This window comes from Lactococcus ileimucosae (assembly GCF_943193185.1).
Taxonomy (GTDB): domain Bacteria; phylum Bacillota; class Bacilli; order Lactobacillales; family Streptococcaceae; genus Lactococcus; species Lactococcus ileimucosae.
Window position 1 is genome coordinate 1 of the sequence record NZ_CALPDE010000001.1, and the last position, 115,343, is coordinate 115,343.

The 115,343-nt window shown below is 39.8% G+C and carries 101 protein-coding genes, 1 pseudogene and 1 other annotated feature (1 of these 103 running past the window's edge); of the genes and pseudogenes, 15 read left to right on the forward strand and 87 right to left on the reverse strand.

Features of this window, described 5'->3' with window-relative positions:
* Nucleotides 1-161 precede the first annotated feature (161 nt).
* Entirely contained in the window at nt 162-563 is a 402-nt protein-coding gene (locus NFR51_RS00005; RefSeq protein WP_251711728.1) for a ComF family protein, read from the forward strand.
* A gap of 3 nt (nt 564-566) precedes the next feature.
* On the opposite strand, the gene NFR51_RS00010 is transcribed toward NFR51_RS00005, so the two are convergent.
* The 5 genes from NFR51_RS00010 to ald form a co-directional block, all read right to left on the reverse strand.
* On the reverse strand, nt 567-1,028 hold the full coding sequence (locus NFR51_RS00010) for a diacylglycerol kinase family protein (protein WP_277613143.1): 462 nt from the start codon (nt 1,026-1,028) through the stop codon (nt 567-569).
* Nucleotides 1,012-1,500, reverse strand: a complete 489-nt coding sequence (gene ybeY, locus NFR51_RS00015) for an rRNA maturation RNase YbeY (RefSeq protein WP_251711729.1) — start codon at nt 1,498-1,500, stop codon at nt 1,012-1,014. Before ybeY ends, NFR51_RS00010 begins: the two co-directional genes overlap by 17 nt.
* Nucleotides 1,501-1,520: 20 nt before the next feature.
* Nucleotides 1,521-1,994 carry an NUDIX hydrolase gene (locus tag NFR51_RS00020; RefSeq protein ID WP_251711730.1) on the reverse strand — a complete coding sequence of 158 codons (474 nt, stop codon included), beginning with the start codon at nt 1,992-1,994 and terminating at the stop codon, nt 1,521-1,523.
* Complete coding sequence (locus NFR51_RS00025; RefSeq protein ID WP_251711731.1) at nt 1,987-2,955, reverse strand: PhoH family protein; 969 nt, start codon at nt 2,953-2,955, stop codon at nt 1,987-1,989. Before NFR51_RS00025 ends, NFR51_RS00020 begins: the two co-directional genes overlap by 8 nt.
* A 122-nt stretch (nt 2,956-3,077) precedes the next feature.
* The gene (gene ald, locus NFR51_RS00030) at nt 3,078-4,184 is read right to left on the reverse strand and encodes an alanine dehydrogenase (protein ID WP_251711914.1); all 1,107 of its coding nucleotides are present in this window, start codon (nt 4,182-4,184) and stop codon (nt 3,078-3,080) included.
* A gap of 607 nt (nt 4,185-4,791) precedes the next feature.
* Here ald and NFR51_RS00035 point away from each other — a divergent pair.
* Nucleotides 4,792-5,964, forward strand: coding sequence for a hypothetical protein (locus NFR51_RS00035; RefSeq protein WP_251711732.1), 1,173 nt, complete (start codon nt 4,792-4,794; stop codon nt 5,962-5,964).
* Between the two features lie 6 nt (nt 5,965-5,970).
* Nucleotides 5,971-6,603, forward strand: coding sequence for an ATP-binding cassette domain-containing protein (locus NFR51_RS00040; protein ID WP_251711733.1), 633 nt, complete (start codon nt 5,971-5,973; stop codon nt 6,601-6,603).
* 98 nt (nt 6,604-6,701) lie between these two features.
* Here NFR51_RS00040 and rpmA read toward each other — a convergent pair whose 3' ends face one another.
* The 6 genes from rpmA to NFR51_RS00070 form a co-directional block, all read right to left on the reverse strand.
* The gene (rpmA, locus tag NFR51_RS00045; RefSeq protein ID WP_004257956.1) at nt 6,702-6,986 is read right to left on the reverse strand and encodes a 50S ribosomal protein L27; all 285 of its coding nucleotides are present in this window, start codon (nt 6,984-6,986) and stop codon (nt 6,702-6,704) included.
* On the reverse strand, nt 6,979-7,323 hold the full coding sequence (locus tag NFR51_RS00050) for a ribosomal-processing cysteine protease Prp (RefSeq protein WP_251711734.1): 345 nt from the start codon (nt 7,321-7,323) through the stop codon (nt 6,979-6,981). Before NFR51_RS00050 ends, rpmA begins: the two co-directional genes overlap by 8 nt.
* A gap of 3 nt (nt 7,324-7,326) precedes the next feature.
* Nucleotides 7,327-7,641, reverse strand: a complete 315-nt coding sequence (gene rplU / locus NFR51_RS00055) for a 50S ribosomal protein L21 (protein WP_003136338.1) — start codon at nt 7,639-7,641, stop codon at nt 7,327-7,329.
* 33 nt (nt 7,642-7,674) lie between these two features.
* Nucleotides 7,675-7,747 (reverse strand) — a sequence feature (ribosomal protein L21 leader region).
* A 260-nt stretch (nt 7,748-8,007) separates the two neighbouring features.
* Nucleotides 8,008-8,916, reverse strand: a complete 909-nt coding sequence (locus tag NFR51_RS00060; protein ID WP_251711735.1) for a diacylglycerol/lipid kinase family protein — start codon at nt 8,914-8,916, stop codon at nt 8,008-8,010.
* Between the two features lie 80 nt (nt 8,917-8,996).
* The gene (locus NFR51_RS00065) at nt 8,997-10,163 is read right to left on the reverse strand and encodes a DUF998 domain-containing protein (RefSeq protein ID WP_251711736.1); all 1,167 of its coding nucleotides are present in this window, start codon (nt 10,161-10,163) and stop codon (nt 8,997-8,999) included.
* A gap of 1 nt (nt 10,164) precedes the next feature.
* A complete protein-coding gene (locus tag NFR51_RS00070; RefSeq protein ID WP_251711737.1) occupies nt 10,165-10,542 on the reverse strand; it encodes a YwiB family protein in 378 nt (125 codons plus the stop codon).
* 196 nt (nt 10,543-10,738) lie between these two features.
* Between NFR51_RS00070 and NFR51_RS00075 the strand changes: the two genes are divergently transcribed.
* Together NFR51_RS00075 and yidA are read left to right on the forward strand one after the other, a co-directional pair.
* Complete coding sequence (locus NFR51_RS00075; protein WP_251711738.1) at nt 10,739-12,037, forward strand: HD domain-containing protein; 1,299 nt, start codon at nt 10,739-10,741, stop codon at nt 12,035-12,037.
* Nucleotides 12,038-12,064: 27 nt separating this feature from the next.
* The gene (gene yidA, locus NFR51_RS00080) at nt 12,065-12,877 is read left to right on the forward strand and encodes a sugar-phosphatase (RefSeq protein ID WP_251711739.1); all 813 of its coding nucleotides are present in this window, start codon (nt 12,065-12,067) and stop codon (nt 12,875-12,877) included.
* Between the two features lie 347 nt (nt 12,878-13,224).
* Here the strand turns inward: yidA and trhO are convergent, their stop codons facing one another.
* The 3 genes and pseudogenes from trhO to NFR51_RS00095 form a co-directional block, all read right to left on the reverse strand.
* Complete coding sequence (gene trhO / locus NFR51_RS00085) at nt 13,225-14,238, reverse strand: oxygen-dependent tRNA uridine(34) hydroxylase TrhO (RefSeq protein WP_251711740.1); 1,014 nt, start codon at nt 14,236-14,238, stop codon at nt 13,225-13,227.
* A 92-nt stretch (nt 14,239-14,330) separates the two neighbouring features.
* Nucleotides 14,331-14,789 (reverse strand): hypothetical protein, encoded by a 459-nt coding sequence (locus tag NFR51_RS00090; protein WP_251711741.1) that lies wholly within the window; start codon nt 14,787-14,789, stop codon nt 14,331-14,333.
* Nucleotides 14,790-15,223: 434 nt separating this feature from the next.
* Nucleotides 15,224-15,523 (reverse strand): annotated as a pseudogene (locus NFR51_RS00095) (DUF6287 domain-containing protein); the annotation flags it as partial.
* A gap of 289 nt (nt 15,524-15,812) precedes the next feature.
* Here NFR51_RS00095 and NFR51_RS00100 point away from each other — a divergent pair.
* Both NFR51_RS00100 and ntdP read left to right on the forward strand, forming a co-directional pair.
* Nucleotides 15,813-16,691: a metallophosphoesterase family protein gene (locus NFR51_RS00100; protein ID WP_439108845.1), complete on the forward strand. Its 879-nt coding sequence runs from the start codon at nt 15,813-15,815 to the stop codon at nt 16,689-16,691.
* Nucleotides 16,692-16,763: 72 nt separating this feature from the next.
* On the forward strand, nt 16,764-17,294 hold the full coding sequence (gene ntdP, locus NFR51_RS00105) for a nucleoside tri-diphosphate phosphatase (RefSeq protein WP_202231041.1): 531 nt from the start codon (nt 16,764-16,766) through the stop codon (nt 17,292-17,294).
* Nucleotides 17,295-17,315: 21 nt separating this feature from the next.
* Here ntdP and NFR51_RS00110 read toward each other — a convergent pair whose 3' ends face one another.
* Both NFR51_RS00110 and NFR51_RS00115 read right to left on the reverse strand, forming a co-directional pair.
* Nucleotides 17,316-18,956 (reverse strand): ABC transporter permease, encoded by a 1,641-nt coding sequence (locus NFR51_RS00110; protein ID WP_251711743.1) that lies wholly within the window; start codon nt 18,954-18,956, stop codon nt 17,316-17,318.
* Nucleotides 18,957-18,968: 12 nt separating this feature from the next.
* Nucleotides 18,969-19,847: an ABC transporter ATP-binding protein gene (locus NFR51_RS00115; RefSeq protein ID WP_251711744.1), complete on the reverse strand. Its 879-nt coding sequence runs from the start codon at nt 19,845-19,847 to the stop codon at nt 18,969-18,971.
* Nucleotides 19,848-19,981: 134 nt separating this feature from the next.
* Between NFR51_RS00115 and NFR51_RS00120 the strand changes: the two genes are divergently transcribed.
* Nucleotides 19,982-20,548, forward strand: coding sequence for a TetR/AcrR family transcriptional regulator (locus NFR51_RS00120; protein ID WP_251711745.1), 567 nt, complete (start codon nt 19,982-19,984; stop codon nt 20,546-20,548).
* Between the two features lie 97 nt (nt 20,549-20,645).
* On the opposite strand, the gene NFR51_RS00125 is transcribed toward NFR51_RS00120, so the two are convergent.
* The 23 genes from NFR51_RS00125 to NFR51_RS00235 all read right to left on the reverse strand — a co-directional run bounded on the left by NFR51_RS00125 (nt 20,646) and on the right by NFR51_RS00235 (nt 49,827).
* On the reverse strand, nt 20,646-22,295 hold the full coding sequence (locus NFR51_RS00125) for a hypothetical protein (RefSeq protein WP_251711746.1): 1,650 nt from the start codon (nt 22,293-22,295) through the stop codon (nt 20,646-20,648).
* 197 nt (nt 22,296-22,492) lie between these two features.
* On the reverse strand, nt 22,493-23,014 hold the full coding sequence (locus NFR51_RS00130) for a dihydrofolate reductase family protein (protein WP_251711747.1): 522 nt from the start codon (nt 23,012-23,014) through the stop codon (nt 22,493-22,495).
* A 105-nt stretch (nt 23,015-23,119) separates the two neighbouring features.
* A complete protein-coding gene (locus NFR51_RS00135; RefSeq protein WP_251711748.1) occupies nt 23,120-24,112 on the reverse strand; it encodes an ETX/MTX2 family pore-forming toxin in 993 nt (330 codons plus the stop codon).
* A 50-nt stretch (nt 24,113-24,162) separates the two neighbouring features.
* The gene (locus tag NFR51_RS00140; protein WP_251711749.1) at nt 24,163-24,939 is read right to left on the reverse strand and encodes a hypothetical protein; all 777 of its coding nucleotides are present in this window, start codon (nt 24,937-24,939) and stop codon (nt 24,163-24,165) included.
* 231 nt (nt 24,940-25,170) lie between these two features.
* Nucleotides 25,171-25,338, reverse strand: a complete 168-nt coding sequence (locus NFR51_RS00145; protein WP_251711750.1) for a hypothetical protein — start codon at nt 25,336-25,338, stop codon at nt 25,171-25,173.
* 17 nt (nt 25,339-25,355) lie between these two features.
* The gene (gene obgE / locus NFR51_RS00150) at nt 25,356-26,669 is read right to left on the reverse strand and encodes a GTPase ObgE (RefSeq protein WP_251711751.1); all 1,314 of its coding nucleotides are present in this window, start codon (nt 26,667-26,669) and stop codon (nt 25,356-25,358) included.
* A 428-nt stretch (nt 26,670-27,097) separates the two neighbouring features.
* A complete protein-coding gene (locus tag NFR51_RS00155) occupies nt 27,098-29,773 on the reverse strand; it encodes a cation-translocating P-type ATPase (RefSeq protein WP_251711752.1) in 2,676 nt (891 codons plus the stop codon).
* Between the two features lie 438 nt (nt 29,774-30,211).
* Nucleotides 30,212-30,547 carry a DUF2200 domain-containing protein gene (locus NFR51_RS00160; RefSeq protein ID WP_251711753.1) on the reverse strand — a complete coding sequence of 112 codons (336 nt, stop codon included), beginning with the start codon at nt 30,545-30,547 and terminating at the stop codon, nt 30,212-30,214.
* 61 nt (nt 30,548-30,608) lie between these two features.
* Nucleotides 30,609-31,499 (reverse strand): ROK family protein, encoded by an 891-nt coding sequence (locus NFR51_RS00165; RefSeq protein WP_251711754.1) that lies wholly within the window; start codon nt 31,497-31,499, stop codon nt 30,609-30,611.
* Complete coding sequence (locus NFR51_RS00170; protein ID WP_251711755.1) at nt 31,483-32,862, reverse strand: glycoside hydrolase family 1 protein; 1,380 nt, start codon at nt 32,860-32,862, stop codon at nt 31,483-31,485. The genes NFR51_RS00165 and NFR51_RS00170 overlap by 17 nt, the downstream gene beginning before the upstream one ends.
* A 12-nt stretch (nt 32,863-32,874) precedes the next feature.
* Nucleotides 32,875-33,672, reverse strand: coding sequence for a MurR/RpiR family transcriptional regulator (locus NFR51_RS00175; protein WP_251711756.1), 798 nt, complete (start codon nt 33,670-33,672; stop codon nt 32,875-32,877).
* Nucleotides 33,673-33,681: 9 nt separating this feature from the next.
* Entirely contained in the window at nt 33,682-36,300 is a 2,619-nt protein-coding gene (locus NFR51_RS00180; RefSeq protein WP_251711757.1) for a glycoside hydrolase family 38 N-terminal domain-containing protein, read from the reverse strand.
* A 57-nt stretch (nt 36,301-36,357) separates the two neighbouring features.
* Complete coding sequence (locus tag NFR51_RS00185) at nt 36,358-36,810, reverse strand: PTS sugar transporter subunit IIA (RefSeq protein ID WP_251711758.1); 453 nt, start codon at nt 36,808-36,810, stop codon at nt 36,358-36,360.
* A gap of 14 nt (nt 36,811-36,824) precedes the next feature.
* Nucleotides 36,825-38,318, reverse strand: coding sequence for a PTS fructose transporter subunit IIC (locus NFR51_RS00190; RefSeq protein ID WP_251711759.1), 1,494 nt, complete (start codon nt 38,316-38,318; stop codon nt 36,825-36,827).
* A gap of 194 nt (nt 38,319-38,512) precedes the next feature.
* Entirely contained in the window at nt 38,513-39,250 is a 738-nt protein-coding gene (locus tag NFR51_RS00195) for an MIP/aquaporin family protein (protein ID WP_251711760.1), read from the reverse strand.
* 43 nt (nt 39,251-39,293) lie between these two features.
* Entirely contained in the window at nt 39,294-41,135 is a 1,842-nt protein-coding gene (gene glpO, locus NFR51_RS00200; protein WP_251711761.1) for a type 1 glycerol-3-phosphate oxidase, read from the reverse strand.
* 41 nt (nt 41,136-41,176) lie between these two features.
* On the reverse strand, nt 41,177-42,673 hold the full coding sequence (gene glpK, locus NFR51_RS00205; protein ID WP_251711762.1) for a glycerol kinase GlpK: 1,497 nt from the start codon (nt 42,671-42,673) through the stop codon (nt 41,177-41,179).
* 122 nt (nt 42,674-42,795) lie between these two features.
* Nucleotides 42,796-44,262 carry an AcpB/EbpR/MafR family transcriptional regulator gene (locus NFR51_RS00210; protein ID WP_251711763.1) on the reverse strand — a complete coding sequence of 489 codons (1,467 nt, stop codon included), beginning with the start codon at nt 44,260-44,262 and terminating at the stop codon, nt 42,796-42,798.
* Between the two features lie 155 nt (nt 44,263-44,417).
* Nucleotides 44,418-45,629 carry a voltage-gated chloride channel family protein gene (locus NFR51_RS00215; protein ID WP_251711764.1) on the reverse strand — a complete coding sequence of 404 codons (1,212 nt, stop codon included), beginning with the start codon at nt 45,627-45,629 and terminating at the stop codon, nt 44,418-44,420.
* Nucleotides 45,630-45,782: 153 nt separating this feature from the next.
* A complete protein-coding gene (locus tag NFR51_RS00220; RefSeq protein ID WP_251711765.1) occupies nt 45,783-46,022 on the reverse strand; it encodes a DUF896 domain-containing protein in 240 nt (79 codons plus the stop codon).
* Nucleotides 46,023-46,032: 10 nt separating this feature from the next.
* A complete protein-coding gene (gene glyS, locus NFR51_RS00225) occupies nt 46,033-48,069 on the reverse strand; it encodes a glycine--tRNA ligase subunit beta (RefSeq protein ID WP_251711916.1) in 2,037 nt (678 codons plus the stop codon).
* Nucleotides 48,066-49,034: a glycine--tRNA ligase subunit alpha gene (glyQ, locus tag NFR51_RS00230; protein WP_251711766.1), complete on the reverse strand. Its 969-nt coding sequence runs from the start codon at nt 49,032-49,034 to the stop codon at nt 48,066-48,068. Before glyQ ends, glyS begins: the two co-directional genes overlap by 4 nt.
* Before the next feature lie 13 nt (nt 49,035-49,047).
* Nucleotides 49,048-49,827 (reverse strand): formate/nitrite transporter family protein, encoded by a 780-nt coding sequence (locus tag NFR51_RS00235; protein WP_251711767.1) that lies wholly within the window; start codon nt 49,825-49,827, stop codon nt 49,048-49,050.
* A gap of 330 nt (nt 49,828-50,157) precedes the next feature.
* Here NFR51_RS00235 and NFR51_RS00240 point away from each other — a divergent pair, with 330 nt between their 5' ends.
* Complete coding sequence (locus NFR51_RS00240) at nt 50,158-50,697, forward strand: hypothetical protein (RefSeq protein WP_251711768.1); 540 nt, start codon at nt 50,158-50,160, stop codon at nt 50,695-50,697.
* A gap of 28 nt (nt 50,698-50,725) precedes the next feature.
* Here NFR51_RS00240 and NFR51_RS00245 read toward each other — a convergent pair whose 3' ends face one another.
* The 12 genes from NFR51_RS00245 to NFR51_RS00300 form a co-directional block, all read right to left on the reverse strand.
* Nucleotides 50,726-52,363: a hypothetical protein gene (locus tag NFR51_RS00245; protein WP_251711769.1), complete on the reverse strand. Its 1,638-nt coding sequence runs from the start codon at nt 52,361-52,363 to the stop codon at nt 50,726-50,728.
* 183 nt (nt 52,364-52,546) lie between these two features.
* A complete protein-coding gene (gene whiA, locus NFR51_RS00250; RefSeq protein ID WP_251711770.1) occupies nt 52,547-53,494 on the reverse strand; it encodes a DNA-binding protein WhiA in 948 nt (315 codons plus the stop codon).
* Nucleotides 53,491-54,477 (reverse strand): gluconeogenesis factor YvcK family protein, encoded by a 987-nt coding sequence (locus tag NFR51_RS00255; RefSeq protein ID WP_251711771.1) that lies wholly within the window; start codon nt 54,475-54,477, stop codon nt 53,491-53,493. The genes whiA and NFR51_RS00255 overlap by 4 nt, the downstream gene beginning before the upstream one ends.
* The gene (rapZ, locus tag NFR51_RS00260; protein ID WP_251711772.1) at nt 54,474-55,364 is read right to left on the reverse strand and encodes an RNase adapter RapZ; all 891 of its coding nucleotides are present in this window, start codon (nt 55,362-55,364) and stop codon (nt 54,474-54,476) included. The genes NFR51_RS00255 and rapZ overlap by 4 nt, the downstream gene beginning before the upstream one ends.
* 43 nt (nt 55,365-55,407) lie before the next feature.
* Entirely contained in the window at nt 55,408-56,853 is a 1,446-nt protein-coding gene (cls, locus tag NFR51_RS00265; protein WP_251711773.1) for a cardiolipin synthase, read from the reverse strand.
* 443 nt (nt 56,854-57,296) lie between these two features.
* A complete protein-coding gene (locus NFR51_RS00270; RefSeq protein ID WP_251711774.1) occupies nt 57,297-57,710 on the reverse strand; it encodes a gamma-glutamylcyclotransferase family protein in 414 nt (137 codons plus the stop codon).
* Nucleotides 57,704-58,345 (reverse strand): pyroglutamyl-peptidase I, encoded by a 642-nt coding sequence (gene pcp, locus NFR51_RS00275; RefSeq protein WP_251711775.1) that lies wholly within the window; start codon nt 58,343-58,345, stop codon nt 57,704-57,706. The genes NFR51_RS00270 and pcp overlap by 7 nt, the downstream gene beginning before the upstream one ends.
* 19 nt (nt 58,346-58,364) lie before the next feature.
* Nucleotides 58,365-59,297: a DUF979 domain-containing protein gene (locus tag NFR51_RS00280; RefSeq protein WP_251711776.1), complete on the reverse strand. Its 933-nt coding sequence runs from the start codon at nt 59,295-59,297 to the stop codon at nt 58,365-58,367.
* A 3-nt stretch (nt 59,298-59,300) separates the two neighbouring features.
* Complete coding sequence (locus NFR51_RS00285) at nt 59,301-59,975, reverse strand: DUF969 domain-containing protein (RefSeq protein ID WP_251711777.1); 675 nt, start codon at nt 59,973-59,975, stop codon at nt 59,301-59,303.
* Nucleotides 59,976-60,250: 275 nt separating this feature from the next.
* Nucleotides 60,251-61,744 carry an ABC-F type ribosomal protection protein Lsa(D) gene (gene lsa(D) / locus NFR51_RS00290; RefSeq protein WP_251711778.1) on the reverse strand — a complete coding sequence of 498 codons (1,494 nt, stop codon included), beginning with the start codon at nt 61,742-61,744 and terminating at the stop codon, nt 60,251-60,253.
* A gap of 11 nt (nt 61,745-61,755) precedes the next feature.
* Nucleotides 61,756-62,109, reverse strand: a complete 354-nt coding sequence (locus NFR51_RS00295) for a hypothetical protein (RefSeq protein WP_251711779.1) — start codon at nt 62,107-62,109, stop codon at nt 61,756-61,758.
* Between the two features lie 213 nt (nt 62,110-62,322).
* On the reverse strand, nt 62,323-63,669 hold the full coding sequence (locus tag NFR51_RS00300; RefSeq protein ID WP_251711780.1) for an amino acid permease: 1,347 nt from the start codon (nt 63,667-63,669) through the stop codon (nt 62,323-62,325).
* Nucleotides 63,670-64,159: 490 nt separating this feature from the next.
* Here NFR51_RS00300 and NFR51_RS00305 point away from each other — a divergent pair, with 490 nt between their 5' ends.
* The 3 genes from NFR51_RS00305 to NFR51_RS00315 all read left to right on the forward strand — a co-directional run bounded on the left by NFR51_RS00305 (nt 64,160) and on the right by NFR51_RS00315 (nt 67,203).
* Nucleotides 64,160-64,969: a Cof-type HAD-IIB family hydrolase gene (locus NFR51_RS00305; RefSeq protein ID WP_251711781.1), complete on the forward strand. Its 810-nt coding sequence runs from the start codon at nt 64,160-64,162 to the stop codon at nt 64,967-64,969.
* Entirely contained in the window at nt 64,966-65,889 is a 924-nt protein-coding gene (locus NFR51_RS00310) for a LacI family DNA-binding transcriptional regulator (protein WP_251711782.1), read from the forward strand. Before NFR51_RS00305 ends, NFR51_RS00310 begins: the two co-directional genes overlap by 4 nt.
* 138 nt (nt 65,890-66,027) lie before the next feature.
* On the forward strand, nt 66,028-67,203 hold the full coding sequence (locus tag NFR51_RS00315) for a DUF998 domain-containing protein (RefSeq protein WP_251711783.1): 1,176 nt from the start codon (nt 66,028-66,030) through the stop codon (nt 67,201-67,203).
* Between the two features lie 107 nt (nt 67,204-67,310).
* Here NFR51_RS00315 and NFR51_RS00320 read toward each other — a convergent pair whose 3' ends face one another.
* Nucleotides 67,311-67,553 carry a GlsB/YeaQ/YmgE family stress response membrane protein gene (locus tag NFR51_RS00320; RefSeq protein WP_251711784.1) on the reverse strand — a complete coding sequence of 81 codons (243 nt, stop codon included), beginning with the start codon at nt 67,551-67,553 and terminating at the stop codon, nt 67,311-67,313.
* Nucleotides 67,554-67,735: 182 nt separating this feature from the next.
* On the opposite strand from NFR51_RS00320, the gene NFR51_RS00325 reads away from it, so the two are divergent.
* Nucleotides 67,736-68,227 (forward strand): hypothetical protein, encoded by a 492-nt coding sequence (locus NFR51_RS00325; RefSeq protein WP_251711785.1) that lies wholly within the window; start codon nt 67,736-67,738, stop codon nt 68,225-68,227.
* A 62-nt stretch (nt 68,228-68,289) separates the two neighbouring features.
* Here NFR51_RS00325 and NFR51_RS00330 read toward each other — a convergent pair whose 3' ends face one another.
* The 16 genes from NFR51_RS00330 to NFR51_RS00405 all read right to left on the reverse strand — a co-directional run bounded on the left by NFR51_RS00330 (nt 68,290) and on the right by NFR51_RS00405 (nt 89,672).
* Nucleotides 68,290-69,405: a CDP-glycerol glycerophosphotransferase family protein gene (locus tag NFR51_RS00330; RefSeq protein WP_251711786.1), complete on the reverse strand. Its 1,116-nt coding sequence runs from the start codon at nt 69,403-69,405 to the stop codon at nt 68,290-68,292.
* Nucleotides 69,406-69,417: 12 nt separating this feature from the next.
* Nucleotides 69,418-69,810 (reverse strand): nucleotidyl transferase family protein, encoded by a 393-nt coding sequence (locus NFR51_RS00335; protein WP_251711787.1) that lies wholly within the window; start codon nt 69,808-69,810, stop codon nt 69,418-69,420.
* Between the two features lie 543 nt (nt 69,811-70,353).
* Complete coding sequence (locus NFR51_RS00340) at nt 70,354-71,301, reverse strand: LCP family glycopolymer transferase (RefSeq protein WP_251711788.1); 948 nt, start codon at nt 71,299-71,301, stop codon at nt 70,354-70,356.
* A 186-nt stretch (nt 71,302-71,487) separates the two neighbouring features.
* A complete protein-coding gene (locus tag NFR51_RS00345; protein WP_251711789.1) occupies nt 71,488-72,675 on the reverse strand; it encodes a CDP-glycerol glycerophosphotransferase family protein in 1,188 nt (395 codons plus the stop codon).
* A gap of 61 nt (nt 72,676-72,736) precedes the next feature.
* Entirely contained in the window at nt 72,737-73,882 is a 1,146-nt protein-coding gene (glf, locus tag NFR51_RS00350; protein WP_251711790.1) for a UDP-galactopyranose mutase, read from the reverse strand.
* A gap of 94 nt (nt 73,883-73,976) precedes the next feature.
* Entirely contained in the window at nt 73,977-74,900 is a 924-nt protein-coding gene (locus tag NFR51_RS00355; RefSeq protein ID WP_251711791.1) for a glycoside hydrolase family 43 protein, read from the reverse strand.
* A gap of 159 nt (nt 74,901-75,059) precedes the next feature.
* Nucleotides 75,060-76,790: an ATP-binding protein gene (locus NFR51_RS00360; protein ID WP_251711792.1), complete on the reverse strand. Its 1,731-nt coding sequence runs from the start codon at nt 76,788-76,790 to the stop codon at nt 75,060-75,062.
* Between the two features lie 77 nt (nt 76,791-76,867).
* Nucleotides 76,868-77,530 carry an HAD-IA family hydrolase gene (locus NFR51_RS00365; protein WP_251711793.1) on the reverse strand — a complete coding sequence of 221 codons (663 nt, stop codon included), beginning with the start codon at nt 77,528-77,530 and terminating at the stop codon, nt 76,868-76,870.
* Nucleotides 77,527-78,540, reverse strand: coding sequence for a hydroxymethylglutaryl-CoA lyase-like TIM-barrel protein (locus NFR51_RS00370; protein ID WP_251711794.1), 1,014 nt, complete (start codon nt 78,538-78,540; stop codon nt 77,527-77,529). Before NFR51_RS00370 ends, NFR51_RS00365 begins: the two co-directional genes overlap by 4 nt.
* 27 nt (nt 78,541-78,567) lie before the next feature.
* A complete protein-coding gene (locus NFR51_RS00375; protein ID WP_251711795.1) occupies nt 78,568-79,401 on the reverse strand; it encodes a 3-deoxy-manno-octulosonate cytidylyltransferase in 834 nt (277 codons plus the stop codon).
* A 35-nt stretch (nt 79,402-79,436) separates the two neighbouring features.
* Nucleotides 79,437-80,963, reverse strand: a complete 1,527-nt coding sequence (locus NFR51_RS00380; protein WP_251711796.1) for a glycosyltransferase family 2 protein — start codon at nt 80,961-80,963, stop codon at nt 79,437-79,439.
* Between the two features lie 88 nt (nt 80,964-81,051).
* Entirely contained in the window at nt 81,052-83,181 is a 2,130-nt protein-coding gene (locus NFR51_RS00385) for a hypothetical protein (RefSeq protein WP_251711797.1), read from the reverse strand.
* Nucleotides 83,182-83,192: 11 nt separating this feature from the next.
* Nucleotides 83,193-85,772, reverse strand: coding sequence for a glycosyltransferase family 2 protein (locus tag NFR51_RS00390; RefSeq protein ID WP_251711798.1), 2,580 nt, complete (start codon nt 85,770-85,772; stop codon nt 83,193-83,195).
* A gap of 34 nt (nt 85,773-85,806) precedes the next feature.
* Complete coding sequence (locus NFR51_RS00395; protein ID WP_251711799.1) at nt 85,807-87,267, reverse strand: glycosyltransferase family 2 protein; 1,461 nt, start codon at nt 87,265-87,267, stop codon at nt 85,807-85,809.
* Nucleotides 87,268-87,276: 9 nt separating this feature from the next.
* The gene (locus NFR51_RS00400; RefSeq protein ID WP_251711800.1) at nt 87,277-88,089 is read right to left on the reverse strand and encodes an ABC transporter permease; all 813 of its coding nucleotides are present in this window, start codon (nt 88,087-88,089) and stop codon (nt 87,277-87,279) included.
* Between the two features lie 98 nt (nt 88,090-88,187).
* Nucleotides 88,188-89,672, reverse strand: coding sequence for a LysM peptidoglycan-binding domain-containing protein (locus NFR51_RS00405; RefSeq protein ID WP_251711801.1), 1,485 nt, complete (start codon nt 89,670-89,672; stop codon nt 88,188-88,190).
* Nucleotides 89,673-90,143: 471 nt separating this feature from the next.
* On the opposite strand from NFR51_RS00405, the gene NFR51_RS00410 reads away from it, so the two are divergent.
* On the forward strand, nt 90,144-90,473 hold the full coding sequence (locus NFR51_RS00410; protein WP_251711802.1) for a hypothetical protein: 330 nt from the start codon (nt 90,144-90,146) through the stop codon (nt 90,471-90,473).
* Between the two features lie 276 nt (nt 90,474-90,749).
* Here the strand turns inward: NFR51_RS00410 and rnr are convergent, their stop codons facing one another.
* The 3 genes from rnr to yjeM all read right to left on the reverse strand — a co-directional run bounded on the left by rnr (nt 90,750) and on the right by yjeM (nt 96,275).
* Nucleotides 90,750-93,122 carry a ribonuclease R gene (rnr, locus tag NFR51_RS00415; protein ID WP_251711803.1) on the reverse strand — a complete coding sequence of 791 codons (2,373 nt, stop codon included), beginning with the start codon at nt 93,120-93,122 and terminating at the stop codon, nt 90,750-90,752.
* Between the two features lie 248 nt (nt 93,123-93,370).
* Complete coding sequence (locus NFR51_RS00420; protein ID WP_251711804.1) at nt 93,371-94,000, reverse strand: NUDIX hydrolase N-terminal domain-containing protein; 630 nt, start codon at nt 93,998-94,000, stop codon at nt 93,371-93,373.
* 751 nt (nt 94,001-94,751) lie between these two features.
* On the reverse strand, nt 94,752-96,275 hold the full coding sequence (gene yjeM / locus NFR51_RS00425) for a glutamate/gamma-aminobutyrate family transporter YjeM (protein ID WP_251711805.1): 1,524 nt from the start codon (nt 96,273-96,275) through the stop codon (nt 94,752-94,754).
* A gap of 221 nt (nt 96,276-96,496) precedes the next feature.
* On the opposite strand from yjeM, the gene NFR51_RS00430 reads away from it, so the two are divergent.
* A complete protein-coding gene (locus NFR51_RS00430; protein ID WP_251711806.1) occupies nt 96,497-97,483 on the forward strand; it encodes a hypothetical protein in 987 nt (328 codons plus the stop codon).
* Nucleotides 97,484-97,832: 349 nt separating this feature from the next.
* Here the strand turns inward: NFR51_RS00430 and NFR51_RS00435 are convergent, their stop codons facing one another.
* From NFR51_RS00435 to NFR51_RS00510, 16 genes are all read right to left on the reverse strand, one after another.
* Complete coding sequence (locus NFR51_RS00435) at nt 97,833-98,999, reverse strand: VOC family protein (protein ID WP_251711807.1); 1,167 nt, start codon at nt 98,997-98,999, stop codon at nt 97,833-97,835.
* 76 nt (nt 99,000-99,075) lie between these two features.
* The gene (locus NFR51_RS00440) at nt 99,076-99,687 is read right to left on the reverse strand and encodes an alpha/beta hydrolase (protein WP_251711808.1); all 612 of its coding nucleotides are present in this window, start codon (nt 99,685-99,687) and stop codon (nt 99,076-99,078) included.
* Nucleotides 99,688-100,203: 516 nt separating this feature from the next.
* Nucleotides 100,204-100,452 carry a preprotein translocase subunit SecG gene (secG, locus tag NFR51_RS00445; RefSeq protein WP_251711809.1) on the reverse strand — a complete coding sequence of 83 codons (249 nt, stop codon included), beginning with the start codon at nt 100,450-100,452 and terminating at the stop codon, nt 100,204-100,206.
* Between the two features lie 156 nt (nt 100,453-100,608).
* Nucleotides 100,609-101,529 carry a thioredoxin-disulfide reductase gene (gene trxB, locus NFR51_RS00450; protein WP_251711810.1) on the reverse strand — a complete coding sequence of 307 codons (921 nt, stop codon included), beginning with the start codon at nt 101,527-101,529 and terminating at the stop codon, nt 100,609-100,611.
* A gap of 64 nt (nt 101,530-101,593) precedes the next feature.
* Nucleotides 101,594-101,827: a DUF4059 family protein gene (locus NFR51_RS00455; protein WP_251711811.1), complete on the reverse strand. Its 234-nt coding sequence runs from the start codon at nt 101,825-101,827 to the stop codon at nt 101,594-101,596.
* On the reverse strand, nt 101,820-102,581 hold the full coding sequence (locus NFR51_RS00460; RefSeq protein ID WP_251711812.1) for an amino acid ABC transporter ATP-binding protein: 762 nt from the start codon (nt 102,579-102,581) through the stop codon (nt 101,820-101,822). Before NFR51_RS00460 ends, NFR51_RS00455 begins: the two co-directional genes overlap by 8 nt.
* Nucleotides 102,578-103,465: an amino acid ABC transporter permease gene (locus tag NFR51_RS00465; protein WP_251711813.1), complete on the reverse strand. Its 888-nt coding sequence runs from the start codon at nt 103,463-103,465 to the stop codon at nt 102,578-102,580. The genes NFR51_RS00460 and NFR51_RS00465 overlap by 4 nt, the downstream gene beginning before the upstream one ends.
* A 182-nt stretch (nt 103,466-103,647) precedes the next feature.
* Nucleotides 103,648-104,505, reverse strand: a complete 858-nt coding sequence (locus tag NFR51_RS00470; protein WP_251711814.1) for an amino acid ABC transporter substrate-binding protein — start codon at nt 104,503-104,505, stop codon at nt 103,648-103,650.
* A gap of 165 nt (nt 104,506-104,670) precedes the next feature.
* Nucleotides 104,671-105,081: a VOC family protein gene (locus tag NFR51_RS00475; protein WP_251711815.1), complete on the reverse strand. Its 411-nt coding sequence runs from the start codon at nt 105,079-105,081 to the stop codon at nt 104,671-104,673.
* Nucleotides 105,082-105,094: 13 nt separating this feature from the next.
* Nucleotides 105,095-106,765, reverse strand: coding sequence for a formate--tetrahydrofolate ligase (locus NFR51_RS00480; protein ID WP_251711816.1), 1,671 nt, complete (start codon nt 106,763-106,765; stop codon nt 105,095-105,097).
* 132 nt (nt 106,766-106,897) lie between these two features.
* The gene (deoD, locus tag NFR51_RS00485) at nt 106,898-107,596 is read right to left on the reverse strand and encodes a purine-nucleoside phosphorylase (RefSeq protein WP_251711817.1); all 699 of its coding nucleotides are present in this window, start codon (nt 107,594-107,596) and stop codon (nt 106,898-106,900) included.
* 84 nt (nt 107,597-107,680) lie between these two features.
* Nucleotides 107,681-108,496 carry a purine-nucleoside phosphorylase gene (locus tag NFR51_RS00490; protein ID WP_251711818.1) on the reverse strand — a complete coding sequence of 272 codons (816 nt, stop codon included), beginning with the start codon at nt 108,494-108,496 and terminating at the stop codon, nt 107,681-107,683.
* A gap of 66 nt (nt 108,497-108,562) precedes the next feature.
* A complete protein-coding gene (locus NFR51_RS00495) occupies nt 108,563-109,798 on the reverse strand; it encodes a phosphopentomutase (protein WP_251711819.1) in 1,236 nt (411 codons plus the stop codon).
* Nucleotides 109,799-109,877: 79 nt separating this feature from the next.
* Nucleotides 109,878-111,272, reverse strand: coding sequence for an MFS transporter (locus NFR51_RS00500; RefSeq protein ID WP_251711820.1), 1,395 nt, complete (start codon nt 111,270-111,272; stop codon nt 109,878-109,880).
* Nucleotides 111,273-111,491: 219 nt separating this feature from the next.
* A complete protein-coding gene (locus tag NFR51_RS00505; protein WP_251711821.1) occupies nt 111,492-113,174 on the reverse strand; it encodes a hypothetical protein in 1,683 nt (560 codons plus the stop codon).
* 220 nt (nt 113,175-113,394) lie between these two features.
* On the reverse strand, nt 113,395-115,343 hold the 3' portion of the coding sequence (locus tag NFR51_RS00510) for a heavy metal translocating P-type ATPase (RefSeq protein WP_251711822.1). The gene runs 139 nt beyond the window's last position; 1,949 of the gene's 2,088 nt are visible here — the last part of the coding sequence; the start codon falls outside the window, past its right edge; it ends in the stop codon at nt 113,395-113,397.

Genomic DNA, 115,343 nt, shown 5'->3' on the forward strand with positions numbered 1-115,343 from the left:
AACTCCAAATCAGAAGGAGGAAAACTATTTTAAGAAAACATAGCTCATTTTCTGTCTAATTATTTGACATTAGTCCAGGTATTTGTTCAGATTGCCACTTCTGGGAAGAAGAGGAAGGGATAATCATCAAGCATCAAGCGGTCTTCACTTACAACGAAGCCATGGAAGATTATTTTAGTCGTTATAAATTTATGGGAGATTATCGTTTACGTAAAGCCTTTAGTCACCACTTTAAGAAAGAAAAAGATTATACCCTTGTTCCTGTTCCTATAAGTGAAAAACGCTTGCAGGAAAGAGGTTTTAACCAGGTTCTAGGCTTCATTGATCATCTTCACTTCGCGCCTTTATTGGAAAAAGAGGAGGGACTTTCACAGCACACTCTTAGCAGGAATAAAAGACTACAAAATAAAAATACCTTCACTCTAAAAGCAAAGGTAAAGCTTCCTAAAAAAGTTTTACTTGTTGATGATGTCTATACTACAGGGCGTACCCTACAGCATGCTATAGCGATTCTAAAAGAAGCAGGTGTCCAAGACGTGAAAAGTTTCTCCCTTTGTCGCTAACTCTTAGAAAAAAATATCCCAAATTTTAGGTAGGAAGATAAAAGAGGCTACAAGCAAAGCAAAACCTGAGATAACTAAAACAGCTCCAGCAGCCATATCCTTAGCTCTCTTGGCCCGCAAATGAAATTGGTAATCTGCAGCTAAATCAACAACATTTTCTATAGCTGAATTTAACAATTCTGCAGTAAAAACCAAAAAAACAGCAAGAAAAAGGAAAAGCCACTCAAACTCTCTAATTTGAAAAACAATACCTGAAATCAAAGCCAATACTGCAGAAAGAGCATGCTTACGCATGTTTCTTTCTTCTTTAAAAGCCGTCCAAATCCCAGTAATCGCAAACTCCATACTGGAGACAATATTAGTATTTTTCCAACGTTTGCGCCCTGAACTCTCAGGAATTTCCCCGTCAGCAAAATCTTCCTTGTTAAAAATTTTTACATCTTTTTCTTTATCTTTTAAGTCCATAAGCAGTCAAAATCTCCTCCTGAAGTCCGAACATTTCTGCTTCTTCTTCTGGAGTATAATGATCGTAACCATTAATATGTAAGAAGCCGTGGACCACTAACCAACCATATTCACGCTTAAGAGAATGCCCATACTCTTCTGCTTGCTCTGCTGCCTTATCGATTGAAATAAAGAGCTCACCGATAAAGGGATCTAGCTCTGCCATCAATTCTTCCGGAATCTCCATATCCTCGTCAAAGAAAAATTCTTCTTCATCTGGCTTGTATTCGAGAGAAATGACATCCGTTGGTGCATTTTTTTCTCTATATTTCAGATTAATTTCTTGTGAACGTGCATTATCAACAAAGGTTACAGCCATTTCCTTCGATTCCGCAAGCTTAATATAGTCTGCCGCAAATTTTAATAGCTTTTCTGTTTGTTCAATAATTTCTTCTGAAACTTGTTCCGTTTCATCAACTAATTCGATATACATTATCTTCCCTACATTTATTATTACTTTATATGCTTTTGTTCTATCATCTTTTTCGCAAAATTTAAAAGAGGTGTTTGGGTCGAAGGCATAATATCTTTAGGCAACTGCTCAAAAGGAAACCAACGTGCATCTATAACTTCACTGGCTTCAAGAAATATTTCTCCCGAAAATTCTTTACTTGTGTAAACAACATCAACGATATGCACTTCATCACCGTTGGGATAGCAGAAATGTTGCTCTTCTCCAGAACATACTGTAAATAATTCCATGTCACTCACAGTCAGTCCTAGTTCTTCGAACAGTTCACGTCTTGCAGCTTCTTCTGCCGTTTCTCCCGGCTCAATCGAACCCCCATGATAAGACCAACAGCCTGTATCTTTACGCTTTTGGAGCAATATCCCTTCATCATTATAAATAATGAGACTCGCACAAGCAATCACAAGTGGTCGGGGACCTAATATTTTGCGCAAGTCAAGAACATAGCCTTCAGACATGTTTGTCTCCTTTTTTCTCATAAGCATTGATAATTTGAGCCACGACAGGATGACGAACGACATCTTTAGCTGTAAAATAGACAAAATCAATACTGTTTAAACCAGAAAGTTTTTCCTGCGCATCAATCAAGCCAGATTTTACTTTAGAAGCCAAATCAATCTGTGAAATGTCCCCATTGACAATCATTTTTGAGTTGAATCCCAAGCGCGTGAGGAACATCTTCATCTGCATCGTTGTTGTATTCTGGGCCTCATCCAAGATAACAAAGGCATCGTCTAAAGTACGTCCACGCATGTAAGCTAGAGGTGCAATTTCGATAATTCCACGCTCCATCATCCGTTCGGTTGCATTTTTTCCTAAAATCTGGAATAAAGCATCATAAACAGGACGCAGATAAGGATCTACTTTTTCTTGCAAATCGCCTGGCAAGAATCCAAGATTTTCACCAGCTTCAACAGCCGGACGTGTCAAGATAATCCGCTTCACTTGTCCATTACGCAATGCTTGAACAGCCATAACAACAGCTAAGAAAGTTTTGCCTGTCCCTGCAGGTCCTATGCCAAACACGACATCGTGATGCTTTACGCTGTCTACATAAAGTTTTTGGCCCACATTTTTTAAGCGGATTGGTGTCCCCACAGCATCTTTCGTCAATTCAATTTCATAAAGTGTGATGAAATTTTCAATATTATCTTCCAACACCATCTTGATTGCAATCATTGCATCTGAACTGTGTACAGGTAATCCCCGTGAAATTAAGACCAAGAGCGCTTGCAGAACCTTACGTGCTTGCTCAGGAGCATTCTCGTTATCCGCAAAAATCTGCACCCTTTCTCCCCTGTAGTTGATATCAACAGCAAGTTGAGATTCTATCAACTGTGCGTTTTTATCCTGTGAACCAAAAAGTAAAACTGCATCTTCGGGGTTTTCCAACTTAAACTCTACGGAATGTTTAGCCAAACAAATACCTTCCTGTTCTTTTATTTATAATCTTTGTCTCATTATATCATATTTCAGAGCTTATACGTGTTCACACCTGCAAATAAAAAATCACTGAGACAAATATCTCAATGATTTTTAGCTTATTTTTTCTCTACATGGGGCAGGTCGATAGATTCCGCTAAAGCAAGAGAAACTATCTGTCCTTTATAGACACTCATGCCAGAGGTAAGAGGAAGACTTGCGGTCAACGCTTCATCTAAACCTTTATCTGCAATGAGCTTCAAGTATTCTATATTACCTTTAGACATCACTAAAGTTGATGTTCTAGGTGTCGCTCCTGGCATGTTAGGCACTGCATAATGGATAACATCATGTTTTACAAATACGGGGTTTGCATGACTGGTTGCATGTTCAATCGTTTCAACTGTTCCCCCCTGGTCAATAGCAATATCCACAATAACTGAACCAGGTTTCATCGACTTAACCATATATTCCTTCACAAGTTTAGGCGGTTTAGCACCAGGTATCAAAATTGTTGAAATAAATACATCTGCTTCTTTGATATGTTCTTCCAAAGCTTCTGTTGTTGACTTAATAATCTGAATGTTTTTTCCTAAATAACGTGCTTCAAGTTCCTGTATACGTTTATCATTCAGCTCCAATATAACAACTGAACAGCCAATGCTCAAGGCGATGTCTGCTGCATTCTCGGCAGCCGTTCCACCACCAAATATCACAACATGTCCTGCTTCAATCCCGCTGTCAGGAATACCTGGAAGCAGAATCCCTTGCCCTCCATGCTGTTTCTCCAAGTAATACTGTCCAAGATTAACTGCGCGTCTCCCTGCAATAGCACTTAAAGGTTTCAAAAGAGGAAAAATGCCATCAGCCGCAATATTTTCAGCGGAAAAAGCCGTAATATTCATTTCCATCATCTTCTCTACGCAGGCTTTGTTGGCTGGCAAATGCAAGAAGCCCCAAATGATTTGACCTTGTTTAAGGTATTGGTATTCTTCTTCCAGGGGTTCTTTTACCCGGACAAGAAGTTCTGCTTCCCAAGCCTTGGCACGGTCAACAATCTCAGCACCAGCTTCAATATACTGCTCATTTGAAAAACCAGCTCCTGCACCAGCTTTATTTTCTACAAAAAGTTGATGACCGGCCTCTACCAGAATTTTTACATTTTCTGGTGTCATGCCCACTCTTTCTTCTCCTTGTTTCAGGTCTTTGACAACACCTATAATCATTGTTTTTCCTCCACTTTCTGTATCCATTATAGAGTAAATATAGCATAAATAAAGCGCTTAACTTTGAGAAAGGGAAAAAAACACCCCTTTCTAGAAGAATAAGAAATTTTTGTTTTCTATTCTACAAAATATATTTTTAGTGAAAAGTAAAATGTATTTACGTCTAATATAGTGTAAGACAGAAAAGATATTATGTATTGAAAGGAGGAACTGAAACATAGTATCGCAATAATTTATATAGAAATTGGGAAAACATATGCCAAGCAAAAATCTTAAAAAATCATCATTGCTGCGCTCACTGCTCTTGCACTTTTTTCGGGATCTGGTTTAGCGCAGGCCAATGACGTTCCGAGACCAGCGCCCAGAGTCTGGGTTGGGACTGTCGTGCATCAAAGAGTATATCCCCCACACGGAAAGCTTGTTCAGACCTTTTATCGTGAGTTGAGGGTTGTAAATGGCTATAGGGTCAGAAGAACTCCACTCTATCCTAATAGAAACAGAACACGTTACTATCAAGACTACATTTACCATATTTACTAAATAAAATAAGAAATGACAGAAGGAGAAGATACTTTATTTTCCCTTCATTCTTTTTAAGGGGAAAAATATGTTTATACTAAAAAAATTTGTAAGCAGTAATAAGAATAAAGTCCTGCTCTCCTTATTGTTGATCGGCTTAATTCTCCAGTTCATTGCCTTTGAAACTGTGGGGACTAATCTTCCTAATGGATACAAACTAGAAAACACAACACAGGAAAACATCAAGGCCACTGAAAAGAGTATTAAGGAAATCAAAAATCTCATTGAATCTGGAGACAGTTCAGAAGAAAATAAAAATTCTTTAGCTGAATATGAGGAAGAGGTGAAGGCGGACAAAGCAAAACTTCAAACACTAGAAGAAAACAATTACAATGAGTTCTGGCGTTTAGAGAACCTTCACAACGAAAAGATGCTAAAAAAATTAGAGGAAGCTGAAAAGAAAGGCGAAGAGCCTCCTCTTGCTGGGGGATATGAGCATATCAAATCAATGTCAAAGTGGTACCACCAAGTCCTAGCCAGCGGGCAAGACTTTACCCAAGCTCCAGGACTCAACCCCTCAGGCCTAGGCGCTGCCCAATATATTTTGATTGGCTTAGGAGGACTTTATGGTTTAATCCTGCTGACTTTCATCTGTGGGGACACCTTAGCGATGGAAATGCCTAATGGTTTGCGTTATTATCACCTGATGAAAAAGAATAAAAAAGTGCTACATTTCCAACATCTGTTTATCCCTGCTGGTTTTGTGCTCCTGCTTATCCTTTCTGCCTTACTTGTCTTTGCGCTCATCGCTGGACTCCAATTTGGCATTGGTTCTTGGACTTTTCCTAACTTTGTCGTTGGGGCAACTTATGATTTATTTCAGGGTGAGGAGTTGCTCTGGCGTCTGCTCTATCTGCTTTTGGCCATCCTATTTATTACAAGTTTAGGACAGCTCCTCTCACAGTTTATCAGAAAGGCTTATATCCCTTCGGCGATTATCGCTTTACTGCTAGTCACTTTTTCCGTTATCCATACGCATGAAGTGATGAAGACAATCATCAAATGGATTCCTTTGACCTACTTAGATATCAACACCGTCTTTCAGTTTTCAAACGGTGAAAATTCGTGGCCAACTTCTGGAGATTTTCTCTTTGGTAGGGATTCACTTGGGATTGGTGCTCTTGTTCTTCTCTCTTGTACCATTATTTTCTATAGCACAAGCCACTTCCTTTTTACAAAGTATATTTATAGAAAGGCATAATATATTATGAAGCTTGCAATAAACAACTTGACAACTCACACACTCAGTAACGTTTGCTTAACCCTTGATAGACCTGGTCTTTATGGCATCATCGGTCGAAACGGAACAGGAAAGTCTACCCTTTTTACTGCAATCAATGATGAGATGAATTTTGAGGGAGAGATTCTTATCTCTGATGGTTGGCATCAAGGAAGAGTTTCCTATGTGGCGACACTTGATATTTTTGATAGCAATCTCAAAGCAGCGGACTATATTAAAGTTTTGAGAGGAAAGGAGTGGGAACATGCCCAAAAATATATGCCCTTGTTTTCCGCTTCACGTTTCTTTGAAAAACCGATAAAAAAATATTCTCTAGGTATGAAAGAAATACTGGCCTTTATTTATACGGTCAGTCTTGAAGCAGATGTTATCATCGTCGATGAACTGATAAATGGACTTGACAATGCAATGCGTGCCAAAGCATTTCAAATCTTAAAAGAGCTTTCTGAAACAAAAATTATCTTGCTTACTTCACACATCTTGGAAGAAGTTGAAAGATATTGCGATAAGGTTTATTTTCTTTCAAAATATGGCTTTGATGATGTCCTAGACTTTAAGGAAGCACAAAAATTAATCCGTGAAACACAAGTGTTTATGTAAAAAAAGACATGAATCTGCCCATTAAGAATGGCCTTCCCTCATTGTCTTTTCTTTTATATTTACAAAAAAAGCCTCTCCAAAGAGAGACTCGTTTACCATTATTTAGCGACTGCTGGGTAAACTGAAACGTGTTTTTTACCACGTTTCATTTCAAATTTAACGTGTCCTTCGATTTTAGCGAAGAGAGTGTCATCGCCACCACGACCAACGTTAGCACCTGGATGGATATGTGTACCACGTTGACGGAAAAGGATTGAACCGCCGCTTACAAGTTCACCGTCAGATGCTTTAGCACCAAGACGTTTCGCTTGTGAGTCACGACCATTGGAAGTAGAACCCCCACCTTTTTTGTGGGCGAAGAGTTGCAGATTAAGTTCAAGCATTATATTGCCCTCCATTTTCAATTTTAAGTGTAATGTATTGGCTATAGTTTTTAGATACTTCTCGCATAGCATTTTCAAATGCTTGGAGCAGTGTCTGAGCCAACTCGCCTTGTCTTTCAGGAGTACTCAAAGGTATTTCAACATAGAGATAACCTTCTTCCATGTTGGCAATGGGTTTAATCTTTGCCATTTCATAGAGATTATTCGCTGTTGTAATTGACAAGACACTGACAGCTGCACAGACCACATCGTGGCCATATTCACCTGATTCAGCGTGCCCCGAGATCTCATAGGAAACTATTTTATCCCGCTTTGTCCTGATAACTGCTTCAATCATGCCTTAAGCGTTGATTGATTTGATGACAACCTTAGTGTAAGGTTGACGGTGACCTTGTTTACGGTGTGAGTGTTTTTTAGGTTTGTATTGGAAAGTAACAACTTTCTTTTGTTTACCATGTTTTTCAACTTCACCGACAACTGTCGCACCTGAAACGAGTGGAGCACCAACTTTAGTAGTAGCACCGCCAACAAGAACAACTTCATCAAAAGTTACAGTTTGACCTGCTTCAACGTTAAGTTTTTCAACGTAGATGACTTGTCCTTCTTCAACTTTGACTTGTTTACCACCAGTTTTGATGATTGCGTAGTTTGACATTGTGATTCCTCCTTGTTAGATTTTGTGCCGTTAAACGGCTGTAAGACTCGCCTTGGACCGTGAGCTTATGCTACTTGAACGATACCTCGTGCGGTTGTACTTTATGGGAGACCACAAAGACAACTACATAAGTATAACAGAAATACCTCTTAATTTCAAGAGGCACGGTAAGGATAATTTTATCTCTGTATTTTGCTAAATTCCAAAGTAGAAAAGAGAGCGTACCCACTCTTTTCTCTCATATCTATATTTTGAAGAAGGATGCTGTAACAATTCCTACAAAAGAAGAAGGAAAAATCTGTTGTATATCTCAAAACTACTTTCGGTTAAGAAAAACAGGTCATAACTTGAAGCTAGAGACACGTTTTATTTAGGCACGATAGTCGTCAGACCTTTGCGATAAACTTTAATGTCCAGTGGAAGCGGAGAACTCTTATCTCCGTCAATTCTTGAATAAGGAACATCTTTCGTTTTATTTGACTGTGTACTTATTTCTAAATGATCGGTATCAAAATAAGTAATGTCCATAAAATCCGCCACTTTCCCCTTACGTAACTTATTTAAGTGGAATAAAATTTTGAGAAGATGAATTTCCTTCAAAGAATAAACTCGAATAAGGCCATCGTCAACCTTAGCATCCAGTGAAAGTGCTTGCCTTCCACCTATAGTATCTGTCATCGTAATCAGTAATAGTTTTGTTTTTAAAGCTTGTGTTTTACCGTTATATTTGAGTTCGATATGATAACTTTTATTATGACGAATGACTTTGTAGGCATCCTTTAGATAGGCAAAAGGTCCAAACTTTTTCTTTTCAGTGCTGCTCACATTTTGAGCTATGTCTGCCAAAATACCAAGTGTTAAGCTTGAAATCATATATTCATCATTCACCTTGGCTATATCAAATTTTTGCCTCCTGCCATGTTTTAGATTCTCAAGTGCAGCTTCGATGTCTTGGGGGATGTGAAGTGATTTGGAAAGATTGTTCACCGTCCCGTTTGGTATAATTCCTAAAATTGAATCTCCACCAGCTTCAAAAACTCCGCCACAAATTTTGTTAATCGTGCCATCGCCTCCCAAAGCCATTATCAAGTCTGTCTTTTCTTGACTTGCTTTTTTGGCCAAGCGAACAGCTTCTTCTGGGCTATCTGGATTCACAAACTCTAACTGAAAATCTTGATTTTCCTTTTTATCAAAAAACTTTTTGATTGTATTTAAGACTTCTTCTTCATCATTCTTTCCAGAAGATTGATTGTAAAACACTTTTACTTTTTTCATTTTCTCCTCTATTCATTTTATATAAAAATAACTTTTTCTCTTTTGTAAGGGCACAAATAAAAAATTTTATTTCATTCCTGTTAAACGTCTTTCTCTTTAGCAATATCAACAAGATAGATTACTCGAGTATTGAACAGTATTCTTACAAGATTATTTATTAAAAGCATAATCCAAGCGAATGATAAACTAAAGGAAAGAATTTCAAAGGCTGTGAGACTAAGATAATGTAAGGGATGCCATAAGAAATAGCCTAGGGCAATCAAGGAAGCAAGAGCATAAGAAATACGGTACATATTTTTATCTAAATCTGGCAAAAACCAACGGATGCCGAGGATAGACAAGCTCATAAAGAAGACAATTAATTGTGCAGCAACATCGTGCATAATATGCGCCAATCCCGTACCATTGTTCGGAATTAAGCCAACCAACGCAATAGATATCGCACACAAGGTCAGCAAAATTTGCAGAACCATAAAGCGTAGCCGCTTTCCTAATTTCTCACGAATTAGTACAAAAATATAATCAAACAAGGCAATCATCAAAGCAGCTGATACCACCAAGGTCATATTAAATTGCAAGCTCGTATTTGACTCACTGGTGCCCAATAAGCTAAAGTTTTTTCGCCACCAATATTGGTTGTTGTTGGCTGCCATACTTGCTACCAACCCACCAACAGATACCATGATAAGCATATTAATCATCATTTGTATAGAAAACGTGTCCACAACAAAGATAAGTAGATAATTCAAAATTGCTGAAAAAATAGCAAAAATCAAGACCGATGTAAACACATCAAAACTTAAGCCATAAAACAGCTGGTTTAAAAACCAAAATAGAGCAATTAATGCTAATGTTACAATAATAAAGACTGAAAGAATAACGGAAAGAAAAGTTCTCCAGTACACTTGAGGGCGCATCATGTGATAGAGTTCTTTCCGCTTCTTAATAAATGCAGTAATAAAAGATGTCAAGGCAACAGCATTAGCAATGACTAAAACTCCCGTAGAAATCGATTCAGTACCTGAAAGATAAATCTGTTTCAGGCCCATCACTTGACTAACAATAAAAAAGAGAAGCGTACTGATTACCGTTGGTATCAGAAAGACTCGGGCTGCATCTTCTTTTTTATTTGGTGCCTTTGCACGTATGGTAAAACTGTTCTTACTGTTTTTAACAACTTCAATTTCTTTTTCTCTTGGTACATCCAACTGCTCATAAAGTTCCTTAGGGAGAAGTATTTTTCTCATATCAACTCCTTTTCCAATCAATTCTCATGCGGTACTCTCCGATGGGAATATCATTCTGAGCTAAACGATACTTCAACTTCACATGGTTTAACCCTTCATCCATATGAAAGCCATCTGTCACAATTTCTAAGCGCCCCAAGCCTTCATAGATTGTGTGTGTGGGCATTTCTTTATGAAAACGCATGACTACCGGCTTTTCAGCATAGCGCGTCATGCTCAACTCTTTTTCATCAAACTTTATTAGTACTTTTTCTTCCTCAGCATTTTTATAATACAATGCAATTTTACTTCCTAATTTTTTAACCTCCCCCTCAAAAGTTTCACGAATAAATTCTTCTTGTCCATCAATAATAATGCGATTCCGAATAATAATTTCCATAAGTGTTATTTTACTATAACTTGCATTATTAGTAAAATGGCAATTTGCAGTAAATTCAGTTATAATTAAATCATAGTAATGCAAGAGTTTTCATCTAGATGCTGATGGCTTTTGATAACTCTTATCTGAAAAAAATTGCTTTAAAAATCAATGGCTTCCCCAAAAAACTTTACTTACAAATGCAAAGGAGGTTTTTATGGCTCATCTCGAAAAAGTCTTTCGCGATCCTGTCCATGACTATATTCACGTAGAAAACCAAATCATATATGACTTAATCAACACTGCGGAATTTCAACGTCTGCGCCGTATCAAACAACTTGGAACATCTTCGTATACTTTTCATGGGGCTGAACACAGTCGTTTTTCTCACTGCATGGGTGTTTATCACATTGCAAAAACTATAACAGACTGGTTCACAAAGAGCTACCCAGAAACATGGAATCCTGAGGAAAATCTCGTTACACAATGTGCTGCTTTATTACATGATGTAGGGCACGGAGCTTATTCGCATACTTTCGAAAGCCTTTTTGCTACAGATCATGAAGTGATGACTCGAGAAATTATTACCGCTCCCTCTACTGAGATTAATGCTGTATTACGCAAGGTAGGACCCGACTTTCCTGAACAAGTTGCTTCTGTTATTTCACATGACTATCCCAACCCTCAGGTTGTCCAGCTTATCTCTAGTCAAATTGATGCTGACCGAATGGATTATCTTTTAAGGGACGCTTACTATACCGGAGCCGTTTACGGCCAGTTTGATCTGACAAGAATTTTACGTGTCATTGCCCCTCATGAAGACGGAATAGTCTTTAGAGTTTCCGGTATGCATGCCGTTGAAGACTACATCGTCAGTCGTTATCAAATGTACATGCAAGTTTATTTTCACCCCGCCAGTCGTTCAATGGAGGTTATCTTGCAAAACTTGCTTCAAAGAGCAAAGGTCTTATACCAGTTAGATCAAGAATATTTTGCTCAGACAAGTCCAGGGCTGGTGCCTTTCTTTGAAAATAGGCAGAACTTACATCACTATCTTTCTCTAGATGACGGGGTGATGAATACTTATTTCCAATCTTGGATGTCTAACACAGACGATACTTTGTCCCAACTTGCCAGCATGTATATCAACCGCCATTTGCTCAAATCAATCGAATTTACCCAAGATCAAGAGCAACAACTCGATCTCTTTAGCTCAGAGGCTCCTCTTTTGGATCAGCTGCGAGAACTTGTTGAAAGAGAAGGTTTTGATTCACACTATTTTACAGGTACACATAACAATTTTGACTTGCCTTATGACTTTTATCGTCCAAATTCTAACAAACCACGAACTCAAATCGAAATATTACAGAAAGATGGCAGTTTGACTGAGCTTTCTGAAGTATCACCTATCGTTGCTAGTCTTGCTGGTACAATCCACGGAAACAGTCGCTTTTATTTTCCAAAAGTGATGCTGAAAAAACCTGAATTTAACCAATTGATCCGTACAAATCTTTAAACCAAATTAGAAAAGAGAACAAACAAAATGATTAAACTTATTGCTATTGACATCGACGGTACTTTGTTGGACCCTGACCGTAAAATTACACCTGAAGTTAAACAAGCGATTGCGGATGCAAAGGCCGCGGGAGTAAAAGTTGTCATCACTACAGGCCGTCCACTCATGGGTGTCCATGATATTCTTGAAGAACTTGAATTGACAGACTATAGTGACTATGTCATCACCTATAATGGTGCCCTAGTCCAGCGTGCAACAGGGGAAGAGTTTATCATGGAAACTTTGGAAGCCGAGGATGTTTTGGATATCGATGCCGCGGCACGCAAGATCGGTGTCCACATGCATGCTATTACGAAAAAAGGGATTTATACAAGTAATCGAGATATCGGAAAATACACTGTGCACGAAGCATCTTTAGTTAATATGCCTCTATACTTCCGCCAACCCGAAGAAATTGCTGCGCTTGAAATTGCCAAAGTGATGATGATTGACGAACCTGATATTTTGGATAATGCCATTGCTTACTTGCCTTTTGAGTTTTTTGAACGTTATAATATGGTTAAGTCGACACCTTTCTACTTAGAGTTTATGAATAAAAAGGCGAGCAAGGGGAATGCTGTCTTGCATTTAGCCAAGAAGCTTTTCCTAGATGTTGATGAGCTCATGGCTATCGGGGATCAAGAAAATGACCGTTCCATGCTTGAAGCTGTGGGAAATCCTGTTGTTATGGAGAACGGTAAGGAAGAACTGAAAAAAATCGCCAAATATGTCACTAAGTCTAACGCAGAGTCTGGTGTGGCCCATGCAATTAATGAATGGGTTTTGAAAGACTATGAGTGAGCTTCTTGACGAAGCTTTATATGGCACCAACATCTCTGGTAATATTGGTCGCTCATACAGACCAAAGATGTCCTAAATGAAAAGAACCCTCCCAATCTCTTGTTGTGTTACAACTCAAATGCCTTATTGAGTAAGCCTGCATCTCTAAATACTGCTTTTGCAGAAAAAATCATGAAATTAAAAAGAAAGTTGGTCTAAACTTTCCATACAAAAAAAGCGCCTAAGTGTACATCTCCCAAAGTTAGACAGAAAAAAACTAACTTTGGAAGATGTACAGTTTTAAGCGTTTTTCTTTTGGGATTTTACCTAAAATCTGTTGCTTATCGCTCTGTTCTCACCTCTTATTTTTAAATCCTTCTTTTAGTAAAAAAAGTTGGATCAGCCGTACGTTCTCTTATCAGCACTTTTATATCTTCATCTGGCAGGCTGAGTTCTTCCACACAGCTTTGTGAACAGCACCCTTCAAAGCGCTCTGCACAGTTTGAACACTGAATAAACAAGCGATGACAAGCTTTATTTTTACAGTTTCTATGCCTGTCGCAAGCTTCACCACATTGCGGGCATGTTGAAAGAATATCATCCGTGATACGTTCTCCCATCCGTTCATCAAAGACAAAATTTTTGCCAATAAATTCAATCGGGAGATTCTGCTCTTTTGCTTTGCGTGTATACTCAATAATGCCACCCTCAATGTGATAAACATTTTCAAAACCCTTATGCTTCATAAAAGCACTGGCTTTTTCACAACGAATACCACCCGTACAGTACATTACAATATTCTTGTCCTTATCTTCTTTCAGCATATCAACAGCCATAGGCAATTGTTCTCGGAACGTTGCAGATGGAATCTCCAGTGCAGCTTTAAAATGCCCCACTTCATACTCATAATGATTACGCATATCCACGAAGATTGTGTCTTCTCTTCCAAGCATTTCGTTAACTTCTTCTGCCTTGAGATAATGACCTACATCTGAAGGATCAAAGGTCGGATCATCAATACCGTCTGCAACGATTTTGTCGCGAACCTTCATCCGCAGTACCCAGAAGGACTTTCTATCGTCAGAAATTGCATAATTAAGACGAATCCCATCCAATTCAGGTGCAGCTTGATAAAGTATCGTTTTGAAAACCTCTAAATTAGCGGTTGGTAGGCTGATTTGGGCATTGATTCCTTCGGAAGCAATATAAATACGCCCAAAAACTTTCAATTCCTCAAACTTTTTATACAAATCATCACGAAATTGTTGAGGGGCAATGATATTAAAATATTTATAAAAAGAAAGCGTGGTGCGAGGCTCTGTTTCAGCCGCCAAACGCTCTTTTAATTCTTTATTTGAAATTTTATTATGTAAGATAGTCATGTCCTTATAGTAGCATAGCTTCATTTTCTTTTTAAACAATGCGCTTGTTTTTTTATGAACAAAGTTTGTTGTAAAAAATAAAAAAGCTCCCCTTACGAAAGAGCAGTTCCATCTTCTTTATCTGCAAGCTCCTCTAGCTTTTGCATTCGACTCATCAGCTGTCTTTCTCCCAGCAAAATAATGAGTAAAAGCAAGCCCCATCCAGCCAATACACCAGCAGTTCGCATCAATCCATCCCCATGATAAGTTAAAAAGACACGTCCCGGACGATTATTATCCACATAAACTTTTATTTTGTCATCTATCGTTCCAAGTTTCCTAAAATAAGTATCCAAAGGACGTACTTGATGTTCTACACCCTCAAAGGTATACTTGACCTCTTTAAAGCCCTCATCCCCTCGGACAATAACGCCACTTGCTTCTGTTTTTATAACATTTTTGTTGGCCATATGAACTCCAGTAAAAACAAGAGCTCCTGAGAGCAAAGCTAAAGCAACAACGAATAAGAGAATTCTTGAAATCCCTTGAAATATTTTTACCGTATTCTTCATGTATAACCTATGTAATTTCTAATGATAATTTTAATCTCTTTCCATTATATCAAAATTATCATTAGGACTCTAGGCTGACCTTTATTTTATTATGACAACTTTATGAATATAATTTTATATAAAAGTTAGACATTTTAACAGAATAGAGTTGGTTCTGCACAGCTTTTAGGGCAAAATCACTGGAAAAATCGTCTCGTCTTCATCACTTTTTTGCATTTGTCACGCGGGTTTGCCATTCCTAATATCAATGGATAGAGTTTAAACACCCTGTGTGCTGCCCACAAAATTCAAAGAGAAGCAACTATTCAGCAGGATAGGCTTTCATTAATTTTTGATTCCCTACAATCTTTTAATTATTTTCTATAGAAATACTCCTCAGCAGGATTATTAAAGTCACTTTGTACTAAAAGAAGTCTCGGTTTTGAAAGCTCTGACTAATCACCGAACGGGTTTTCTTCCCCAACTTTTAATATTTCAATTGCTGCTCCAGCACGAGCCACACCAGTTGCTCCTCTTATGCTCAATATCTTCTGACCTGAACTTATAAAATCAATAGTAATTGCCTGTGCCTTTCCATTAAGACTTACACTTTTATCTGGATTGATACTCAAAACATTTCCATTCCCAGCTTTCCAGCTCCCGATAAGTGTAGTAAAATCACCATTTAAAATAGCCTCTTCATCCAAATCAACTTCTTGCATTCCTGTAGTAGGTTGTTGAGAAATTTCAGTAGAGGCTTCTGGCTTTTCTTCTTTTTACAAAAGGTGTCACTTCTTTTGAAGAGACTTTGCGTGTGGCTTCAGTTTTTTCTTCAATTTTTTGTCTCTTTCTGCTTTTTGTGATACGCAGGCCATGAGCGACAGAGATGTAAGCGCCACAACAGACAATAGTATTAATTTTTTACCTCTTACCCCTTAGTCTAATATAAAAGAAGAAGAAAAGAAAGCTCCATCATAGATACAGCAGTTAAATTTTCAGTCAGGACGATTAGAACTTGTCTTGAGCTTCTGTTATAATTTAGCTATGAAAAAATTAGCACTGCTTTCAGATTTGCATTTAGATGTTAATGAATTTACAGATACTGAAATCAAGGTTTTAGTTGATACTTTGCAGAGTCAGGAGGTAACAGACTTACATTTTGCAGGCGATATGTCCAATGACTATAAAAAAATTACGGCACCTTTTTTTAATCAATTATCAAAGCCCTTCGACATTAGCCACAATCTTGGGAATCATGATATGGTACATTTATCCGAAAAAGAAATTAATGCACAGGATTTTTCACTTAAGTATTTTGGCGATACACTTTTGATTAGCTTTCATGGCTGGTATGATTACTCTTTCACTCAGGACTACTCGGAGGAGAAACTTTTAGCCTTTAAAAATAGTTTTTACTTTGATCGCAAAATCCATCGTAACTATAGTGATGTTATCACAACGCAACGCACGCTCACTACCCTCGAAACTCTTTTGGAAAACCTAGATTTTGAGGGTCGTATCATCATTGCCATGCATTTTGTTCCACATAAGGCTTTTTCCATTAATACGACTTATAAAAAATTCGAGCGCTTCAACGCTTACCTTGGCTCCCAAGCTTTCCATGACTTGTTTATCCAGCATCCTCAAATTACGGATGTCGTCTTTGGGCATGCACATCACCGGATTTCTGCTCAAACAATTGATGGGATTGTCTATCACTCACGCCCCTTGGGCTACACTTATGAATGGCAAATGGTCAGTGATTTTCTGCAAGATTATCCAGAGTATAAAATAGAAGAACACTATCATCTGCGTAAAAGATATCAGGCAATTAAGGCGCTTGATATTTGGAGAGATTACCGTACTCAGAATCTCTCAAAGGAGTTTCTCAGTAGTTTAAGCTTTTTTAATCTGCCAACCTGAGTTCAGAAACTTTTTGAATATTATGCTATAATAGAAAGCGAGAACTTTGAATTTTGGAAAGTTGGTGAAGCCTTGAATCTTCCGAAAGAAGGCGACCTTGTCACGATTCAAAGCTATAAACATGATGGCAGTTTACATCGTACCTGGCGAGATACGATGATACTGAAAACAAATGAAAATTCAATTATTGGTGTAAATGACCACACACTTGTAACCGAGTCAGACGACCGTCGTTGGGTCACACGTGAACCTGCAATCGTTTATTTCCACAAAAAGTTTTGGTTTAACATCATTGCTATGATTCGTGAGGAAGGCGTCAGCTACTACTGCAACCTTGCGAGCCCTTTTGTCTTGGACAATGAGGCCTTGAAATACATCGACTATGATCTCGATGTAAAAGTATTTAAAGATGGCGAGAAAAAGCTCTTGGACGTTGAAGAATACGAACGTCACAGGAAACAAATGAACTACTCTCCTGAAATTGACCACATTTTAAAGGAAAATGTAAAAATTCTTGTTGATTGGATTAACAATGGACGTGGCCCTTTCTCCAAAGAGTATGTTGACATTTGGTACAATCGCTATCATCAATTAAAAAAATAGTCCGAATGGACTATTTTTTGTTTAGTCACCAATCAAGTCACGTTGACGATAAGTAACCATCCCAACCAGAGCAAAAAATACTGCTAAAACAAGTATGAGTACAAAATTGCCCCAGTTCATCGTTTCGACTGGAAGTCTTGAAATATGATGGAAAATATTAAAATTATTTAACCAAGCTGGGAGATTCAATATATTACCGATGTAACTCATGAAGAAAACAAAACCAAGATAAACCCAGATCAGAGCGCTCAATCGTGGGAGCAAGGCCATCAGTAAACCCAATAACCCAAGGATGAAGAAAATTCCAACACTCCAAGACATCCCCGCTGCAGCTACTTTAGCAAAGCTAAACGCATTGTCGTTATTGGCTTGAGCCAGATAGATACCAAGCACAACTGCAAATTGAGCAAGAGCTCCCAATACCCAAGAGATAATCATATAAGTTGCATAAACTTTATAACGGCTAATCGGCAGAGCATAAAGTAGTTCTTGTCGATTTTTTCGTTCCTCAGTTACCATCCGCATCAGTGAAGTAACCGCAAAGCAAGCAACCATTACCGCACAAATCATAAAGATTGTTGACATAAAGCTTTCAATCATGGCTTTACTTGCCGCCCTGCTGGCTTCGTTTGCCAGATGAGGGTCAATGTTAAAGAGTTTGGATATGGTTGGACTGGATTCAACAAAACTGCCGATTTGGTCAATCATTGACCCATAGGTGATTCCCAGCACAAAAAGCCCAAAAATCCAACCGATACTGGCTGTACGTTGTTGTCGAAGTGTAAGTCCTGTAAAACTGAGTAAGCTTTTAGAAGCATGCGCTTTACCGTTCGCCTCTGGAATATAGCCCGCATTGACATCTCGTCTAATTTCAAGGAAATAAGCAAGAGCGAGAAGAACAAGGCTCAATCCTAGAGCGAGGAAGAAAGGAAGCCAATGATTTTTGACATAGGGACTGGTCAGATATGACCAACTTAAGGGGTTCCAATAGCCCCAATTTACATTTTGTGTATCTGTTCCCATACGAATAAGATAGAGCAGTCCGAGCAAGCCAAAAGTGGCACCTTTGGCGCTGCCTGAATCGGAAAAGATTTGCGCAAAGACGAGAGCAATCAAGCCCCAAAGTAAGCTTTGAACGCCTATCGCAGAGGCAAACAAGAGATTTTCGCTAAAAGAAATCATGCCCGGAATATTTTGCAACTGAATTGAAATCGCCAAAACCACAGTAATCAAGACTTGTAAAACAAAGAGTTCAATAACAAGAGCTGTCGTATTGGCTAGTTTTCCAACTTGAAAAGAACGGAAAACTTCAGCAATTCCATCCTCTTCTTCTTTCCGTGTTCGATTAACAACATAGATAACAGAAACAACAGCAAATGTTATTGCTGTAATTAAAGGCATGGTCGTGCCATAAGCTGCAGCTGCGGTAAAATCCTTGCCTTGAGTGACCGTCATAGGACCGAACAATGCCGTCATGGCTGGGCCTTGAAAAACATTAAACATGGTTTCCCTTTGACTGTCAGTCTGCATGATAAGCTCAAATTTACCCACTCCCGATGCAGCAAAGGCTAGTACACCCACTATCCAAAAGATCAACTTCAACCAATCTCTCTTGAGCAGGGCTTCCAGCATACTGAAGGTTTTATTTAAAGATTTATCCATAATGTCCACCTCCTACTCATAATGATGCATGAAGAGTTCTTCTAAGGTTGGCGGTGTAGACTCTAACTTCTTCACCCCATACTTAAGTAAGGTTTTTAAGACAATATCTGTTTTATCCGAATCCACTTGAAAAACTGCCTTGTTGTCAGTGAGTTGTAAATCATATACACCCTCTAATCCATGCAGCTCCTCTGGTACTTGAACCGTTTCGACTTTAAAGGTATCACGTGTCAAGTGGCGCAAATCTTCAAGAGAACCCGTTTCAACGATTTCTCCTTTTCGGATAACGGCAACACGATCTGCCAAGCGTTCAACCTCAGATAAGATGTGACTTGATAAAATAATGGCCTTACCCGCCTTTTTCAGGCGCTGAACCTCAGCTTGGAAGACAGACTCCATCAGGGGATCCAAACCACTGGTCGGCTCGTCAAAGATATAAAGTTCGGCATCCGTTGCTAAAGCAGCAATCAAGGCAATTTTCTGACGGTTTCCCTTGGAATAACTGCGCGCCTTTTTCCGCGGGTCGAGTTCGAACTTGGCAATTAATTCGTCTTTTTTCTGAATATCCGCATGACCATGTAGCTTCAAGAAAAGGTCGATAATCTCGCCTCCTGTAAGATTAGGCCAGAGATAGACATCGCCAGGCACATAGGCAATTTTCTTATGAATCTCAATGGCATCCGTCCATACATCCTTACCAAATATTGTGGCTGAACCTCCACTCTTTTTAATAATCCCCAGCAAAACACGAAGCGTTGTTGATTTTCCTGAACCATTTGGTCCAATATAGCCCAAAACTTCTCCAGCATTGACATCCAACGTCACATCCTTAAGAGCTTGAAATTTTCCAAAATTTTTCTGCAAGTTTTTTATTTCGACAATTTTTTGCATTACTTTTTCCTCTTTACTCCACATCTATTTTGAACTTTATTCCTCTTTGTAGTTCATATTGTACTCTTTTAGTTGAATCAGTTCAAATTAAAAGATATAATTTTATAAAGAATTCTTTTTGCGGAGAGGAGAAAATGAATCAAACAAAGAAAAAGAAAAAAGCTATTCTGGAAGTGACCACAAAGCTATTGAGAGAGCGCTTGATTTCTGATATTTCTATGGATGAAATTGCTCGGCTGGCTCATGTCTCTAAGGTGACCATTTTCAAATATTATGAAAACAAAAACAAGCTGATGAACCTAGTCATCCGAAAAGAGCTTGACTTTATGGTTGAGAGTATTCAAAAAATAATTGCCACTGATGCAGATTTTCATGAGACCTTTCATCAAATTTATCACTTCAAAATCAAGCAAATTCGGTTGATGACCGATATTTTTCTGCAAAATATGATGAAACAATATGCAGCAAATCCAAGTTTCTTTGATGAAGATACACGTCAAATTCAACATCTTGTTTACCAAGAACTTTTCAGAAAAGGACGTGCAGAAGGACAAATTTCGGAATATTATACGGATGAAGATCTTTTTCTATACGTTGATATTATCAGTGAAGGAATGAAATCTATCCCGCTAGAAATATTGATAAAACACTCTAAAAACCTAACCGAAATGTTTCTCAATTCTCTAAAAAAGAGGGAATGAATTCCACTTTATCAAAGTTATGCAATCCAATAAAAAATCACTCACTCTGCATGTAGGAATGCTAGAGTTGAGTGATTTTTTGACTTGTTTATCTATTTTAGAGAGGTTGATTGATGATTAGGGCAGGTCTAATACCACCACCAGTGGAATGGGTAGTCCCCACCGGACGTGTACCAAATAATTCTCCCCTCATACTTCCGGAAACAAACCAGCCTAATCCAGTGTCCCCTGGAGTTCTTAGCCACCACCAAGAAACAGTATCACCAATAGATAGAGCTCCCCGCTCATCGTGATTAGGGAAAGCACGCCCTGGACCTGATAGATGTGTCACATCTGCCAAAGAGAGGGCAAAAGCTTTACTCGTTCCACTTGAATCACTCTGAGATAAATCAGAGGCAACCACTAGAAAATTTTGTAGATTACTTGCCTGCCAACGTTCACCAGGACCTTCAAAAATTATATCTTCATGCACAACATTACCCGTTATAAAGTTATCGGCTACCGGACGAACTATGCTTTGAACTGAACTCTCAAGCTGGCTATACCATAAATCTAGCCTCGCTTCTTGTCCTTCAAATGTAACGCCTGGAATTACACGATTCCGGATAATCAAATGATTCCCCCCACCTTGATTCTCCAAATAACGGTACTGCTCCCCAGCCATGGTGAAGATAGTCCCCGGTGCCATGAGGCTAAAGTTGATTTGGTCGGGTTGGACATTGTCATCTGGTCCCGGGTTCCCCCAGTTGTTATCGATAGAACCGTTCTGTACGGCTGTCAGGAAGTCTGACAAGTCATCATGATGCGTATAGTCTGGATCTGCAGCCAAGAAGTCATTGATACGGTCAGGACTGATCAGTTGCCCGTCCACATGGATACCGTAATAATACTCGCCCGGGATGTTGTCTGCCGCTGCGGTCATCTGAGCCGCATCCAAGAGGTAAGAGGTGGTCTCCCCTGCTTGGAGTTGATTCGCCCAGTAAGCCCAGCCTGTTTGGTGGTCGATGACCCAGAAGTTCCCGACTTTCAGGTTATTAGGCAGGGTTGCCCACTGGCTCATGGTCATCGGGGCACGCTCTTGTTGCAGGTTTTGAGCGGCATCATGAGTGACTTCTTCTCCCGGCCAAACTGGACCGCTGTTGTCAAAGCTGTCGCCAGAGGACCAGTAGGCATCTGTACCGTCTCCCGGATGCGTGGCGCCGTCTGTAACACCGTCTGTGGCTGTACTTGTGACCCAGTCACGGGCATGTCCTGCAGAGGCGGTCCTCAGGTCTGAGTTGTCCCGGTTGAAGGTGGGCATGAACCATGGGGCATCTTGGCCTGAGCGACTCCAACCAAAGGTTAGGTTGGCGTAGGTGTTGAAGGCAGCCGAGTCGCCTACACGGGTGTTGAGGTTGGTCTCTGAGGGACGCATGACCGTCCAAGTGTTCACTTGGTCACGGATGGTGCCGTTCACTATAGGGGTGAAGTCTGTATCTCCTGTGGCGCGTTTCTCCATGAACTCGGAGAGGCGGATACGGGCCATGAGAGGCACATTGCCATAGTTCTCCACGAAGACGTCCTTGTTTTCGGTGTCTCGGTTGTAGTAGTCGTGGACACGGCCGCCGGGGATGTTTTCTCGGAGCCGGTCATTGATGGCCCGCTGGTTGAAGGCTTGGAAGGCGAAGGTGCCGCCTACCAAGAGCAATAAGAGGGACAGGAGCGCGAGGTTGCGCAGCCGCCGCTGGTTTTTCTTTTCTGGTGTCATAAACTCCTCCTTTGACGTAACCTGTACTTTTAGATTTACATTACATATACATTTCTAATGTTACGTTTACTTTCTGAGTCTATAGTATAAAAAAAAAAGGTCAAATGAAATGAGTGTTTAATGAGAAAAATCGGTTTGGCACATTACTTGTTGCACAAAAAACTCAGCTTCTCATGTCAGAGTTTACTGAGTTTTCTTTATTCTCTATTCTTTTTTCGCTTATAAGCCAGTTCTACAAACTGTCCATAGATTGTACTTCCTTGGAATTCCAAGTCTGCTGCATAATCGCCTTGGGGGAAAAGTGGAATTCCTTCACCAAGAAGAACCGGAGCAGTCGTGATCCTATATTCATCAATCAAGTCAGCTTCCAAAAAAGTTTTGATGAGTTGGCCACCACCAATCAACCAAATTTCTCCCTGAAGCCCCTGAACGAAGTCTGTAAGTTGTGACGGATGAACAAATTTAATATTGCCTTTGTCCTCCCAGTTCTTTTTAGAGAAAACATAGGTCATTTTGCCTTCATAAGGCCAAGTTTCCAATTTTTGATCTAAGAGCCACTGGTAGGTCCGACTTCCCATGAGAATAATGTCAATGGTGGAAAGAAAGGCAGATATGCCATTATCTCCTTTCCCTTGAACTGTCATCAACCAATCAAGATTATCCTGCTTGTCTGCAATGTAGCCGTCTAATGTTTGTGCAATGAAAAGTTTTACCGTCATCCGCTTCTCCTTCTTGTTTCACTCCCCCTAGCTTAACAAGATTAAAGAGCAAATTCAAGCCAAATACCTCCTCTGCACAGCTTCTGGCAGTTCTTTCCTTTCATACTACGAAGCTTCAGCTTTTACAGGTGCTTCATAAATTACAGGTCCGCTTGTACCATCATCCTCAATCTCTTTTACAACAAAGTAAAGTTCCGTACCATACTTGGCATGGTAGCTTCCTGACCCCATGTTATAAAGCGCAGTGTTATTGCTGACTTGCTGCCAGTTACTTCTGCTTTCTTTCATGAACATGTTCCAATATCTATTGCTTAGCAAGTCTTCTGATGCAATGACCTTACCAAGTCCATGTGTTGAGATTGCACCTGTCTCTAAATCAGTTTTGTATGGAATCTGTGCCTTGACCTTATCTTGAAGCTTAATCGTACCAGAAGCTTCTGTGGTTCTAAGAAACCAATCTACTTGAACTTTTGTATGCGGTTCGAGACGAATTGATGAAGAAGGAACCTTCCAAATGATCGTTTTAGATTTTGTTTTTTCGTATCCCGTTGTGTACGTATACTCTACACTAAATTTTACCTTAGCAATTCCTATCCCGCCAATACTTGGAAACAGGAAATGCTCTTGCGCAGACATCCCTGTATTGACAGAATGAGTCGTTGTTGTAGTAATCGAATCAGACGTTTCGAAGCTGAAAGAAGGGGTGTCAATATTTTGTACGTTATTCGTATCATTAGTAAAATGAGAAGAATGCGCTGCAAGAGCTTCCCCTTCTTTCAGCTTCATATCACTGTTCATCGAAAGTGTAGGATGATCACTCGCATTTATTGGTTTTGACTCTGCACTCCCAATCGTCCCCCCTGTTGCTTGTCCAGTTGCAAACATGCTGTAAGAATGTGCAATGGCCAGCTTTTCAAGTTTTTCATCAATTTTAGGATTAAGTTCACCTTGAGACTGTTTCTCTAAATGTCCACTACTTTTAGGACAGTTTACATCCGTAGCAGCCACGTTCCTTGACCCAACATTGCCCAAGGGCAAAGCAATCCCGAGTAGTAAAAGACTCCCAGTTAAAATTGTTCTCGTTTTCTTTAGAATCATGCAACATTTCCTTTCTTATCTTTTTCTTCTATTTTGCTGTACCTGTTCTTTCACTTGGCTATACTTTCAGCTACCATTCCAGGATCGGCAATCTTTGTTACACCATTTAAAAATGGCATGCCCCAGTCGCTTGCATGAGCCGCTCCATCAAACTCTTGCTCAAAGTTTAAGTTATCTCCTGTTACTGCATTCCACAAATTTCCAGCAGCCCATGCGCAATTGCCAATGGGAGAGTATGCGCCCCGACTTGGCCAAAAAACATATACTCCCATCATCCGAGCAATAGCAACACTTTCCTCTGAGAGATGTGGCATAATCGTCTTTTCGATATTTTCACAGCTTGTTTTATCATCCCCAAGCGGCAAGGTCTTTTCAACCGCAAATTTTCTTCCTGCACTGTCATCTGTAAAGTAGGAGCTTCCATTTTTCACCCATCCAAAGACTTCATGAAAACCATAGGAGGTATAATCACCGGGCTTGTTACTGTGGAAAATAACAATCCAAGCATGCCCTAGGCTACCGCTCCCAAAGTAAGAAATAAGTCTCTTTGTTACAGCCTTTGAACGATGTGCACTGTCTCCAATCGGATATTTTGCTGCTGCCTCATCTGCAAGCTTGACAATCTCAGCTATATTCGTACGTTCCGGTGCTCGATCAGTCCGTATACTGATTTGTGGATAGCTTACATTTGGATTGCCCGTAGGTTCATATTGACTTGTATCAATGTCCATGGTTCTTGCTTTGACTGTCGTTGAAGGCATTAAAGCCCCTAAAATACCAAAAGTAAAAGCGATGAGGACGATAGAAAATATTTTGTTTTTTCTCAAAAGATAACCTCCTTTAGTTCTTTCAGCTGAAAATATTTACTTCTACTTGGAATGTTACTCTAAATATTCGTGAAGTTCAACCGCATAAAGTTTCTAGTAAAATAGGTTTCATTTTCTTGAAGAAAGGGCTGTGTTATGAGAATGAAAATTTCCTTGTCATATCGTGTACTTTATTTTCTAGAAATATACAAAAAAACAAGAGTTCTTCACCAGACACTCTTGTTCTTTATTTTATTCGTCTTCTTTTTTGTCTGCTTCTTGTGCAGCTTTGGAGAGACGGAGTTTTCCTGAGGGGTTATATTTCTTAATCAAAGCATCAATCCGTTCATCTGTCCAAAAATCTGCTGAAGCTATAAATTCACCGTTTTCATCACGGTCAGAAATAATCTTGAAGCCCATATAAATCTCCTAATCTTTTAATCCACAAATTCAAACTCAAATTTCTCAATACGAACCAAATCACCGTCACGCGCACCAGCAGCACGGAGTGCCTCATCCACTCCCATCGCTCGAAGTTGACGCGCAAACTTCATAACCGACTCGTCACGGTCAAAATTAGTCATCTTGAAAAGCTTCTCAAGTTTAGCACCAGATAGACGCCAACCGGCATCATCATCCCGTGAGATGCGGAAGGGTTGTTCTTCCTCTTCAAAGCCATAATATGCTTCTTCGTCGATGAAGTCTTCGTCTTCATACAACAAGAATTCAGGCGTTTCGGCTAAAAGTTCGCTTGTGCGGGCCAAAAGACCTTGCAAACCTGTTTGAGTTAGACCAGATACCTCAAAGATTTGAGGCATTTCCTGACCTTCAGGTAGATTCTCCGCTAATTTTTTCTTAAAGTCCGCAAGAATTTCTGGCGCATCTGGCATGTCCATTTTATTTGCCACAATCAGTTGTGGACGTTCAAGCAAACGAAGATTGTAACTTTCCAACTCCTTGTTAATGGTGACATAGTCCTCATAAGGGTCACGGCCTTCAAGACCTGACATATCTAAGACGTGCAAGAGGACACGTGTACGTTCAATGTGACGAAGAAACTGAATTCCCAGACCTGCGCCTGAGTGGGCACCCTCAATCAATCCAGGCATATCCGCCATAACGAAGCTATCCCCATAACCAACCTGAACCATGCCAATATTTGGTGTGATTGTCGTGAAATGGTAGGCACCAATCTTTGGTCGTGCATTTGAGACAACACTCAAGAGCGTTGACTTACCAACTGATGGGAAACCTACTAAGCCCACATCAGCAAGGACACGCAATTCAAGCATGAGCCATTTTTGTTCACCTGGCTCACCATTTTCGGCGACTTCAGGTGCAGGATTGCGCGGTGTAGCAAAGCGGATATTCCCACGCCCTCCGCGACCACCTTTTGCCACGACAAATTCCTGTCCTTGTTCAACCAAGTCAACAATGACTTGACCTGTTTCATTATCTTTCACTGTTGTGCCCTGCGGTACTTTGACGATCAAATCTTCTGCTCCGCGACCGTGCATCCCCTTGTTCATCCCTTTTTCACCAGATTTTGCACGAAAAATACGATTGTATTTAAAGTCCATCAGTGTTGACAAACCTTCATCAACGCGGAAGATGATGTTACCGCCACGACCACCATCACCCCCAGCAGGGCCCCCGTCTGGTACATACTTTTCACGGCGGAAAGCAACTGCGCCATCACCACCTTTACCCGCTCTGACTTCGATTTTAGCTGTATCTAAAAATAAGCTCATTTTTTATTTTTCCTATTTCTTCCTAAAACATCTGCTCTTCTCTTGGGCTCTCTTTTGGCCTTTCTAGCAGTTTGTCTTTCTTACTTTTTTGCTGAAAACTTACGTTCTCTCACTCCACTTCCTTCTCAAATAGAGCTCTGAGCTTTCTCATTTTACCACATTTCATAAATTATCTCAAAAAGAGACTTTTAGAATATATGGTATTTTCAGGAGAGCTCTACAGTAATTTTTTATCTCAATTATTTTGCTAAAGAAACGAAGCTGATTTCCGCTATCTCTTGGTTTCTCAATCGGTAACTTATGCTTCAAGGAAGATTCAGAGTATGAAAAAACCTCCCGGCTACAGATTTCAAAGCCTGTAGTGAGGAGGTTTTCTCTCTTAAAAGTTTTTCATACTCAAATGTTTAGATAAAAGAGGAGAAATACTTTTATCCTAGCTTATTCACACTTACTTTGGCCTTTTTTTGGCTGATGAAAACGCGCAATGCTTTAATAATTTCCATCATGAGCAAGGCTGCCAGAGCAAGACCTGCCGCCAACAACCAGTAGTGCATATCAAAGTTTGCAGGAATACTAAAGAATTCACGTGTGAAAGGTAGGGTAGTTAGGCTATAAAGTCCTAAACAGAAGACCACTGCTCCCAACACGTATTTGTTTGAGAAAAGGCCTAAGGAAAGGATGGTTTGAGAGTTTGAACGCGCTGTAAATGTTTGTAAGCTGCGTGCCAAGATTAGTGTCGTAAAGGCCATTGCAACACCTAACTCATCTGAAACTTGCATCCCAATATATTGTGAAATAATCGCTGCAATACCGATCAGCGTTCCACGAACAGCGACACTAGCCATCAAACCGCCTTCAAAGATTCCCTCATCAGAAGGACGTGGTTTTTTATTCATCACATTTGGTTCTGCTTTTTCCATTCCCAAGGCAATAGCTGGTACTGAGTCGTTAACCAAGTTGATAAAGAGCAATTGCAGAGCAGTAAATGGACTTGCCCAGTTCATGACGAGAGCAAAGACAATCGTGATAATCGCTCCCAAGTTGCCAGAGAAGAGATAACCGATAGATTTTTTGATGTTGTCATAAACTGTGCGACCAACAGCGACTGCATTAACGATTGATACAAAGTTGTCGTCTGTCAGAATCATTGCGGATGCATCCTTAGCAACGTCAGTACCTGACCCCATAGCGATACCGATATTGGCTTGTTTTAAGGCAGGTGCATCATTAACACCATCACCTGTCATAGCTGTAACGTGGGACTTTTTCTGCCAAGCACGTACGATACGTATTTTATTTTCTGGTGAAACACGCGCATAGACTGAAATTTTCGCCAGTTTGTCATCCAACTCCTGCTCTGACATAGCATCTAATTCTTGACCAGTGACCGCAATGTCATTTTCACCAAAGAGTCCTATCTCTTGCCCAATGGCACGTGCTGTTGTTTTATGGTCACCTGTAATCATGACAGTACGGATGCCGGCTTTTTTCGCCTCAGCTATTGAAGCATAAACGGCTTCACGTGGTGGATCAATCATGGCTGTCAGACCAATCAAGATAAGATCGTTCTCATCTTCCAAGTCCAAAACTTCTTTGTCTTGCCCTAAAGGTTTGTAAGCATAAGCCAAGACACGGAGTGCCTTGTTACTAAAAGCTTCATTTTCTTTTTGGAAATTCGCTTTGAGTTCGTCCGTGAATTCTTGAACCTGACCGTTGATAAGAACTTTCGTACAACGGGCAAACATAACATCTGGACCACCCTTTGTCAACATAAGCTTTTCGCCATCAATAAGGTTGATCGTGGACATGAGTTTACGATCCGAATCAAATGGCAGTTCTGCCAAGCGCGGATAAGCTTCACGCAGTTCTTGGTAAGGCTTCCCGACTTTATTACTAAAGGCAATAAGCGCAACCTCTGTGGGATCGCCCAGCTCTTGGCCTTCTTCATTTATATTTGAATCATTACAAAGTACAGCCGCTTGCACAAGAAGTGCTTCATCATTTCTCCAAGAATCAGGCTGATCTGGAAAACTTTCTTTTTTGCCGCTCGGCAAAAAGTAGTCAACAACGGTCATCTTGTTTTGTGTCAATGTCCCTGTTTTATCCGTACAGATAACACTTGTTGAACCTAAAGTTTCAACAGCTGGTAACTTACGAATAATGGCATGCTGCTTAGCCATCTTGTTCGTACCCACCGAAAGGACAATCGTCACAATAGATGAAAGAGCCTCTGGAATTGCGGCAACCGCAACTGCAACCGCAAACATGAAGGCATCTAACATTTTCACCTCAATATTTGCACCGTCACCAGCAAAGAAGATACGGGCAGCTTGTATACCAAAGATAGCTACTGAAAGAATCAGAATGGCGATACCCAACTGCTTACTGAATTTCTCCAATTTCTGCTGCAAGGGTGTTTGCTTATCTTCCGCAGTTTCAAGGAGTGTCGCAATCTTACCAATCTCTGTCTGACTCCCTGTACCAGTAACGATAAATTCACCACGCCCGTATACCGTAAGTGCACCACTGTAAAGCATGTTCTTACGGTCCCCTAAAGGAAGTTCTCCCTCAAGAGCTTCATCTGTTTTCTCTACTGCTTCAGACTCTCCTGTAAGCATGCCTTCTTCAACACGCAAGCTCTTGCACGTCAAGATACGTCCATCTGCAGGAACAAAGTCTCCTGCTTCGAGTAGAACAAGGTCTCCAACAACTAATTCACGTGCAGGAATAGTAATTTTTTCTCCAGCACGCAAAACTTTAGCATTTGGGGCAGAGATTTGTTTCAAGGCATCCAGTGAGCTTTCCGCCTTTTTTGTCTGAATAACCGTCACGATTGAGCTAATCAGTACTACACCCAGGATGATAATAGCCTCAACTACCTCTCCCAAGGCAAGCTGGACAATCGTTACAATCAATAAGACAATGACCATTGGGTCTTTAAATGTCTCAAGGAAGACTTTCCAAGTGGGAACCTTGTCTTTACTCTTAAGTTCATTAAAACCATCACGTTCTTGTCTTTCTTTGACTTGCTGCTCTGTCAGCCCTTCAGCTGAAGCTTGCACCTCCTCAAGGACAAGGTCAGTTTCTTTGTTGTAGAATTCCATTCTAACTCCTTTTTCCAATATTTGAATATGAGATCAATCAGACCGTTTTCCATGAAATTTTCTGCCAGCATTAGCTCCTCCAGAGGAAATGTGAGGGATGTTTTATGAAGTCAAAAATCAAAAACGATAATCCGGGGTTAATAAAACGCGCGGACACTTTCTGTGAGAAATATCATCCTGAACCAGCTAAGGGCTGCGTATTAAAAAGACCCTTGCCAAATCTGGCAAAGGTCTTGCTAAACATGCCGTATCCATGTCAACAAAGCCGGTGAGAAAAGGCTCACGAAATGACGACTTTGTTTCGGCTCTCGCCGACGCTACTCCCCTTTGGGAACTCATATTCATTAATGTTCCTCTATGATAACAAATTCCTTCACCAAATGCAAGAGCGACATTTACAAAATCACATAAAACAAATGAACAATATTTTATCAGCGTTTAAAGTCTTTTTATTTTTTCCAGCCTTTTCCCTTTGGCGAGTTCATCCACTACTTTATCCATATAGCGTAGCTTCTTCATGAAGTTGTCTTCGATTTCTTCTACACGAACCCCGCAAATCACCCCAGTGATAAGAGGCGCATTGTCATTAAAGGGCTGATTTTCAATCAATTGCCCCAAACTGCCCGTGAGCTGGCTGGGATTCGTGTATCCTGTCAACCAAGTCAAAATCTCGTCCAGTTCTTCTTTTGTGCGTCCCTTTTTCTCTACTTTCTCCAAGTACAGCGGATAAACGCTTTCAAATTTCATCTGTTTTACGCGATCAGTGCTTGCCATATTCTTTACCTCTACAAAGCTTTTTCTTTTAAGTATATAGAGTGCTGGTTTTTTTGTCAAATCATCTCTGAGTTTTTGGGAAAACAGTGTAAAAATTTAAAGCTGCCCCAATCAGATTTGCATGGTTCATGTATTGACAACGTTCCACTCTTGGTAGGATATGAGCTATATCATAGCTTTGCAGACGTTCCGATAATTTTTTCTGGAGGATTTCTGGCAAATCTTTCCGCGCTGACATTCCCCCACCAATGATAATGGTATCTGGATCAAGCGAAACTTGGATATTATATAAATAATCAGAAATGATCTCCAGCATATTTTCGATAAGTAAAGTAGCTTGGGGATTTTTTTGATCCCTTAAGTCATACAGTTCCTTACCTGAAATTTTCTGGCCTGTCTCTTTGGAATAAGTTTCCGCAGCTTTAACCAATGGTCCGGTTTCGCTAAAAGTTTTATGTGCTGTGTTTTTCATCAAACCGAACTCGCCAGCAAAAAGATGCGCACCTTTATAAAGCTTGCGGTTAATGAAGATAGCTCCACCTACTCCTGTACCTATGACCAAAAAAACAGCATTCTGAGCTTCTTTTCCTACACCATAATCAATTTCACAAATCCCTGCACAATTGGCATCATTTTCGATAGCCACGGGCAAGTCAAAGCATTGTTCAATTTCATCAAATATAGGACGATTGTGCAGATAGGGTACAGCACTGATTCCCTCAATTCTTCTTTTTGTCGTATTGACAGCACCTGGAGACGATATTGCTATTCCCTTAAGCTGTGGATAATCCTTGATAATGCTGCCCATTTTCGCAGTAAGCTTCTCGAAGCTTTGAGGTGTTTTGAAAGAAGCGTTGTGCAGAAGTTTTGCTCCATCCCATAAACCATATTTTACTGCTGTGCCGCCAATATCAAACACGGCAAGATTCTGTCCATTATTCTTCATATCCATTGCGCTCACTTAATGTCTTATACCAGAGTCCACTCTTTTTCACGGTACGTTTATAATCCTCTTCCAAATCAACCCGATAAAAACCATAGCGGTTGCGATAGCCATTCAGCCAAGACCAACAATCAATAAAGGTCCAAGTATGGTAACCAAAGCAATTGCTTCCTTCTTCAATCGCTTGATGAAGATAATTGAGATGCTCCTTCATAAACTCAATGCGATAATCATCTTGGATCATGCCTGAATCATCCATAAACCGTTCCTCATCAGCTACACCCATGCCATTTTCACTGACAAACCAAGGAAGATTATGATAGTCCTTTTTCATCATCATTGCTACATCATAAATAGCTTGCGGGTAAATCTCCCAGCCACGATAAGGATTAATTTTCTTTTCAGGCCAATCATAAGGCTGGTAAAAATCATCTAAGGTTTTTGCGGGGAAGCTCGCATCCTCAGGTGCTTGAACTCGACTTGGCTGGTAATAGTTTAAACCGATAAAGTCTACTGTATTGGCTGCTACATCTTTTTCATCTTCTGGCAAGGCTTCAGGTAAGAGCTGGTGTGTTTTAAGAAGTTCAACCAAATCGCTGGTGTGTTTTCCAAGCACCGCAGGATCAAGAAAGCTTTTTATATTGACTAAATCAGCGGCTTTTTTAGCTTTTAAGTCTGGGGCTGACTGACTCCGCGCATAGCTCGGGGACACGTTGAGGATAATACCAATAGAGCCTTGAGGCATAAGTTTTCTAAAGGTTTGAACAGCTTTTACATGTGCCATTAAGGTATGATAAGCCACTTGAACAGCTTTTTTGATGTCGACAATTGCAGGATAATGAAAGCCTTGTAAATAACCACACTCCACATGAACCATTGGTTCATTGAAAGTGGTCCAATCCTGGACTAAATCACCAAAGCATTCAAAAGCTTTTTGGGCATAAAAACGAAAAGCCTCAACAGATTCTCGGATTTCCCACCCACCTTTATCCATCAACCACATGGGCATATCAAAATGAAAAAGGTTAATTATTGGCTTGACACCATTTTCTTTCATCTTTGTAAAATAATCTCTGTAGAAAGTCACTGCCTGAGGATTGAGTGTTTTTCCATCAGGAAGTAGTCGTGTCCATTGGATAGAAGTTCGAATCGAATTAAGCCCGATAGCTTTCATCCGTTGGCAATCCTCTACGTAATTTTCGTAAAGATTAGAAGTTGTTTCCGGTCCTTGGTTTTCATTAAATTTTTCAGGATTTTCTTTAAACCAGTAATCCCATGTAGAAGCAGATTTCCTCTCTTTTAGAGAATAACCTTCAGTTTGTGGGCCGGATAAAGCTGAGCCCCACAAAAATCCTTCAGGAAATTTTTTCATATTTTAACCTTCTTATTTTTTATTTTTATGTAAAATTTCTTCAGATTTTATCCATTTCTTTACAGAATCAGAAAAGAGATGAAGATAGCGTTCGTAAAGTATGTCTAATTGAATCAAAATCGGAATTTGTGGTGAGATATTACCGATAGATTCTTCATGTGTTAAGCCCGCTGAAATTAGTGTAATATCTGCTTGTTTAATCAAGTCAGAATTAGGATTGGAAGTAATCAGTGCTATCGGAATATTTTTTTCCTTTGTGATGGTCATCGCTTCAAGAAGATTATTGTCTATTCCTCTCAAGGATGCCACGAGTATCATTTCACCCTCACGGGCAAATTCTGCTGACATTAAGATTGACTTTTCTTCTGAAATGACACGGACATACTTGCCAAACCGTGAAAATTTGAATGAAAAATCAGCTCCTGTATAACTGTTAAAGCCTTTTCCAAAAAAATGAATGATGTTATGATCTTTTATTAAAGCGCACAGCTTGTCCACTTCCACCTCAGAATAAGCATTATCACTTCGTGTGGCTAAAGCGTGGTAAATAGCTGTCACTGCTGATGAAATCGATGGCTCTTCTTTTTTATCCAAGGAAAGGTTGTACAAAAACATTAATTCCTTGTAATTATCCAAACCAATCTTTTTACAAAAGCGGGTAATCGATGCCTTTGATACAGCCAATGTTTGCGCCAATTTATCTATATTCAGCGGTGCCTTTTTACTGATAAAATAGTTGGCTATAATCTCCTCAACATAGGTTAATTCCAAACGGTGCGATTCAATTAATATGAAAATATCTTCCTTCATGATTTTTCCTCAATCTATGAAATGAACAGTTTTAATCTGTCCTGCTCTAAAATCTCCCAGATTAATTTTACTATTTTTTTGTCGTTCGGTCAGCGCAATTCCTTTTAAGTCCACAAACTCATAGCAAAGCTCCTGCTCTGACAGAATAAAATTCTCACCTTGAACAGCTTGGGTACTTGGATTATACACCCTTAGGTCCCAACCGCCGTAAAGATTATTCTTACGGAGTGAACTAAAGACAAGGTCAGGCGCTTTCAAGCTGATATTCTGGGGACTGCAAATTTTTTCTTTCAAGGTATTTGACACAAAATATTTTAAAGTCGTTGTAAAAAGATTTAGACTCTGAATTTGATAGAAAGGCAGGGATAAAGCATACTCAAGGTAACTTTGAGCAAGTCGTGCTGGGTTATAATCCTGTTCTAAACTTATGGCAAATTTGAATGTTAATTTTTCCAGCAATTGGCTATCAGGTGTTGGGATGTACTTAAAAGCATTACCAGAAGCTACACCTGGCCTTCTGAGCAAATCAGGCCGTCCTAAAAATCCGACACTTCGAAAGAGAGTTAAAGCTAACTGACGGTGATTTTCTCCGATTAATTGATATTCTTTGATTCCTTTAGCAAAAACCGTCCAACTGTTTTTATCATCGTGAACATTGACCCATTTTAGCATGGGATAAATAGCCGTTGGTTCTTCACGCCAGCCGATTTCTTGCCAGTCTTTCAAATGCGGATCTTCTGCTTCACGCTTCACTGTACCAAAAGGTGTATCTGTGTAAGAATACCGATTTGCAAAAGGAAGATTGATGACTGCACGCATACGATGGTCCAGCACTTGATTATCAATCGTCAAATGGCATTCCAGATGCTTACTCCCTTTTTTTAAGGTAATTTTCAATTCGTAGTCTTGTTTTTGTTGGCAAATTCCTTCTGCCCGTTCTTTCAAATCCTTGGGAAGGTCCCAAGTACCAGTCAAAATTAGCTCTTGATAATGTTCCCCACAAAAAGCTTTTCGCTCACTTCCGGTAAGTGTCAAATCAAAGACACGATCTGTATAAGCTGGCGAGTAATCGTAAGTATCACCTTCATCACCGCCATCTTCAAAAATTAAGATATTGTCATAACTTTGCTGCATTTTCTTATCAAATAAATGAAGCTGTCCTTTTTTATAGCTCAGCTTGTAGTAATCATTTTCAATATAATCTTGCTTGTCTTCGCTGATGACCATGCTTGACTGTTGACTTTCTTCAACGAAGTAATTCACAAAACTAAGCGCAGGAACCGTAACTTCTACAGCCAGTTCATGAATATAATAATATTTATCCGGATCTTGAGCGGCTTCTTCGCGTCTGATTTCACCAGAATATTCTTTATTTCTTGTCAGAACATCAAAACTGAGCGCTTCTCCTGCTGTATTTTTCAGTTGGATATCTTTAAACTCAGTAGAGACATTAATTTTTACTGTTTTAGTTACTTCCCAAGGAAGGGGATTAAAAATGCTGACTTGATGGTCACAAACTTTTTTCTGTGACTCACTGATTTTTCTGGTCAAGTAGTCGACTATGGAATAAGACAGTTGGTCTGCTTCGATAAAGCGTTCGCGAATAATGCGATTGGTTTTATCGCTATTACAGCCGCCCGCACTGTCGTGGGCTTGATTTTTTGCCAGTAGTTTCCAGATTCTGTCAATTAAGCCCTGCTTGTTAGCAATCCCAAGTTTTTCAGCCATAAGAACGAGTGGTTCTACCTGATAAATCATCCGTCTTTCCAGCTTATCATTCAAATACTTATGATCGTAACGTGAGGAGTAAATCGAGCGATGGATTTTCGAGACTGAGCTGGAGATAAATTCCCCTTCAATTGTGGTCAGTTCCTCTTTTTCGAGTTCGGAGAACAACTCCTCATAGTTGCTTTCTTTTAACTCATAGTCACTCAGTTTCTGGTTGTAAAAATCAATCCGCTCACGTAGGTTAAAATCTACATAACGCTGGTCTCCTCCTACAGGTAAAACGAGATGTTGCCCCACAGCACCGTCTTCAATCTGCGTCATAAGTTCTTGTGTTTGGTCACTATGAATAAGTCCAACGCCAACAAAATAACCATCCTTAATATTTGAGACTAAAACTTTTGAACCATCTTCAGCTTGCCAATAAAATTCGCGGTCCCTTGTTTTTTCCTGCGGCAATCCACGCCAAAAGACTGTACGATCAATTCCTAACCCTTGATATATCTTAGGCATATCTTTGCTCTGGCCGAAAGAGTCTGGCAGGTAACCGATATTCATATAACCGCCCAAATCTTCTGCTAATTCCATTCCCAGAGTCAAATTTCTCAGGATTGACTCGCCGCTTATGATGAGTTCATCTGTTTGAGTATACCATGGACCAATCCAGAGTTTTCCAGCTTGAACCAACTTTTTGAGTCGTGTTTTTTGTTCAGGGAAACTTTGGAGGTAGTCATCCAAAATGCTCATTTGCCCGTCGAGGAGATAATAAGAAATTTCATTATTCTCCAAGGCGCTCATTACTTCATCCAAATGATAAGCCAACTGGACGAAAGATTCATTATGAGTAAAATACCATTCTAAATCCCAGTGTGTATGATGAATGACGTGTACTTTTTTCTTCATTTTTACTTCCTTATTCATTTTTTCAAAAGGCCAAATCAAGATGATTTGACCTTTGAGTTAAAAATCAATTTTATCTATAACGGCAGTCAGATTATTCGGGTCTTTCTCTGATAAAATATCTTCACGAAATTGATTATCGATTAGTTTTCGAGCGATTAAGCTCAGCAACTTCAAGTGCTCAGTCGCACCTTCCTCAGGAATCGTAAGTGCCAGAGCAACTTTCACGGGTTTGCCATCCAAAGCATTCCAAGGAATTTCATTGGCAAATCTAACGAAAAACATGCCCGGCTTTAAGTTCGTTTTATCTTTACAATGCGGAATGGCGATATGGTCTTTAAAGCCTGTTGTTGCTTCTGCTTCTCGCTGTTTTAGGCCTTCAAAATACTTAGCTTCATTGTCCACAAAGCCCAGAGAATGTGCAAACTGTGCAATAACTGCAAAGGCTTCTTCCTGTGTACGTGCGCTTGTATCGAAAAGGATATGTTCTTGATTAAAAACTTCTTTGTTCATCTTTATTCACCTTCTTATTTTGCTTTAACTTTTACTGGTTTTTTGAATTCAATACCTCGTGTAAATCCAATCAATAATGCGGTGGTCAAAATCCCTGCACATACGCACAAAATCCATGTTACAAAAGGAATCGGTTGCTCAATATAACCAATAAAGGTCCCCAGAGGCGAGCCGATACCGCCATAAAATTTCGAACCGGTAGCTGAGATAAGTCCACCTGCAACAGCTGAACCTACAACGTTTGAGAAAATCATTCGTACAGGATGTGCTGCCACAAATGGAATAGCTCCTTCAGTGACACCGACAATCCCCATACCAAAGGCTGCACTGGCAGCAATTTTTTCATCTTTTGAAAATTTATTTTTAAATAATATCGTAGCCAACCATACACCTAAGGGAGCTACCGAAATCGCTGCTTGTGTTGCTGTACCGGGTACAAAGTTTGCACCTTCAATACCGTATTTTGTCATTGTATCGGTAAATATTGCTGTCCCAAACACTAAAGCCGTTTTATTGATTGGTCCACCCAAGTCAAACCCAATCATTGCGCCACAAATGGCTCCGATAATGATTGGCGCACCTGCGAAATTATTATTTAAGTTGGTTAACCCATCATACATGGCATCCATCCCCACTGAGATTGGATTCCCGATGATATAAAGCACGATTAAGCTGATAACAGCTGTTGCAATAAAAGGAATAATCATAATTGGCACGATTGGCATGACAATTTTAGGCCATTTTATTTTTTTCAATCCTTTGACCATATAGCCAACAATGAAAGCCACAATAATAGCACCAATAAAACCTCCACCTGCTTCAGTTCCTAAAAATTCTGGGTCATTAACAAGATAAGCACCAATCATTGCAGGAGCTATTGCGGGTTTATCTGCAATGGAATTTGCTACGAAACCAGCAAATAGTGGAATCATCAGTTTAAAACCCATCTGCCCAACATAAAAGAGTTTTTCCATGAGGAAGCCCATTTGTGTTGTATTGTCAAACCCCCACTTCACAATACGTCCTAGGTCGTCTCTTTGAAAGGCATAGAGATTGGCAATGGTAAGGAGAAGACCTGCAGCGATGACCATGGGCACCATATAAGAAATACCACTCATCACATGGGTCAGAAAAGTAACCTTATCTTTATCATTACCAATCTGGATATTCCCTACCTTACTTCCTTTCTTGCCAAAAACTTCAGCCTCAGCGAATGCTTTTCTTATCAAGGCTTCCGAATCTTCAATTGCAGGAATGGATTTTGTAACATAAAGCGGCTTATCTGTGAAACGAATCGGATCAATCTTAATGTCTGAGGCAACAAGTACAAGATCTGCGTTTTCGATTTCTTCTGGAGTTAAGACATTTTCTGCTCCAATAGCTCCATTTGTCTCTACTTTGACCTCATAGCCCATTTTTTTAGCCGCTTTTTCGATAGACTCGGCGGCCATATAGGTGTGCGCTATTCCAGCAGCGCAGGCCGTAACGGCTACTATTTTTTTCGACATCTTGTTTCCTCCAAAATTTTTCTTTTAGTTTTGTTATATTTGTAATATAGCACCTCTTATTTTCAAAAGCAAGGAAAAATAAAGCGTTTTCTTTATTTAGTTTTTATTCCCATAAGCTGGAGGATTACTGGTATTTTTTTCATAAAAAAAGAGCTAGATCTTTGTCTAACTCTGCTTTTGTCTATTATTTCAATTTATTTACTTGCAAATTGAATGACCATGTTAAAGAGAAGGGCACCTAAGCTACCGCCAATGATTGGACCTAGGACAGGAATCCATGCGTAAGACCAGTCAGAATCTCCTTTGCCCTTGATAGGTAAGATAGCGTGCATGATACGAGGACCTAAGTCACGTGCAGGATTCAAAGAGTAACCTGTTGTCGCACCTAGTGATAAACCGATGGCTGTGATAATCGCACCCACTAAGAGTGGCGATACACCAGAAGTTTGCGTAATAGCGTATTGACCAAAGGCCAGAATACCTGCCGTTAAGACTGCCGTACCTACAATTTCACTCAGTAGGTTTGAGCTTGTATGGCGAATAGCAGGTCCTGTAGAAAAGGTGCCCAAGATATCTGCTGGATTTTTGGTTTCTGCATAGTGTGGATAGAACATTAGGTAAAGAATGACACTAGCTGCCATTGCACCAAGCATTTGCGCGACAATATAAGAGACAACCAAATTCCAACCAAAACTGCCAATCATTGCCATTGCAATTGTAACTGCTGGATTAAGATGCGCAGGGGACATGAAACCTGAGATGTAGACCGCCATCATCACTGCAAAGCCCCACCCAAGCGTGATGGCTACCCAACCTGCTCCTGTTGCCTTTGTTTTGTTCAGTACAACGCCTGAAACCACTCCGTTACCAAGAAGAATTAAGGTAAATGTTCCTAAAAATTCCCCAAGTAACTGTATCATTTCTGAGTGCATATTGACTCCTTTTTTTCTATTTTATTTTACTGAAGCATGCTTCTTACGCGTACAGTGAGTTTTTTAAGTCCGATAGGCTTGATTCACGAAGGGCTTCTTCCAAAGCTTTTTCTTGATTGGCTTTTTCCTCAGGAGACCACTCTAGAAAGTTCGCCATAGCGTTCACCACATGAACTTTGATGGCATCAACACCTTCACTCATAAAGAGAATGTGGTTGGTTCGACGCAATAAGTAGTCAACGGGTGTCAAGACCAGCTCGTCTTCAAGTGCATAGCGTAAGCGTGCTGACTCTGCTAAAGTAAGGCCCTCATAAGCTTCCATCTCCGAGGCATACGCAAATATTTTAAGCGCATTCATCCCATAAAAGTCTGCAATGTATTTTGCTTCAGCTTCTGTAAGACCTGCAGCTACACCAACTTTTGTATTTTCAGAAACAACTTCCTCAACTTTTCCTGGGTCAAATTCACCTCCAGAAATTTGATATTTTTTTGAGTCAATAGGTTCATATTTCAATCCGAAATCTTCTTCAAGAAGTTGGCAAATCAGATCTATCGCACCTGTTGCCATTTTACGATAGTCGGTGATTTTCCCCCCTGCCAAGGTGATTAAGCCGTCGCTCTCGCGCTCAAGTGAGCTGCCACGAGAGACAGACGAAGGCTCGCTTCCTTTTTCAGAAAGACTGGACTCCATATGATTCAAAAGATGCTCTACTTCTGCTTTTGTTGCTGTTTTATTTTTATAGCGGAGCACGGCCTCGACAACAGCATTAAAGCTGGTTTCAGAAACTGCGCCATTGTCACCACCATTATAGTCTGAACCAGAATTCCCACCTAATAATGGACGCAATCCCGCCCATGAAGCTTCAATGTCATCAAGCGTGATATGTGCTTCAGGGTAACGGAAGTTGATGACATCCAAGAGATAGTCCACATCTTCTTGTGTAACCTTTGGATCGATAAAGTCGCCCTGATAATCCGTATCTGTCGTACCAAAATAAGTTTTATTTTCACGTGGAATGGCAAAGACCATACGTTTATCGTGCTTTCCTGTATCAAAATAAGTCGGTTGTGGCACAGGTAATTTGGCTGCATCAACCACGAGATGGACACCTTTTGTGGGACGCATTTTTGGCACGATTGGTCGTGTGAAATTCAGATAGCGAATCTTGTCTACCCAAGGGCCACTGGTATTAATCACTAGCTTCGCCTTTACTTCAATAATCTCATCTGTCAGCATGTCACGCGCACGTACGCCCGAGATTTGGCCGTCTGTATAAATAAAGTCAATAACTTTCATCTTACTTATGGCTTGCGCCCCATCTTCGACAGCTTTTTTTATATTATCAATGACCAAACGTGCATCATTATTGCGGAAGTCAAGATAGACCCCTGCACCTTGCAGGCCTTTTTTCTTGATGAGCGGCTCACGACGGAGCACTTCTTCTGGTGAAATGGTGTAGTTGGCATAGGGAGAATCTTCATCTATACCAGCCAAACGGTCATACAAATCCATCGCTATTTTGACCGAAAACATGTCAAAGGTTGTTCTTCCCTCATCATCATAAATCGGAAGAAGCATTGGGTCAGGTTTTGGTATATGGGGCGCAATCCCTTGGACAACCGCGCGTTCAGAAACTGTATCGGAAACCACTTGCACATCAAAGTTTTTGAGGTAACGAATGCCGCCATGTACAAGTTTTGTCGAACGCGACGAAGTTCCTTCTGAAAAGTCCTGCATTTCAAACAGGGCAACTCTCATGCCAGAGGCTGCAGCCTGTAAGGTCAATCCCGCCCCTGTGATTCCTCCTCCAATAACGAGTAAATCCAATTCTTCCTCTTGAACTTTCCTGATTGCTTCTTGTCTTGTTTTTTTAGAAAAAGCCATTTTTATCTCTCCTTTTATCTCCCTGTGTCCTTGTCTATTACTCATTTAAAAGCACGTGTTGCATGCACAGCCTTCTTCCATCCTGCATAGAGTTCTTCTCTGCGTTCTTCCTGCATCTGTGTTTGGAAAATTTTACCTGGCTCATAAGACTCCTTGAGTTCCTCAATGTCTTTCCAGAAGCCAACCGCAAGCCCTGCTAAGAAAGCTGCACCGAGTGCGGTCGTTTCCAAGTCACCTGCACGCTGAATAGGGATATTTAAAATATCGGCTTGGAACTGCATCAAATATTCATTATTGGCTGCGCCACCATCCACCTTGAGGAGAGACAGGTCAATGCCAGTATCTTCTTTCATAGTGCCGACAACATCACGAACCTGATAAGCAATACTCTGTAAGGTTGCTTTAACGATATCTTCTTTAGTTGTCCCCCGTGTCAGACCGAACATTGCACCACGGGCTTCTTGATCCCAGTAAGGTGCTCCAAGACCAACAAAGGCCGGAACCACATAAACTTCATCTTTGTTGGTAGATTGAAGCGCAACCTCTTCAGAATCACTTGCGCGCTCCAGCATCTTTAAGCCGTCACGGAGCCATTGGATGGAAGAACCTGCGACAAATATGCTGCCCTCTAAGGCATAATAAACTTTTCCATTGATGCCATAACCAATAGTTGTCAGCAAGTTATTCTTAGAAATATGCGGTTTTTCTCCTGTATTCATGACGATAAATGAACCTGTACCATAGGTGTTCTTTATCATGCCTGGTTCAAAGGCCATCTGACCAAAAAGTGCTGCCTGCTGGTCTCCAGCCATACCTGAGATGGGCACTTCCGAGCCAAAGAAATGAAAACCTTTAGTCACACCGTAGACTTCCGAGTTTGACTTGACTTCTGGAAGCAAGGCTGCAGGTATATTAAGAATGTCCAAAATTTCTTCATCCCATTTTAACTCATGAATATTGTAAAGCATCGTACGGCTGGCATTGGAGTAGTCTGTATAATGTGCTTCACCATCTGTTAATTTCCATAATATCCATGTATCAATCGTCCCGAAAAGAAGTTCACCTCGCTCTGCACGCTCTTGTGCCCCCTCTACATGGTCAAGAATCCAGCGAATCTTTGTCGCTGAAAAGTAAGAGTCAACGATGAGTCCTGTTTTCTCATGAAAGAGTTCTTCATGTCCTGCTTCTTTGAGCGCGTTTGCGATATCAGCTGACTGACGCGACTGCCAAACAATGGCATGATAGATCGGTTTTCCAGTTGCCTTATCCCAAATGACTGTTGTTTCACGCTGATTGGTTATACCTATTCCTGCAACCTGAACAGGTTTAATACCTGACTCAATGAAAGCACCTGCGATAACAGATTGGACGGAGTTCCAGATCTCATTTGCATCATGCTCCACCCAGCCTTCTTGCGGGAAGTACTGTGTAAATTCTTTCTGGGAACTCCCGATATGCTTCCCTTTTTTATCAAATATAATAGCTCTTGAACTTGTAGTCCCTTGGTCAATTGCCATAATGTAAGAAGTTTCTGTCATTTTCTTTCTCCTTTGTAAACGCTTTCTATGTTTTATATTATAACATCTTTATGGTCGCGTATACTTTCATTTTTTATGGGAAACTTAAAAAAATTGAAAGTATACATAAAAAACTAAAGCTATCAATTGAGAATAGCTTTAGTTTGAAGTTTTTCTATTTTGAGAGCTTCTATATGTGTAATGAGCCGCTCAATATCATGATCACCCGAAAATTCTGAGAGAACATAGACAAATTTTCGATTGTCATTTCTTTTGCTAGAAATAAGCAAATCATAACTTTGCCCCTCATGATAGTGCTCCAGTTTTATCTTTTCAACCGCGCGGAGGCGGATCTTCAAAAACTGTTCTAAAGGAATCTGATAGGCTGGAGTATCCGACAAGTCGTAAGCTACAATAAGTTTTTGAGACGATAAGAGCTCCAACAACATAAGGGCATTGCTATAGCCAAAAATTAGTTCTGGGAGATCCTGCTCCTTGGGAATATAGTTTAAAGCGATGTGCTCTAAATCATCCAGTAGTTCTTGAAAACTTTTATCTACCCAGTTTTGCTTCCGCAGCATCAAAGCTTCCTGACTTCTAGTAAAGAGGCTACCTTGAAAAAAAGAAAATTTATTATTAACCTGTGCGAGTTGGTAGCTAATCGCTTTTTCTTCCTCAAAGCCCAAGCGATTTGGACGATAATGTTTCAACATACGCTCTCTAAGAGAAATATTTAACAACACTGTTGGAAGCTTTTTACTGCGGAAGATATCAAACCGATAATAACTTTCCTTGTCTAAGATAAAAAAGGAAAGAAGGAAGCTGTAGAAAAAGATGGTTTCGCACTTGTCCTTAGCATAGCGATCATAAATCTTTTGATAAAAAATCGAATCAAGCAACTGATACAGATGATCGTCTTGATAAATCACTTTAGTTTTTAAGGATTTTGTGACTTGGATGTCGCTTATCAAGCGTCTCTTTTCAGCAATAGCTAGCCAGTGATAAATTTTATCCTGACTGCTTTTTGAAAAACTGAGCTTCAAGGTTTCTTCCAGTTGTGTCACAAAGTCTGATTGTAGTTTTGTAACTTGTAACATATCTGGTCGAAATTTCGGATTTATTGAATCAAAAAGAAGATAGTAAAAATAACGAATCTGGCTTTCTTCTCCGACAAGCTTATTGTTTTTGACTTGTATTTCAAATTCAGCCAATAGTTTGTTGAGTTCCTTTATTTTACGAAACAATGTCGACTCACTGATGAGTAATTCTTCAGCCAAATCAATAATCATGTAGTTTTTCTGCTCCAAAAATAGAAGAAGCAAACGATATTTTATACTGTCTTGAATTAAAAAACTGATGATTTCATCTAAATTCTGAGATTCTTCCATTTCCAGAATTACTTTATGGTCCTGTCTAAGAACCTTCATCGGGCTCCCCATCATCTGTCCCAGATAGGCGATATCCTCCAAGTAACTTTCTATTGAAGGGCGTGACAAGCCTACCCAGTCACTAAGCTCCTGAGCGGTAATCTTTTCATTTTTCAAAACCAACTGCCGGAGAATCTCAACCTGCACCTGCTCTTTTTTCTCAAGTAAAGCTTCAATATTCACAGTTGCTCCAATCTTTTTACAATTCGTATTTTTAACACTTCATATCCTTCTTTAATTCTATTCTATCATTTCCCTCATTTTTGTTAGGGAAAAATGCTTACTTCCAGTGTCTAATAGACAATAAAAAAGAACAAGACAACAGCCTTATTCTTCTTTTAGTCTTCTAAATTGAGTTTGCCCTGAGCATAAATTGAAGCATTCCCATTAAGTATGTAAGCGATTGTTACAAGCGGCAAAATATATTGAACCGAACCATAGCCAAAAACTTCTGCTGCTATAAATATCGAAGCAAAATAACTGTTCGTTGCTGCAGAAAAAACAGACACATAGCCTGCTGCAGCGATTAAACCAACAGGCAGCCCCAAAAGCAGGGCCAAACTTGTACCCAGACTTGCACCAATGGCAAAGAGCGGTGTGACTTCTCCCCCTTGGAAACCAGCCGAAATACTTAAAACAGTAAAGAGCAATTTCAATATCCAGTCATAAGCATTGATAGGCTGACCGTTAAAACTCATCGAAATCAAATTTGTTCCCAAACCCGCATAACGGTCTAAGTGAATGAAAATTAAACCCAAGCTCAGCATTAAACCTACGATTAAAATTCTGCGGTAAGGATTGCTGAGTTTAAGCATCATATAGCTTTTCATAAAGGACAAGCCTTGGGCAAACAGGCGACCAACTAAGCCAAAACATAGGGCCACCACTAAAAGCTTCAAAAGTGTAATTGCATCCATATTTAAGTCAGTATTGACCGCAAAGGAAAATTTTTCTAATCCCAAAGCATGAGAAGTTGTACTGGCAACATAAGAAGCAACTAAAGCCGGAAACAAAGCAATGTACTCTATCTTGCCAACCATCAGTATCTCAATAGCAAAGAAAGTCGCAGCAATAGGAGTCTGAAACAAGCCTGCAAAACCTGCAGCCATACCAGTAATTAAGAGAACTTTCTGCGCTTCTTTAGAAGCTAATTTTCCCCCTAAGGTATGTCCTATTGTTGCACCGATTTGTACAGCTACTCCTTCTCGACCAACACTTGCTCCAAAAAGATGCGACAACCATGTTGAAAATATAATCAAAGGAACCAAGCGTTTGGGAATGTCTTTACGTCCTTTATTGCCTGCCTCAAAAATTAAGCCCATACCTTTTTGACTTTCCTTGCCAAAATGCTGATAAGTATAAACAATCACGAGACCCGCCAATGCCAAGAAAGGAAGAAAATATAAGGGATGGGCATCACGTATCTCCGTGATAAAAAGCAAGCCCCGCCCAAACAAAGCATCCACCGTTCCAACAAGAAGACCTATGACAAGAGCCAAAAATGTATAGAAAATAGCCCCTCTTGATATTCCAATTCTTACATTTTCCACTAAAAGTAATTCCCCTCACTCATATGAAGTCACTCTGGCAGCATCAATTAAAAACTGTACTTTTTTGATTGATGGCTGATAAGACGCTAAGCATTAGCGCCTTGGGCGCAATGATGAAAGCATTAAAAACAAGCAAGCTTACATCCAGCCTGTCTAGTCACGCATACCTTTCGCACGTTGAATATCTTTCAGTTTTTCTGGTGTGATATCTTTCCCTTCTTCATCCACCAGTTTTACAGATTCGACCTGTCCACGAAGATTTTCACGCACACTGTCAAGATAGATACGACGTAATTTTGCACGTTCTTCAGTTTCCGCTTCTGTTAAGCCTTCTGCTTTGTGTTTACGGGCCAATTCATTGATACGTTCAATTTGTTCATTTGTGATTGCCATAAATTTCTCCTTACTTTGTATTGATTAGACTAAAGTCAGCCATTGTCCCTGTGAGTGAGGATAAGTCCGACAGTAAAGCCAAGCGATTGTTACGTACTTTTTCATCTTCTGCCATAACCATAACCTTTTCAAAGAAAGTGTTAATCGCAGGTACAGCTTTGCTGACCAGAGTATCATATTTTTCAGAGGCAGACAAGCTTGCCCAACTTGCTTCAAGTTCTTCTGTAACTGCGTAAAGCGCAGCTTCTGCATCGTTCTCGAACAGTTCAGAAGATACTGTACCAACATGGTCGGCTTTTTTCGCCAAGTTGATGACACGTGAAATATTTTCGACTGCTGGTTTAAATTGCGCATCGTCTTTATGCCCGTTAAGCATTGGCGCAACTTCCATCATGCTTGCGATATCCATTGTGTCTGCTGCAATCGTTGCTTCAACAATATCATGACGAATTTTTTTATCCAAAAGAAGTTTTTGCACGCGACCTTTAAGGAAGTCAATCACTTGTTCCTTGTTCGCATAGTCAAGTGTAGCAATGAAATCCGAAAAGTCAAAGTGCCAATTGCATTTTTCGATGATACGTGTCAAGCCTTGTGCCGCACGTCGAAGCGCATAAGGATCATTTGAACCTGAGGGAATCAAGCCTACACTAAAGAATGAGAGAATACTGTCAATCTTATCAGCTGCTGCCAAGACACTCCCTACAACAGTACTTGGCAACTCCCCTTCTGCTGAAACTGGCATGTAATGCTCACGAATAGCAGCAGCTACATTTGCATTTTCACCCGCTAAGAGGGCGTATTTTTCCCCCATCACACCTTGGAGCTCATCAAATTCACCCACCATACCTGTCAAAAGGTCAAATTTGTAAATATCGGCTGCACGCGCAACATCTGCCTTTTCAGTTTCTGTCAGTTGGGCGATGTCTGCCAAATGTGCCGCAATTGCTTTTGTGCGAGCCATGTGTTCAGTGATTGAACCGATTTTTGCATGGAAAGTAACATTTTCAAGTTTCTTTACAAGATCCGCAATTTTTAATTTTTGATCTTCTTTCCAGAAGAACTCTGCATCTTCCAAACGAGCAACCAAAACTTTTTCATTTCCCAAAATGACATTTTCCATGCCTTCTGCATTACCATTACGGACAGAGATAAAGTGAGGGGCTAGCTTACCCTCTGCAGTGTAAACTTCAAAATAGCGTTGATTGTCACGCATGGAAGTGACCAGAACTTCTTTAGGAACTGACAAGTATTTTTCGTTAAAGCTGCCAACGAAAGCTGTGGGGTATTCTACCAGGTTATTCACTTCTTCGAGAAGTTCAACATGTTTTTCGTCTGCTAATTCAACTTTCCAACCATGTTCAGTTGCGATTTCTTTAATTTGTTTGCTGATTTCGGCTTTACGTGCCCCTGCATCAACCATAACAAAGTTAGTGTTTAACAGCTGTGCATAATCCGTAGCTTTTTCAATGGTAAATTCTTGGTTTGAAAGGAAACGGTGACCGCGTGTTGTGTTGCCAGCAGTCACATCAAGAAGCTCAAAAGGAACCACTTCTGCATCCAGTAGAGAAACCATCCATTGGATAGGACGTACAAAGAGGAAGCTATTATTGCCCCACTTCATATACGTTTTAAACTGCATCTTCCTGATAACCTCAGTGCCAACCTTTGCCAAAATCTCTTGTGCGGCTACACCAGCAATATGCTTGTTTGCGAAATAATAATCGCCTTTAAGGACCAAATCATCTGGTGTCAAGCCTTGACCACGGGAGAAGCCTTGGATAGCCTTAGACCAATTTCCTTCTGCATCTTTGGCAATTTTCGCAGAAGGTCCTTTCACTTCTTCATCCATGGCTTCTGAACTTTCAGCAAGTCCTTCCACCAAGACAGCCAAACGACGCGGTGTTGAGAACTTACGGATAAGGTCAAAGTTCAAGCGATTCTCATTTAAAAAATCTGAAAGACGTTCTGCCAATTGGTTGATTGCAGGTGTTACCAAGTGAGCCGGCATTTCTTCCAAACCGATTTCGAGTAAGTAATTTGCCATTATTTTGCCTCCTGTTCTTCTGCCAATTGTTCTAGAATTTTTATATATTTCCCTTTTTCTCCCAGATATTTCTCACGTAAGTCTTCATCTTTCAAAAGTGGGAAGCCAAGTTTAGCACGTTCTTCAATAAACGTTTTGGCAACTTTACGCGCCATTGTCCGCACCCGGTGCAAGTAACCTGCACGCTCTGTCACAGAAACAGCCCCACGCGCATCTAAGAGGTTAAAGGTGTGTGAGCTCTTCAAGATAAAGTCATAAGCAGGATGAACCAAGCCTAAGTCAAGTAATTTAAGCGCTTCTGCTTCATACTTGTTAAACAAGTCTAAAAGCATATCTTGGTCGGACTCTTCAAAGGCAAATTTTGAATGCTCATACTCTGGCTCTTTGAAGATATCGCCGTAGAGGACGCCATTTCCCCACTCAAGATCGTATACACTGTCTACTTCTTGGATAGCTGTAGCTAGACGCTCCAAACCATAAGTAATTTCCGCAGTAACCGAATCTACCTCAATGCCTCCCACTTGCTGGAAGTATGTGAATTGCGTACACTCTTGACCATCAATCCAGACCTCCCAGCCGATGCCGGCACATCCCATTGAAGGATTTTCCCAGTTGTCTTCAACAAAACGAATGTCATGCTCTAGTGCATCGATACCCAGCGCGGCTAAACTTTCCAAATAAAGTTCTTGGATATTTTTGGGCGAAGGTTTCATGACCACTTGAAACTGATGGTGCTGGAAAAGACGATTGGGATTTTCACCGTAACGCCCATCAGCTGGACGTCGTGAAGGCTGCACATAAGCTGCTGCCCAAGGCTCTGGACCGTTTGAACGTAAGAAAGTGTATGGACTCATTGTTCCTGCCCCTACCTCATCGTCATAAGCTTGCATTAAGTTTGCACCTTGCTTGGACCAAAAAGCTTGCAAAGTCAGAATCATATCTTGAAATGATAATTTATTGTTTGACATTCAATTCTCCTTATTATTTATTAAGTTCATTCATTTGGCGTTTATATCCAAGGAAGTAGAAACCAGCGACAAAAATGACGCCACCGAGCATATTCCCCACATAGACCAGACTGAAATTACGGATGAATTCCATCCATGTTGCTCCACCTTCAAAAATCGCTGCGGGAATAGCAAAAGCATTTGCCACACTGTGCTGGAAGCCAATAGCAACAAAGGCCATTGTTGGAAACCAAATCGCCATTAATTTTCCGGCGGCATCTTTGGCACCGTAAGAAAGCCACATGGCAAGACCAACAAACCAGTTACAGCCCACACCAGAGACTAGGGTTTGGATCCAGGTCGCATCAATTTTTGAATCAGCAATGACAATGAGTTCCTCACGATATACACCAGAAGCAGTTAAGCCCACAACATGAGCAAAAAAGAAAGCAACAAAGAAAGCACCTAAAAGGTTAAAAAAAGTGATGACAAGCCAATTTTTGAGCAAATCTGAAAATTTCACTTTCTTAGCAAAAAACGAGGCTGTAACAGCTGTCATATTTGAAGTGATGAGCTCTCCTCCGCCCATCAGGATAACAATCAAACCGATAGGAAAAACAGCTGCACCGATAAAACTGGCCAAACTTCCCAACTCATCAACCACGCTGGAAATGACACGTATATAGAGCAAGTAGCCCATCGAAATCAGTGCTCCTCCAATAAAGCCAAGCACTGCTTTTTCTAACATCGGTCGTTTGACCTTTTCTTGCCCATGGTGAATGGTGGCAGACAATATTTCTGCTGGATTCATCATAATCTTAATATTCTCCTCGTATAAATAAATATAAAAACCGCACAATACACCTGTCCTAAGACAAAGGGTGCTATGCACGGTTCCACCTTTATTTTTTACTTCATTTCTGCTGTGATAGATTTTTAGGCCATTGATGTCTCGGCTTCCACTGTCCCGAGTCGCTTTCCTCACCTTAAGATTGTAGTTCTTTTTACGAGAAATGTCAAGAGAAGACGAAAAAATTTTTAACTTTCTTTATCAGTCTAAGTTCTAAAGATTGACTGTTCACTAAAAAATCTCTAACCCACGTTCGCTTCTTTTCCGGTCTGTTTTCTCTCCCCGATAAAGTCCATGAAAAAGGGTCTTGTCGGTGTTTCCGATGTTCCTGGACAGGATGCCACTTGCCTTTCGAATAACTTTGCTTCTTCCATTTTAGTTCTCTCCTTTCTTAGGCTATCTGCATTTTTCTTTACAAAGCCCCATATAGGCTTCATTCTACTTCAGATGCGCCAACTCTTCAAACAGAAAAAGTTTTCAGATAAGAGATTAGGAAAAAACAAAGATTGTCCAGAAATATCTTTCCCCTTGAAAAAGATGCTGGAGTTACAATTTTTAAGAGCTTTTCTGATTATCACTTTCATTTTTTGTCTGATGACTTCATTTTTGAATCAAATCCTCTTGTTCTTATTGACTGCTGTTCCAGATACTAACGTACTCTTTGCTGAGGAAGCCTTGTTGTCTGAAGCACTCACCACATTGTTTGTGCTATCCGCATTAAAGATTAACACAGCATGGGTCAAATCACCAGCAGTTGCTCCCTTAAACTGCGCCTTTTGTTTAAGGGAGGTCGAGCCAGCCTGCTGGTCCAGCTGCTGTCCTACGATTAGTTGAGTGATTTTTTGACTTGTTTCTCTCTATTTTAGAGAGGTTGATTGATGATTAGGGCGGGCCTAATACCACCAGCAGGAGAAACATGATTTCTTCCGCCACCACCGCCTAATTGACCACTCCTAGGTGTCCCAAGTACAGACCACGCTAAAGTTTCAGAACGAGGTGTGCGAAGCCACCACCACCTTTCATCACCGCTCTCACGTTGCTCTAAACTAGAAAAAACATGACCTACTTCCGATAAGCGAACTACATCAACAAAAGAAAGTGCAAAGGCCTGCGGGCTACCGCTTGTATTAACTCTAGTCACATCTGCAGAAATTTCTATGAAATCATTTATATTAGTTGGCATCCAGCCAGAAATACCTTCTGACCAAAGGACATCTTCATAAGGAAGCTCACCTGTTACAAATCCATTTGTTACAGGTCGAACCATAGCTTGAACTGTTGTATCAAGACTTTCATACCATTCATTGATTCGAGTATCCTGATTATTGAAAGAGATATTTTCAATTACATTATTCCGAATAATCAAATGATTCCCCCCACCTTGATTCTCCAAATAACGGTACTGCTCCCCAGCCATAGTAAAGATGGTTCCCGGTGCCATGATGCTAAAGTTAATTTGGTCTGGTTGAACATTGTCATCTGGTCCCGGGTTCCCCCAGTTGTTATCGATAAAACCGTTCTGTACGGCTGTCAGGAAGTCCGACAAGTCGGCATGATGCGTATAGTCTGGGTCTGCAGCCAAGAAATCATTGATACGGTCAGGACTGATCAGTTGCCCGTCCACATGGATACCGTAATAATATTCGCCCGGGATGTTGTCCGCCGCTGCGGTCATCTGAGCCGCATCCAAGAGGTAAGAGGTGGTCTCTCCTGCTTGGAGTTGGTTGGCCCAGTAGGCCCAGCCTGTTTGGTGGTCAATGACCCAGAAGTTCCCGACTTTCAGGTTATTAGGGAGGGCTGCCCACTGGCTGATGGTCATCGGGGCACGTTCTTGTTGCAGGTTTTGAGCCGCATCATGGCTGACTTCTTCGCCCGGCCAAACTGGTCCGCTGTTGTCAAAGCTGTCGCCAGAGGACCAGTAGGCATCTGTACCGTCTCCGGGATGCGTGGCGCCATCTGTGACACCGTCTGTGGCTGTACTTGTGACCCAGTCACGAGCATGCCCAGCAGAGGCGGTCATCAGGTCTTGGTTGTCCCGATTGAAGGTGGGCATGAACCATGGGGCATCTTGACCTGATCGGGTCCAACCAAAGGTTAGGTTGGCGTAGGTGTTGAAGGCAGCTGAGTCGCCTACACGGGTGTTGAGGTTGGTCTCTGAGGGACGCATGACCGTCCAAGTGTTCACTTGGTCACGGATGGTACCGTTCACTATAGGGGTGAAGTCTGTATCGCCTGCTGAGCGTTTCTCCATGAACTCGGAGAGGCGGATACGAGCCATGAGGGGCACATTGCCATAGTTCTCCACGAAGACGTCCTTGTTTTTGGTGTCTCGGTTGTAGTAGTCGTGGACACGGCCGCCGGGGATGTTTTCCCGGAGCCGGTCATTGATGGCCCGCTGGTTGAAGGCTTGGAAGGCGAAGGTGCCGCCTACCAAGAGCAATAAGAGGGACAGGAGCGCGAGGTTGCGCAGCCGCCGCTGGTTTTTCTTTTCTGGTGTCATAAACTCCTCCTTTGACGTAACCTGTACTTTTAGATTTTCATTACATATACATTTCTAATGTTACGTTTACTTTCTGAGTCTATAGTATAAAAAAAAAAGGTCAAATGAAATGAGTGTTTGATGAGAAAAGGGTATTTGGTTTGGCTGGGGACTTGCTTTTAGGCATGAGAAAAGAAGCCCTGACTAGAGCCTCTTTTCTTCATGTACCGAATCAGTCTTCGCTTTTTTTATTTCCTCAGCCAGAGCTGTCAATTTTCTTAGACGGTGATTAACCCCAGACTTTCCTAACGGGGGATCCAATAACTGTCCCAGTTCCTTAATGGTGGCTTCGGGATGATTGATCCGAGCGTGTGCCACCTCTGTGAGCGCTGGGGGGAGATTTTCCAGCTCTTTTTTCTCCGCCAAGTATTTCACTGCAGAGATAACCTCCTGTGCTGCTGAAACAGATTTATTTATATTTGCTGACTCAAAGTTTGACTGACGGTTTGCCAGTCCCCGCATCTCACGCATAATTTTGGCATTCTCAAATTTCAAACGCGCTTTCATAGCCCCAATCAGAGTGAGAAAATCCATAATTTCTTCAGCTTTAGAAAGATACAAAATATAACGATTTTTCCGAGAGATTATACGCGCATCAAATCCAAAATTATTAAAGATATCTTTTAGATCTTCTGCGTGTTCCTGATATACACTGGAAATGGACAGCTGATAATCGCCTTTTTCTGGATTATGCATGGATCCGCTAGAGAGAAAAGCACCGCGCATATAGTCTTCTTGTGCCTCTTGATCGTATTTCACAGATTCTGGAATTCCAGAGTCTAAGAACATCAGCGTATCAGAGAGCTGAAGTTCATTGAGCAATTCATTCACTTTGTCTTCAATAAAAACAGTATAAACGCGGTTTTTTGAGAGTGTTGTTTTTTGATGTACACGAATCTCTGCACGAATCTGATAAATTTCGAGGAGCATTTGATAAATGTACTTTGCTGTCGCAGCATTTTCTGTAGATAAGGCCAAGGTCAAGCCACCAGAAATTCCTAAAGAACCATTCATCCTGATCAGAGCCAGTAGAGTGCCACGACTAGGCTTCTGACTTGTCAGTTCCTTTTTTACATCACTTGTGAAACTCATACTTCTCTTCTCTCATGTTGGGCGCTAATTCCCATGATTTCTGAAGCAATGGCATCTCCATCATGAAATGCACCGCCATTCACCAGCTGCAAAAAATCATTGGAAATAATATTTACCTCTTCTTCTTGTAAAGTCTTGAAGTCGTGAACCACCTGCACTAAATACTCGTCAAATTTATTGGAATTCATATATTCTTCAGGTACTTCTGCACTGTTTACCAACACAGTATCGATAACACGGGTTCCCAAATGTTCATGAATAACACGAACATGGTCTGCATCGCTAAAGTGCTCTGTTTCGCCACGCTGTGTCATAATGTTGCAGACGTAAACAATGCGAGCCTGTGTTTTTAAAAGTGCTTCGGCAATTTCAGGAATAACAATATTGGGTAAGATTGAAGTAAAGAGTGACCCAGGTCCTAAAACGATGGTATCTGCTTCCATGATAGACTGTACGACCTTTTTAGATGCACGCGGACTCTTTCCTGTATTTGTTTCCGTAAGGTAAACATGATGAATCAAACCCTCATAGTCTGTAATCTTGCTTTCGCCTTCAACTTCATGACCATCTTTAAAGACGGCATGCAGGGTCAATGGTGTATCACTTGATGGATATACATTGCCCTTTACGTGGAAGAAACGGGCTAATGTCTGAATGGCCTCATAGGTGGAACCCTGCATCTCACCAATAGCAGCAATAATCAAGTTTCCTAAGGGATGTCCGGCCAGCTCTCCGTCACTCGAATCAAAGCGATACTGTAAAATATCCGCATAGAACTTTGGCATATCACTCATAGCAATCAGAACATTACGCAGATCTCCTGGAGGTGCAATGTCAATTGCGGAACGCAAACGTCCCGAAGAACCACCGTCATCTGCAACGGTTACAATTGCGGAAAGGTCTATATTTTCTTGACGCAAGGACTTCAAAATGACGGGAATCCCCGTCCCGCCTCCTATAACAACTATTTTTGACTTGCTCATGATCGGTTAACCGTTTCTTTCCTTTTGTCCTTATCTCTGTGGCTTGTATTTAAATGCCACTCTTCCTTAAGTAATGCTTTGGAAACACGTTCAGCAAAGGCAACAGAACGGTGCTGACCTCCCGTACAACCAAAAGCAATCGTCAAAACTGATTTTCCTTCTTTCTGATAAGAAGGAATAATCGGCAAGAGCATATTCATTAAATTTTTATAGAACTCCTCAGAAGCTTCTTGCTCCATGACATAGTTAAACACTTCCTTGTCTAGTCCCGTTTTATCACGGAGTTCTGGAATATAGTGAGGATTTGGAAGAAAACGAACGTCAAATACTAAGTCTGCATCCATCGGCAAACCATATTTGAAGCCGAAAGACAGTACTTCAATACGAAATGGTGCTTCTTTTGTTTCAGAAAAACGTTCAAGAATACGCGCCCGCAAATTACGTGGGGTAAGCTCACTGGTATCTATCACAACCTCAGCCAGAGCTTTAATGTCTGAAAGAATTTCGCGCTCTTGAGTAATGCCATCAAGTACACGTCCGTCAATGGCCAAGGGATGAGAACGACGTGTTTCTTTATATCGTGCAACCAGCTCAACATCGCCCGCATCAAGAAATAAAAGCTTGAAGTTTACCTCTGGACTGTTTGAAAGTTCTGCAATAATTCCCCGCAGGCGGTCAAAGAAAATACGTGAACGCATATCAACAACCATTGCAACCTTGTTAATCTTACTGTCAGGTGTATTGAGAAGCTCTACAAATTTTTCAATCAAGTTGGGCGGCATATTATCAACCGCAAAGTAGCCCATATCTTCAAAAGACTGGATTGCTACAGTTTTACCAGCACCCGACATTCCCGTGATAATGACAATATTTAGTTTGTTATCCATTTTTTCTCCTCTTCCTTATCCTAGCAACTGCTTCTTTCACCGTTTAGAGCATTGGACTGATAAGCCGCGCCAAGCCTTCCTTGAAACGAATACTTGTGCTACGTTCTTCGTAAGTTTCAAGTGTCAAACGTTTACTCACTGCAAGGTCTTTTTTGAAATCTTCACGTAGCTTTTGCGAAATATCATCATCATAGAGTACCATATTTCCCTCAAAACAAAGTTGCAGACTACGGTTATCAAAGTTCGCAGAGCCAACTGATGCGTATTCACCATCAATAATAAGCGTTTTAGAATGTACAAAACCTTTCTCATAAGTATAAACCTTTGCTCCCATTTTAAGCAAGTCAGCTGCATAATAATAGGTAGCCCAATAGACCAGAGGATGATCAGGTTTATTCGGAATCATTAAACGAACTTCTACTCCTGATAAAAGGGCCAGTTTTAAAGACTCATGCAAAGCATCATCTGGAACATAATAAGGGGTTTGAATGATAATCTCACGCTCCGCACTGTTTATCATCTTCATGTAAGTCATTTTGATTTGGGTTTTTACCTCGTCTGGACCTGATGTTACAAACTGTGTGATCACTCGGTCTCTTTCTAAGGCTGCTGGAAAGTATTCTTCTGCTTCAGAAATTTCAAATTTATGTTGACTGTTCCAGTCCATAATAAATCTGTTTTGAAGGGAGTAGACCACATCGCCTGTCAGACGGAGATGCGTATCACGCCAATAACCAAATTTCTCTGTTTCAGTCGCATATTCATCCCCAACATTAAAACCTCCTGTGTAGCCAATCTGGCCGTCAACAACCACAATCTTTCGATGCAAACGATAGTTGGTACGTGGATTAATTAAGGACAATATCAGTGGAAAGAAATACGAGACTTCTCCGCCAGCTTTCGTCAACCGTTCAAACTCATGCGGTTTTGTTTTACTGCTTCCCCAAGCATCAATTAAAAGACGTACCTCCACTCCTCTCTGGGCAGCCTCAACAAGAGCATCTGTTAATTCTTTACCCAGATTATCCATTCGAAAAATATAATATTCTAAATGCACATGGTGCTTTGCATTACGAATGTCTTCGATAAGAGCATCAAACTTTGCACGTCCATCTGTAAAGATTTTTACACCTGTATTTGAAGAAATAACCGCCTTTTCTTCCACGAAAAGCATATGAATAAGCTGCGTAATGCCATGATTTCGTGTAATTCTTTTGATAAATCCTTCTTCTTCATAAACCCGCCATGTGCGCTTTAACTGTTCTTCAAAACCTACACGAAAAGCACGTTGCACTCTAAAAATACGGTAGTGCGCAATCCCACGTCCTACTAGAATATACAAAATAAAACCAAAAATAGGCAAAAGATTAACGACAAAAAGCCAAGCCCATGTCGTTGAGGTACTTTTACGTTCTCTGAAAATAATCGTCATTGACAAAAAGAAGTTTAAGACAAAAATAGATAATTCAATGATGGCAACAAGACCCAAAATAAAACTCCTTTTCTAAATTCCTTATTCTCCAATTATAACACAGGCAATAAGCAAATATTTAATCTAAACTGAAGGTTTCATTGAAAGGTTTACAAGTTGCTGCGCGCCTTGCCTATTAGCATTCTCTTTGCTAAAGCAAAAAGAATGGAAAAGGTTCACCACTCGCTGCGCGCCTTGCCTATTAGCATTCTAATTTGCTAAAGCAAAAAGAATGGAAAAGGTTCACCACTCGCTACGCTCCTTGCGTATTATCATTCTAATTTGCTAAAGCAAAAAGGATGGAAAAGGTTCACCACTCGCTGCGCGCCTTGCCTATTATCATTCTAATTTGCTAAAGCAAAAAGAATGATAATACCCACGGGCTCGCCATGGGTACTTATGGTATATTCTTGAAGTTAAAGCCTGCTACCAATAGCTTATATGGCAGATTGTTATTACTTTTATCCGGCCATATGTTCTAGCCAATCTCCCGAATCAACCGGAATAAGCTGATCCTTTGTATTCACAGCTGCAGTTGAATTGTAGTGATAATAATAGACCTCTTCCTTTTGTCCATCACTTAACTGAGCGAGTGACGTACATCTGAGATATTCACTTTCATCACGATTATCCGGAAAAAAATTTTCCATCTCATCAAGGACCGCAATATTCTTGGGGAAGTCCCTCAATATAAAGATTTCTCCTAAAATTTCCGAATTTCCCTCAATAATCGCGGGATAGCCTTTATTTTCAATGTGAAACAAGCTTCCTTTAATCTTCCCAGGATAACTTTCTAAAACCTCGCCTTTCAAATACTTGTCATAATTGAACATGTCTGTGCGCAAGCTTCCGTAGACAAAAACTTTGTTCAACATATTTCTCCACCAATAGTTCGCAAATCTTCTGTGTAACGTGTACAAGCATCCAATGCTATCTCTATCCCTTTAACAATTTCGTCTAATGACATGTAAGGCGTATCTTTTTTATCAATAACCTGTGATGTCGCATAAGGAATATGGATAAATCCGCCTTTGACATTGGGATATTTTTCTTCCAGAAGATGGCGTACACCATAGAAAACATGATTACAAACAAAGGTTCCTGCTGTGTTTGAAAGCGTGCCCGGAATCCCCGCTTTATTGAGTTCGCTAACAATAGCTTTTACAGGAAGCGTTGAAAAGTAAGCAGGAGCACCTCCTTCTTTTACAGGCTCATCCACCGGTTGATTGCCTTCATTATCCGGAATCCTAAAGTCATCCACATTAATAGCTATACGCTCAGGTGTAATCGCGTAACGTCCACCTGCTTGGCCAATGTTTACAACAAAGTCTGGCTGATGTTTTTCGATTGCCTCCTCAATCTTTTCAAGTGATTTATAACGAACGGTTGGAATAATGAGCTTGATGATTTCAGCATCATTGATTTCTGAGGCTACACGCTTGACAGCTTCTTCAGCTGGGTTAAGTTTCTCTCCACCAAAGGGATCAAAACCTGTTAACAATATTTTCATAATAAACTCCTTATACTACTTAGAATGCAACAAAGTACATGACAAAAATGTGCAGAACGATGAGAGCAAGAGCCACAGGTGCTTGCACTTTAATTACCTTATTTTCATCTTTCATCTCAAGTAAGGCAGCAGGTACAATGTTAAAGTTAGCGGCCATCGGGGTCATCAAAGTACCACAATAACCTGCTGTAAGTGCCAATGCTCCTGCAATAACTGGATTCGCACCTTGGGAAAGAACAAAAGGAATACCGATACCCGCAGTAATTACAGAGAAAGCAGCAAAGGCATTTCCCATAATCATTGTAAAAATAACCATCCCCAAAACATAAGCAACAACACCGAGCAAGCGATTATCTGCAGGAACAACACCTGTGATAGCCTGTGAAATGACTTCACCTACTCCCGCTGTTGTAAACAGAGCACCCAATGCAACAAGCAACTGAGGTAGAATGGCGACTGGTCCCATCGAATCAAAAAGGCGCGCACCATCTTCAACAGACTCTGTAGCTTTCGCTTTCGTCATTATCAGTGCAAAAAGTAGAGAAACAAGCGAAGACACACCAATAGCAAAGAGTGATGAATTAGCATAGTTACCCAAGACCATCGCAATCCCAACAGCAACAAAGGCAAGAATGAAGGAAGGGATGAAAATTTTACTTTTTAACAACTTAGACTGTTTTTGACCAAATTTCTCATCTAAAGACTTATATTTTCCGAAAGTGACCTGCTTGCTGAGTGTAAGTAAGCTGCTCAATACAACGAAAAGACCAACCAGCCAAGCTGGGATAAGTGCACCTAAAATAAAAGGTAAAGCGATAAGAATCCAAAAAACCGTCGTTCCAATACGTTTTACACCTTGGATTGTCGTAAAGGCTTTATACGCCATATAAAGCATGAGCAGGCCCATTAGAACATAAAATACATTTAAAGAAACATCAATAAAAGCTTGCATAGACTAATTTTCTCCTTTCTTTCCGAATTTTCGTAATAGTTTTCGATCATAAAGCATAAACTGGACGGCAGTCACAACAAAAGCAAGTACAGCCATAATAATACTGGCTACTGCTACATCAACCGCCGTAACATTGTAATTAAAACTTGACAAGGTTGAAGTAATCAAAAGCACACCAGCACTGCCAGCAAACAAGTTCTGGCCAAAAAAGTTACCATAGTTTTCCGCTGCGGCTGAGAGAGCTTTTATGTTATCGTCTTCTGATTCAACATCACCATACTTACTTACTGCAGCCGCCTTTGCCATCGGTTGAATCAGCGGTCTCACAAACTGCGGATGCCCGCTGATACGGATGGACATAGCGCCTGCAATAAATCGAACAAAAACGTAAAAGAGTGTAATACGGCCTGTGGTGAGAGATTGCATACGTCCGATAAGCTCAACTGCACGCTGGCGAAGACCGTTTCGCTCTAACACACCAATAACGGGGAGCGTTAAGACAAAAAGGGAAACCATGCGGTTATCCACAAAAGACTGCCCCAAGATTGTAAGAATCTCCTGAATGCTCAAGCCAGCAACAAGTCCAGTCGAAACACCCGCGAGAACAACAACAAATAAGGTCTCTATCTTGAAAATAAACCCAATCAAAACAATTAAGACACCTATCAACTTGATCATGAAATGATTCCTTCTATAATTATATTTTAGACAATTATATAACATTTGTCCTTTTTGTTCAATCTATTTCGAATTTTTCTTTTTTTCTGATTTTTTATTAGATGAGACACAGCTTGAACTTAAGGTGAGCTTTATCCCCTCTCTCCTTGGGGAATTCAACATTTTTCGAGACTCCTATGAAAGCCGCCTTATCTCTCTAAGAATATTTATTTTACAGATTTGTATGGGAAAAGCACCCGCTCAAAAACGGATGCTTCTCCTCCTTACACACAATTTTATCTGTCGCTCTTGCGTAACTCAATTTTGTTATCCGCTACTTGTTCTACAAAATACGGATCATGTTCAATGACAAGCATACTTGGTTTCTCTCGCTTTATCATCTCAATAATTTGTTCTTGATTGAAAACATCGAGGTAATTGAGTGGTTCGTCCCAAAGATAGAGATGGGCAGGCTGAGTTAAGGCTCTTGCTAATTCGACTTTCCGTTGCTGTCCTTGACTCATATGTTCAATTTTTTGTTCAAAAACATTACGTTCGACCCCCAGTTTGCGCAAATTATTGAGGAAAGTTTCTAAATCTAGATTTTCCTCCTTGACAAAGTCACTCAAAAAGCCTTTGTTATCTGCAATTTGCCGAACCTGTGAAACAGTTAGATTATGAGCCATGTCAAAAGTTCCCTCGTATCGTCCGGAAAATTCTCCGGTTAATACATGAAGCAAGGAAGATTTTCCGATACCGTTCACTCCTGTCAAAGCAATGACCTGCCCTTGTTTTATGTCAAATGAAACAGGTTGGAAAAGAAATTGCTCGAAGCCTGCTGTCAAATTTTCGACCTTCAGCAAACGTTTTTGGTGACTATGCAAAACATGCATGGCTAATCCCGGCACTTCCTCCCAGTTTCTTAGAAGCTTTTCCTTATCTGCAATGTCTTCTTTCATACGCTTTTCTAGATTTTTAGACTTCTGCATCATATTTGCCGCTTTACGTCCTATAAATCCTTTATCTACACGCTTGGTTTCCGAATCAAAACCTCTTTTTTTGCGGGATTTTGTTGCTTCAAGGTTGCGAGACCAAGCTTCTTTTTCACGTGCCGTTTGCTTCAATCTGCCGATTTCTTTTCTGAGCTTATCATCTTGAGCTTTTTCAGTAAGATCTCTCAACCTTTTTTCTTCTTCATAGATCGCAAAATTTCCCGCATATATGTGCAAGTCCGCACGCTCAATAGCTAGCGTATGATCTGTTGTTTGATTCAGAAAATTGCGATCATGAGAAACCAATATATAACCTGCTTTTCCTTGGAGATAAACGGCTACCTTATCTCTTGAAGCCTTGTCCAGATGGTTGGTTGGTTCATCAATCAGTGCATAATTTTGCTCATCTAAAAAGAGAAGGGCCAGTAAAACTTTTGTTTGCTCCCCTCCTGATAAACTACTAAAAGGGCGCCAAAGCGTATCCAAATCAACATCCAGTAAGGTAAGTTCCCGTTCTAACTCCCATTGTTCAAAATCTGCTAGCTCTTGCAAGACAAACAAGGTCAGCTGACTTTTATCTTTAACTGTTTGTGGAAAATAGACAAAGCTCTTGCTGGTTTTCACCTCAGCATTAGCTTCTGTTTCGCCTACGAGAATCTTTAACAGCGTGCTCTTTCCTCTACCGTTACGTCCCACTAAACCCAGTTTCCACTTGTCATCAATATTGATATTTACCTTATCAAATATCAACTGGTCTGTATAAGCAAAAGTTAAGTTCTTAATTTGAATGTTTGACATATGCCTCCTGTCTAAAACCCGCCTCTGCCATGATTAGTGAACAGATAGGGTTTCTGTGTAAGTTTATTCATCTTTAGAGATTTTGTTACGCGATCTGTTTGTATTTGTTTCGGTTGTTGCTGCATGGTTTCCTCCTTGTTTAAAATCCAATCGAATAATGGGTATGATAACCATGCGGTTTGGTTGCTTTTTTCAAGCCCTTGTTCTGAATCTGTTTGTCTGTTTGTACAGCCATTTTCTTTTGTTTGGACTTGATTACCCGTAACTTTTCCTGCATAATTTTCTGCTTTGGAGACATAAAAAAACTCCTTCTCTCTATATTTCGCATTCACAAAAATAGAGAAAAAGAGTTCAAAACGCGCCACAAAAAGGGCTTTATTTCCGAAAGTCTATTTCCTATAAATCATGAATACGAAAAAACTCTTGCGGCTATACTCTTCACCGCTTTTAACATTCTTTCAAATTTCATGACTTATAATTTCAATAGTCCTTACCTCACTTTTATCGTTAGAGCAAGTTTATCAAAACAGTAGCATGCTGTCAAGAAAAATACTTGACTCGTTTGTTTCATACGCACCTTAAGATACCTCGGAAACCGCTTTTTCACGGTAGCTCAAGAGGCTAAGTACACACACCACCAAGGCAAATACAGAAATACCCCATGGATTAGAGACAACGACCTTGTAGCTTATGATAAGCAGGACAAGCAATGTAAAGATTGAAACTGTCTTGATGAACCAACCCCCTGTTCCCGTTTTAAAATAAAAAATAATCGCGGAGATGAGCAGCATTATCCATACGATAAGTATCGTATAAGAAATTGAGCCTGCTAAGTATACAAATAAATTATCTTTAAAAATAAAGGAGAGAATTGCCCCAATAAAGAGCATTCCCGAACAAAAAATTATCGCTGAGACGGGCACGCGCTTGCTTGACAGTTGGCCAAGCGTTTTGCCCATGATACCTTTTGAATCTTTGGCTCGAGAATAAACCGAACGAGATGTAGCATAAACCGCAGAGTTAATCACCGAAAAGAGAGCTAAAATAATGACGAAATTGACAATAAGAGCCGCTCCAGGAATACCTAACTTTTCAAAAATCAAAACAAAGGGACTCTTTTGAGTGCTACTCAAAAATTTCCAAGAATAGAGTTCTACAAAGATAAACATCGGAATAACATAGAATGAGAAAATACGCATAATAACACCGCGAATAGCTTTAGGTATCGCTTTTTTAGGATTTTCTACCTCTGAAACTGTTAGTGCAATGAGTTCAGAACCTCCATAAGAATAGATAACGATAAGCATGGCATTGAAAACACCCTTCATGCCATTTGGCATAAAACCACCGTATTTATTCATTTGACCTAGTCCCTCACTAAACCCAAGGTGAAAAACTTGTACAGCGACCAAGTAGAGCCCGACGACGATAAGGATCAGAATAACCATAATTTTTGCCCAAGCTAACCAGTATTCTGTTTCAGCAAAGACACGTACTGAGTAGAGATTGAGCCCTAAAGTGATAATAGCAACAATAAGTACAAAAACCCATGACGGAACTTGTGGAAGCCATACGCCTAAAAATTGGGCTATAGCTACAGACTCAGCCACCATGGCAGCCATCCATAATGACCAATAAACCCAGTCTGTAAAGTGGGCAAATCTTTTTCCTACATAAGGTGCGATAAGACCAGCTAGTCCCACAGTGGTCTCTTTTTGATGCAGAATAATCTGACCCGCGCCATACATCACAACATATAGGATGATGCCAGCTAACAGATAAGCTAACATTACTGCGGGACCTGAGGCTTGTATCGCATTGCTTGAACCGGCAAACAAACCTGCTCCAATAGCCCCGCCAAGTGATAACATAATCACATGTCTTGCTTTCATTGAAGACTTCAGTTTTTGCTTAGAATTTTCCAAGTAAAATCCCTCATTTCTATTATTTTTATCTTTTTAGCTTCTTCACAAAGGGATAAAGTCCAGCTAAAACACTCTCAAACTTACTTTATACCTTGATAAAAAACTAAAAAGTTACTCAATTTGAAAAGAAAAAAACCGGGTAAATACCCGGCTTTTAATCACGGGCACAGATACTTTTTGAGAATACTCAAAAGCTGTATCTATGCCAAGCATAAACACAACTTATCTGCGCCAAAAATAAAAGACTGTCAATGTTGATGCTTTGCTCATGTGATTTTTTCTCCTTCTCAAATTTAAAATTTATTATATATAAAAATATTTTAAATTGCAAGAATTTGTGTGAATTTATATAAAAATTATAATATTAGCTATTGATACGCAAGCTTCTCCTGTTTCCGCAATAAATAAAAAAGTTAATTCTTTTTTCTTGACATGGAACGCGTTTCATAATTTACAATGAAGGCATCAAAAATATAAAGGAGATTTGACGATGATCAAACACATTTTTGCAGACATGGATGGAACACTTCTGGACACACGTGGCTATCTTTCTGATACGAATCGCTGGTCTATCTGTCTTAGTGATATACCAGTTACACTGGCCTCAGCACGTAGTCCTTTTGAAATGAGCCCTATACTGAACACGCTCCAATTAAAAACGCCACAGATTGCTTTCAACGGAAACTTGATTTTTACCCAAAATGACTTTGGAATTCAGGTTATAGAAAAACACATCTTAGCTACTGAGACGGTTTCAGAAATTTTAGCTTACATTTCTTCAAACTTTCCAAGTGTGAGCCTCAGCTGGTATAGTCTTGCACATTGGTATATCAAAAAGCAGGATAAGGCTGTCTTTGTCCAAAAGGCGCTCACCGGCGCTGAACCACGAATAAAAGATTTTGATGGAAATTCCGAAATTTACAAGATTATGCTGATGACCTTTGACCCAGAGGAACTGTTGCATATACAGTCCTCACTGGACGCACTCAACATCCCGGAAATTCAACTTACACGTTCGACAGTTCATACTTTAGAAATTACTTCCAACAAAAGAACAAAAGCAGATGCTGCTCAAACAATTCTGAAAGAAAAAAATCTCAACTTTGAAGAATCTGCCGCAATTGGAGACGGTCACAATGATATTCCCCTCCTAAAAGTTGCTGGTCTCTCCATTGCAGTAGACAATGCTCACACAGAAGTCAAGAGATATGTTAAAATGATCGTAGGAAAAAATACAGATCATGGTGTGACTGAAGCTCTTTCAGCCATTCGCGAAATCAATGAACAGGTAATCTTATGACCTCTCTTTCTGATATTGCCAAGCTCACGGGATATTCCAAGGCGACCGTTTCTCGTGTCTTATCGGGTAACGGCTATGCCTCTCAAAAAGCATGCGAAAAAATACTCAAAACCGCTGCTGAGTTAGACTATGCTACAAACGCAATTGCGCAAGAGCTTGCGCACGGTGCAACACATAACATAGGTGTTGTTCTCCCCTATATCAAAGCCTCTTTTTTCAGCAAGATTCTCGAAGGTATCCTTGAAAGAAGCTTTGAAACAGGGTATAAAATTATTATCCTGCCTTCAAACTACAACCAAGACCTAGAAATCCAATATCTGGAAAAATTACGAAAAAAAGCGCTTGAAGCAATCATCTTCACCTCTCGTCAGGTGTCTGAGGAAACCATTCTTAAGTATCAAAAATACGGCCCCATTGTCCTTTGCTATCGTCCAGAAAACAGCAACATCCCAGAGACCTACGCCAACCGCATTCCAGCCTATCGTCAGGCTTTTCAATGGCTTAAAGAACAAAATTGTTCAAATATCGGCTTTCTTTTGTCCAGAGGAAACAGTCCAACTATATCAACAACTCTACAAGCATATAGGGATATTTATAATATTAAACCTCATCTTGAACAGATAAAGTCGGGGTTAATATCAGCTGAGGATGCCTATCGTTTAGCACCAGAACTCACCCAGTTTGATGGGATATTTGCCAACTCTGACGAGATTGCTGCCAATGTTTGGCGCTGGTTTGATGAACAACAACTTCCCAAACCTATTATTGTGGGGCAAGAACGACTGCTTTCAGGGCAGCTGCTCAAAATTCCTACTGTAGATAACCACTGTCATGAAGTTGGACGAATGGCTTTTGAGCAAGCTATTTCAAAAACAGGGGGACAATCTTCTATCCCTTCTGAGTTTATCTTAGAACGTTAGTCTGAACACATGCAACTGAAATAAATCCCAAGTCCAAAATTCTTGGGATTTTTTGATTAATCAAGAACCAATGAAGCCTAGTCTTAAAAATATTGATATAATAGCCTAGGATAAAAATTAAAAAGAAAGGTTATCTTAATGAAAAAAATTATTGAAATTCCAGATGATCTTATGCATAAAATCGTTCAAAAACAGTATAAAATATCCGTTGAACAAAATCAAATTGTTTTAAAAAATGAGACAGAACAAGTTGATATTCAAAATTTTTCTTTACATTATGTTCTTGTACCCAGTCTATTAAGTTTAGGAATTTCCTTGATGACTTTCTTACTGAGTGGGGAAAGGCAAATAGCTTTTACAGGTGGCAGATACCTCTCCGTAGCAGGTATGAGCATGCTCTGTGCCACAATTATTGGCTTTATCACTTTTATTTGGGTTTATGCAAAACAGAACATATCCACGAAAAAACGAAAGCTCAGTCGCATAAGAGAACTTGGAACCATCGGACTAGCCTATACACTCATTATTTTCGCAGTTCAAGCTTTGATTTGGCATATTCTTGGAATGACCTTTGTTGGTGTAACCTTGGATCCTCTCACAGCCTCCTTCTTGTCTGCTCTATTTTCTGCAATCGTCTTTTATTTTTTGATTCTCTTTGCAGTTTCTGTCCAAATATCTCATCTCATCGTTTTACTTTTTGTGACTTTCATCGGTGGCATTTTTCTTTCCATGGCAACAAATGGACAAAATGGCTGGTGGCAGTATAATTTTAGCTTCTTAGGGACAGGCGAAGCGGAAAATCAATGGCAGTTTAATTTTACGATGATTTTTTCAGCCCTAATGCTCCTGACGATTACTGATTACTTATTTGTCGAATTCCAAAAAAGTAAGTTCTACAACTTCAAGATTAAAGTTGTTCAAGCCTTTTACTATGTCATCGCTCTATTTATCGCTGGGGTTGGGCTATTTCCTGCCCAGTCGTGGACCATGGTTTTTCACAATGCTTCTGCCTATGGTATCGTTTTATGCATCATCATTTTAATCCTGCTGAGCAAATATCTTCTGCCACAGTTGTCAAAAGAGTTTTTAAGCATGTCTGCCCTTGTTTTTATAGGACTCGTGGCATCTGCTGTCTTATTTCTAAAAGTTCATTATCTCTCACTCACTGTTTTTGAAATCATCGCCTTTGCAATTTCTTTCTCCTGGCTCGTAATGATGATTAATGCTCTACAAAAGATGTTGCACGAATCTAGTGTGTATTATATTAAGATACTTGAAAATGAAGAAATTCAAATACAAAAACAAGGAGAGTAGATGATGGACTTCCAAAAAGTTAAACTTTTGGGTGCACATCAAGGCTCGCCTTGTTTTTTGCTCTTCTTTTAATATTGCTAAGCCCTATATATTCGACTCTATCCAGCTTAATTGTTCATCTTGCTTAAGAAGAAAGACACAACAGCTACAACGATAACAGCACCAATGATGGAAGGGATAAGAGCCATTCCTGCTAAACTAGGCCCCCATGTTCCTAACAATGCTTGACCAACAGCTGAGCCTATAAGACCAGCTAAGATATTAGCAATCCATCCCATAGATTTCCCTTTACTTGTGATTGCACCTGCAATCATCCCAATAATTGCGCCAACGATTAATGACCAAATCATAAAACACCTCTTTCTATATCGTATAATAATTCTAACAAATTAAAAATATACTTACAAACTTTTCAACTTGCTTTTTTGATGAACTTTCGCCTGCCTAATCATTTTTATAAATAGTTAAAGGAAGTTTTTTAATATAATATGGTATACTAGGGGTAGTAAAAGGAATTTTTAAGGAGTTCTATATGAAAAAATTTAAATTACCACTACTTATAGTGAGTTCATTTGCTACTCTCTTACTTCTCGTAGCTTGTGGCAACAACACGAATGCTAAAAAAGACACAAATTCTGAATCTTCTAGCTCTGTCAAAAGTTCTGCCTCAGACACAAACACGAGCTCTGATACAAAAACTTCTGAAAGCACAGACACTGCATCCTCTACAGAAGCCCCAAAATCTCCCACCACTGAAAGCAGTGATACAGGTTGGGTAGACAACTCGAACAATCCTGTAGAAAATAACGGTGCAGGTGGACACAGTCCACAAGCTGACTCTAATGCATCTTCCTCTCACTCAGAATCAGACACTGTCGGGCATTCTTGGGTGTTGGTTTACGTTGATAAGTCTGGAAACAAGCATGAATCAACGGTTTCAACATCTTACAAAGAACTTCAAGATAAAGCCAACGCTTTACTTGCCTCTGGTGAAGCAACCTCTTATTATTTTATTCAAAAATAAAAAAAGTAAGCTATTAGATTTTCTCTAAAACAGCTTACTTTTTTATTTGGGGCAAGGGCATTCTACAACACATCATTCATAATAGAATGAATCATTGCAATCACTCGTGCTGTTGATTTTCCATCCCTGTATTGATAAGTTTTTTTGAAAAAATCATCTCTTTTTTTCTTATAGCCATCATCCCTACAGCTTTGAAGTGCTTGGATCAGTTCCTCTTCATTAAATGCCAGCGGACCTGGAAATTCAGTCCTGTAGTCAATGGTTAATCCTGGTTTCATTGAATATTTTTTAAAATCAGGAACATAAGCAACAACAGGCTTGTCAAAAATCATCCAATCGATAGCAATAGCAGAATAATCTGTTATTAGAACATCACTCACACAAAAAATTGAGGAAATCAATTCATCCTCAATAAAGAGAACATTGGGAACATCTGCATATCTTGAATCTGGAATCAAAGGGTGCGCTTTATAAATAATAATATAGTCGCGCCCTAAGGCCTTCTGCACACGTTCCAAATCTATAGCAACTTCTCTAAAATGAGTACTTATACGGCCTCGGAATGTCGGAGCATAAGTAATAACTGTTTTATTTTCTATGAAAGGATACTTTTCCAAGAGTCTTTTTCTTGTTTTATCTACAAAGTCCGAATCAAAAATTTTATCGTTGTTAGGTATACCTGTTACAAGGACATTTTTCTCTGGGAGATTAAAGGCTTCAGCATAAATTTTTTTAAAAAAATCAGAATTTGCAATGACATAATCATAGTTTTTAACTTCATAATCACGTTCCACCTTGTTTCCAAAATTCTTCAAGGCACCTGTCGCATGCCATACTTCCAATACTTTGACCTTGCTTCTGTGAGGGAATTTAGAAATCACAAAGTTATTATAGTCAAGGATAACCAGCTTTGAACTTTGGATGATAAAAAGCTGTCTGATACAAGCTATGCCATATCGGAGATTTCCTAAAAATGTTGGCTTGAACTTGAACAACAAAGTTTTCAGCTCATAGCTCTGCTCTGCAGCTAGGGCTTCATACAAAATTTTAAAATCTTTTGAGAGGTTATCATGCTCTAGAGAGATAAAGGTGATTCGATTTTTATGCAGACGTGAAAGAAAAGTAAAGGGATAAAAGAAAGACAAAATAAGAGTTAATACAATCGCTTTAAATTTCACTAAAAACCTCTGTCATTCTTCTTTAAAACTGTATTTTAAATCTTTTTTGATTTGACTTGAAGAGCGCTTGCCACGAGGAAAATACATAATTTTCAGCTCAGGAAAATCTTCTTTCAAAAGGGCAATCTTTCCATACCAATCCTCTCCCATAGCAAATCTATCAACGTATAAGCGCTGTTCTTTCCATGATTGCTCCGAAACCACTAAATCCACCCACTGCACTGCTTCTAAAACGCCTTTTCCAGTATTACAGTCTTGACAGTCTTTTTTGTTCTTTCCAAATTTAGCTGTAGACAGCATCACAATACGCCCGTCTCCCAAATTTCGAGCATTCCCTAACATATCAATAGGGCTTTCATGCAAAATGTCAAAGGGACCTGCTACTAAAATTACTTTTTCTTTCATCTCTTTGTTCTCGTTTTAATATGCTATCATCCTTGCGCCTAAAGGCACTAAGGATGAACGGCAATTCCTATAAGAATTGCCTGAGCATCTTATTCGTCATTCTTCAAAAAAATATCGTTTGTGAAGAATGACTTCATAATCTTTTATGAAAAGCTGCTGCGCTGCTTTTAAAGAAGGTATGCTATCATCCTTGCGCCTAAAGGCGCTAAGGTTGAACGGCAATTCCTATAAAAATTGCCTGAGCGTCTTATTTGTCATTCTTCAAAAAAATATCGTTTGTGAAGAATGACTTCATAATCTTTTATGAAAAGCTGCTGCGCTGCTTTTGAATAAAGTACGCTATCATCCTTGCGCCTAAAGGCACTAAGGATGAACGGCAATTCCTATAAGAATTGCCTGAGCATCTTATTCGTCATTCTTCAAAAAAATATCGTTTGTGAAGAATGACTTCATAATCTTTTATGAAAAGCTGCTGCGCTGCTTTTGAAGAAGTACGCTATCATCCTTGCGCCTAAAGGCGCTAAGGTTGAACGGCTGATGACATTATTGTGTCAGTTGTTCTTGAAGCAAGTTACGAACGCGTGTTTTTTCGTCTTCAGCCACTACTTGAAAGCTTAAGCTATTGAGCATCTGTCCTTGTCCCTGAATAGACTCATGAACAACATTACCAAAAGCTTGATTATAATTCAGTACAATTTTTTGCATCTGATCCCAAGTCAAATCTGTTTTTACATTTCCACCCAAAGCTTCAAGAATACCTTGATAAGCCGTGAGACTTTGCGGAGATTTTATCTTACTTAGAATAGCAGCGATAACTTCTTGTTGGCGCTTTTCTCGTCCATAAGTTCCTCTCGGATCGTCATGACGCATACGAACATAAGCAAGAGCTTTTTTACCATTTAAAGTATTTTCGCCCTTATGAAAAGTCATATCGTCAACGTTAAAATCTAGATCAGAGTTAACGGTTATCCCGCCTAAAGCATCAACCAGATGTTCAATACCGCTAAAATTCATCGTCACATAATGATCAATATCCAGTTGAAGCAATTGATTGACAGCTGCTATAGAAGCTGCTGCTCCTCCCTGAACATAAGCAGCATTAATCTTATTAGAGGCTGTAATGGAACCATCTGCAGACTCAATAAAGGTATCTCTGGGAATGGAGACCATGGTCGTTTGCTTTTTTGTAGGATTAACTGTAACAAGCATCAAGCTGTCCGTTCTGCCTGATAAATCTTCCTGCCGCGAGTCAAGACCCATAATCAGAAAAGATAAAGGTTTATTTTCACTGATTGCACGGCTGGCCTCCGCTTGGTTTTTTGAAGTTTCCAGTGGAGCATAGGTTTTATCAATATTTACCCTTGCTGTCTGGTAGAAAAAGGCCGCAAAAGCCGTACCTGTAACAAGGAGAAGTCCTAAAGTAATTAATATTGCATTCCTTATCGGATGTTTCTTTTTCTGCTGTTTTTTCTTGCTTCTGTTCATTGCCATACTGACCTCTTTTTCTATCACATATATAACTACATAAACATTTCTTTTGTAACATTTTTCGTCACATTATATCCAATTATATCATTGTTTATATCTTTTGCAACGAGATTACAACTTTTTCGTCAATAAATTAAAGTTATGTATTTGAAACTTTAACATTTGATAAAAAAAGAAAGGAAATCCTCTCTACTGCATAATCTTTTCAATAATTTTTTGGCTGCTGTTGCCTTGCGCCCAGGGATTAAAGCGCTGATTAAAAACTCTCAGCCGTTCCTGATCAAAGTTCTTATCCCGAATGGCGAAAAGAAGTTCATCCTCCGTCTGAAATGGCGAGCTGGGGAGGTCATCCTGCACATCCAGATAAAAGCCGCGCAAGGCTGTGCCATAAACATCTAAGTCATACATATAAAAGTAAATAGGGCGATTCAAAATAGCATAGTCAAAGAAAACGGATGAATAATCTGTCACCAATACATCTGCCATAAGATAAGCCTCATGGATGTCCGAAGTCGCAGGCATGGAGAACACAAAATCTCTTAGGCTCTCGTCAATCTTGACTTGATTTGAAATTAAATAATGTGGCTTGAACAAGACAACGTAATCTTGACCCAGCACAGTTTTCCAACGTGAAAAATCAACCTGTAGCTTGATATGGTAACCATCTAAGCCATAAGTATCATCTCGCCAAGTAGGGGCATAGAGAATAACTTTTTTATCTAAAGGTAACTTATAGGTTGTTTTGACTTGTTTCATTTTTTCAGGTGTTACTTTTGTTAATACCTCTGTCCTTGGATAGGCCACTTGGATCATTTTTTCCCGAGGAAACTGAAAGGCAGTTTCAAATTTTTCAGCCGCAAAGGAAGAAGGAGCAATTAACCAATCCCAGTGCCTACTGTCTTGATCATAAGATTTGACCATTTGTCCATGTGTCAAATAAGCTCGGTAATGTTTGCCTGTATCTTCAATATCATGTCCTAAACGTTTCAAAGGCGTGCCATGCCAAGTTTGAAGATAAATCTGGTCTTTAGCCTTGTGATAGTAAGGGGCCATTTTGGCATTGAAAACCCAGTATTTTGCTCTGGTTAAGGCTTTATAGTAAGCCAAACTGTTGAACTTAACCACCTGAGCAGCGCCTGCAACGGGATACGGCTTTTTTAAGGCCCAAACCAGTTGATATTCCGAATAAACAGGGTGTTTCCGTAAAGCTTCAAAGATAGCGCCAGGGCTATCCCCTACTGATTTACCGTTATAGCTAGCAAAAAGAACCATCTTGGGTTCTCGTTTAATGAAAAAGGCTAAGAGATATAAAAATATTGCAAGCAAGGACTTTAATATAATGCGCCTTAAGTTCCCTAAAAAACTCACCCATGTCATGCCTTATTCTCCCTAACTTTACTTTTATCATTTATATTTGGCTTCTTTTCAGCGCGTTTAATCATGAAGCATCAAAATTTTTGAACTCTTTTGCCACATCGACCAACGCTGCATGGAAAACCATATCCATATCATAGTATTGATAATTCCCTAAGCGACCACCAAACTTGACTTTATCCGCTATCTTATCTGCCTCTTTACGGTAAAGTTTGAATATCTCAGAATTTTTATGATCGTTAACTGGATAATAAGCTTCTTTAGTTTTGTCCCAATTTTGAGGGTATTCTTTGGTTATCACACTCTTGCCCTCGTCTGAGTTTTGATCAAAATGTCGCCACTCCATCACTCGCGTATAAGGCGTTTCGGCATCTGTGTAATTAATGACGGCATTTCCCTGAACATTGTTAGAGTCGTGTATCTCATGCTCAAAATGTAGAGAACGCCACTCTAACTCACCATGTATGTAGTCAAAAAAGCTATCAATCATACCTGTATAAATAATCCGTGGAAATTCTGCCAAATAAGCTTCTTTATCCGCAAAGAAATTCACGCTTAACTGCACATCGATCAGGTCAGAAGCAAGCATCTTCTCAAAAATAGACGTATAGCCATTCACTGGTACACCTTGATACCGATGATTAAAATAGTTGTTGTCATAAAGATAACGAACAGGAAGGCGCTTGATGATAAAACTTGGAAGTTCTGTGGCAGAACGCCCCCATTGTTTTTCAGTATAGCCTTTGATTAGCTTTTCATAGATATCTGTACCGATGAGAGAGATGGCTTGTTCTTCTAAGTTTTTAGGATGAGCGATCACTCCAGCTGCTTCACGTTGTTCTGCGATTTTAGCTGCTGCTTCTTCTGGCGTTTTAGTGCCCCACATCTGGTAAAAAGTATTCATATTGAAAGGAAGATTATAACGCTCTCCCTTATAGTCTGCGACTACCTGATTAATGTAGTTATTAAACTCCGTAAACTGGTTGATATAGTCCCAGACCTCTTTATTATCCGTATGAAAAATATGTGCCCCATATTCATGAACATTAATCCCCTGTTCCTTGCGCGTATACATGTTCCCACCGATATGGTCGCGTTTGTCAATCATGAGTACACGTTTGCCTCGTTTGGCAGCTTCATAGGCAAAAATAGAGCCATAAGGACCTGTACCAACAATGAGATAATCGTAGTTTTTAGTGTTATGCTTCATCCGTTTTTAAGCTTCGCTTTCTTGTATATTTTACGCAAATTTACAGGCTTTCCAATCGAGCCTACAGGGTAAACTGCTCTCCTCCAGCTGTAAATCACTGATTTAATTTCAAATTTTCAATATAAGGGTGATGGCCATTTTTCCATGAAAGTTGTCCTGTGTAAAGCGCACGATGACCTCCTCTATGATAGCCTATGCCATTGACCCAGCCATGGAGCATCACATGGGTCCCTCCAAAAATGTCCAAACCACCCGGACCAACGACAATTCCCCCTGTGCTATGTGTCGTTAGCAAAGGTGCTACATACTGATAAGGACCATAAAGATTTTTACTCGTGGCATAGCCTGTAAAATAGTGTGACGTCCCGTAATTACCTGCTGAGAAAAAGAGGACGTAAGTACCATCTGGCGCTACAGCTAACTCTGGGTTTTCAATAGTTGATACAACTCTCTCTGTGCCGTTGTGAGGAGGATTAGGGATTGACAAATCTGTCAGCAGTTTTTTAGGGTTGCTCCCGATAAGCTCTGCATTACTGTCAATCTCAATCATCCACAAGTGACTAGGAATTTTGATGTCATTACCATCGTTCTTATAGAGGAGATAATATCTGCCTGTATCATGGTCCTTAAAGAAAGCAGGATCAATGACGCCACCTTCGGTATCTGAGATAATAAAGGGATAATCTCTCGCCTCAAACTTCGCTGTGGCACTCTTAGTTGTAGCGATTCCAATACGGCGTTTGCCATTTTCTTTACTGGGTGCTGAAAAGGCCAGTAAGGCTTGATCGCCCCAAACCACCACATCCGGCGCCCAAAAATCCGTAGCTTTTGACCATTCTGGTGTGTGAGGCAAGGCATTCCCGCGTAACTTGTAGGTGCCTTGTGGCGTATCTGCAGTCGCAAAAGGAACAACGCCGATACCTGAGGCTGTTGAAAAAGCGTAATATTTCCCTTTAAAGGCTATGCCTGCAGGATCTGGAAAGTTTTCTGTTGCTTCTCCTATTTTTTCTTTAGTCATGATGACCTCCTTTTTGGGGGTTAAATTTTTAAAAATTGTAGTGACATACTTTTTAGATGAAAACATTGTTTCGGGTTATTACTGAGGCATAATTAGAAAGTCCTCGCAAATAGTAGCAGACAAGCTTGCTAAAATATATTATTTGTGCATTTTACATACTCAGGGACTTTCAGCATCTTGCTTCTGAACAGATCGTTCTTCCACCCTTATCTCACGTCGCTCTCCATTTATGTTAAAGAAAAGTGTACGATATCCTGTATCATTGGCAGCACCAATCAGCTCTAAATGGATAACCAAAACCTTTCCTTTTTCCAACTGAACTTCTATTTCTTCGCCTTGATACATACCATAAAAAAATGTTGGAGTATCCAAGTGAGTAATTGCCCCGTATCTTTTTTGCTTTTCTTTGTAATCTAAAAGTACTTGTGGGTACATCAAAAAGAAAGGGTTGATTTTATCTTCAAGCTCTGGGAAGTCATTGACTGTTATATCTGAAATATAATTTAATATTTTTGTAGACGGGCTGACTGTGGGCTCCGAGGTAAAAAGTTCAGGAGTTTGGTCAATAAAACTTGTTTTAGCTTGACCTGTTAAAAAAACTGGATGCTCAACAATATTTATCAAGAAAGGAAGATTTGTTTCAACCCCTTGAATGCAAAATTCACGCAATACACGAGCCATCTTCCGCGCGGCTTCATCAAAATCAGGTGCATAAGTTACAGCTTTTACCAGTAAAGTGTCAAAATAAGCTAGAAGCTCATAGCCCACATAAGCATTGCCAATATCTAGTCTCACTCCACACCCTCCTGATGCATAGTAAGCTTCTATTTTCCCAGGAGCTGGATAAAAGTTATTTTCTGTTTTCTCAGCTCTTATCCGAGCTTGGAGGGCTACACCTTGCATTTTTAATTGTGATTGCTCGGGAATCCCCATAGATTCAAGGCTCAATCCCATCGCGATTTTGAGCTGACTTACAACAAGATCAATGCCTGTAATCATTTCAGTAACGGTATGCGAGGCTTGTATACAAGGTTTCACTTCAATGAAGTAAAAGTCATTATCAGTCACTAAAAACTTAACTGTCCCTGCATTAACATAATCAACACTTTTAGCAAGTTTTAAAGCAGCATTATTTATGTGCATTCTTAAGGTTTGAGAAAGACCCACCGCAGGAGCAATTTCAATATTTTTTTGATTTCTCTGCTGTATTGAACAATCCCGTTCAAAGAGCTGCCTCACGTTGCCATGCTGATCTCCCAAAATTTGAACTTCAATATGTTTAGCATTCTCAATATATTTTTCGACATAGACACGACTAGAACCAGCAAAAGTTTGTGCTTCAGACTTAGCACGGGCGTAACTCGCACGCACTTCAGCTTCATTGCGAGCCACACGCATCCTGCAACTGCCTAAGGCAGCTTTTATTCCTACTGGATAACCATGGCCTCTTGCAAAATTCAAACCCCCTTCCAAACTCACAGAGTCAACTCTTTCAGGGAGCGTTCGAAGACCTGCAGATTCCACCGCTTGCCTTGCTTTAATCTTATCTCCAAAAATATCCAAATGTTTCAAGCTTGGTCCAATAAAAATTAAGCCTGCTTCTTTTACTCTACGTGCAAAATCAATATTTTCAGATAAAAAGCCATAGCCAGGGTGAATAGCATCTGCCTCAGTCTCCTGAGCAATCTTGATAATAGCCTCACTATCCAGATAGGCTTCTGCAGCTTCTTTCCCCTGTCCAATCCGATAAGCTTCATCCGCCTTAAATCGATGAATCGAGAATTTGTCTTCTTCTGCATAGATGGCGACCGTTTCAATCCCCATCTCAGAGGCTGCTTGCATGATGCGTAATGCAATCTCACCACGATTTGCAATCAATATTTTTTTCATATATTTTCTCAAGTCAAGAATATAAGAGAAGAACATTAAAAACTGACGCCATTCTCCCTCACTAGTATTAAGTTACCTCACGGTGAAAGCTTAGAGATTATCTCTTTAAGCTCTAAAGTATTGTTTGCAATTCCAAGGGGCTGTTTAACAAATGTAGAATAATCTGTATCTTGATTAAAACCAAAACCATAAGTTACAGCTATGAAATCTACCCCGGCATTATTTGCCCCTTGAAAGTCTCCTTTGGTGTCGCCGATCATAAGCGCTTCCTCATTTTTCAAGTCTAAACCTTGTAATACGAGATTAATTGTATCTGTTTTAGTCAGCTTTTCGTCGAAGTCAATCCCAACAATTTTGTCAAAACAACTTGCTATTTCAAAATTTTCAAGAATTTCTTCAGCAATATCTTGTCTTTTTAAAGTAGCCACTCCAAGTTTATAGCCTTTCTCCTTCAATTCTGATAATAACTCCGTCATTCCTAAATAAGGTTCAGCTTGATAAATGCCTTTTTCCTTACCATAGGCACGATGAAAAGTAGTGGCTTCACGTGCCGCAGTCTCTGATAAACCAATAATTTCTTGATAAGCCTTTATAGGAGAAGGGCCAACAAATTCGCGGAGACGCTCTTCATGGAAGTCATGAACGTTCATATTATGAAGCGCATAGCGCACAGAGTTAAATATACCTTCTGAAGTATCTAATAATGTACCATCTAAGTCGAATATAATCCCTTTTTTCATGCTTTACCAAGCCAGTCTTTACTTAATTTTTCGATTAACTCTTGATCATATTCAATTTTCTCAGATTCAGGAATAGCTTTCATAATTTTATACATTATTGGCATTTCCATATCTGGATAATTATCCTTGATAAACAGCCCATATGTAGGGTGTAAGCCAAGCTTGGCTGTAATATAAAATGGTACATCATACCCGAAATCATATTTTTTCATAATATTAATAACTGACAAAAGTGGCGTCACATGGTACCGATCCTCCATTGCGTTCAAAGCACCTATAATAATCTCAATATTAAGATTCCCAGCCCCACGCCCAATGCCAAATATAGAAGCATCAATCATAAAAGTACGATTTGAGACATTTGTGGGTTCAGTAATAAGCGTGGTTGTCAATGAGTATGAAAGCTGTAAATTATTGTGTGAATGCCAACCAATAACGACCTCATCCTCCAACATGTCATTGGCAATATTAAATTTAAGTAAAACATCACTCCGATACATTGCTCCAAAAGTATCAACAATATAGAAAGCGTATAAATTACGCATTTTTTGAACTTGTTGTATTAAATCAACATATTCAGCAATACTGTAACTTGACACAGCAGTAGGTTGGAAGCTAACATCATAGCCTTTATCAATGAGCTTTTGAGAAAACTCAACTCCCGCTGCAATATTTTCCTTATGAATCGTCACGCGCAGGAGTTTAACTTGACCACTTGTATCCGCATAACTTGGAACATTTTCAAGATTAACCTTACCATGCTCAATCATCATGGCTGCATAAGTAATACCATGTTTAGCTAGTAACTTATTTGCACTATCAATACTATTGAAAACTACAGATTTTTCCTCATTTTGGGCAGCATCTCGTAAAAAGCCTAATTCAATAATATCTACTTTTGACTGTTTTAAGGCCCCTAGAACAGTGCCAATATCCTCTTTTCCCCATTGCCAATTATTTGTGTAACCTCCATCGCGGAGGGTTACATCTAGTAGTTTAATTTTTTTCATTTATACCCTATTTCTAATGCTGTCACTTCAGCCCCTTGATAACTTGTCAAAATTTTGTGCTTTAGCAGTCATCAGCATCTCGTTTCTTAAATTATCATCCAAAAAAGGAACTTCATCATTTGCTATTCGTTCAAACAAGATTCCTCTTACTTTTTCAGCATCTTTTCTTGTGTCTACACTCAAAGTTTTAACATTTGTCAAAACAAACTTTAGCTTATGTCCATATTCAAGAAATCTATATTCATCAATGTCTTCGATTTCCTCAATAGGACCTCTAGTATGATTAGAAACAAATTTCAATGCACTTTTCGTAAAACATTGGATGCCCACAAATTTTTTTAACTGGTAGTCCCCTTTACCTTTAGGATATGGAATAGGAGTCCTAGCCATGTATAAACCATTGCCATACACATCTGTTGCAATTTTTATTTTGCTGGTATCAATGGCCTCTATCGGCTCTGTTAAAATCATCATACCGTTTGCAGCATAGCTCTCGTTCGCTTTAACTTTATCAGGAGGTAACAAGTCTAAAATTCCCTGTAGCTCCACTAAAGGTTCATCACCATTAACATTTATATAGAAATCCGCATCTACTTTTTCAGAAAATTCACTTAATCGGTCTAAATGCGTCGCATGAGAAACTTTAGTCATCACATACGGTATATTGTACATTTCACAAACTTCAACTACTTGTGTGTCATCACACGCCACGTAAACTTCTGATAATTGCTCAACAAGTTTCATTTGATTGTAAACCCACCAGAGCATTGGTCGACCGAAAAAATCAACCAACGGTTTTCCTGGGAACCTTGAACTTGCATAACGCGCCGGAATGACACCAATAATTTTTTTCTCAGTCATGCTACTCCTTCCATGTCATACTACTTACCCTATACTTATTCAACCAATAAACCTAAACCGCCTTTCCAATTTACGTATAATTCAATTGATTTTTCATCCTCCCAAGTGTACAAAACTGGACGTTTATTTTTTGAAAGATAAGGATAGATTTTTTCGCTATATTTACCTGCTATTTTCGTGGCAGCTATTCCTGCTTCTGTTTCACGCCCAACATAAAAATCAATTGTTTTATTACGGACTAAAAACTCCTTTATGCTCTGTATGTTGATTGTAATTTCTTCCTCAAACGGGTATGAAATATAACTAGTTAGCTCTCTATTTGAAATGAAAAGTTTGAAATCCTTTCCTACAATCTCAGGACTCGGTTTTACAAACAAAACATCACCTTGAAGATGAAGAGTTATAAAGGATTTTTTTAAATTACCCAAATCCCTAAGATTAAAATCAAGAAGTGCATTTTTTCTCAATATATTTAGTTTCTCATCCTGTTCAAGATACTGGGGACTCAATTTTATAAATTGTTCGGGAGTCGCTTTATTAACCCTTTTATAAGCATTCTGTAAATTACGAGAAAGTGAAAAATCTTCGACCTGAAGTATGTCATAAATGGTTTTTGTGTGCTTAGTCATATAGGGTTTATATATGCTGTTTTTGAAGGCTTCACGCAATATTTGATGCATCCTCTGATTAAACAAAAATGCATGACGTTCATCCGTCTCAATAAAGATTCTATGAAAAGCAGGAGAAAGCATAACCTTTTCGAAAAATCCTGCGCCATGAGAAAACTGAAATTCAGAGCCTTCAAACAGATTCATACACTGTATGAGTTGATCAATCATTTTTTCAAGTTGGCTCATACTAAAATCACTTGATAAATTATGCTCTGAAAATTTTCTTTGCCAATAATAATAGGTTTGGTTGGCCAGTATAGAAATCCTATCTGTTTTTGCATAAACCTGTGCCATAAAATAATAATCTTCATAACTTGTATTATCTTCTCTAAAAACTATATTGTTCTCTACTAAAAAGTCTTTCCTATGCAAAGCAGACCACACGAAAACAACGGCAGGAAAATGCACATCTAAAATATTGACACGGCCAATATTTCCATGGTTATAAATATGAGGAGAAGCACTACCAGAGTTTGACACTGCAACATTTTTCCCCATCAACAAGTCACTTTCCCACTTTTCAGCATAAACAAACATCTCGTAGAGTGAGCCTTCTCCCCCCAGTTGATCATCGTTATCCATAAAGGCAATATACTTCCCTTTTGCCATTTTCATGCCTAAATTACGTGGTTCAGAAAGCCCTCCACTATTTTTTCCTAACACATATATCGTTGCAGGGATTTCTGGATGTTTTTCTATCCAATCCTTTATCCATTCCACAGTCCCATCAGGAGAGGCATCATCTACAAAAACAAGTTCAAATTGGAAACCTTCATGTAATTGATTCTGAATGGACTCTAAACCTCCCTCAATTGCTAGTTTACCATCAACTTTTTTGTTAAATATTGACCATGTAGGAATGATAATACTTACATCCACTTGATTATTCATAATCGTTTAATCTCCTAAATTCCAACAATTATTGTGTTGAAAGATTCCTTAAAATAATTTTTGCATATACAATGACTGGTTGCTGCCCTTATCTCCTATAAACCTTCATTTCTGGATCATGCATGTCAAATGCCACGCTGTCAATTAATTTTTTATCTTTAGTATCAAATACAACTATATTCATACCTCTACGATTTATAGCATAATCAATACTATCTATCACTATACTTGCAGTATTTCCTGATTTCAAAGGTTGTGATAACAAACGGAATTCAATGCCATTAATTGTTTCAAAAATCTCGCTTGTGCTGCTCTCAGCTCCTGTTTTTTGAACAACTTTTCCGTTCATATCTCTTATTCCAGAAAAAGGTATCCAAGTAGAACTTACAAAATCTGAAAAACCTATTTTTCTCATTGCTTTTTCTTCATTTAATGAAATTTTATATCCTGCAGTGTCTTTCACTGCAACAGCTACTACAAGCTGATTTGTTGATTCAAAAATATCATTTAAAACTTTAAGATAGGTTCCAAATGTTTGAATAGATTTTAAATCACTCTGATTCCCTGTATTAGCTTGGAACTCTAAGTCTTTCAACTGTCTATATTGGTTGTTCGCTCTGGATTCCAAATTTTTAATTAATACATTTTGAAGTTGTTCAGAAATTTTCGCAGTTTGAATTTCGATTTTTGGTGAAAATAACACTAAATCAATTTGAGTTTTTGGAAGTGAAATCGTAAAAAATAGCCTGTATAGTCTGTCAAAAATATCTTGCTCAAAATCCGCACGATTATTAAAAGAATGAAAATAGATATATTCCAAGTTCATCGGTGATACATTTGATTGTGTTCTTGCTTCTTTATTTAACTCAAGTACTGTCAAATCATTTTTATTCAATTGAACTCCCAGTCCATGAAGTCCAATGGTATTTCCAGGATATCTTAATGGCTTGTTTATTTCCTTCTGAATGAAGAATGTGTCATAAGTTACTTCAGATAAATCTTTCTCTTCTATAACTGTAATTTCTTTTTCAAAATAGTACTTAAGTATCATCTCAATTTGGGATTTATATGGTACTTCTGACACAATTTTAGGTTTGTCATAACTTTCTAGAATAAACTTTAATACAACAAGAAGCTTTGGATAGTCTAAATAAACCAAGTAATGATCCATTCCAAGAGATAGTGTTTCTTTTGGATTAAAATAATCACTAAATGCTTGAGACGTAGACGTAATTCCAATAATTCTGTTGACAGAAAAGCTATCTTTTAAACTTAAAAAATCTGTTGGCAGAGCTGATAAAGCTCTCACTGATGAATCATTCATAATTCGTTGAGTTTCATACTCGCGAAAGAATGCACGTGGATGCCATTTAATAATTGGATTATCAGTGTCTTTGGCAAAAATATCTAAAAGTAGTTGCATTTGATAAATTAACAATGGAACCATACGAGAATATTCTTTTTTATATAGTCCAAAGCTTCCAAAAAGAATGTTTCTCCAATCGTCCATTGTATCGGTAAAATCTCTTGGTATATTTAAGAAAGCACGCGGATTTTGTGCCAATATCAAAGCAGGAGTTTTTCCAGTTTTTACTAGCGGGTCATTAACATTGTAAAAAACTTTAATTTTATCAAGTTCCTTTTCCGATAGCTTTTTCAAATGACTATTATAATCCCAACCCACACATTCCAATGTCGAAAGGTCTGGTTGGTTTGACTCTTTTTTTAACAGTACTTTATTGCCGGGAGTTTTAAAATAAGTGCCAACTTTCTGACCAAAAGAAACCATGTGATCTATAATATCTTTAGCATTATTGACTGAAGATTCAATCCATGTAAATGGAATTTTTTTGTGATAAAGATATTTAGGAAAATCAAAATCCCATTCACTACTGATGATAAACTCATCAAAATCAAATAGATTTATATCAGCTTCATACAAACTATTATCCATTTTCTTCAAAAAATCTTGATCTTTAATTGAAGGAGTTTCGCGGAAATAAAAACTATCTAATACTTTAACTGCATCAAAGATTTTACTTTCTTTCATCGCCGAAAGAGTAAGACCTGCTCTCTCTAACTCCTTGTAACCTTCAGACGCACTATAGCGATTCTGATCTTGAACTATAAGCAATGCTCTTTTATCAACATTAATGGTCAATTTATGCGTTATAATTGTGGGCAAATGTACAGGCAAAGCCGCATAATATAAAATCATCACATCTCCTCTTACAAACCCAAATACTCCATCCAAAATTCCTTAGAATGAAACTTCTCCGCATGGACATGATAATCTGCTGCAACTTCTGCGCCGCGTGCTTCAAAGTCTTTCAGCAAAGCTTCACGTCGAGCTTCTACTTGTTCATACAGTTCCTGATTGCGTTCCCGCATAGCATAGGTTTTGTTATAAGTATCATATACAGCAATCCGCTTACGCATGAATTGCTTACCAGGATTTTCTAGCATTTCTTGATTAATGATTGGGACATGTTTAAGGTCGTCATCAAACATGTTGAACGACCAGTCAGGTAGACCGTGTCCATTATCAGAGTCAATGAAAACGCGAATATCTTGTGGCGAAAGCCACCAGTATTCATCTGCTGTATCTGTACGCGCTTTAATCTCCTCAGGAATCTCTTTTGAAAGCACTTCGTTTTTAGCACTGACACGGCGAATGGTAGAGATACCATCCAAACCAGCAATATACTCAGGTCCTTTCAGATAGTCTTCCAAGGCATCCAGTACTTGGTCCGCAGCACCATAGTTAAACATGCGTAACTCTTTTTTATAAAGCTCTATATATTTTTCCAGATAATCCACGTCTGGTACAAAACCATTGACGGACTGGTCAATCAAAATATTTCTTAAACCAAGGTAACCGTCTAAAGCTTTTGACTTTTTGGTATAAAAGGGCAGATGCCACACAGCTAAGCCGTTCATGGTCATGATTTGTGCCTTGTTTCGAATTGAAAACTCAATATCATCTCCACGATAAAAAATAGGAAGGGACATTGACTTATCATCAATGAATTTTAAAGGCACAACAGCATACCACCACGCAGCATATTGATTTTCTACGGGATAAGTCAAGTTATTCCGTAGAATATCTTTTAGTTCTGTCAAGTCATAACGGTCTTTTGTTGGAAAGTTTACAACAGCTTGGTTTGAGCTTAAAAAACCTGTATCTTCATACTGCGTAATCCCGTCCAGCGAATCCAGCATAGCTCCCGAGATAAAGTGGTCTTGATATTCAGTTTTAACAATAGAAAGAAGGGCAAACGTCCGCTTAAAACTTTCTGGCAAAACTTCTATATCATCGTCCATAAAAAGAATATGTGTGGCAGCAAAACGTCCCATTTTTTGATGATTGAGCGTTTCGATCATGCCCCGAGTAAAGCCGCCTGCGCCACCTACGTTAGGATTGGCAAAGAGTGAGACATATTGGCTTTCAACTTCAGCAGCTGTAAGACTTTGCCCATTGTCAACAACATTGACAAAGAGGTGGCCTTCACCCAGCTGATTGAGTCCAGCTTCTTCTGAAGTTGCTTCAAAGATATTGTTACGAATATTGTCAAGATTGTTCAAAACATATTCTTCTTTTTGGAAAGTTGTGGTATCGAGCGCAATTTTTACGTCACGAATAGCGCTTTTTTCAACTGTCGCATACCAGGCGACATCAAAAACCTGAGCTTGCCCCTCAATCTGGAAGCCAACCATCATATTATCCGTTGAATCTGCTTCGACTGGAATCAGCAGTGTTTTTTTCTGTTCAGACTGAACACTGTAGCTCTTGATTCGCTGAATCACATCTGTTTGCGTTGATTGATGATTCATGGCATTACGGCGGAAAAGATCATCAATAGGAGAGGCTTGGATATCATCGAAAGCTTTCCTGAAACCCAGCTTACGTATTTCTTCAATGTGTGAACGCAGACTGTTTTCAACAATGTGTAAGTCAAACTCTCCCTTTACTTCAAGTTTCAGATAAATCTGTTTTGCTTGGGTATAGGTCAGCCACTTGTTTACCGAAACCATATTCAAATAGGTAGTGAAGTCCGTCAAACCATCTACATATGTCACACCATCACTAACAATTGCCGTGTCTTCAAGATAATAAAGCTCACGTTTGTCCCCTTTTTTATTCTCCCCCTCAGGCATGATGATGTTTTGGATACGAAAAGCAGTTTCGTTTTCTAAGTGTTCAACCGTTCTAAAATTTGACAATTTAGTTGTTGATTTAAGCAAGATCAGTTCAAAATAGACACCCGGAAATTTTGTGGACTCTCCTCCCATATATGTAGGATTTCCATCAATTATTTGAAAAATACTCGTCAGTTCATAGTTTTTTCCAAAGAGCCAGATTTCTTCCCCCTGTATTTCCCAATACATCTCATTATCATCGGAGTAACCACCGATAGTGAAGTCTTTGTTGAAGGAAAACTCTTGACTAAAAACCTCTTGCTTGACTTTAGCAAATTTATAGACTGAAGATGTCAAACTGTCGTACAAGTCCGTTTTCTGTGAGATTTTCAACTCAAATTTTACCTTCTTGAATTTGAGTGATTGTCCTCTCAAATGGAGAAAATCAGTTTCCTCTAGAGAAAATGCTGCTGTTTGTTCTCCCTGCGCATCAAGAAAATAAAGGGTTTCATCTTTGAGCTCCCACCCTACCTCATATTCAGTACGATAACCACCAATTGTTCCATCTTCGTTAAGGTGTAGACTTTCGGTAAAGGGAGTATTATTTACTTTCCCGAAACTCCAAATCTTGTTTTGCAGCTGTTCTTCTAGCTTTGACTGTTTTTTCATTTTAGTTCCCTTTTTTTTTTGATTATTTTTCTTGCTAACGCTTATTGAAAAGTTGGGCAAACCCCTCAAACCCATGTTCATGCCAAAGATCGGTGATAACTAACAGGCGATAGCTCTCATTATCAAAATCTTTGGGAAGATGAATAACGTAGGAACTCTCTCCCAAAGATTTAACCTTTAGTCTCACCCTGTTATGATAAGGGTCTTTAAGCTCACGGAGTTCCACATATTCAACCTTTTCTCTTGTAAAACATTTAAAATAAAATTTATCTTCCTCAATTTTTTCAGCAATGGCACGTACATTAATCTTGACTAAAGGATGCTTTTTATTGAAACGTTTGAAAGCAAACTGCTCACCATCAAACTCGAAAGCCTTGAATTTTCGTACGCCCAAATGGCTTATTCGATGCCAGCGGTGAAAGCTCATGATCTTTGCAAAGTCTTCTTCTTTCAGATACTGCCAAGCGACCACACGCGCACCAGTTCGGAAATGTCGCGTAGGGTCAAAATCTATCTGTCCCAGATAATAATCGATTTGCGTTTTGAAATCTTTGAACCTCTTTTTGCCAAAAGCATAACCGATATCCGTCCGGAGGATAAAGTCCCAAACCAACCACTCTAAACGTCGGGAAATAAATTTTTCCTTAGATAAGTCATCAGGATAAGTCCTGTGGATATAGCCTAAGGCACGTAACCAAGAAATCATAAAGTTTCTATTGATGGTTTTAGATAAGCCCTCATTATCTGCATCACGGTTCAGGTAGGTTGTTAGCCGATCCCCTTGCGTTATTGTTTTAGAAAAACGCATAGCCTGATAGAAAAAGGTTACATCATCCGCCACTCTCTGATTAACGAAGTGGAGATTGTTATCATGAACCATCGCGCTGCGTACAATGACTGCCTGTGGTCCAAGCCAGCCATAGAACTCTGGCGACAAGCTGTTGATGTCACGATTAAAAATCTCCCCCTCATAATAATACGGCTTGGACTTCATCGAGAGATGACCATTGATGGACTGAACCATTCCTGTGACTGCAAAGTCATCACCTGAGCGGTCCAATAAGTCAGTCATGTATGCCAGAGCATCCAGAGCATACCAGTCGTCCGCATCTAAAAAGACCATATATTCCCCTCGCGCATTGAGAATGCCGACATTTCGCGGCCCATGTGCGCCTCCGGTATTTTTATCAAGCACGTAAAGTTCGATCGAAGGGTACTTTTCTATATAAGTTTCCACTATTTTTACTGAGTCATCTGTTGATTTGTCATCCAAGAACATGATTTGAATATGTTCAGCTGCTAAGCTTTGATGAACCAAGCTGTCCAACATCTTTTTCAGATAAGGTGCGTTATTATAGTTGGCAATGACTACAGAAATTTTAGGCTTTTGGCTTATTTCTCCTGAGGTGGTCAATGTGAAGTTGGGCAAAGCGGATTGCCAGCTCTTATCCGTTAAAGGATAGGCGTAATGTGAAAATTCTTCAGCTAAATTCATATCTACTTTCTATAAAAAGTCGGAAATACGTTCACGAATGTTATAGTGCAGCTGCGTGCCTAATAACAAAATGAAGGAAGTAATTGCCCAAAAAGACAGGATGATCGAGGGATCTACCTCCCAAAACCATTGTGTGCCAAATATGGCATCTCTAAAACCCTCAATCAAGTAATAAAAAGGATTAATCATCACGGCTTGGAGTAAAAATTGCGGAATCTGATTGAACTGCCTCATCGAAAACACGGCCCCTGACATGAACATTAAAAATCGAAATGAATAATTCAAAAAGAACTTCAAGTCGGGAAAGACAATCATAATCGTAGCATTCAATAAAGATGTTGAAACCGAAAAAATAACTAAGGCAAAGAAATAATAAATCACTTGTAAAAGATGAAGGCTAGGAATAAAGCCGTTATATACAGCTCCAATAAGTCCCGCAGTAATCATAATCCAAAACTCACTCAAAAAGCCAAAAAAGGCGGATGTGGGCAGTATACTGACGGGGAACTTCATCACAGAAGCCATGCGCAACTGGTTATAAGTCGTTAGAGCGCCCGAAACTATTGTTTTTTGCATGAGTCCCCAAACACCAAGCCCAATAAACATCCAAGGAAGCACAGGATAACCACCGGGTATGACCCGCTTCATCAGAATGCCAAACAAGAGGTAAAATATACCCAGCTGAAACAAGGGATCCAAGATTTCCCAAACACGACCAAACCGATTACTCATGGTTGCACTTTTTGTGTTGTACCTTGACATGTTATAAGCCACAGGTAGGTATCGTATTTGTTCTTTAAAGTATTGCAAGACGTTACTCATTTTGCACACCTTTCTGATTTAGATATGTAATATAGACGACGAGGGAGGGAGTAAAGTTCCAGTCCTCAGTAATTTTTCCATTGCATGCTGTCTATAGATTAGCTTCCTGGAACTTTGATTACTTGGTTGGCCATGAGCAGGCTTAGGTCTTGCCCCTGATTCAACCGAACCAGCTCCTCAACGCTCGTGTGAAATTGGAGCGCAATGCTCTCCAAAGTATCACCAGCTTGAATGGTGTATTCTGTCAAGGCGGTTTCGCTTTCCCCGGAAGCTTGATTTTCTGGCACTTGGATAACCTGTCCCACCATCAAAACACTCAAATCCTGCGCATGGTTCAAACGTATCAACTCCTCCACACTGGTGTGAAATCGGAGCGCGATAGCATCTAATGTATCACCAGCTTGGATACTGTACTCCACCAACCTAGGTGTACTTTCTTCTGGTTTTTCTTCCTCATTTTGAGAGCTTTCATTTTGCTCTGGCTTTTTATCTGCTTCCTCTTGAACGGCTTCTCCCTGAGGCTTATCTTCTTTGGGAGGTTCAGCCGGCAGATTTCCTTGTTCTCTCTGACGTTCCAAAAAACTCTGCTTAGGCTGAAACAAATGGTTGCCAAAGAAACCAATGGGATTCTTTAATGAAGTCATTAAAGTTGCCTTAGAGGTGTTGACTAAAACAAGCCAAATAAATAGAAAACCAAAAAAGAACAGTAAAACCTTGGTGGGTAAACTAGACTTCTTCTTCATCGCTTTTGAGGTGAATTTTTTAAGATTATTTTTCCCTTTTCTGGTCTCTCTCGTTTCTGAACGCCTGAGTTCTTTTTTATACTCTTCCATGGAATAAGCCAGCTGTTCTTGGCGAACTTTTGTTTTATAGTCTTCCTGCTGCTGGCGGTCTAGACCGTTGAACCAATGAATAAAGGCTTCATACTTGGGTAAAACTTCATCAACTGGTCCGTATTCTTTAACTGCCCCGTAATGAAGCCATAACACCTTATCCGACCAAGAACGCACCGTCGAGATGGAGTGGGAAACGAGCAAAATCGTTTTCCCTTTTTCGCGGAATTCAAACATTTTTTTCTGTGATTTCCCAACAAATGTTTGATCCCCTGTGGCTAATCCTTCGTCAATAACCATAATGTCTGGGTCTTGATGCACCATGACAGAAAAGCCTAACTTGGCACGCATACCGGAGGAATAGGTCTTGACGCGTTGATCAATAAACTCTTTGAGTTCCGAGAAAGCAATGATATCCTCCATTTTTTCCTCAATTTCACGCTTGGACATTCCTGACATCAGCCCTTTTAGGCGAATATTTTCACGACCAGTCAAATTTCCATTGAGACCTGAGGAGGCAGAGATGATTGAGACATCGCCATTAATTTCAACTTGACCTGTCGTTGGTGAAATTTGACCCGAAATAATGTTAGAAAGTGTTGATTTCCCCGAACCATTGAGCCCCACAATACCAATGGTTTCACCATCATAAAGCTCAAAAGATACATTACGTAAAGCCCAAAAATCTTGTTTATTAGTCGGAAAAAAAGCTTTTTTAATGCGAGATTCTCCACTTTTAGTGCTGATCAAATCAAAGCGTTTCGTAACATAACTCGCTTTAATTTTTATCTTTTTGTCATTTTTCGTAATTATAGCTCCTTTTATTATACATTTTTGTTTCTTTATGTCAAATTATTATCTACTGTTTCTGGGTAACTTCATTTGATTAAGTGTGTATCATACTTAAATTCAAGATAAAAAACATTCATATTAAGTGCGTAAATAATAAGCTAAAAAAAGAACCTGTCTTCACCGGTTCTTGCTAAATTTTAATCCATTTTCCTTTTAAGACGACTGATGTCTGAGAGCTTTTTTCCTCTGAAAAACTGTTCTCTTAACGTTTAAAACCTCCTGCTCCTCTTGCGCTGTAACAGAACTGATACGTCTTGAAATTCCTTTGTGTATTTATGTTGGTATATCATTTTGTCTTTTTCAGTTTTTTTAATATAATACCAGTAACATAACATCTTTCTAAAAATATTTAAAAGATTGGAGAACCAAATGGAAAAAGTAAGGAGTTTCAAATTAAAAAACAACGGTGCGTTTGTGGTGAGAATCCACGTCTTAAAACTGATTAATGAGACGTGGCAAAATATTACCCCCTCATCAGGTTACCGTGACATTACCCTAGGCGCAGAACGTACAGTAGACCTACAAAGCATTCCTAAACTAGCGCCTGGAGAAAAGGTTAAGCTTAAGGCAGAAGTTGTCTTGGGAAAGAACAGAGCAGCTCCTGAAGAGTTTATTTACGACCCTTCAGGTCCAACTGTAGTTTATGAGATTATGGGCACAACGCTAAACCCCAAACTCAGACTGTCACGAAGAATCTAAGTTTTCTAATGAACAAATTATAAATGTTTGATCGAGCGAATCGCTCTGCATAACTAAAAAGGCAAAAGCATTATTGAAGCCAAAAAAACAGATTCCAACTTTAATACTAAACACGGTCTTACTCTTGACAGAACTTCAAAAGCCCTCAGCAAAAAGTCGCAATGTTACTGTTTTAACCCAAACAGTAAAAAAAAATGCTTAACCACGGTTGAGCATTTTTCTATTTCCAATCCTTTTCTTATCACGGCACCATACAATTCCTTACAGGTTGAGGTCTCAATATTTTTTTGACTTCTTCTTGCCTCTATTGCCAAATTTTCCTTTAGCAGCGGCAGTGTAAAATGGCTTTTTCTTTTTTGACTTTCTTCTCTGTTTTTTTCTTTGAGTGCTTTCAGAGTGATTGTTTCCATCTCTTGAAGTTTTACGCGCCTCTTTTTTATCAGACGGTCTGCGGCGTGAGCCTTTTTCTTTTTTAGACTTCAAATTTCTTTCAACAAGGTCAAGCTCACTCTTGACATACTCAAAATCAATATCACCCGTCACCTTATCCGCTTTAGTGACTCGAATTTTAATCGGTTGACCGATACGGAAAACAAGCCCTGTTCTTTCACCAACAAGCGCCATCATACGTTCATGGAAGCTCATATACTCACCTTTGATGGTGGAAATATGAACCAAACCTTCGATGGTATTTTCAAGCTCAATAAACATTCCGAAGCGAGTCACGCTGGCAATAACACCTTCAAACTCTTCGCCCACATGTTTTTCCATGAATTCGGCTTTCTTCATCTTTTCGACTTCACGTTCAGCATCAACGGCGCGGCGCTCACGGTTACTTGATTGTTGGGCAATTTCCGGTATTTTTTCCGCCCAATATTCGATAGCCTTTGGACTTGGTTGGGTCAGCTCACGAATCAGGCGATGGACAATCAAGTCAGGATAGCGCCGAATTGGGCTGGTAAAGTGCGTATAGTTTTCTGCTGCCAAGCCAAAGTGCCCATAGTTGTCTTCCGAATAGCGTGCTTGTTGCATGGAGCGCAGGAGCATTGTTGAGAGGACCATTTCTCCTGGTTGACCTTTTACTTTTTTCAAGAAATCTTGCAGAGCTTTTTGGCTAACTTCTGTTGATGTCCCTTTGACTTGCAAGCCAAAGGTTGCGGCAAAGTCAATAAAGCGTATCATTTTTTCTTCCTTAGGATGTTCGTGAATCCGATAAATCCCTGGCAAATGACGCGCTTCAAAGCTGCTTGCAACTGTTTCGTTAGCAATCAGCATGAAGGACTCAATCATGCGTTCTGCTGTTCCACGACTCCGCTTGCGAATCTCGATAGGCAAGCCATTTTCGTCAACGATAATGCGTGCTTCCGTGGTTTCAAAATCAATGGCTCCACGACGATGACGCATCACTGCTAAAGCTTCATGGAGTTCAGCCATGACTGCCACAGATTCTTTAATGGCAGCGTATTTTTCCAAGGCTTCCTCGTCACCAGCAAGCATCAAGTTGACAGCATCATAGGTCATACGTTCAGTCGTTTTGATTATTGAAGGTCCTATTTGTGAGTGAAGGACTTTTCCTTCTGGCGTAATCTCCATCACACAAGACTGGGTCAAGCGATTAACGCGTGGGTTGAGTGAACAGATTCCGTTTGAGAGGCGTTCTGGCAGCATTGGCACAACACGATCGGCCACATATACTGACGTTCCACGTTCAAAAGCTTCACGGTCCAAGGGCGAATTTTCAGTGACATAGTGTGACACATCGGCGATGTGAACGCCCAACTCATAGTTCCCATTATCCAAGCGTTTGATATGCACCGCATCGTCTAAGTCCTTAGCATCTGCACCATCGATGGTAAATGTGATTTCGTTACGATAGTCCACACGCCCCATGATATCTTTCTCATCTACTTCTTCTGGAACAGCGTTCGCTTGTGCCAAAACATCTTCTGGAAATTCAGAACGAATGCCAAGTGAAGCTAAAACTTCAAGAACATCAATGCCTTTATCTCCCGCTTGACCGACAATTTCGACAGCTAAGCCTTGCATACTTTTTGGATTTTTCTTATCCGGATAAGCTGTGATCGCAACACGGACCACCGCTTTATCTTCTGGAACCAAACCTTTATCCGTCAGAAAGATAGGATAAGGTAGTTTTTTATCGCGTGATTTCACATAACCGATACGCCCAAACTCTTGACACTCTTTTTCGTCAAATTTGACAAAAGTTCCGACAAGTTCAGTGACCGAGCGTTTCAAAACTTCTGTAACAACACCCTCAGCACTTGTACCTTTTAAAGGGTTGGAATTACTTTTCAGTTCAACTTTTACTTCATCCCCTTCAAGAGCAAAAGCTGTTCTTCCCTTAGGGATAAAAATTTCAGCTTCCTCTGAATCGATAGTCACGAAGCCAAAACCATTTGCATTTGCCCGAAAGCTTCCGACAAGTTCAGCCTTCACTTTAGCGAGTCTAACTTTGCCATTTTTCGTAAATTCCAGTAATCTTTCACTTTCTAAGGCAGCTAAAGTCTTAACAAACCGTTTAAAATCTGAAGCCTTCGTAAGCCCTAACTTAACGGCCAATTCTTCAACAGTGTACCCTCTCTTTGGATGCTTTTTCAGCTCATCTAAAATAACTTCTTTTATTTTCATAGTTCTCCAATATCTCTTTTTCAGTGCTCTTTTGTGGTTCTTTTCAACACTCATTATTATTTTAAAAATTAAAATGCGGACTGTAAGCAGCCCGCTCTACTTTTTAGTTCGATAAACGATAAACGCTCTACTGATTTATCTGCGCTCGTTTATACAATAAGGGCAATAATCCTAAACAGCCCCATCTTTTTCATCGTCCGCATGGAATAATGATATTATAACATATTTGATATTTTAGTGAACTACCTTTACTGAACGTGATCAAATTTTGCACCTGCTGTAGGATGCTCATGAAATTCAAAGGCATCCAGAAGGTCATCACGTGTGTTTCGATCTTCCGAGATATTCTGTAAGTTTACAACTTCTTCCCGTGAGAAAAAGCGTGCCTCCGAAGTTTCTAAGCCCGGCTGCACTTCAAAAGTTTTCGCCTCACAATAAAAGAAAAGTTTGTAGACATAATTCAAGCTTTTAGGATAAGGATGTTTGGCCTTATCAACAAGCTTAAACAGCTGCAAGGGCAGCACCTCAAGACCACTTTCTTCTCTTACTTCTTTTTGAGCGATTTCTGCTGGTGAATAACCAACATCTGCCCAACCGCCAGGTAAAGACCAGCGTCCTTCTGCTTTTTCTTTCACAAGTAAGAGACGATTATCTTCAAAGACAACAGCTCTTACATCCACTTTTGGTGTGACGTAACCTAAGTCTTCATTAAAAAAGGCTTCTAGTTCATCTTCTGAATAAGAGGTCAGGTTTTGCGAGAGTTCAAGGAGAATTTCTTTCATTTCTTCCAATCTTTCTCGGTCGTAAACATCTTTAGTATAGTGCAAAGATGTGTTTACAAGAGCTTTGAGCTTTGCTAGAGCTTGAGTTGTATCCATCGCTAATCCTCCTCCCTCATTTTATCACACATGCTGAATCATGCAAAAATTCTACTATTAGTAATGTTCGAAACTTGGTGCTCTTGCCTATATAATGGGAAGCGCAAGATATACAAGAAAACTGCGAATAGGCGGTCCTCATGCTGGCATTAAAAAAATCTTCAGTTTTGACGAATAAAAGACATGCGCGAGTCACGCTAAAAGAGCAAGGATAACCTTTTATGAAGGAAATTGGCGTTGACCGCTTTATGCGTGGACAGATTGGTATGAGTATTTTTAAACGTCTATGTAATTAGATAACTTTTGGAATTTGGTCGCTCACAGACTGAATTCTCTCTCCTGAAAGTATACAGCACACATGGTGACACTGACTGACACTATTAGCTTTATCGGCGGGATTACTTAAAACGTTCACCACGTTTGCGCCTTATTACTCGGATGACTACACCCGACAGTCCACAGAATAAAGCACCAACCGTAGCTATAGCTCCCAGACCTTCTAAAAACAGTTTGTGAGAGTACGTTCCGTAACTAAATAAAACAAGACTAACGCCTATTATGACAAGCCATATCTGACTTACTCTAATGTGATTGTCCATGATATTCTGCTCCCCAAATCTTTTCTAGGCTATCATTATAGCATATCTTTCCTCTCATTTTTCCAAAATTGCTCTATAGGAAATTGGATTTCCAGGTCAATGTTAGGTTTTTCCTAAAAAAGACAACTGTTCTCGCTACGGAGTAGTTTAAGCTACACCTTCTTGCCTTTATAGTTTTTAATCAGCCACCACCCTAAAACACTAAAGACCAATGGTCTAGCAATCATTGAAATAATATCCGAATAAACACTGCTCAGAGAGGTATCCGAAGAAGTTTGGAAATAGTTTATTACCGGTTCAATAATTGTGAAAAAGTCTGCCATAATAATCATCAAAGCCGCAAGCCACGAGATACCAATGGCAAACTGTTCGTTTTTCATAATGGTAAATGGCTTCGCAATGGCACGATTTTTCTTAAATTTGATATAAGCAAAAACAATAAATACATAAGGAAGGCTTGATGCTATATTGCTCATATTGGTGATAACCAAGAAGAATTTATCCGCGGCTCCTTTGTTTATAAGTGAAATAGACATGTTGAGCAAAATCATGAGTGCCACAATGATAAATTGTGCCTTCATGGCATTTTTAGGTACACCGTCCTCGATTTTCCCAAGTTTACCCGGCCACATCTTTTCAGGTGTCCCCTCCATCAGTTGTTTAAGTGGAGAATAAATAAGTGTAAAGAGGGCGCCTGTCAGAGAGAGAAACATGGAAAGACCCACATAACGGGCAAAAACCGTTCCCCATGTATGCACTGCGCCAGACGACAGCTGGAAGACTTCTGCCAGCTTTTCTCCTAATTCCTGCATCATAAAGTAGGTTATATTCCCTTGGTTCACTGAGCCATCCATAATACCTGGAATCCAGTCCTTATCAAAATTAATGAAAAAGCCTGTACAAAGTATCATGAAAGAATAACCAATACCGATAATGGCAGCTGAAAGTAGGATACCTTTAGGAAAGTTCTTTTTCGGCTCTACAGTCTCATCGACCAGTCCGCCCACTGATTCTACCCCAGCGTAAGCAAAGATTGCATAAACTAAAAAGGCAATAAAAGTGACAAAGCTTGCAGGTTGTAACGTTGGATTAGGGGTGGACACTAAGGACTCCAGTGTCAGGGGAGTAGCTGGATGAAAACCACTTTTCGCTAAAATAATAAAGGCACCAATGATGAGGATAAAGTTAAGTGAAACAACAGCAATTCCTCCAATCGAGGCTACTTTTTTTATCGTTTCAAGCCCTTTAAGGGAAACAAAGGTTACAAGGAACATGATGAGTATGGCCAAAAGGGACACGATAACTGTGCTGGGCAGAACCGTTGTCCCAAAAATCATATTAGAAATAGGGACCAGTATACGATTTCCCACAGAAACAAACCAAATGACCCAGGACATATACCACATTAATGTGCCAATCATAGCAAAGGATGGACCCACTGATTTTTCCATCCAGGTATAAATTCCCCCTTTTTCAGCTTTGAAAGCTGAACCAAATTCGGTGACCATCAGAGAAAAAGGGATGAAAAAAACCAAAGCACTTATGATATACCATATAATCGATCCATATCCCATTTGAAAAAAGGCAAGTGGGACATTACCAAAACCATAAACGGAGGTAAAAATCATCAGAGCTAAAGAAATTGCAGTTAATTTATTTTTAGGATGTTGCGACATTATCTTTCTCTCTTTTTATTTTAATTTATCATTTATTATACAACTCATTGCATAAATATGCAACATTTTATCCTCTAAAATGCCCAAATATGAATTAAAGTAAATTTAAAGTTTAAAAAGTTGAGCACTGTTCTTTGGATGATATGTTTTCATTTATTGCTTGACTTTATTGAATTATTTTCTTAAAATTAGCTTAAACTTAAATTGGGAGACAGTATAGTATGAAAAAACATTTTTTAATTGGTGCAGCATTGCTCACGACCTTTACTTTAACGGCCTGCTCTAACTCAAAAACAGCAAAGCAAAACTACATTGATAGCTACACTGCCTTGAGTAATCAATCTCAAGATAATAATTCTCACGATGTATCTATAAAGTTTGACAGCTTTGATATGCAAGGCGATGCATCAAGCAAAGAAATTAATGCTCTTCTTAACAATGCATCAATGAATGTTAAAGTAAGTGTGGATTACAACAATAAAGTAGTTGCACTTAATACTGACGGAAAAATATCAGACCAAGAGCTTGAACTGAATATGCTTCTTGGTAAAAAAGGCGTCTATGTAGAAAATTCACAAGTCACATCTCTGATTGATAACTTCCAATCTGCCAATCCTTATGTAAGTCTCTATGGTCAACTCCTTGACCAACTGGATCAAAAATACCTTCTTGTTGATCAGAGCGTGATGGAGGACGGCATTACTTCCCAAGGCGGACTCACTGACAGTGAGTCATGGGAATCTACTTACAATCAGTTTTTCGAAAAAACTAAAACAGATAAAAAAGATATTGAAAAAAACTTCAAAGATATTCCTGAAAAGAACTTTACTCAGTCAGGTGATAAAGTGACGATGAAACTTTCTGGCAACGGTGATGATATCAAAGGCTATCTCAAAAACCTCATGACTACCTCCAACAAAGAGGACATCCAAGCGATGATGGATGACTTAGATAAGTATACAAACATCAAATCTATGGATGTTGAAACTACTTTAAATCCTAAAACACATGAGTCTGAATCTAAAATTAATGGAGACATTCAGTCTAAAGATGGAAAAACAAGTGCCAAATTCAAAATGACTGTCACTGCTAAGTCAAGTAAAGAAAATAAGAGCATAACTGAACCATCTGAAAAAGATGCAATTTCTCTATCACAAATGTTCAAAAACTTGATGCTGGAATCTTCACAAGAAGTTGATACATATTAAGTGGAAAAAATCACGGGTATGAAGATAAATAAATATCAGAACTCTTAATGACCATCCGATGAACGGATGGTTTTCTTATCGTCTCCTTTTTCAAAGACTGCTGTAAAATACAAATGCTTGCTGCTCGCCAATCGACCACAAGATTTAAGATTTTTAGCTAACATGAGCAGGGATACCACAAAGTTTTCGAGAAAAAAACAAGCTCTAAAAAGGCTACTAAAAACAGCCAGATTATTCATAAAGTCGCAAAACAAAAATAGAGCCGCATAAGCGATTCTATTTTTACTTTTTATGATTTATTACCGCTGTTCAGCTTCTCCTAGAGACTCGAATTTTAGAGGGCGATGACTTAGCCCAGATAACGCTGTTCAAATTCTTCTAGACTTTCTCCCTCTTTACGTTCCACAACTTTATCAACAGTCCATAACTCATCTTGACGACGGTCACGCATTGTATCTGAGGTATCTAAAGGACGGAGGCTTGCTGCTGTGCGTGCTTTAACCGCTTCATCTTCTGGGAAAAGATGCGGCGGTAAACTTAAATCTTTCCCAGCTTCTTCTTTTGTTTCGTCAATCCAGAAACCTGAGGTAATCAAGGCTTCTTCATAACTGTCGACAGCCCCTTCACCAGCCTCTGCCATCTCCAGTGCCCCAATACCAGGTGTAAATGTGGCAATCTCAAAAAGAACACCAGGAGCAACTCGAACATACTCGCTTGAGAAATAGAAACGATCAACTAAGCCCGAATGTGGCAAACGGAAAGTTTGAATACGTTCAATCCAATATTTCAACGTCTCTGGATTAGCTGTTCCTAAAGCCAAGTGATGAATTGTACCGTAACCTTGATAAGCATAACGTTCATTTTCCTCTGCTTCTTCGATAATCAAGGCCGCTCCGTTTCCTCCATTGGCCACTTCAAACAGATGCAAGTTATTTTCTTGCCCTGCATAACGGAAACCGAAAACTGTTTCCAAAATAATGCGCAGATTATATGTGTCGGTAACTTTTACAAAAACTGGCCCCATACCAATGATACCATGCTCAGGTTCAACATTGGAGAGAATCCATGAGCGATCAAGTGCAGCATCACCTGTGTTGTCTTGGTCTGAAATCAATTGGTATTTTTGACCGTCAAAGTCTTCAAATTCAAGTGTTTTTTTGCCAAATTTGACATTGATTTCTCCATGTTTAACATGAGCTTGCTCAAAGCGTTTAGCCCAATAAACAAGTGATTCATCTGTAGGTACACGGAAAGAAGCACGTTCAATATTGTTTGCGCCATGCATCCCTTTTGGAATATCCTTGAAGTCAAAGAAAGTCATGTTTGGACTTTTCCCCTCTTCCCCTGTGAAGTAAAGGTGATAAGTCTCATAATCATCTTGATTGACGGTCAATTTTGCCAAACGTAAGCCTAAAATATTTGTAAAGAAGTCATAGTTTTTTTGTGCACTTGATGTGATTGCTGTGACGTGGTGAACACCGCTAAGGATATTTTGTATTTCGATTTCTGTAGTCATTTGTTTTTCCTCTTTTTTCAATTTTTCTATTATTTTTTCTATTGGAAAGATGTGTTCTTTTAGAGACATCTTCTTTTTATTTTGCTAACCATTTTTTTGCTGCAGAGATTTCTTCATCGCTCAGTTGATGACCAAATTTGGTCTTAAATATTTCAAGCTGACATTTCGTTTTTTCCAAATCAGTAGAGAGATCTTCAAGATTTTCTCTGCTCACAATCGGGTCATTATCCGCATGAGTAAGAAAAACTTTACTCTCATCAGAAAGAACTGGTCTGCCAACTTCGGTAAGCTGCATGGCGTGAAAAGCCAAGATTTTTTCAAACTTGAACAGCCCCTTAAGTTGCATATAGAGCGCCATATTGGCCCCGTTTGAATAGCCGATGACATTCAGCTTTGAGAGATTTAGTTGGTAATGCTGCCCCAAACGTTCTACTTCCTTCGTCAGCCACTGTGCCTCTTTTTCTAAAGAAACCAAGTCAAAATTTTCTTTCGTAAAGCCTGGTCCCTTAAGCTTAAAATAGCGATTAATCCCCTGCTCACTAATCCGTCCACGAATAGACAAAAAGGGATGATTGGGGAATAATTCCTCTGCAAGTGGCACTAACTGGTGTTCATCACCGCCTGTACTGTGTAAAACTAAAATTGGCGCAAGGCTACTGTCGCCTTCTTTCAAAATGTAGTTTGTCATTCTAACTCCTTATTTTTAGCTTGTTCATTGCTTCTCAATAGCGGTTTTAAATGACAAGCAACATCGTTTCTTCTGTCCATTAATTTCAGTTATTTGTTTCATAAGCCCGCCTTTTTCATTTACATTTGTAAACTACACTTGTATTATAACGTTTACTTTTGTAAACGTCAAGTCCTAAAGCTTATTTTTTCTAAAAAATTTTGAGAATACCTTTAAAGCCCTGTACATATAGCGGTTTACAACTGTCAAAATTTACATTGCGCAAACTTATCTCCCTTTCTCTATCCTCTACTCACCACTTTTCTTTAAAAAAACATATAAAAACCCCTCAGTTTTTCGAAGGTGCCATAAACTGAGGAGTAAATTGAAATTATGAAATTATGTAGTTAAATTATACCAAAAAAAGTGGAATATCTGTTAACTTTTGTCTATAAAACTTTATTTTTCTAAAAATAAAAAATAGCAGCCACTAGAAATTCAGTTGACCACTACTTCTTAAGATACTCTATTTTAATATTACTTCGTTGATAAAACGACCAACATGAAACCGAGAAGAAGCCAGATTCCAATAGTAATAGCTGTAAATCTTTGCATTACTGCTTCAAAACCACGAGCCTTACGACGCTCAAAGAGTTCACCTGACCCTCCCGAAAATGCATCGGCTGCGCCATCTTGCTTAGAAGGCTGCATCAAAATTGAAACAACTAAAATTGCAGAAACAATCAACATAGCGACGAGTAAAACGTCAAAAATCACTTTATCCATATACTTTTCTTCCTTAATCAGAATTACACTGAAACAATTATAACATAATTATCATCAGAATACGAATGATAAAAGATTGGTAAACATGATTGAAATGCCAAGTTTCTTGATTTATACTCCGTTCTCAGTTCTTTGGTCTTCAAACGGTATTTTTATTTAGCCTTCAACATATTTGTAAGCTTCTTGCGCTGCTTGAGCACCATCGCCTACTGCAGTTGTAATTTGTCGGAAGTCTTTCTGACGGACATCTCCAACAGCAAAGATGCCCGGAATACTTGTCTTCATCGTAGCATCTGTGATAATCCAACCTTCTTCATCAGTTATCCCTAGGTCACGAGCAAACTCAGAAACAGCATCTAGACCAACATAGATAAAGATACCGCCAAAGTCTGCTTCAGTAATTTCACCTGTTTTAACATTTTTATAGCGCACAGATTCAATTTTACGGTCGTCACCTTTGATTTCTTCAAGAACAGAGTCCCAGATAAATTTGATTTTATCATTTGCAAAGGCACGTTCCTGAATAATCTTCTGAGCACGGAGTTCATCACGACGATGCATGATGGTTACTGATTTACCAAAACGTGTCAAGAAGATTGCTTCTTCCACAGCAGAATCTCCGCCACCTACAACCAAGATATCTTGGTCGCGGAAGAAAGCACCATCACAAACTGCACAGTAGGACACGCCACGCGCACCGTACTCTTCTTCTCCGGGTACACCTAGCTTACGGTGATTTGCTCCTGTCGCAATAATGATTGATTTCGTTTCAAATACTTCTTCTTCAGTATGAATCGTTTTAGTCGCACCATTATCTACAATAGACGTTACAAAGCCATAAGCATTTTCAACACCAAGGTCAGCTAGTGGTTCGTACATTTTCATTGAGAGCTCAGGACCCATGATTTGCCCATAACCTGGATAGTTTTCAATTTCAGCCGTGTTATTCATTTGTCCACCAGGAACACCACGTTCCAAGAGCAAAGTTTTCATCTCACTTCTTGCACTGTACATAGCCGCGGTCATGCCTGCAGGCCCTGCACCAATAACTACTACATCGTATATTTTTTCTGTCATAATTCACCTCTCCAGTTATAAAACCATTATAAATTCTCTTTAAATTTTTTGCCATTATTTTGATTTATAAACCACGAATTCTAAAAATAATCAAGATGCCCACAATAGCAAAACTCAAAATGGGAATGGTCAAAATATCGATTAAGATAATATCAAACAAGCGGTTGCGCCAGACATTTCGCGGTTTATGACGATTTCGGGCCCAATAAATAAAACCATATAAAAGGCTGAGCAATCCGACTACTAAAAAAGAAACGAGTAAACCTTTAAGATAAAACTGTAAAACTAAATTAATCATTTGACCTTCCTATATCAATGGTTTTAACATGACGAGAGAGAAATTCATGCGTCCGTGGATTTTTGGGATGATGGAAGACTTCCTCAGGACTGCCTTCTTCAATAATTTTACCTTTCTCAAGGAAGAGCACTTTTGTTGCGACATTATAGACAAAATCCATTTCATGACTGACCAAAACCATCGTTTGTTTGTTTTTGGTTGCATTGAGAATGGTTTCTTGCACTTCCCCTACAAGCTCAGGATCAAGTGCTGATGTCGGTTCATCAAGCAGCAGCAAGGTCGGTTTCATTGCCATTGCTCGAGCTATTCCTACGCGCTGCTTTTGCCCACCAGATAAGAACTTTGGATAATAATCCATACGATCTGCAAGGCCGACTTTTCTTAAGTTTTCCTCAGCCAGCTTCTGTGCTTCTGCTCTAGGCATTTTCTTAACTTGGATCAAGCCCTCCATCACATTTTCGAGAGCTGTGCGACGTTCAAAGAGATTGAACTGTTGAAATACCATACCTGTTTTGCGACGCAGCTCAAGAATTTCTTGTTTGCTGATATGTTCAAAATCCACCTTGAAATTATCAATTTCCAACTGTCCACTGTCTGCTTCTTCCAGATAGTTGATTGAACGGAGAAAAGTGGACTTGCCGGCACCTGATGCACCAATAAGTGCAACAACATCACCTTCATTAATCTCCAGATTAAGATTATCAAGAACCACATTTCCGGCAAAGGACTTACTTAAATTTGAAATTTTTATCATTTGTTGGTCACCCCGTTGTCAAAAGGATTGCGTCCAAGTGAAATCTTCCGCGCTGCTTTAGGCATTTTGATTTCCAGTTTGCTTTCAATCTTACGAATCAAGATTTCTAAAACGATACAGATGGGCCAGTAAAGTAAGGCCAAAGCGAGATAAGTTTCAAAGAGACGGAAGTTTGAACCACCAATGATTTGAGCTTGGGCGGTCATCTCAACCACGCCAGCGACAAAGGCCAGAGAAGTTGACTTAAGCAAGCCAATCAAGGCATTGCCCAGTGGAGCTGTCGCAACTGATGCTGCCTCAGGTAAGGTCACACGCCAGAAAACTTGAAAATTTGTCATTCCTAGAGAACGCGCTGCTTCGATTTGTCCTTTGTCTGCAGATTGGATAGCTGAGCGAATTGTTTCCGAATTATATGCCCCTTCATTAAGCGCAAAGGCTACGATAACAAAGAGCATGGCGGGCACTGAGTTCACTGTATAATTCGTCCCGTAATTCATGTTAATCGCTTTAAGAATCAAGGGAATTCCTGTATAGGTCAAGTAAAGTTGTACCAGAATCGGAGTCCCACGTGTAAAGGAGACAAACAAGGCACGCAATTGATCCAAAATAGGAATTTTATTTATTCTTACAAGTGCGAGTAACAGACCAAAAATAAGACCAAAAAACATGGCAATGAGTGTCATCTGCAGAGAGACGGGAATCATTTTAATAATCGGCAGAAAAGCTGAACTAAAGGCTTTCCAGCTGAATATCTTAGTGAAAAACATGGACCAAAATTCATCAAAACTATATTGCCCTTGAATCATTAAAAACGGAAGCATGGGCAAAATAATCAACAGGAGCAAAACTCCCAATCCCAAAATTATTTTTTTCTTTTTATTCATTTTATCTTCATCAAAGAAAGCTGTCTAAGTCCCTCACTCCTATCACAAATAGCTTGTGTGTGAGAAACTCAGGGACAGCTTTTACACTACTCCTACTATTATACAAGAATCTTACAATTTTTTCTTGTCTTTGAAATGTTTCTTCTGCTTCTTCTTTTTCGAAAAGACGTCTTCTCTCCGTCCTACTTAAACTTGTCTGCTTCCGGAACAAAGTTCCCCTCAAAGTACTTCTCAGAAAGTTTTTTCAGTGTCCCATCCTTTTCAAGCTCAGCAAGGATTTTATTAACCTTAGCTTGCAATTCTGCACCTGCTTCATCCTTTGCAAAGAGGAAATATTCGTAGCCGTCATGCTCCGGATCTCCTGTTGAAGTATCGATATCTTGAATTTTCAAGCTATCAAATCCTTGCTCCTTCACACTTGATTTGAGAGAAATCTTATCATAGAGCATGAAGTCAATCTTTCCGGACTCAATTTGATTAAAGCGCGTATTGATTGAGGTACTGTCTGCCGAATAACTGATATTTATCTTTTTATCTGGATTGGCAGCATTCCAATCTTTAATCATTTTTGTATAGTTGGATGCTGGATTTCCAATTGTGCTCTTACCAGCAAGATCTGCCAGCGTTTTATAGTTCCCGTCCCTTATCAAGACAGCATTATTAGATTTGGAAATTGGGAAGGAAAAGTTATATTTTTCTGCCCGCTCTTTTGACCAACCAAAGTTGTTGGCTCCCATCTGGTAACGTCCACTGTCCAATCCTGGAACAATCCCAGAAAAGTCAACCGCTTGATAAGTCACCTTATATTCGGGCAACTTGTCAAAAACAGCGCGCGCCACCTCAATATCATAGCCTGTCAAGTTCCCTTGACTGTCCGCATATGTAAAGGGTTTTGTTGCTCCATCTGTAGCTACAACAATCTCCGTTTGCTTCTTTGCCGATTCTTCTTTATTTGCTGAACCACCATTACTGCAAGCAGCTAAAGCTCCTGCAGCGATAAGCGAAACAAGCGCGAGCGAAAGCTTCAGTGACTTTTTCATAGTGATGTTCTCCTTAAAATTTTGATATCTAAAGTTTACCACGGGCCTTCTGAGTTTGTCATATCATTTGCTTATCAAGGGGTTAAAAAATTTTTATAGCGGCTTTTCATTTCTTTAATGACTCCATTAAAAAAAGCTCTTCTTCAAAAAGAAAAGCTTTCAATATTACTCCCACACAGGCTGCCAAGTGATGCCAAACTTATCGGTAATCCAGGCACACTTACGAATGTTTCCTACAGACTCAGGACCCATCATCACTGAACCTGTTTCCGATAAAGCTGCAAAAATTTGATCAAATTCCTGCTCTGTGTCGCAGTCAAGATAAAGAGAATGTGCCCAAGTTGGCTCAGGTGCAGAATATTGCTCTTGCATGTCTAAAAAGAAAACTTCTGCTCCTTTTATGGATAAGGCACCATATAAGACGAGTTCGCCTTCAATGTCGCTAAAATCTGGACTATCTTTATAAAAGTCCATCCGTGTAATTTTCGTTTCTGGTAAAACTCTCGCATAAAAATTCATAGCTTCTTTGGCTTTACCATTTAGTGTGATAAAAGGCGTGATTTTTGATTTTACCATGGCTCTCCTTTTCTTAAAATAGACCTGTGATTTTTCCCGACTCGTCAATGTCCATATTCAGAGCTGCTGGTTTTTTAGGTAAACCAGGCATTGTCATGACATCTCCTAATAAGGCCACGATAAATCCTGCACCTATCTTTGGCACCAGCTCACGTACGGTCACTTCAAAACCTTCTGGTGCTGCCAAAAGTTTGGGATTATCTGAAAATGAATACTGGGTCTTGGCCATACAAACGGGAAGTTTATCCCAACCATTTTCCTCAATTTCTTTCAATTGACGTGCTGCTTTTGCAGAAAAGTTAACCTTCTTGCCACCGTAAATTTGTGTCACAACTGTTGTGATTTTTTCTTCTACTGAGGCTTCTAAATCATAAAGATAGTGGAATTCTTTTGCTTCCTGAGTGAAGATGTTTGTTAGTTTTTCAGCTAAATCAATTCCGCCGGCGCCGCCCTTTTCAAAGACTTGTGTCAAACTCACAGCAACGCCTTCTGCTTCAACAAGACGTGTTAACTCAGCAATCTCGGCCTCAGTATCACTGGCAAATTGATTGATGGCTACAACAATCGGCGTACCGTAACTTGCCATGTTTTTAATGTGCCGCTTCAGATTTGCAAAGCCTTGGGTAACAGCTGTTACATTTTCTTCAGTGAGTTCTGTTTTAGCAACGCCACCGTGCATTTTTAATGCGCGAAGGGTAGCAACGATAACAATAGCATCAGGCGTTTTACCCAGCTGACGTGTTTTAATATCGAGGAATTTTTCCCCACCTAGATCTGCACCAAATCCAGCCTCTGTAATGGTCACATCTGCTAATTTTAAGGCTGTTTTTGTAGCTAAAACAGAGTTACAGCCGTGCGCAATGTTGGCAAAGGGACCGCCGTGCACCAATACCGGTGTTCCTTCGATGGTTTGTGCCAGATTTGGCTTAAGCGCATCTTTCAATAGGACCGCAACAGCCCCTTCAATCTCCAAATCGCCCACAGTTACAGGCTGACGATCATAGGTATAAGCTACCACGATACGTGAAAGGCGTTCTTTCAGGTCCGTCAATGAAGTAGCCAAACATAAAACAGCCATAATCTCACTGGCTACAGTAATGTCAAAACCGTCCTCACGTGGCACACCGTTAACCACACTGCCTAAGCCGGCAACAATATGACGGAGTTCGCGGTCATTCATATCCAAGACACGTTTCCAAACCACGCGACGGCTGTCAATATTTAGGGCGTTCCCTTGGAAGATGTGATTATCTAAAAGAGCTGCAATCGCATTATTCGCTGTCGTCATCGCATGAATATCACCAGTAAAATGCAAGTTGATGTCTTCCATAGGCAGAACCTGAGCATAGCCGCCACCTGTTGCGCCACCTTTGATTCCCATCACAGGTCCTAAAGAAGGTTCACGCAATGCTACCATGACCTTTTGCCCCAAACGAGCAAAGGCATCTGCCAGTCCAACTGTCACCGTCGATTTTCCCTCACCTGCAGGAGTAGGGTTTATCGATGTAACCAGTACAAGTTTTCCTTCGGCATTACTCTCAAACTTTTTGAGACTTTCAAGCGGTATTTTAGCCTTGTATTTTCCGTAAAGTTCGATATCCTCAAAACTTAAACCGATTTTTTCAGCGACATCTGTGATGGCTTCCATCTTGCACTCTTGTGCGATTTCGATATCTGTTTTCATCTCTTCAGCGACTCCCTTACTCTTTATAACTTCCCTATCATTTTAACAAAAACATTTGGAAATTGCTTTGATTAAAAGTGAAATACGCATTTTCACTCATAAAACGTTCGGCTTTTTGATGTGCTCTTTTCTTTAAAGGATAAGTGTTTCCAAGCCCACTTTCATCATATCTGTAAAGGTATTTTGCCGTTCTTCCGCACTAGTTGATTCTCCAGTTACCAAACTGTCTGAGATTGTCATAATTCCTAAAGTCTGAACATTATGTTTAGCACCCAGATAATAAAGTGCCGCCGCTTCCATCTCCACAGCTTTGACCCCCAGTTTTCCGATGGCAAGAGTGTCAATGTCACTGTAGAAAAGGTCTGTCGAAAGAACATTTCCCACATGCGTTTGAATGCCTAAGTTTTTAGAGATATGGTAGGCCTTGTCTAACAAATCAAAATCCGCAATTTGTGGTAAATCAAACTGAGGCCAGTCATTTTTGATAATGCGTGAAGTCGTTGCTGCCCCTTGCGCCAAAACCAAATCTCTCACGTGAACCGCTTCATTTAATGCACCTGCTGTGCCAACACGAATCAGTTTTTTCACACCATATTCGGTGATTAACTCATGAGCATAGATAGAGATAGAAGGCATACCCATCCCTGTTCCCATAACGGAAATACGATGCCCCTTGTAGAGTCCTGTATAGCCCAACATGCCTCGAATATTGTTGAATTGTTCAGCATCCTTGAGAAAGTTCTCCGCAATGAACTTGGCACGCAGTGGATCACCGGGCAAGAGGATTTTATCTGCTATTTGACCTTCTTTGGCTTCGATATGAACTGACATAGTTACTCCTTACTGTTTTGATTTATTTTAGTGTCTATTTCTTCACTAAAAAAAGAAAACGCTAACACGTTTTCTCTTATTTTATCACATTTTTACTAAAACATTCTTAACAAGTGTTTTAAATGTTTCTTTCACACGTTCTGTTGTCTCAACAACCTCCGCGTGGTTAAGTTCACTCTGCATGCCTGCAGCCAGGTTAGTAATGCATGAAATACCTAAAACGCGCATTCCTGAATGAACCGCCACAATGACTTCAGGAACAGTCGACATACCTACTGCTGAAGCGCCCAGTGTACGTGCCATGTGGATTTCAGCCGGAGTTTCATAGGTAGGCCCTGTGAAGCCCATGTAGACACCTTCTTGAACCTTGACTGACATTTCTGTTGCTGTTTCCTTAGCGAGCTCTTGATAAGCTTTGTCATAAGCTTGTGACATGTCTGGGAAACGCGGACCAATTTCATCGTCGTTAGGACCAATCAGTGGGTTTGTTCCCATAAAATTAATATGGTCACTGATAATCATCAAATCACCAGGCGCAAAGTTCTCGTTTACACCACCTGCGGCATTGGTAACAATGATTGATGGTGTACCAAGAGCTGAGAAAACACGTACAGGATAAGTTACCACATCCATTGCATTTCCTTCATAGAAATGGAAACGCCCTTGCATAGCAATGACTTTCTTCCCTGACAAGTCACCATATACAAGTTGTCCTGCATGTCCGACAACTGTTGATACAGGGAAATGTGGAATTGTTTCATATTTGATAATAACAGGATTTTCAATTTCTCCTGCTAATTCTCCCAAGCCTGATCCTAAGATGAGTGCAACGTCAATCTCACCTACACCTTGCGCTTTGAGAAACTTTGTTGTTTCAGCTAACTTTACTTTCACATCCATTTTTTTCATTCCTTTAATTTTTATTATTCTAGTATCTTCTTCCCTAGCAAACTTTTTAACTGTTAATTAGACCAAGCTTTCAAGGAATGATTCTCCAATTTCGGCCTTATCAACATTGAAGTTGTCTGCAATAGTGGCAGAAATATCAGCAAAGTGACCCAGAGGCAAAACTTTTGGCTTTTTCAATGAAGGTGAGAAAATAACGAGCGGAATATATTCACGTGTATGATCTGTGCCCACATAACTTGGGTCATTACCGTGGTCAGCTGTAATCATCAGTAAGTCGTCTTCTCGCATCGCTTCAATAATTTCAGGCAGACGTCCGTCAAAGTCTTCAATAGCCTGACCATAGCCTTCAACATCACGGCGGTGACCATATTTTGCGTCAAAGTCAACCAAGTTAGTAAAACTAAAGCCCTCAACGAATTCGTCTTTACGCATTGTTTTTAGCAAGCGATCCACGCCATCCATATCGTTTTTGTTGTGTCCCATATCGTATTTGACACCAACAGTATTGAAAATGTCAGAGATTTTTCCTACAGAATATGTATCAACTCCAGCCTTATAAAGTTTTTCCAAAACTGTTTCATCAAATGGACTCAAAGCATAGTCACGTCGCCCATCTGTACGCGTAAAGTTCCCCGGTGTACCTACATAAGGGCGTGCAATGATGCGGCCAATCATGATGCCTGAACCTTCAAGTGTGATGGAGCGCACATATTCGCAAATTTTGTACAATTCTTCACGTGAAATAATATCTTCATGTGCCGCAATTTGTAATACAGGATCAGCTGACGTATAAATAATCAATTCTCCCGTTTCCATTTGACGTGGGCCAAAATCATCAATTACAGCTGTGCCAGAGTAAGGTTTGTTCGCTTCACGGATAATTTTGCGGCCTGAAAATTCTTCAATCTTTTGGAGCAAATCTTCAGGATAACCTTCAGGATAAGTTGGGAAAGGGGTTTGAATATTCAAGCCCATGATTTCCCAGTGGCCAGTCATTGTATCTTTACCTTTAGAAACTTCTTGTAACTTTGTCACATAGGCTTGAGGACGTTCAGCTGCAGGCACTGTTTTAAGAGGGTTTTCACGCGGAATATTTCCCCAACCCATGGCTTGAAGATTTGGGACATCCAACCCACGAATTTCTGAAATGTGGCCAATCGTATCTGAGTTAACGTCATTCACTGCTTCATGGGTTTCTACATCATGGTTAAAGAATTTATCCGCATCTGGTGCAGCTCCAATACCCACTGAATCCATAACGATGAGATGAACACGATTAAATTTCTTAGGCATAATATTCTCCTTCTTAATGAACTCTATATAATACTATTATAAACTATTTAACAGCGAATAGGTTTCCAAAGATAAAGTTTCAATCAGAAAAACTTTTCTTATTCGGAATCTGTCCTCTGATTAAGAAAATAAAGAGGGCTAAGGCTGATAAAGCTACAAAAGAAATCATGAGTAAAACTTCACTATAGTGACCTTTTACAGTAGACAGAAAGAGGGATAAGTTTACGCCATCGATAAAACGTGAAGAGTAGGTAAAGCCAACAGACATTGCAATATTGATACAGAGATTGTAAAAGCCAATAGCTGTTCCCTTATTTGCCTTTGGCATTCTTTCAAGGCCTGTATGCATAAGCGGCGCGTACAGCATCGCAAAGGCACATGAACTTAAAATGAGCAATCCTGCAAAAATAAAGACCGATGCACCCATGAGAAAGGCAGCCAATAGAATCGAAAGAACGATAGCAAGCATTGACACAAGAACGGCTTGAAAAGAGTCAAGCTTAGAGGCAATCTTTCCTGACAGGCTTCCGACCAATGCCGCAGCCAAACATGCTGGAATAAACATCAGCGATACACCATCCAGCTGCATATGATAAACAGTGGTTAAGAGGAAGGAAAAAGTATTCAAGGTGAAAGCTGCTTGAGTAGAATAGATGAGAAGAGCTGCGAGCAGCGTAAGGACAAACAACTTATTTTTAAAGAAATCAATGGTAATAAAAGCATTTTTCTTTTGGGAAATATAAAATAAAAACACCACTGTAGAAAAGATAAAACCCATCAGCACCAACCAAGAAAAGTTTGTCAGATAGATCATCGCAGTGACAGCTACAGTTGCCACAAGTATAATTCCAAGAGCATCAATATATTTTTTCTCCCCTGATTCCTCAGGAAGATACTTCAAAAGAAAGGGAATAAAAAAGAGAGAAAGGAGTGGCACGAGAAATAAATTTTGCCAAGCCAGATGGGTAGTGATAAAACCTCCGGTCAATGTTCCAATAACCGTTGCAATTTGAAAACTCGCGGTGGAAAAACCATAATATTTTTTCTGCTTAGCTGGTGTCACATAACGGGCAACAAAAATAAGATAAAGTGTTTCAGTCGCACCTAAACCCGCCGCTTGAATAACTCTGGAAAAGACAACCAGCCAGTAGTTGTGATGCACCACATATCCCAAAAAAGAACCTATAGAAATTAAAAAGATACCAAAAATAAGTAAGCTTCGAATACTGATACTGTCTGATAATGATGCATAGACAACTGCTCCCATGCCTATAACTAAACCGGCCAATGTGACTTGCCAAGCAACTGTACTGGCAGAGACATGAAAATATCCTACCAGCTTGGGCGAAATAATTTTGAATGAATTATCAATGACTAAGGAAAAAATCATGAGTAAAAGAATAACAGGAACAGCTTTTCCTATCTGTACTTCACGTGCAGACGTTTGCTTACTTGTAGAAAATTGTGCTTCCAAAGAAAATCCTCCGATAGGGTTATTTGAACGTTTTGTGAAAACGCTATCTTTAAAACTGAAATCATTATAGTCAATTTACTTATGAAAATGTATTCACTTTGCATAAAAAAGTCAGAAAACCTGTACAAAATGACAGTGTGCAGCAAAAAAATCACTTAATGAGACAGACAAAGTGCCGCATGGAGTGATTTTTACACGCTTGCTAGCTGAGCTAGTTTTTTAGTTTGCTGGATTGATGATGAGGGCTGGGCGCATGCCGCCATAGGCTCCTGAAGAGTTTGTAGACCAGTGTGAAATTAATTCTCCTGCAGCCACAGGTATGTCAGGACGCGCCCTCTGAACAAGCCAACCTGTATCAGGATTAGGACTTTGTGATGAAAGCGTACGCGTCCACCAAATTAAATTACCTGCACCTACACGAGAAACTCTATTAGGAAAAGCACGGCCTGGACCTGATAAGCGTAGCACATCTGCTACAGAAAGAGTAAAAGCACGTGGGGTGCCACCTGAGTCAACTTGAGTGATGTCAGCCGCAGCATCAGGAAATTGAGCCAAGCTGCTGTCACTCATTATCCAACGCCAGCCGCCTTCCCAAACAATATTTTCATCCAAAATAGCAGGACCTATAAATGGGACAGAGACAGGTTGAATCATCGCCTGAACTTCTGGGGCAAGAGCTTGGCGCCAAGTATTCAATTCTGCTTCATGTTGTGTCAAGGGGATATTCGTAATTACACCATTTCGGATAATCATATGATTCCCAGAACCCATGTTTTCAAGGTAGCGGTACTGCTCCCCAGCCATGGTAAAGATACGCCCCGGACGCATGGTCGAAAAGTCAAAGGCTGCAGGGGCACTGTCTTCATTAGGCAGTGGGTTTGGTCCATCATCAAACATCACTCCGTTCTGGATACCATGGAGAAGGTCTGCCAGCTCCGCATGGTGTTGCTCCCCGTCATTGAGGAACTCCTCATGTTGGTCAGGGTGTACCAGTCCACTCTCGACATGGATCCCATAGTAGTAAAAGCCGTTAAAAACCTTGTCCTCAATGTCAGCTGTCATCTCCGCTGCATCAAGCAGGTAAGAGCTGGCTTGCTCACTGTCCAGTCTGTTGGCCCAGTAAGCCCAACCTGTGTTGTGGTCAACCACCCAGAAGTTGCCTATCTTGTCTTCGTTAGGTAAGTTGCTCCACTGGTTCATGGTCATTGGCGCACGGTCTTGTTGTAAGTTTTGAGCAGTTTGGTTGGTCACTTCTTCTCCCGGCCAGATTGGACCACTGTTGTCAAAGTTTTCGTTTGCTGACCAGTAGGCATCAATTCCATCTCCCGGATGTGTCGCACCGTCTGTGACCGCATCTGTTGCACCGTTCCCTTCGATCCAGTCCCGCGCATGGCCTGCCGCTGCTGTTCTTAAATCCAGGTTGTCATGGTTGAAGGTGGGCATATACCATGGGGCATCTTGACCGGAACGTTCCCAACCAAAGATGAGGCTGGCATACTGGTCAAAGGCATTGGACGGATTATTGTTTGCACGGTCATTGATATTGCCTGCGCTTGGGATCCATGTGGTCCAGTTTTCTACATCGTCACGGCTGGTCCCTGCGACCAGGGGCGTGAAGTTGGCTTCATTACGCTGGCGGGTTTCGAGGAACTCGGACAGGCGTATCCGGGCCATGATTGGCCGTTCCCCGTAGTTTTCCACGAAGACGTCCTTGTTTTCGGTGTCTCGGTTATAGTAGTCGTGGACACGGCCACCGACATTGATGTCCACTTCATTCAGCCGGTCATTGATGGCCCGTTGGTTGAAGGCTTGGAAGGCGAAGGTGCCGCCTACTGCGAGTAGCAAGAGCGACAGGAGTGCGAGGTTGCGCAGCCGCCGCTGTTTTTTCTTTTCTGGTGTCATAAACTCCTCCTTTGGCGTAACATTTACTTTTGGATTTTCATCACATATACATTTCTAATGTTACGTTTACTTTCTGAGTCTATAGTATAAAAAAAAGGTCAAATGAAATGAGTGTTTGATGAGAAAAATAGCGATTAACGCCCAGTTTATCGCTCCAAAAGAAAAAGAGACTGCTCAGTCCCTTCTCTTATCTCTCGATGTACTTTACTTTTAGAAGATTTTAGAGTTTGGCTTTCGTCAAGAGCAGAGAATTCAAAATCACTGATACACTTGATAAACTCATGGCTGCAGCCGCTACCATAGGGTTTAAGAGCCCGAAAGCTGCGAGAGGAATACCGATAATATTGTAAATAAAAGCCCAGAAGTAGTTTTGCTTAATTTTACGCAAGGTCTTGCGAGAGACGGTAAACAGGTCGATAAGCTTATGGATTTTTCCACCCATGATAGTCACATCTCCTGCTTCCATAGCAATATCTGAACCGGTCGCCATCGCAACGCCTACGGTACTGCTGGCCAAGGCGATAGCATCATTGATACCATCTCCTACCATAATAGAATGCGGCGTATCTTGAACGATTTGAGCTTTATCCTCTGGTGAAAGATTACTTCTCACCTCGTCTAAATTTACAATTTTTTGAATCTTCTTGGCTGAGTTCGCATTATCTCCCGTTAGCATCACTGTACGAATTCCAGCTTTCTTCAACTCGGCCACTGTTTGAACACTTTCTGCTTTAATAGCAGATTTGAAAGTAGCTGTTGCTCGTAATTTTTCATCGTCTGCCAGATAAATAACAGTATCTGTACTTTCCTCAAACTGAAGTCCCTGTTCCTCCATGAGTTTCGCATTACCCGCAAAATATCTACGTCCATTAATCTCAGCAGACAGTCCACGACCAGCGATTTCTTTGAGATTTTCTACGTCATAAGTTTTTTCTGCTTTTACAGCTTGGGCCAAGGGATGATTGGAGTGCTTTTCTAAACTTGCCAATATTTTAAAGTCTTCTGCACTACCGTCAAAGTTTGAAAGCTCAAATTCTCCTGTGGTAATCGTCCCTGTCTTATCAAAGAAAACTGTTTTTACAGTATTGGTAAGCTCCAGAGCGTTAGCATTTTTCAAGAGTAAGCCGTTTTTAGCTGCTAGTCCAGTCCCCGAAATAATCGCTGTTGGAGTAGCCAAACCAAGTGCACAAGGGCAAGCAATGACTAATGTCGCTACAGCATGCATAATCGCTGTCAGCAAAACACCCGTCACAGCCCATGTGACAATAAAAGTGAGCAAAGAAATAACCAAAACAATCGGAACGAAAACATTTGAAAGCCTATCTGCAAATTTTTGAATATCTGGTTTAGAGGCTTGTGCTTCTTCCATCAGTTCAACCATACGCGAGATTGTTGAGTCATTAACATCACGAACCACCACTGCCTTGATTGAACCGTCTAAATTCACAGTACCTTCAAATAATGTTTCATCGTCTCCCTTGACGACTGGCAAAGCTTCTCCTGTAAGATGACTCTCGTCAAAGGAAGCTTTTCCTTTTAAAATCATGGCATCTAAAGGCACTTTCTCACCTGGAAAAACTTGAATAACGTCACCAATTTGCACTTGTTCTAGAGGAACGTCCCCGTCTTCTGTATGCACCATTTTCACTCGACTACTCATCAAACGTGTAATGGCTTGAGTGGTCTTCTCTTTGGCATTGTGTTCAAGTACCTTTCCTAAAACAACTAATGTAATAATGACCATGGCAGACTCAAAATGCAGCGCATTTTTTTGTCCCATAAAAACAGCTAGAACTAAACTGGAAAAATAAGCAACACTTGTTCCAAGAGCAACCAGGACATCCATGTTTGCATTGCCATTTTTCAAGGCATGATAAGAGCCTACGTAAAAGCGCCAACCGATAATAAATTGAACAGGTGTGGCTAAAATCAACTGCAGCACAGGATCGTGCAAGAACATCAGATAGTGTGTCCCCAACAACCCTTCAAACATTGCAATCACTAAAGGTAATGTCAATACAGTTGCGACAACCAGTGACAGGCGTAAATTTCGATCACGTTTACGTGCTTGCGCCGCAATTTTTTCTTGATGCTTCTTGTCATTTACAATCGCACCATAACCTACTTTTTCGACAATCTTTATCACCTCTTGGTCGCTAATATTATCAT

What these genes read in the sequence shown, in the direction of transcription:
- ybeY (WP_251711729.1), bottom strand. Translation starts at nt 1,500, where the DNA reads ATGTATATCGAATTAGTTGATGAAACGGAACAAGTTTCAGAAGAAATT.
- NFR51_RS00075 (WP_251711738.1), top strand. Translation starts at nt 10,739, where the DNA reads ATGGCTCATCTCGAAAAAGTCTTTCGCGATCCTGTCCATGACTATATT.
- NFR51_RS00100 (WP_439108845.1), top strand. Translation starts at nt 15,813, where the DNA reads ATGAAAAAATTAGCACTGCTTTCAGATTTGCATTTAGATGTTAATGAA.
- NFR51_RS00400 (WP_251711800.1), bottom strand. Translation starts at nt 88,089, where the DNA reads ATGAGTAACGTCTTGCAATACTTTAAAGAACAAATACGATACCTACCT.
- NFR51_RS00115 (WP_251711744.1), bottom strand. Translation starts at nt 19,847, where the DNA reads ATGCAAAAAATTGTCGAAATAAAAAACTTGCAGAAAAATTTTGGAAAA.
- NFR51_RS00090 (WP_251711741.1), bottom strand. Translation starts at nt 14,789, where the DNA reads ATGAAGAATACGGTAAAAATATTTCAAGGGATTTCAAGAATTCTCTTA.
- rpmA (WP_004257956.1), bottom strand. Translation starts at nt 6,986, where the DNA reads ATGCTTGAACTTAATCTGCAACTCTTCGCCCACAAAAAAGGTGGGGGT.
- NFR51_RS00410 (WP_251711802.1), top strand. Translation starts at nt 90,144, where the DNA reads ATGGAAAAAGTAAGGAGTTTCAAATTAAAAAACAACGGTGCGTTTGTG.
- NFR51_RS00340 (WP_251711788.1), bottom strand. Translation starts at nt 71,301, where the DNA reads ATGGCAATGAACAGAAGCAAGAAAAAACAGCAGAAAAAGAAACATCCG.
- NFR51_RS00465 (WP_251711813.1), bottom strand. Translation starts at nt 103,465, where the DNA reads ATGAATAAAAAGAAAAAAATAATTTTGGGATTGGGAGTTTTGCTCCTG.
- NFR51_RS00195 (WP_251711760.1), bottom strand. Translation starts at nt 39,250, where the DNA reads ATGCACTCAGAAATGATACAGTTACTTGGGGAATTTTTAGGAACATTT.
- NFR51_RS00490 (WP_251711818.1), bottom strand. Translation starts at nt 108,496, where the DNA reads ATGGATGTGAAAGTAAAGTTAGCTGAAACAACAAAGTTTCTCAAAGCG.
- NFR51_RS00160 (WP_251711753.1), bottom strand. Translation starts at nt 30,547, where the DNA reads ATGGCAAGCACTGATCGCGTAAAACAGATGAAATTTGAAAGCGTTTAT.
- NFR51_RS00285 (WP_251711777.1), bottom strand. Translation starts at nt 59,975, where the DNA reads ATGATCAAGTTGATAGGTGTCTTAATTGTTTTGATTGGGTTTATTTTC.
- NFR51_RS00070 (WP_251711737.1), bottom strand. Translation starts at nt 10,542, where the DNA reads ATGGAAATTATTATTCGGAATCGCATTATTATTGATGGACAAGAAGAA.
- NFR51_RS00235 (WP_251711767.1), bottom strand. Translation starts at nt 49,827, where the DNA reads ATGATGAATCCAGCAGAAATATTGTCTGCCACCATTCACCATGGGCAA.
- NFR51_RS00385 (WP_251711797.1), bottom strand. Translation starts at nt 83,181, where the DNA reads ATGATTTTATATTATGCGGCTTTGCCTGTACATTTGCCCACAATTATA.
- obgE (WP_251711751.1), bottom strand. Translation starts at nt 26,669, where the DNA reads ATGAGCTTATTTTTAGATACAGCTAAAATCGAAGTCAGAGCGGGTAAA.
- glf (WP_251711790.1), bottom strand. Translation starts at nt 73,882, where the DNA reads ATGAAGCATAACACTAAAAACTACGATTATCTCATTGTTGGTACAGGT.
- NFR51_RS00455 (WP_251711811.1), bottom strand. Translation starts at nt 101,827, where the DNA reads ATGATTAATTTAGTTTTACAGTTTTATCTTAAAGGTTTACTCGTTTCT.
- NFR51_RS00505 (WP_251711821.1), bottom strand. Translation starts at nt 113,174, where the DNA reads ATGACACCAGAAAAGAAAAAACAGCGGCGGCTGCGCAACCTCGCACTC.
- NFR51_RS00390 (WP_251711798.1), bottom strand. Translation starts at nt 85,772, where the DNA reads ATGAAAAAACAGTCAAAGCTAGAAGAACAGCTGCAAAACAAGATTTGG.
- yjeM (WP_251711805.1), bottom strand. Translation starts at nt 96,275, where the DNA reads ATGTCGCAACATCCTAAAAATAAATTAACTGCAATTTCTTTAGCTCTG.
- NFR51_RS00135 (WP_251711748.1), bottom strand. Translation starts at nt 24,112, where the DNA reads ATGATTCTAAAGAAAACGAGAACAATTTTAACTGGGAGTCTTTTACTA.
- NFR51_RS00355 (WP_251711791.1), bottom strand. Translation starts at nt 74,900, where the DNA reads ATGACTAAAGAAAAAATAGGAGAAGCAACAGAAAACTTTCCAGATCCT.
- NFR51_RS00220 (WP_251711765.1), bottom strand. Translation starts at nt 46,022, where the DNA reads ATGGCAATCACAAATGAACAAATTGAACGTATCAATGAATTGGCCCGT.
- NFR51_RS00395 (WP_251711799.1), bottom strand. Translation starts at nt 87,267, where the DNA reads ATGAATTTAGCTGAAGAATTTTCACATTACGCCTATCCTTTAACGGAT.
- NFR51_RS00005 (WP_251711728.1), top strand. Translation starts at nt 162, where the DNA reads ATGGAAGATTATTTTAGTCGTTATAAATTTATGGGAGATTATCGTTTA.
- NFR51_RS00125 (WP_251711746.1), bottom strand. Translation starts at nt 22,295, where the DNA reads ATGACACCAGAAAAGAAAAACCAGCGGCGGCTGCGCAACCTCGCGCTC.
- NFR51_RS00470 (WP_251711814.1), bottom strand. Translation starts at nt 104,505, where the DNA reads ATGAAAAAGTCACTGAAGCTTTCGCTCGCGCTTGTTTCGCTTATCGCT.
- NFR51_RS00180 (WP_251711757.1), bottom strand. Translation starts at nt 36,300, where the DNA reads ATGAAGAAAAAAGTACACGTCATTCATCATACACACTGGGATTTAGAA.
- glyQ (WP_251711766.1), bottom strand. Translation starts at nt 49,034, where the DNA reads ATGTCAAACAATAAATTATCATTTCAAGATATGATTCTGACTTTGCAA.
- NFR51_RS00185 (WP_251711758.1), bottom strand. Translation starts at nt 36,810, where the DNA reads ATGAACAAAGAAGTTTTTAATCAAGAACATATCCTTTTCGATACAAGC.
- NFR51_RS00315 (WP_251711783.1), top strand. Translation starts at nt 66,028, where the DNA reads ATGAAAAAAATTATTGAAATTCCAGATGATCTTATGCATAAAATCGTT.
- NFR51_RS00430 (WP_251711806.1), top strand. Translation starts at nt 96,497, where the DNA reads ATGAAAAAACATTTTTTAATTGGTGCAGCATTGCTCACGACCTTTACT.
- NFR51_RS00060 (WP_251711735.1), bottom strand. Translation starts at nt 8,916, where the DNA reads ATGAAAAAAGTAAAAGTGTTTTACAATCAATCTTCTGGAAAGAATGAT.
- NFR51_RS00365 (WP_251711793.1), bottom strand. Translation starts at nt 77,530, where the DNA reads ATGAAAAAAGGGATTATATTCGACTTAGATGGTACATTATTAGATACT.
- NFR51_RS00050 (WP_251711734.1), bottom strand. Translation starts at nt 7,323, where the DNA reads ATGATTGAAGCAGTTATCAGGACAAAGCGGGATAAAATAGTTTCCTAT.
- NFR51_RS00245 (WP_251711769.1), bottom strand. Translation starts at nt 52,363, where the DNA reads ATGACACCAGAAAAGAAAAACCAGCGGCGGCTGCGCAACCTCGCGCTC.
- NFR51_RS00145 (WP_251711750.1), bottom strand. Translation starts at nt 25,338, where the DNA reads ATGGGCTTCAAGATTATTTCTGACCGTGATGAAAACGGTGAATTTATA.
- NFR51_RS00325 (WP_251711785.1), top strand. Translation starts at nt 67,736, where the DNA reads ATGAAAAAATTTAAATTACCACTACTTATAGTGAGTTCATTTGCTACT.
- NFR51_RS00035 (WP_251711732.1), top strand. Translation starts at nt 4,792, where the DNA reads ATGTTTATACTAAAAAAATTTGTAAGCAGTAATAAGAATAAAGTCCTG.
- NFR51_RS00440 (WP_251711808.1), bottom strand. Translation starts at nt 99,687, where the DNA reads ATGACAAACTACATTTTGAAAGAAGGCGACAGTAGCCTTGCGCCAATT.
- NFR51_RS00460 (WP_251711812.1), bottom strand. Translation starts at nt 102,581, where the DNA reads ATGATAAAAATTTCAAATTTAAGTAAGTCCTTTGCCGGAAATGTGGTT.
- glpO (WP_251711761.1), bottom strand. Translation starts at nt 41,135, where the DNA reads ATGGCTTTTTCTAAAAAAACAAGACAAGAAGCAATCAGGAAAGTTCAA.
- NFR51_RS00010 (WP_277613143.1), bottom strand. Translation starts at nt 1,028, where the DNA reads ATGGACTTAAAAGATAAAGAAAAAGATGTAAAAATTTTTAACAAGGAA.
- NFR51_RS00255 (WP_251711771.1), bottom strand. Translation starts at nt 54,477, where the DNA reads ATGAGCAAGTCAAAAATAGTTGTTATAGGAGGCGGGACGGGGATTCCC.
- NFR51_RS00155 (WP_251711752.1), bottom strand. Translation starts at nt 29,773, where the DNA reads ATGGAATTCTACAACAAAGAAACTGACCTTGTCCTTGAGGAGGTGCAA.
- NFR51_RS00065 (WP_251711736.1), bottom strand. Translation starts at nt 10,163, where the DNA reads ATGAGAAAAATACTTCTCCCTAAGGAACTTTATGAGCAGTTGGATGTA.
- NFR51_RS00435 (WP_251711807.1), bottom strand. Translation starts at nt 98,999, where the DNA reads ATGACTACAGAAATCGAAATACAAAATATCCTTAGCGGTGTTCACCAC.
- NFR51_RS00170 (WP_251711755.1), bottom strand. Translation starts at nt 32,862, where the DNA reads ATGAAAAAATTTCCTGAAGGATTTTTGTGGGGCTCAGCTTTATCCGGC.
- pcp (WP_251711775.1), bottom strand. Translation starts at nt 58,345, where the DNA reads ATGAAAATATTGTTAACAGGTTTTGATCCCTTTGGTGGAGAGAAACTT.
- NFR51_RS00475 (WP_251711815.1), bottom strand. Translation starts at nt 105,081, where the DNA reads ATGGTAAAATCAAAAATCACGCCTTTTATCACACTAAATGGTAAAGCC.
- NFR51_RS00345 (WP_251711789.1), bottom strand. Translation starts at nt 72,675, where the DNA reads ATGACATGGGTGAGTTTTTTAGGGAACTTAAGGCGCATTATATTAAAG.
- NFR51_RS00480 (WP_251711816.1), bottom strand. Translation starts at nt 106,765, where the DNA reads ATGAAAACAGATATCGAAATCGCACAAGAGTGCAAGATGGAAGCCATC.
- NFR51_RS00040 (WP_251711733.1), top strand. Translation starts at nt 5,971, where the DNA reads ATGAAGCTTGCAATAAACAACTTGACAACTCACACACTCAGTAACGTT.
- NFR51_RS00335 (WP_251711787.1), bottom strand. Translation starts at nt 69,810, where the DNA reads ATGAAAGAAAAAGTAATTTTAGTAGCAGGTCCCTTTGACATTTTGCAT.
- NFR51_RS00375 (WP_251711795.1), bottom strand. Translation starts at nt 79,401, where the DNA reads ATGACTGAGAAAAAAATTATTGGTGTCATTCCGGCGCGTTATGCAAGT.
- NFR51_RS00190 (WP_251711759.1), bottom strand. Translation starts at nt 38,318, where the DNA reads ATGTCGAAAAAAATAGTAGCCGTTACGGCCTGCGCTGCTGGAATAGCG.
- whiA (WP_251711770.1), bottom strand. Translation starts at nt 53,494, where the DNA reads ATGAGTTTCACAAGTGATGTAAAAAAGGAACTGACAAGTCAGAAGCCT.
- NFR51_RS00370 (WP_251711794.1), bottom strand. Translation starts at nt 78,540, where the DNA reads ATGAAAAAAATTAAACTACTAGATGTAACCCTCCGCGATGGAGGTTAC.
- NFR51_RS00130 (WP_251711747.1), bottom strand. Translation starts at nt 23,014, where the DNA reads ATGACGGTAAAACTTTTCATTGCACAAACATTAGACGGCTACATTGCA.
- NFR51_RS00175 (WP_251711756.1), bottom strand. Translation starts at nt 33,672, where the DNA reads ATGAAGGAAGATATTTTCATATTAATTGAATCGCACCGTTTGGAATTA.
- NFR51_RS00305 (WP_251711781.1), top strand. Translation starts at nt 64,160, where the DNA reads ATGATCAAACACATTTTTGCAGACATGGATGGAACACTTCTGGACACA.
- NFR51_RS00360 (WP_251711792.1), bottom strand. Translation starts at nt 76,790, where the DNA reads ATGAAAAAAATATTGATTGCAAATCGTGGTGAGATTGCATTACGCATC.
- NFR51_RS00165 (WP_251711754.1), bottom strand. Translation starts at nt 31,499, where the DNA reads ATGGATATGAAGAATAATGGACAGAATCTTGCCGTGTTTGATATTGGC.
- NFR51_RS00320 (WP_251711784.1), bottom strand. Translation starts at nt 67,553, where the DNA reads ATGATTTGGTCATTAATCGTTGGCGCAATTATTGGGATGATTGCAGGT.
- glpK (WP_251711762.1), bottom strand. Translation starts at nt 42,673, where the DNA reads ATGACAGAAACTTCTTACATTATGGCAATTGACCAAGGGACTACAAGT.
- rplU (WP_003136338.1), bottom strand. Translation starts at nt 7,641, where the DNA reads ATGTCAAACTACGCAATCATCAAAACTGGTGGTAAACAAGTCAAAGTT.
- secG (WP_251711809.1), bottom strand. Translation starts at nt 100,452, where the DNA reads ATGGATAAAGTGATTTTTGACGTTTTACTCGTCGCTATGTTGATTGTT.
- ald (WP_251711914.1), bottom strand. Translation starts at nt 4,184, where the DNA reads ATGATTATAGGTGTTGTCAAAGACCTGAAACAAGGAGAAGAAAGAGTG.
- NFR51_RS00380 (WP_251711796.1), bottom strand. Translation starts at nt 80,963, where the DNA reads ATGAATAATCAAGTGGATGTAAGTATTATCATTCCTACATGGTCAATA.
- NFR51_RS00310 (WP_251711782.1), top strand. Translation starts at nt 64,966, where the DNA reads ATGACCTCTCTTTCTGATATTGCCAAGCTCACGGGATATTCCAAGGCG.
- NFR51_RS00110 (WP_251711743.1), bottom strand. Translation starts at nt 18,956, where the DNA reads ATGGATAAATCTTTAAATAAAACCTTCAGTATGCTGGAAGCCCTGCTC.
- NFR51_RS00020 (WP_251711730.1), bottom strand. Translation starts at nt 1,994, where the DNA reads ATGTCTGAAGGCTATGTTCTTGACTTGCGCAAAATATTAGGTCCCCGA.
- NFR51_RS00120 (WP_251711745.1), top strand. Translation starts at nt 19,982, where the DNA reads ATGAATCAAACAAAGAAAAAGAAAAAAGCTATTCTGGAAGTGACCACA.
- NFR51_RS00280 (WP_251711776.1), bottom strand. Translation starts at nt 59,297, where the DNA reads ATGCAAGCTTTTATTGATGTTTCTTTAAATGTATTTTATGTTCTAATG.
- deoD (WP_251711817.1), bottom strand. Translation starts at nt 107,596, where the DNA reads ATGTCAGTTCATATCGAAGCCAAAGAAGGTCAAATAGCAGATAAAATC.
- rnr (WP_251711803.1), bottom strand. Translation starts at nt 93,122, where the DNA reads ATGAAAATAAAAGAAGTTATTTTAGATGAGCTGAAAAAGCATCCAAAG.
- yidA (WP_251711739.1), top strand. Translation starts at nt 12,065, where the DNA reads ATGATTAAACTTATTGCTATTGACATCGACGGTACTTTGTTGGACCCT.
- trhO (WP_251711740.1), bottom strand. Translation starts at nt 14,238, where the DNA reads ATGACTATCTTACATAATAAAATTTCAAATAAAGAATTAAAAGAGCGT.
- NFR51_RS00495 (WP_251711819.1), bottom strand. Translation starts at nt 109,798, where the DNA reads ATGCCTAAGAAATTTAATCGTGTTCATCTCATCGTTATGGATTCAGTG.
- trxB (WP_251711810.1), bottom strand. Translation starts at nt 101,529, where the DNA reads ATGACAGAAAAAATATACGATGTAGTAGTTATTGGTGCAGGGCCTGCA.
- rapZ (WP_251711772.1), bottom strand. Translation starts at nt 55,364, where the DNA reads ATGGATAACAAACTAAATATTGTCATTATCACGGGAATGTCGGGTGCT.
- NFR51_RS00240 (WP_251711768.1), top strand. Translation starts at nt 50,158, where the DNA reads ATGAAAAAGGGTCTTGTCGGTGTTTCCGATGTTCCTGGACAGGATGCC.
- NFR51_RS00420 (WP_251711804.1), bottom strand. Translation starts at nt 94,000, where the DNA reads ATGGATACAACTCAAGCTCTAGCAAAGCTCAAAGCTCTTGTAAACACA.
- NFR51_RS00270 (WP_251711774.1), bottom strand. Translation starts at nt 57,710, where the DNA reads ATGTTGAACAAAGTTTTTGTCTACGGAAGCTTGCGCACAGACATGTTC.